The following is a 115,343-nucleotide window of genomic DNA, read 5'->3' as shown; positions in this document are numbered from 1 at the left end:
CAAGAGCTTTGGTAAGCTCATTAAGTGCCCTGTTATCCTGATATACCATGTCCATATCATTGGACATACTGTTAATTCCCAGCAAAAGAAAAATGTTTACCACAAAGATAATTACATTAGCAAACACACAAACACTTATGATCTTGGTCTGGAGAGAGCTGTTAAAAAATCTATTCATCCTGCTCCTCCTGTTTTTTGAACTCATATACATTATCTTTATCAATAAGTGTTATATCTGCAGTGTAATATTCACTTGTATTTCCATATTCATAATAGTCCATCAGCGCCTGAATACTGTATGTCCCCAGCTGATCAGTATCAATAGAAATGGTCGCAAAAATAACTCCTCTGTCAATTGCCTTGATTATTTCTTCCGAATCATAGTAACCAAGGACATTGACATCTCCAACCATATTGTAGTCTACAACTGCCTGATAAGCGCAGACTGTGCTCTGCTCATTAAGGCACACTATTACATCAGGGACATCTTTTTGCATAAAAATATCTCTGATCGATTCCTCTACTGAGAAGGTATTAGTATTATCGACAGTTACAATTGAAACCTCAAACTCAGAATCCGTAGCATTTTCCTGTCTGATCGTATCCTGCATTGACGATATGATGATGTTCTGTCCGGCATCAAGAGTATCAGAATTTGCTAAAGCAGCTATCTGGATCTTGGTCCTGTCCCCTATCGTTTCTGATTCCAGAAGCTCCTGCCTTCTGTTCTCCTTGATGATCCTGACTATCTGCTTGCCATATAGCTTACCTACACTATAGCCGCCAACGCCAACAAAACTGATCCTGTCTGAATGCGTACTGTCACCATACAGAGTCACCACAGGTATTCCGCTCCTGACCGCCTCATCGATCAGATTAGTCATGGATACTGCCTCACTGGCATAGACGATTATTCCATCTACTCTGGATGCTATTGCTATTCGCATCAGCTCCTCACAGGAATAATCCCCCGAAAGATTCTCTCCCAAAAGATCCACATAAATATTGTTCTCTTTGGCAAATTCAAGCGCTGATCTGTATACAGACTGCCAGAAATCCGACTTGTAGTTGTCTGTGATCATCACATAATACTGCTCGTATTCATTGCCCTCCGCCTTGCCTGTTATCCCTGCTCTGTAGAATCTGAAATACAAAGACCCTGCAATAAGAGTAGTTACTACAAACACAAGGGTAAAGACAAGAGTCAGATACTGTCTGTTTATTCTTTTTTGATATATATCCTCATTACCTTTTTTCATATGCATCATTTTATCAAATGGGCCTGGTATAGCAAAAGTGGATTATCTTGTCATTTGTATCAGAATGACAAAAAAATCCACTTGAAAATTCACTATGTCAATTATATAGTCACTGCTCCTTGCACTTGGTAAGCGCAACTGTCCCTGTTCTTGCAATTTCTACTATGCTGACACTTTTGAGCATTTCAATGAAAAGCTCAATCCTCTCTGAAGTATCGCATATCTGTATCATCATAAGATTCTTGGACATATCAACAATCTGAGCATTCATGATCTCACAGTTCTCCATGATATCACGTCTGTTGTCTCTGTTATATTTAACCTTAATGAGCATCAGTTCTCTGTTTATGGACATGCTCTCCTTAAAGGTCTTAACCTTGATGACATCAATTTTCTTATTGAGCTGTTTCTCAATCTGCTCTATTGTACGCTCATCACCGCTGGAAACAATGGTCATGGCAGATATTCCCTTATCAGCAGTTTCACCTACAACCAGAGAATCTATATTAAAGTTTCTCCTGGAAAAAAGACCTGCCACTTTAGAAAGAACACCGGCTCTGTTCTCAACCAGTACTGAATAAATTCTACGCATTTTTCGCCACTCCAGTTTTCTGACATTTAATATTTAACAAGTTCCATAGGGTCTACGCGAACTTCCATAATAGCTGCATTGTCATCTGAGAAGAATTCTTTGAGCTTGTTCTCTATACTATCATCCCCTGTAACTTTCATGTATTCCATATCGTAGGCAGCTGCTATGAGGGAAAGATCCGGATCTCCCTTAAGCTCTACCATGCTGTAGTTATCATCATAAGCATAATGCTGATGTTCTCTCACCATACCAAGAAAGCCGTTCTTCATAACGATTATCTTGATGTTAATGCCATACTGTCTCATGGTGGCAAGCTCCATCATAGACATCTGGAAAGCTCCGTCTCCGATGACAGCAAGCACTTGCTTGTCAGGAGCAGCAAGCTTAGCTCCCATTGCTGCCGGAATAGAGTATCCCATTGTTCCCATTCCGCCTGATGTCAGAAATCTGCCGTTTCTAACCTTGTAGTAAGCACAGGACCACATCTGGTTCTGCCCTACATCTGCAACATAGATTGCATCATCATTTACTGCTGCTGAGAGTTTTGTCATAAAATCCTTAGGTTCCACATAATCATCATCGCGTGGCACCCTCTCAGAGGCCATCTCGTTTTTATATTTATTAAGAGTAGCAAGCCAGTCGCTGTGATCATCAGCATGCTCATCCTGTTCAAGAAAATCCTGGAAAATATTCTTGATATCACCAACAAGAGGAATAGTAGGTCCGACGTTTTTACCAATTTCAGCCGGGTCAACGTCAATATGAACCATTACCTTATTCTCTGTAATAAGGTCCGGTCTGTTGACCGCTCTGTCTGCAACTCTTGCTCCTACCATTAGAAGGAGATCCGACTCATTCATAGCCCTGTTAGCAAAGGGCTGACCATTGTTTCCAACCATACCAAAGAAAAGCGGATGGTCAGATGGCATAACGCCTATTCCCATCATGGTAGATACAACAGGAACGCTGTTAAGTTCAGCAAACTTCCTGATTTCCATTGTTGCCTGACTTAGGTGCACTCCACCTCCCACGCAGATAATAGGTCTTTTGGCCTTTTCAACCTCTTTGATGACTTTTTTGATCTGAGCCATATTTCCCTTTACGGTAGGCTTGTAGCTTCGCATAGAAATAGATTCCGGATAAGCAAACTTGTCTTTGTATTCTGCATTTTGAATATCAAATGGAATATCAATAAGAACAGGACCTCTCCTGCCTGTACTGGCAATGTAAAAAGCTTCTTTGATTATTTTCGGAAGGTCATTAACATCTCTTACCAGATAACTATACTTAACAAAAGACTCTACAGCACCTGTAATATCAGCTTCCTGGAAAACGTCACTTCCTATCATATCGCTGTTGACCTGCCCTGTAATAGCAACAAGCGGAATACTGTCAGCATATGCAGTTGCTATACCCGTGATAAGGTTCGTAGCACCCGGGCCGGAAGTAACAGCACACACTCCGACTCCCCCACTTATTCTGGCATAGCCGCTTGCAAGATGAGCTGCATTTTGCTCAGTACGAACAAGCACTCTTTTTATCTTAGAATCAAGAATCTTATTCCAAAAAGGATCTATAGCAACACCTGAATAACCAAAAATAACCTTGGTGTTCTCTTTTTCCAAACATCTTACGATTACTTCTGCCCCTGTCATAGGTTCCTCCAGTTTTATTCTATTCCGAGTATATTCTTGACAACTCTTACCGCATCGGCTGCATCAGAAGAGTAGCCATCCGCTCCAATCTCATCTGCATAATCCTGAGTCACTACTGCGCCGCCGATTATGATCTTGGCATCAAGGTTTTCCGCGTGGGCCAGGTCTACTACATTTTTCATTTCCTTCATCGTAGTAGTCATAAGCGCAGAAAGCGCAATTATCTTAGCATCATATTTCCTGGCAGCCTTAATGATTTCCTCTCTTGGCACATCCTTGCCAAGATCGATAACATTAAAGCCGTAGTTCTTGAGCATAAGAGCCACAAGGTTCTTGCCAATATCATGGATATCTCCATGAACAGTAGCTATCACGATAGAAGGAAGCTTTTCTCCTGAGTCAGCCCCCTCTTTTAAAAGAGGCTCCAGATATCCGATTGAAAGCTTCATCGCCTCAGCACCTGCTATCAGCTGAGGAAGGAAGTATTTGCCCTTATCAAAGAGATCTCCTACTTCATTAATTGCAGGCATAAGTATCTCATCAAGAATTTGTCTTGGGGAATTGCCTTCTTTAACAGCTTTCTCAGTATCCTTAACAATTCCTCTCTTGTTTCCTGTAAGTACATCTTTCTTAATTATATCAAGAATATTATCGTTTTCCAAAACAGCTTTGGATGAAGATACGTTCTGAGCTGCACTATTTGCAGAGTTTTGATCTGCATAGCGCTCCATTCTTGTTATATATCTTACGTCAGCGCCTTCTTTTTTACGAAGAAGGTCTGAAGCAAATGCTGCATTTACCAACATTTCCTGCGAAGGATTAGCAATTGCCATTGTAAGGCCTCTTGCAATCGCCATCGTAAGGAAGGCTGTGTTAACGTTGCTTCTCTGAGGAAGGCCAAAAGAAATATTGGAAAGGCCACAGATAGTTGCATAGCTGTTCTCATGGCAATATCCTATAGTATCAAGCGTATTGATCGCCGCGTTTGGATCAGCACCTACCGTTGCAACAAGTCCGTCAACAACGATATCCTCTTTATTCATCCCAAGTTTTGTGGCCATTTCATAAATTGTATTGATATTATCTATCTTCTCCTGACTATCCTTGGGAAGAGCTTCAGCAAGTGGCAAAAGAATAAACATAGCCCCATACTTTTTGGCAAGAGGAAGGAACTTTTCAGCCTTACCCTTTTCAAGAGAAATTGAATTCATAAGAGCTCGTCCGGGATAAAGACGAAGGGCTGCTTCCATAACTTCTGCACTACTTGTATCAATGCAGAGAGGAAGGTCAGTAATGGACATAACTTCTTCCATAACTTTGAGCATCATTTCTTTTTCATCAATTCCGCTCATTCCAACGTTTATATCAAGAATAGAAGCTCCCTCTTTTTCCTGATTGGCAGCAAAATCGCAGACCATATCAAGATTGCCTTCTCGTAGCTGTTCCTGAAGCTTCTTTTTGCCGGTAGGATTGATTCTCTCGCCGACTATCATAAAATTCTCATCAAGACCAAAAGAAAGACTCATTCTCTCAGAAGCCAGATATCTTCTGCCACAGATCTTTCTGGGAACAGGATTTCCCTCTCCATCTCTTATATCGTTTGGTTTAACATTACCATATCTGTCTTTAAGCCCCTTTATATAATCAGGGGTAGTTCCGCAGCAGCCGCCTATAATAGAAGCACCTGCACTTACTAAAAGTTCCATCTCTTTAACAAAGGTATCACAGTCCATGTCATACTCTGTATTACCATTCTCATCAACAGATGGAAGTCCTGCATTAGGCTTGGCAATGATCGGAATACTTGTCACAGCAGCCATATCGCTGATAATAGCCGCCATCTTATCTGGTCCGGTGGAACAGTTCGCGCCTATAGCACATGCTCCAAGTGCTTCTAATGTGATTGCACTTGATGCAGCATCTGAACCATAAAGAGTTCTGCCATCAGCTTCAAAGGTAAGGGTAACCATAACCGCTAGGTCAGTAACTTCCTTGGCCGCTATGAGTGCTGCTCTACACTCCTGAAGACTCATCATAGTCTCTACAACAAGAATATCGCAGCCTGCTGCTTCCAGTATTTTGATCTGCTGTTTGTAAACATCTACAAGCTCCTCAAAGTCAAGATCACCTATGGGCCTTAGCTGTCTTCCGGTCATGGTAATATCTCCGGCGACAAGAACTCCCGGTGCCGCTTTTTTGGTGAGTTTAACAAGACTTGAATTGATTTCTTCTATCCGGTCTCCCAGACCATAATCCGCAAGTTTTATCCTATTTCCTGTAAAAGTCGGGGCATATATAATGTCCGCACCTGCCTTGGCGTAATTGCTCTGTAGATTTATCATTACATCCTGATGCTCAAGTATCCAGTTCTCAGGGCACACTCCTGCCGGCATTCCGGCCTTCATAAGATTCGTTCCCGTAGCACCGTCCAGAAACAGTATTCTATTATTACTCAGACCCCAAAATTCTTCCTTAGTCATTGTCGTATCCTTTATTTTTTACTATCAAATATAACCTTAAATTACATCATCTACTAGATGACATTTTTAACCATTTTTCAAAATACACCGGAACAAAATAGAATAAAATCACACAAATAGCCATTATCATCAAAGGCTTAATCCCCATTGAAAGCGAAGGGATAATACCTTTCTGAGCCATAATATCTATCACGGCTATGATCAGCACATGATAATAATAAATGTTTGAAGAAGCTCTTTTACCTATTCTCCATATATAGTTTCCGGATGGAATCCTGCATTCTGACATAAACAAAATACTGATCACTATAAAAAGAGATCCAAAGTGAACCTCTTTATTTCCATATATTCCAATTTCTGCTATCGTGAGGACTATGCCAAAAACAAGTCCTGCAATGGCCTTGTATCCGGTACTCACCTGCCACTTTTCAAGCTCCTTGGGAGAAAGAGTGGCTTTTATTTCTCTGATATGATCTGAAAAAAGAATTCCAATAAGCACAAATGGAATACCGACAAATAACCAGTTTCTCATAACAAACCAGGTACAGATATTAATTCCAAATGGTCTTATAGGGTAATAGGTCTGCAACAGCATTCCCAGGTACAAAAAGAAAAGAAGTATACCGATAAGTCCCTTGTACCACTTTATCAAAACTCCTGCAAAAATATAAATAAGGCCATATACATATATAAGCGCAAAAAGATACCATAAATGATCAAAGGTATATGAGCCGTCATATATAAATCTTCCGGAATTATACAAAACAAAATTAGTAAGCTCTGCGAAATTAAACTTGGAAGATAGCCACTCTGAAACCGACATCTGATTAAAGATATTGACTACCAGAGAAAAAATAAGATGGATGATATATACAATTCCAGTAATCTTAAGCAGTTTAAGAAGCGCTTTTCCTGTTCTCATACGGATGAAAGCTATAGAGTTGTCTGAAGCATCCAAAAGAAATCTACCTGAAATTGCAAAAAAATAAGGTACCGCAAATCTGGCCAGGGCATCTATTACCTGACCAAATTTTCCCGGAAACCTTGTATGTATAGTTATGACTGCAAGGCAGGCAATAAACCTTGCAGCATATAAAAATCTGTTTTCTTTCATGAACTTATTCTGCGGTTGCTCCTATAGTAGAGAACTGACCTGCCTCCTGCGTAGTAACTATAACTCCGTCTCCCTCCGGTATTTCTCCGTGGAGAACCTGCAGCATAACATTTACTCTGCTATTTGCCCTTTCATAATACTGAGATGCAAGCATCTCACTATCTTCATCAAAAATGCCATCATAAGCCTGATGATAACTTTCATTAGCCATCTGCATATAATCCGCAGCCTCAGCAGCAATATCTGTAATTCCTGAAAACTCTTCCGGAATAGCTGTTGCAGCCATCACCTTGTAAGCTTCGTTCATCTCATCGAGGTAGCCCAAAAGTTCAATCTTGGCAGTCTCTGATGATGTATCAATATTGTTTATTGAATTATCCAGACTTGAAAGTTTATCGTAAAACTCCGTCATGCTGGCCTTGTAGTCTGTAAGCTCCTGTGATGCCTTATTTCCACATCCTGCAAGAAAAATACTACATACCGCAATTATGATCATATAAAAATGTGCTCTGTTACTAAACAAATTATGTCTCCTAATATCAGTCAGAATATTTAGAAGCAGCTTTAAGCCTTGTAAGAGCTCTGGCAAGTCCTGCCTGAGACTTCTTAAACTCCTTGATCGACTGCTTCTGCTGAAGATGCTCCATAGCAAACTCATATGCTTCCTGGGCTCTTCTCTTATCTATATCCTCAGGTCTCTCTACAGTGTTAACTATTACAATACATCTGTTATTGGCAACCTGAACAGATCCCAGACTCACAACACCGTAAATCCATTCTCCACCAGGCTTTTTAATCTTGATGACACCGTCATTAAGAGCAAGGATCATTTCCTCATGACCGGCCAGTATTGCCAGTTCACCATCATCCAGAGGTAAAATGATCTCCTCAGCTCTGTCATCATAGAACATACCATTAACAGAAATAACCTGAAGACCAAAGGTTGCTACTCTTGCATCACTCATATTTATGCCTCTATCTGCTTAGCCTTCTCAATAACTTCATCTATTGTACCAACATTAAAGAAAGCTGCTTCCGGATAAATATCCATCTCTCCATCAATAATAGCTTTAAAGCCCTTGATTGTCTCAGCAAGCGGTACAAACTTACCAGGAATACCTGTAAACTGCTCAGCTACATGAAAAGGCTGTGACAAAAATCTCTGCACCTTACGAGCTCTGTAAACAGTAAGCTTATCCTCATCACTAAGTTCTTCCATTCCGAGGATGGCAATGATGTCCTGAAGCTCTTTGTACTTCTGCAATATTTCCTGAACCTTCATTGCAGTCTCATAGTGAACCTTGCCAACTACATCCTCTTCAAGAATTCTACTTGAGGATTCAAGAGGATCTACAGCCGGATAAATACCCTGCTCAACGATCTTTCTGGACAAAACTGTCGTCGCATCAAGATGTGCAAACGTAGTGGCAGGTGCAGGATCTGTAAGGTCATCTGCTGGCACATATACAGCCTGTACGGATGTTACTGATCCAAGTCTTGTAGAAGCAATTCTCTCCTGAAGTGCACCAAGGTCTGTTGAAAGAGTAGGCTGATATCCAACAGCAGATGGCATTCTTCCAAGAAGCGATGAAACCTCAGAACCAGCCTGTACAAATCTAAAAATATTATCAATGAACAAAAGAACGTCCTGATGCTTAACATCTCTGAAATACTCAGCCATAGTAAGCCCCGTCTCAGCAACACGCATACGTGCTCCCGGCGGCTCATTCATCTGTCCAAATACAAGGGCTGTTTTGTTGATAACACCTGACTCAGTCATTTCAGACCACAGATCATTACCTTCTCTCGAACGCTCTCCAACACCTGTAAATATGGAATAACCGCCATGCTCTGTGGCAATATTCTGAATAAGCTCCTGGATAAGAACTGTTTTACCAACTCCGGCGCCTCCAAAAAGACCTATCTTACCACCCTTGGCATATGGAGCCAAAAGGTCTATAACCTTAATTCCTGTCTCCAAAACTTCTACTACAGGGCTCTGGTCAACCAGCTTAGGTGGTTCTCTGTGGATCTGCCACTTTTCTTCGCATTTAACCTCGCCTTTGTTGTCAATTGCATCACCAAGAACATTAAACAGTCTTCCGAGAACCTGTTCTCCAACCGGAACACTTATAGGGCTTCCAGTAGGATAAACTACCATATCCTTGCAAAGTCCTTCACTTGGAGACAGCATAATGCATCTGACAACATCCTCTCCTATATGCTGAGAAACCTCCATTACTCGTTTCTGGTCCTCAACATACACTTCCATAGCATCAGTTATATATGGAAGCTCGCCATCATCAAATTTTACATCTACTACAGGTCCCATAACCTGCAAAATTCTGCCATTACTCAAGGCTTTTCCCTCATCTTCTTGTTTCATCAATCATCTTTGCATCCTGGCCGTGCATTTGCTTCTTTTTGCTTTTCTGCATCTTGGCCAATTTAGCTCTTTTGAGTGCCTTAGCTCCACTTGCCACCTCAGTAATTTCCTGAGTGATCATAGCCTGTCTCTGTCTGTTATAGGTTCTCTGAAGAGCATCCAACATCTTGGCAGCATTCTTGTTGGCCGAATCCATCGCCATCATTCTGGAACTCTGCACCGAGCAAAACGCTTCAACCAAAGCTCCGTAGATATAACCCGTTACATAGTTTGGAACAATATTATCCAAGATAGCTGAAGGACTCGGTTCCATCAGAAATTCTTCAAGCATCGTTCCTATAGCCGGCTTCTCTTTTCGAATGTTCGTAATGATATCAAGTGGTAACAGCTTCTCAAATCTTGTCTCACAGACATTACTGTGAACAGTTGTATAGATGCAATAAAACTCATCTATCTCTCTGCGTGTGTAGTAATCAAGAATCTCTGCTGCTATTTTCCTTGCTCTGTGAAGAGTAGGATTCTGGGAGGTGAACATAAACGATTCTTCTACATCCATGTTCTTGGATAAAAAGTGATATCGTCCAACTTCTCCGATAACAAATAATTTCCATTTATCGCCATCATTAAGAATATGTTCCTCTGCCAGCTTGATCACATTATGATTATAGGCACCGGCAAGGCCCTTATCATCTGTAAAAACGATATAGCCTCTTCTTCTGTCCTGCTCCGGAATTTCAGACCTTGATTCCAGAAATACGTTTTCAACTCCCTCCGGAAGGTGACGTACAACTCTCGAGATCATAGCCTGCGTAGCAAAGAAAAATGGTTCTGTTTCATCCAGCATTTTCTTGGCTTTTCGAAGCTTAGTGGAAGAAATAAGATACATGGCATTTGTAATTTTTCTAGTATCGTTAACGCTATTTATGCGGTCACGAATTTCCTTGATATTTGCCAATTATCAAACCTCTGTTTATGACTTGTCATTCACACCAATAGTTCAGTGATTATTTTTCTGAATTTCTTCTACTTCTTCTTTAAGTTTTTTATTCTCGATATCGTTAAAAGCATCGACAGCTTCAATGATCTTATGCTTAAGCTGGTCAGATAAATCTCCGCTTTTCTCAAGTTCCTGACAGATTTCTCCCTGCTCGGTATTAAAATACTCGAGAAGTCTTTCCTTGTAATCTCTGACCTTTTTGACAGGTATCATATCAAGTCGCTTAGCACCAACTGCAACAAGGATAATAACCTGCTCATGCATAGCGAGCGGATGCTCCAGTGGCTGCTTGAGAAGTTCCATCAATACATTACCGTGAGCCAACTGATTCTTGGTTGTCTCATCAAGATCAGAACTGAACTGGGTAAACACAGCCATTTCTCTGTACTGGGCAAGATCAACCCTTATACTGCCTGCAGCCTTCTTCATAGCTTTAGTCTGAGCAGCACTACCTACACGGGAAACAGACAGACCAACATTAACGGCAGGTCTCATTCCTTCAAAGAAAAGGTCACTTTCAAGGAATATCTGTCCGTCAGTAATTGATATTACATTTGTAGGAATATATGCTGATACATCTCCGGCAAGAGTTTCTATGATAGGAAGCGCTGTTATCGAGCCTCCTCCAAGCTCTGAAGAGAGTTTACTTGATCTCTCAAGCAGTCTTGAATGAAGGTAGAATACATCTCCTGGATATGCCTCACGACCTGGTGATCTCTCAAGCAAAAGAGAAAGCGCTCTGTAAGCTACAGCATGCTTGGAAAGATCGTCGTAAACTATAAGCACGTCCTTGCCCTCATGCATGAAGTACTCGGCCATCGCAGTTCCTGAATACGGGGCTATGTACTGCAGCGGAGCTGAATCTGATGCTGTAGAACTAACTACAATTGTATAATCCATAGCTCCTGTCTTTTTAAGTATCTGAATGATCTTGGCTACGGTTGATGCCTTCTGGCCTACAGCTACATAAATGCAGATTACATCCTTGCCCTTTTGATTGATGATAGTATCAAGAGCTATAGATGTTTTACCTGTCTGTCTGTCGCCAATGATAAGCTCTCTCTGGCCTCGTCCAATGGGGAACATTGTATCAATTGACAAAATGCCTGTTTCCATAGGTTCATTAACAGACTGTCTGTCAATAATACCTGGAGCTGGTCCTTCTACAGGTCTGTATCCGGATTCCTTAATATCACCCTGCCCGTCAATAGGAGCACCAAGAGCATCAATTACTCTTCCTATGAAAGCTTCTCCAACAGGAATACCAGCCTCTTTATATGTTCTGACAGCTCTGGTTCCCTGTCTGATTCCTGCATCATTACCAAACAGAATACACCCAATATGATCATCTCTGATATCCTGGGCCATTCCCTTGGTTCCATCTTCAAATTCTATTATCTCTCCGTAGAAGGCGTGCTCAATGCCATCAATATTGGCAATTCCATCACCTACCCAGACAACACTGCCGACTTCCTTATCCTCAACTGCAAGGTCAAAATTCTCAACCTTATCACTGAGCATAGAAATAATCTTGCCGGCATCATTGCCACCATGTTCACGTCTGAGATTATTAATTTCTGCGCGCAGCTGTTTGGCTCTTCCTGCATCAGACCAGTCATACTCATAGTTTTTGCAGGATACAATAAAGCCACCACCAATAGACTTATCTTCACTGAGCTCAAGCTCAATGTCATCGACATTAAACTTCTTGCAGAGCATGGCCTTTATTCCATTGACCTGCTCCGGAGTCGGAGAAGTGCTGGCATATCGCAGTTTCGCTAATAGTTTTTCACTCATTATCTGCTCAAGCCTCATTTATAAATTTATCATACAGTTCTCTATCGTCTTGTGTACTATGTTTGGTCGCTGCAATCTTGGAAGCAGCATCAATAACCATATCTGTGAGCTGGGCAGCATACACTTCCTTAGCTCTCTCATTCTCTACCTCAGCATTATGCTTGGCTTCTGTAATGATCTTCTCACCTTTTTTCTTGGCATCATTGACAATACGATCATACTCGTCATAGCCCTGCTTTTTGATATCGGCCAGGATCTGTTCCTTTTCCTCATCAGCAAGAGCAATCTTGTCCTCGTACTCTTTTTTTGTCTCAAGAGCCTTTTTAGTTGCAAGATCAGCAGCCTTAGTGGCCTCATCAATTTCTTCTTTGCGCTGCATAAGAACCTTGTCTACTCTTCCAAAAAGGAACTTTTTGAAAATCAGGTAGAGAATAAGTATATTTACTATTACACATATAATGTTTACAAAACTAAATTCTAACACCTTAGTACCCTTCCCTCTCGTGCCTGATTAAGTAAACAAGATCATGATAGCTACAATAAAGCCATAAATAGCTGTAGCCTCTGCAAGCGCACAACCTGTAATAAGAAGTGTCATGATCTTACCATTAGCTTCCGGCTGTCTTGCTACTGCGTCTGTTGCCTTTGCAGTTGCAACGCCGATACCAATGCCTGCTCCAATACCTGTAAATACCGCAATTGCTGCTCCTAATGCTGTTAAATCCATTTTTTTACCTCCATTTTTGAATTGCTATATTTTGGTACCATCACTCAACTGCTTCGTTAATATAGAGTGATGTTAAAAATACAAATACATATGCCTGAATAAGACCGTCGAAAATATCAAAATAAAGACAGAATGGAACCGGAAGAACTGCCGGAAGTACCATCTTGATAAGCTCCATGATAACTGTGGCTCCAATGATATTACCAAAAAGTCGCATACACAGAGACAAAGGTCTGATTGCAAGTTCCATAATATTCATAGGAAGTACTATGGCCATTGGCTTGGCAAAGCCCTTAAGCCATCCCTTAGCACCCTTCTCTCTTATAGCAGCGACCTCCACAAGCACAATACTCATAAAAGCAAGAGCTGCTGTAACATTTATATCCATTGTAGGAGGAATAAATCCCAGAAGGCCAATCATATTAGCCGCTCCAAGGAAAATCAGTATGCTGACTATGTAGTCAGTGTATCTCTCTCCCTTTTCACCTAGAGATCCTCCAATTATTTTCCTTATCCAGACCACGAAAGATTCAATAGCAGCCTGTCTTTTGGAAATATTATGTACTTTAAAATCGCGGGTAAGAATTAAAAGAGCAATAAAAAGTATAGCCATTATGATCCACATGACCACAACAGACTCATAGATATCATATTTGCCATTTCCAAACGGCAAATGGATAAAAGCTTTGTCCTTAAGAAGAATTTCTTTAAGTAATTCCTTAATATTCATATTTAAAACCCCCAGAAGCAATCATCTTTTATTATAGAAAAGTATGTCCATTTGTGCAAGATAAAATGGGGCTTTATGGACCTTTTCAAAGTTTAAAAAAACATCTTTTGCATTTTAAAATACTAGTATTTTTTCTTTTTTGGGGTCAGTTCTAAAAACAATTTTATCAATAGTTTTTCTATCTTCAGTTATTTTGAGTGCAAGACCTTCTATAATGATTATAGTGCCGGCAAAAATTTGTTCTGTGACTACAGCCATAGCTTTTTCGCCTTTTTCTACATCACTGTCAAGTTTCTGTTTCTTGTCAGCCAGATTCTTGATTGCCTGCTGTTTGATTGCTATTGCTGCATTTACCTTTATCTTTAGCTGCATGATCTGCGGATTACCCGAACCAAGTTCCTGTAATTTATCCCTCTGTATGATCAGATTCTTAAGGTTCTCCGCCTCTCTGCTGATCTGTTTCTGAAGGTTACTATATTCTGCCAAAAGCGCAGTATTGGCACCAAGTGTGATCGTCGTTCTGGCTCCTGAAACATTACCAATTTCTGCAGATTCTATTCCCTCGAGACTATATGCGGTTCCGCCATAAATAACTCCTTGTCTGCCAAAGGTTTTGAGCATGCCCTTGGCTTCAATCTTGCAGTTTATAAAGTAATTGGACGAAATGTTATGTCCTTTTATAGTTACTCCATCAAAAAATTTGGCTGTAACATCGCCTCCTGCCACAATACTTCCTTTTGTTGGACAGGTAGCACCGCCTGCGATTATGACATTGCACTTACTCTCTATATCAGAGCTTTCCATATGCCCGCCAATAATAATATCGCCCGTAGCGCGTATCTCACTTCCGGCATGCACATCGCCCCTTATAAACACTACTCCGTCATAATCTATTTTTTTATCAGTAATCTTGACCTCAGGTAATATCATTACTTTCTTAATATAGACATTACCTTCTTCAACACTTATAGCTCCTGCATACTTGGCAACATAAGTAACTCTGTCACTCATTATCATAAAGCCATCACCCTTAAGAATAGGTACTTCCTTACCGTTTTTGGCTTTGACCAGTTCACCGTAAACAGTAAATCCATCTATTCCCTTGGTCGCTTTATGGTACACAGCAAGCTTATCTCCTACTTTAACCTGCTGAATATTTTCAACATCAGAAAAATCTATACTTCCGTCTTCTAAAACCTTGACCTCGTTGTTCTTTTCATAGTCAAAAAAGTATTCAAAATGTCCATCCGCGCCATCTATCACTTCTTTTCCCTGTGCAATGAGATATTTTTCTTTAGGCTCCGGATTCAAAAGAGCCTGTTTGATACTCTTTCTGTCTATTCCGCTCCTGATCTTCGTTTTAAAGAGAAAGGTCATTATCGCGTCTTCAGTGTAACTAATGCCATCTCTTCTAACAGGCAACATAATCCAGCATTTCATCTTATCTTCTGAAACATAAAGATACTGGTCTCTGTTTTCAAGCATGGAAGATAAAAGAATGGTCTGATCAGATACTCCGCCTGTACGATCAAAGACAGATCCTTCAAGAGAATCCTCTGATACAGTGCTCTGAAGTTCTCCTGACAGAATCTTATTCCTGATGCGATACATATCCTTGGCTGTATACATCATAGAAGAGAACTTGCTGATATCAAGTCCGGCTTCTATTCCCAGCCTCAATTCTCTCATCTGGTCAGCCTGATACAAAGGCTTGCAATATGGTGTAATATCTATCTGATGTTCCAGTCCCAGTCGCATTTCATGCATCTGCTTCCAGTTATAGGCTACATCAGCATATTTACCAACATCAACACCTTCTTCAAGGCCGAGCCTAATCTCTTTGATAGCTTCGCCGCGCATGTCCGCAGTCATATAGTTATCTATAGGAAGTTCTTTTTTGAGTGCAAGTCTGATTTGTTCAAGTTGTTCAGCATCGAATAAGCGTTTAACATAACTGCTTATATTTACATTATCAAGATGTGCCTGATGCATCTGTTCCAATATACTTGCTGTATATTTGCGAATTTCCGCCTCAGTAAATACAAGGCCGTCCTGAGCGCTTAACCTGGCTGCCCTCATCTTCATATGAGGTATGTCAAGCATTGCATAGGTTGAGATATCTATTCCAACCTGAAGGCCTCTTCTTATTTCTCTCATTTGTAAGGAATCAAATGCCGGATCCTGAAAAAATATAATAGGGACACCATCTTTTGGAGATAGCCCTCTTCTCAGCTCTCTCATCTGATCTGCAAGATAGATTTTTTTGGCATAAACAGATACATCTACTCCATCAGAAATTCCGGTTCTTATCTGATACAGCTGCTGATTATCAAAGCCCTTAGCCCGATATTCAGACATATCAATTCCCTGCACCATTTCAAGGCGCATTTCTTCCATATCCGTCCAGGACAGACTAGAATCAAGATATTTATTTACATCAACCTTATCGCTTTCAAGGCCCTTTCTTATTTCTGCCAGCTGAAGTGCATTAAAACCAAGACTGCGGAGCTTCTCGACATTTGCTCCCAGTCCCTTGCACTGCGCCAGCTCTTTTTCCAGAGCATCTTCGCTGAACGAATCCAGTCCCGTATATATGTTCAGTTCGTTGATAAGATCAATTTCCTGGACGTCCATATATGGCCCTCTAGATGAATACACTAATACATATTAATTTTATCACTTTATAGTTAACTTCTCAACGCATCATTTATCCATATAGAGTTACTTGCAACTATTTGGAGCAATTATCGTTTAGTAAAATATGAAAGGCTGCAATCGATTATTGATCGCAGCCCTTGTAATAGCAGATTTTATATCGGTCAGACGGTTACAGATCAAATTTGGCAACAAAGTTCTGAAGTTCCTGAGCATTTTCAGCAAGTCTGTCTGAAGCTTCTGCAACTTCATGCGTCGATGCTGTCTGCTGTTCTGAAGCAGCTGAAACATTCTGCGTTTCATCCGCAACATCAGCACTCATATTTTCAATCTTCTGGATATTCTCAGCAATTGTCTCTGTTCCTTCTGAAAGCTGTCCGACAATCTCGCTCATTCTTGCAGACTGCTCTGATATAGAATAAACCATCTCAACAATATTGCCGAAAGTATTTCCGGCTTCGTTAACAGTCTCAGTTCCTTCCACAACGCTCTGAGCACCGGAGCGCATAGCTTCTACCGCTTCATTAGAATTCTGCATGATCTCAGCTATGAGCTCTGTTATCTTGGAAGCAGCCTCATTGGACTGATCTGCCAGTTTGCTGATCTCACTAGCAACAACTGCAAAGCCTTTACCCATTTCTCCGGCTCTTGCGGCCTCAATACTTGCATTAAGTGAAAGAAGGTTTGTCTGGCTGGCAATCTCTGCAATAGTATCAACAAAGCTGTCGATATTCTTGAGCTGCTCACCAAGTGTTTCAACAACAGAAGCTGTATTTTCAACAGAATCCTTAATTGTTTTCATCATATTAGTTGCATTTGTCATATCAGCAGCGCCTTTAGTAGCAGCGTCATTTGTAGTATCTATCATTTCAGTTGTTCTGCTTATAGCATCCTGGAACTCCTGCATATTGTTAACAAACGCCTTAGTCTCATTACTTGCCCCTGAAACTGCGGTAATCTGTCCAGAGCAGGAATTTGCAACATTCGTACAAGAGTTAGCAACCATCTCACTTGCCTGTGCTGACTGTGAAGCACTGGCTGAAAGCTCTTCAGAAGCAGAGGCAACATATGCTGTAGTATCAGAGATTTTCATCATGAGGTCTCTGATATTCTTATGCATAAGATCAAGTGCTTCTGCAATCTGTCCGATCTCATTATTTTCTTTAGCTGGAAGACTTCTGACCTTCTCCATTTCTTCGTTGTCTGTAAAGTCATTATTAGACATACGAACCATCTGCTCAGTTGCAAGGATAAGGGGCTTGGTGATTCTCTTTCCCATATATACAGCAATAGAAATACCAATAACAAGCAATACAAGCATTGTTATGATCGAACTGTTAATATTTCTGTACATATCCATAGTTGCATGGCCAATGTATTCTGCAGCAAGTGAATCTAAATGGTCAACCCATACTCCGGTACCCATTACCCAGTCAAACGGCTCAAAATATGCTGTATAGTTTATTTTAGGAAGTGGTTCTGTTTCATTAGGCTTTGCAAACATAAGGTTTGTATATCCGCCACCTTCCTGCAGACCGTTCTTGATCATTTCCTGTATGAAATATGTTCCATTTGGATCCACACTGTCCCATCTGGATTGGCCTTCTGTATCACGCCCAAGAAGAACAACGTTAATTCCCTTGGATGTGTCAACCCAGAAATATCCTGCGCCATCATTGTATTTAAGTTCTCGGATAATATCAGCAGCTTCTTTCTGAGCTTCTTCCATGGTCATTTCACCGGCAAGATATCTGTCATACATAACCTGGCAGATACTCATAGCTTCCTGAGTCTCATTCTTGAGCTCAGCCTGAACATCTTCAAGCAGTCTTGCCTTGTAAGCCTCAGTCTGAGACTTATTAGTATTGATAGAGCTATAAATATTAAAGCCCGCAATCGCTACAGCAGTGATTACTACTGCAAGAATGATAGATCCGACAATTGGTAGCATTAAAGAGCCGTGCTTCTTATCCATAATATTTTCCTTTCATACAGAAATTATCGGTATACCGACATCTACCATTAAACTATATCACGTTAAAAACAGAAATATATAAACACAATATAAAATTATAATGTACAAAAAATAACAAAAAAGAAGAACTACTCATGGTTGAATAGTCCTTCTTTTATTTCTAATTACAAAATAGTTTTTGTAATCTTAATTATTTATTTCTTGTCTCTTTGTAAGCCTTAACAGCTGCATCAACACCAGCCTTAAGTCCCTCAAGACCAGCCTTAGCAACGTCTGCTGACTGCTCTGCAAGAACCTTAGCTACTTCCTGAGCCTTCTCAGCTGCATCGTGAAGCTTCTGCTTGGTCTCATCATCTACGAAAGACTTTGTAGCATCCTCGCACTTGTCGCACTTCTTAGCAGCCTTCTCAGCAATAGCAGCCTGAGCAGCAGCAAGTCTTGCAACAGGAACACGGAATGGTGAGCATGATACATAGTCAAGTCCGATCTTGTGGCAGAACTCAACTGATGAAGGATCTCCACCGTGCTCTCCGCAGATACCAACGTGAAGTGATGGGTTAACTGGCTTACCAAGCTTAAGTGACATTTCCATAAGCTTACCAACACCTGTCTGGTCAAGCTTAGCAAATGGATCGTTCTCGAAGATCTTTGTATCATAGTAAGCATTGAGGAACTTACCAGCATCATCACGAGAGAATCCAAATGTCATCTGTGTAAGGTCGTTTGTACCGAAGCAGAAGAAATCAGCTTCCTTAGCGATCTCATCAGCTGTAAGAGCAGCTCTTGGGATCTCGATCATTGTACCAACTTCATACTCAAGCTTAGCGCCTGCAGCAGCGATTTCAGCATCAGCTGTCTCAACTACTACCTTCTTAACATACTTAAGCTCTTTAACCTCACATACAAGAGGAATCATGATTTCAGGCTTAACGTTCCAGTCAGCATGTGCCTTCTGAACTTCAAGAGCTGCACGGATAACAGCCTTAGTCTGCATCTTGGCAATTTCAGGATATGTAACTGCAAGACGGCATCCTCTGTGACCCATCATAGGGTTAAACTCATGAAGTGAGTTGATGATAGCCTTGATCTCGTCTACGCTCTTATTCTTTGCTTCAGCAAGCTTCTTGATCTCGTCCTCTGTTGTAGGAACGAACTCGTGAAGAGGTGGATCAAGGAATCTGATAGTAACAGGGCATCCCTCAAGAGCCTCATAAAGAGCCTTGAAGTCGTTCTGCTGATAAGGAAGGATCTTCTCAAGAGCAGCTTCTCTCTCTTCTACTGTATCTGAGCAGATCATCTCACGGAATGCAGCAATTCTGTCTTCCTCGAAGAACATGTGCTCTGTACGGCAAAGACCAATACCCTCAGCGCCAAGCTCTCTAGCCTTCTTAGCATCAGCAGGTGTATCAGCATTTGTACGAACCTTAAGTTTTCTGAACTCATCAGCCCAAGCCATGATACGTCCGAACTCACCAGCGATCTGAGCGTCAACTGTTGCGATCTGACCATCATAGATGTTACCTGTTGTACCATCAATTGAAATGAAGTCTCCCTCGTGGAACTCTTTTCCAGCAAGTGTGAACTTCTTGTTCTCTTCGTCCATGTTGATGTCGCCACAACCTGATACGCAGCACTCACCCATACCACGAGCAACTACGGCAGCGTGTGATGTCATACCACCACGAACTGTAAGGATACCCTGAGCAGCCTTCATACCTGTGATATCTTCTGGAGATGTCTCAAGTCTTACAAGAACTACCTTCTCTCCTCTTGCAGCCCATTCAACTGCATCGTCAGCTGTGAATACAACCTTACCGCAAGCAGCTCCAGGTGATGCACCAAGACCCTTTCCGATAGGTGTTGCAGCCTTAAGAGCAGCAGCATCAAACTGAGGGTGAAGAAGTGTATCAAGGTTTCTAGGATCGATCATTGCTACAGCTTCTTCTGGAGTCTTGTGTCCCTCATCAACGAGGTCGCAAGCAATCTTAAGAGCAGCAGGAGCTGTTCTCTTACCATTACGGCACTGAAGCATATAGAGCTTCTTGTTCTCAACAGTGAACTCCATATCCTGCATATCATGATAGTGGTTCTCAAGAGTCTCACAAACCTTGATGAACTCAGCATATGCTTCTGGGAATTCCTTCTCCATCTGAGCGATTGGCATAGGTGTACGAACACCAGCAACTACGTCCTCACCCTGAGCATTGATAAGGAACTCACCCATAAGCTTATTCTCACCTGTTGCAGGGTCACGTGTGAATGCAACACCTGTACCAGACTCATTATTAAGGTTACCGAATACCATAGGCATTACGTTAACAGCTGTTCCCCATGAATATGGGATATCGTTATCACGACGATATACGTTAGCACGAGGGTTATCCCATGAACGGAATACAGCCTCAATAGCAAGCTTGAGCTGCTCTACAGGATCTGAAGGGAAGTCCTTGCCAAGCTGATTCTTGTACTCAGCCTTGAACTGCTCTGCAAGCTCCTTGAGGTCAGCTGCTGTAAGGTCAACGTCGAACTTAACACCCTTCTTCTCTTTCATTGCATCGATAAGCTGCTCGAAGTACTTCTTACCAACTTCCATAACAACATCTGAGAACATCTGGATGAAACGACGATATGAATCATATACGAAACGCTCGAATGCAGGATCAGGATTGCCCTTGATCATTGCTGCAACTACGTCATCATTAAGACCGAGGTTGAGGATTGTGTCCATCATACCAGGCATTGATGCACGAGCACCTGAACGAACAGATACAAGAAGAGGGTTCTGAAGATCGCCAAACTTCTTGCCGTTAATCTCCTCCATTTTCTTGACGCCTTCCATAGCCTGAGCCATGATCTCGTCATTGATCTTACGACCATCCTCGTAATACTGTGTGCAGGCCTCAGTTGTGATTGTGAAGCCCTGTGGTACTGGAAGGCCAATGCTTGTCATCTCTGCAAGGTTAGCGCCCTTACCACCGAGAAGGTTACGCATTGTCATGTTACCTTCACTGAACATATAAACCCACTTGTTCGCCATGTTTTCTACCTTTCCTGCCGCTCCTCTAATAAAGCGGCACCTTTCAATATTGTGCATTTATTATAATCACTACACTCTACCGTACGCTTCCGTAACGATACATATGCCCGGTAATCCGGTGTTTTGTGTTTTCATTCGACTCGAAATATGTAAAAAATCCTCCGATGATGCTGCGCATCAAATCGGATTTTTTGCATATTTTCTCGCCATCATGAATCACTACAAATCACCTCACTTCTGGCCATATGTATCATCACAGAAGCTGACATTAGTAGAAATGTATGCAATTACCATATAAAAATTAAATACGTTTACGCTTTGGGGCCACTCTGTGGGACAAAGCTGTCGAAGATGAATATGTCAAAATGCTTTCTTGCCTTCGCCAATTCTTCTTCACTCTTGATGGTCCAGGCTGCGGCAACGTTGCCATAAACGCGTCTGCAAATCCTTCTGGCAAGACAGTTTGCATATTTGTGATTAAAAGCAATAAAGTCCGGCCTTGTAAGAAAGTTAAATAATAAATTAGTAAGTATAAAGTACAAAGGCCCCTGAAATTCTTCCGGCTTGTCCTTGTGGAACGCATCAGAAAGCTGTCCTCTGAACACCTGTGGTCTGTTCTTCCTATACCACATAACTCCAAGAGGGTTAAAGGACTCTATACAGTAAATCCCCTTATAATCTTCAAGAAGTTCGTCCACCTTACGACATACTGCTAAATCCTTAAGCTCGATCTTAAGTTCAACAATAATTGGAATTGTACCATTTACCATCTGAAGAAACTCCTCAAATTTTGGGATTTTCTCATCAGAATCAAGTAAATGAAATTGTAATAGCTCCTCGTATGTGTAATCGACTACCTTGCCTTTTACTCCAAGGCTCCCATCCGGATTAGGAACTGCATCTGCAGGAACACATCCATCAGGATATCTGGCAATCCTTGCCAATGTAAAATCGTGGAAAATAACTGGAACCCCATCCCTGGTAAGCTGGACATCACATTCTATGCCATATCCGGCCTCCACAGCCTTTCTGAAGGCTGCCATTGAATTCTCCGGTGCATTGCTCCTGTTATCGTGTAGTCCCCTATGAGCATATAAGACCCGGGTGAAGGGTTCACTTGATGGTTTATTCACCACTCTTGGCATAATCATAAGCATGTATAACACGCACATTAAAAAAACTATTAAGCCAAAAGCCTTAAGAATCAACATCAAACCACTTCCTAAATCCAATATAAACAAGCGTTAAAAATCTAACAGACATTGTCCGCTAAATATTTTACAGCCTTAATACGTATAACGCAACTAAATTTTAAATGAAATTAAAACTGAAATATGTATCAAAAATAAATCTAAATATCTAACACGTAATCCGAATCCTTGTTAAAAGAAAAAACTCTCTGATCACAGCTCGGAACAATGCCGCTTTTTCTATGTTTAATTTCTCTTATTCTTGAATCAACAAGCTTCTTCCAGCCATTCTTACAATTAAATACCTTGTAGCTCTGCTCTCTTGGATAACTATTTTGTGCATATATATGATCATAGGTACATTTTACTTTTAAACGATTTAATCCATAAACATATAAATCAGCCTTAATATCTCTTCTGGTCCTTACTTTTAAGACCGTATCAGTTCCTCTGCCATTCAGGTTCACATCAAAGTCTTTACTGCTATAATCCGTAAATGCCTTCTGGCTGACCACATATTTTTTATCCTTGACAGAATAGCCATAGGAATAGCGATACTCATCATAATATTCCAGCTTAACCCTGTCCGCGTAAATAGAAGAGTCCTCATTATAAACAGTTACAATAATGGTCCTTCCCGCCTCAGTTTCATAGGTAACATAGCCATCAGTGCAATAAAGCGTTACATCCTTACCATAGAAAAGCTCATGATACTTATCAGCTGTCACTATCTCGTCATAATCCATGCAGCTTCTGTTTGAATATATCTTTATATCCCTGATCTCACCTTTTAAGTTATCTTCAGATATATACACATCAACATCCTGCTCAGTATATTCAGAAGGAAAAAAATCAATGTGAGTATTAGCCGGATAAGTACTGCCATCATTTATGGTAGATGTCTGAATTTCATAGTCCGGAAGGTAAGTCAGTTCTACCTTTTCTCCATCAGGTAATCCTATCTTTCTGGCAAATCTGTCTGTCAGAGATTTATTGGCATATCCCACAAGATCATCTGTATAAATCTTGCCATCATCATTATTGACCCAAAGAGTATGTTTACTGCCTCTATAAAAATATGAACACTCAGCCTCGTTGTATAACGAGTCTTTGACAATCAAAACAAAAGGTGCATAAGCATCAACATTGTATAATACTGCGCCAAATTTGTTTTTAAACAGGTAAGCCGTCGCAGCAATTCTTGCTCTTACCTCAACTGAAAGTTTATCTCTATATGTATATCCGCGTCCGCACCCCATCAGTTGAATGCTCATAACTGCAATTAAAAAAATCAGAACATTCTTTTTCCAAAAACTTTTCATACGTCATTCCCCCACGAAAATGATCACCTAATATAATAACCATTTATTAAATCAATTCGTGGCATAGCTATCGTTTTTTTATTTTCTTGCCTGCTCCATTAAGTTGTACAGTTCCTCATCAGTAAGATGCTTCTTGACTCTTAATATCAGGTGGACCTTATTTCCGCCAGCGCCATCCTGAAACATTCTCTGCCACTTATAAAAGTGAGGTCCATCTCCATGAAATCTGGTAAAAGACATAAGTCCTTTCATAACATAATAGGACTGCCTGATGTCAGCTTCACAGTCGTTGTCAAAAAAGCCTTCAAAAACGCCGTGTTCATGGCTGCGCATTTTATCATAGCCATTTTTAAAAGCTTTTGCAGAAAGACCTGCCTCGTAAAAAGCATCCAGATAATCTGTATCCGCAGGCTGCTGCGAAGAAATAATGCTGTCAATAGCTCTTATGGCGTGTAGGGCGCCAAGGTAGCTGTAATAATGATATTCAATCTGCCATATAAGAGTATCCTCCAAAACCTGTCTGGTATACTCACTTAGGCTTCCAAGAACCTGCCTGCATTTCACCAGATATTCCTCATACCCTCTCTGCGCAGGTTCTATTATTTCTCTGTAGTCCAATAGTTGCTCTCTTAAGGTTTCTTTATCAGAAAACCATAACCATTCGGTCGCAGCAGGAGTTGAGCCCGGGTTCTTCTTAGCATAATTCGTGATAAGCCCTGTAACAAGGACTCTGGTCCCATGATTGGTAAACTGCTCTCCTGCGTGGTCGTCCTCATTAGGGCCATAGAATGGACAATAGGAAGACCATTTCCGGTAAAGCTCCATAATAGATGCCAAAGTGTCCTCTTCTTCTCCATAATATTCCCTGCAATAATCACTTAAATGTGCATTTACATATAAGCTGATATCTGCATCACCTTCAGCATCTATGTTTCCAAAGGGTTTCTTCCACATCCTTGCAATAAGATCAAGCATATATGCATGCGGTTTGACATTTGAGCAATTAATTATCCAAAAATCATCTGCTTTTTTGTCATATACATCCATCAGCTCTTTTACCACAAATTCAGGCGAATTTGGAAGCATTGTCATCTGGGCTGCCGCCTGAAGATCGTAAAAAGAAGCATGATAGTATATTCCATGCATTCCTTCAGCCCCCTTTTCCGGAAGCGCATAAACTCTTGGATTATGCCTTCCCTGCCTCCTTGATACCATCTTGCCAAAGCCATTATCTGCCCAGATAAAGATCACATCCTCAGGAATATCAAGCAGGCCTTTCTGGTATAGTTCCATAGTCTCACCATACAGATTGCTGCAGCAGACCGCATTACTGTCCATTTCCTTGACAAGATCATACTGCCTTCGTATCAATCTGCTCATAAGAGCCCCGCGCTTTTCGTCTGAATCATAGGCAGGATCATCCGCCCAGAAGGGTCTGTCTCCCTGGCCTCGAAATCCCAGATTCCAGATGACCTTACAATCCTTCTGATCATCAATAGCCTCTCTCCACAAATTCTCAAATAATTCAGGATATTTATCATATGAAGCCTCAAGTTCAGGATAGGCTCTGGCAAACATTCTTGCCCCCAAAGGCTCAGCATGGTGATGTGTTATCCATAACCCATAGTCAGACGCCAGCTTTTTGTAAATATGAGCATTAAAGTCAGTGCCCGGAATAGTCATATTCCCGCCTAAACGAAGAAGGGTCTCAAAAGCCATCTCCCAGGGCCTGTTGTCATCTTTATCTTTTTTCCAGCCATCAAACAGTACTTCATCATTTATGAACCATCCGCGAAATCTTACCGCATACGGTTTTGAAGCATAGCGATAGCCTTCCGGAATCTCATACCCTGTTCTTTGGATAAATTTCTGTTCGTTCCAAAACCAGAATTCATGTACACCAAGGAAAACCTTGCTTATATAATAGATTCCATAAATAAAACCAAGATCGTCTGATGCGCTTATCTTTAGTTCATCCGATCCATAACAGATAACAAAGCATTCTTTTTCTATACAAGGATCCTCGGAAAAAGAAATAGTACTCCCCTTTTCATCTGATTTAAGGCATGTATTTTGGATATCCCTTTTTAATGAATCTGCAGCAAGCATCACAGATTTTTTTACAGGAATGTTTATGATATTTGTATTGTATGTGATCACAGCTCTACCCCACTTATATGTATACCACTAGTTTTATTGCCACATAATCGTAACACAAAAATAATGGCGGGACACTCCTTTGTCCCGCCATATTTGTGCATATTCGACTATAATATATCATCAGTCATCCACATCAAAGTTTTCTATTATCCGCTCCTTTTTAGGTGGCTTAACATCTCCATGCTTGACCATCAGCATTGTACAAAAAGCAAGGGCTGAGAAAATAAAGGCATATGGAAAAAGAGTTCTGTAAGAAACGTGTTCAAGCAAAAATCCCGAGAATATAGGCGTAAATACCTGTGCCGCCATAGAAAATGTATAGTAGGTTCCTGTGAATTTTCCTATATCCCCTGCCTTACTCATCTCAACAACCATCGGATAGGAATTGACATTTATAGCTGCCCAGCCTATACCTACCAGGGCAAAAAAGATGTTGATCGAAGGTGAAAAATGCGGATACAATCCGGTGATAACGTAGCTGGCAGCCATAATAGAAATACCAATAAGGATAGTCTTCTTTCTACCTATTTTGGATGATACTAAGGCAATAGGCACATAGCTCAGAGTAGCTGCTATAGTTGCAACCAAAAGGCATGTAGCATAAGCATTGTCATGAAGATCCCACACTTCGCCGACAAATCTTGAAAAAGCTGTCGTTACCGCATTGTAAGCTGTAAACCACAAGAATACGGATGCCAGCAAAAATATAAGGCTTCTTTTAACCTCTTGTGGCATTTTCTTGGTAACAGAGCCCTCCTCAAATAGTTCCTTGTTTTTAAGGCATTCTGCATCCTTTTCATCATCAAAAGTATCTCCAAGGGAATGTAAGCCTCCCTCTTTATGTATTTCCTCTTTGATCCTGTTTTCTTTTATTGCAAAAAAGACAACAGCTATAGAGATCAGCATGAATAAAACAAGGCTCAGCATCAGCGGAATATAATTTGTTCTGGCTGGATCATCTGCCTCTTTTAGCAAAACCTTTATCATCACAAGAATATAGATTCCACCTATAGTTCCCATAAGGTTGATCACAGCATTGGCTGAGCTTCTGCAAGGAGCCGGCGTTAGATCAGGCATAAGTGAAACTGCAGGAGATCTGTAAATACCCATGGAAATAAGAAGCAGCAAAAGCACACCAACAAAAAGTGCAAGGCTTCCACTTGGTCTTGCCACTGTAATAAGAATTGTAAGCAAAATCGTAGAAAGAATTGTTCCTACAACGATATATGGCATTCTTTTACCAAATCTTGTCTCTGTTCCATCAGAAACAGTTCCGAAAACAGGCAAAAGAAAAAGTGCCAGCACATTATCAAGTGCCATAACCACACCGGTCAGTGTTTCACCCAAATTAAACGAGTATTTGAGTATCTTTGGAATTTCGTTGTCATAGAATTGCCAGAAAGCGCAAATTGACATAAATGCAAAGCCGATAAGAATAGTTCTTTTTGTGTTTAATTTCATACCCCAACCCCCTTGATTCTTATAATGTAATACTACTACAAAATAAAGTATGATATAATTACCTTTGTACATTATTTTGAAAAAGTTAAGGGGTTTTTTATGTCTTTTACTGTATTCGCAGATGGATGCGCAAATTTACCACAAAAAATAGCCAGTGAGATTGTTATTCTGCCTTGTAATTACCTTGTTAATGGTACTCAGAAGGTTTACAGCGGCGATATAGATAACTTCGACGGCCATACATACTATGAAGGTCTCAGAAACGGAGATCTTATTCAGACAAGTCTTTTGAATACTCAGTTATTCATCGAACACTTCACTCCGTATGCTCAGGAAGGCAAGGATATTATTTATATCTCCATGAGTTCAGGTATCAGCGGAACCTACAATGCTGCCAGAATCGCTGCAGACGAGCTTATGGAAGAATATCCTGACTGTTTCATACATATTGTTGATTCACATGGCTGCGGCTTTGGAAACGGTATTCTAGCTCTTAAGGCTGTTGATCTTGCCAGAAAAAATGTAAATGCCAGAAATGCTGCCGACATCCTCGATGAAGCTGTCCCACATGCTTGTCAGTACTTTACTGTTGATGATCTTAACTTTCTTAAACGCACAGGACGTGTCAGCGGAGTTACAGCCAATATTGGTACTATTCTCAATATCAAGCCTATTCTCTTTGGTGACAGCACAGGCCATATTATCTCATGTAATAAGGTCAGAGGTCGTAAGAACGCCATCTCTGAGCTTGCCAAAAAATACGCAGAAAAGCGAATGGAGGATGAGAAACAAATCGTATTTATTTCACATGGTGACTGCCTCGATGACGCCAATAAGCTTGCTGATATGGTTAAAGAGATAAATCCAAGAGCTCAGGTTACGATCTGCATGCACGAACCATTCTCAGGTTCTCACGTAGGCCCCGGTATGCTTGGATTATTCTTCTGGGGCAATGAACGATGATAATAAAAAAGCTGAGAGATATTTAGTCTCTCAGCTTTTATTAATCCAATAATTGTGCTATTTCATCCCATTTAAGTTGTTCAAGGAGACTTGCTATCCTGTCAATTTTCTCCTTGTCAGCAGCAGGGATCTTGTACTCTCTGAGTCCTCCAATTATCATTTCTACCGCATCATAATCCATTGAAGGAACTACTTCTCTAAGTGCACTGTATGCATCTGATAGCATATCGGCAGATATTTCTTTTCTGGTATCAATAGTATTCTCAAAAAAGGCAGCCAGCTTATTCCTGTAGGATATATATAATTGCAGGAATTTATCATTATTCTCAGATATAAATTTCCTGTCGCCTCTTTCTCCTGCCTCTTCAAGGCTAAGAGCAAAGTTTGAAAGCTCTCCTGCCCCAATAATTCTGGAAGTACTCTTTAGAGAATGCACTTTGATCGTATAAGTATTTATATCGTCTCTTTCCAGAGACTCTTTTATTTCTTGTACCCTGTTATCTATCGTATGAAAAAAAGTATTGAGAAATTTGATATAGGCTTTGGAACTGCCACAATAATACAGCCCCTCAGATATGGATAAACCATCTATATTCTCAAGCTTTTTTAATTCCTCAGGAACTTCTATTCCATCATCTGTCATCGAACAATCCGTCCCGTGTATAAATATTTATCTGTTTACAAAGAATTTGCTGATAGTATTTACTATCTCAGCTTTGCCACTTGTCTTAAGTATGTAACCTTCAGGTTTAAGGGCAAGTACGCTCATAACACTTTCTTTATCATCCTTACCTGTAAGGAATATTACAGGAATACCCTTAGTTTCATCATCACTTCTGAGCATTTCAAGGACCTGCGGGCCATCAGTAACCGGCATCTCGTAGTCCAAAAGAATAAGATCAACCTTGTTACTGCCAAGCCACTTAATAGCTCTAAGACCCGAATTGGCCATCGAAACCTTATAAGTATCTTTGATCCATTCACGCACAAGACCCATATAGTTAGGATCATCATCTACTATCAGAATACTCTTTTTCATCTCACCCTCTGCCACCATGTTAAAATACAGGCCGACATCAGATATAAATGCATTGTAGTCTATAGGTCTTGAAAAAGTCTTATAAATAATGTGTGGAGGAAAACTATCTATTATCTCCTTGGTATTAGCCGCATCACCTATAAGAGCAAGCTGTTTATTATTATCAGAGAGCTTGTCGCGAAGAAATGTCGCCACATCACCATCCATACGCTCTCCAGCCTCAAGATAATAGATTATAAGGCCGCTATCGCCCCATTCCTCGTTAATATCATTAACATCAGCTTTTGAAAAAAGAGCTGTAATCCCGGCATCCTTGAGCTTACCAAGAAGAACCTTGATGATGAATGTTTCCTTTTCGCCGATAACCAGTATCTTATTTGAGCCAAACGCCATGAGTTGCCTCCAAAATTTGTAGAGAATCACAAACTGCTACAGATGTAGCATCTCACATACTTATTATCATTATATCATTTGTTATGTTTCAATACTACATTTTCTTAAATCCAGTATTTCAGAAAGCTGTTCTACTCGCAGATACGGCATCACTCAGTGCACAGGATGTACCTCTGCATCAGACGGAAGGCTCTCATCAGCCAGTTTCACCTTGTCCATATATCTTGTGAGTACTGTGTACACCTCTGCTCTACTGATCTCTTTATCCTTATCATTCAGGTCAATGTCTATAAATCCTAATTCACAAGCTCTTTTGGTATAGCACTCTTTCTTATCATGCTCAAGCTTAAGGACAAGAAACTGCGATAATTCTTCATAAGTAAGCGGATCATCCGGTCTGAAATAATAAATTGTCTCGCTCTCAGTTCCATCTCTTTTTTCAGAGGAATACGTTCTGTAATCTATCAGGTCATTTTCAATAAGCGCCTGTACATATCCTGAAATCCATTCATCAACCTGAACATCCGGAAATTTCTTTTTATAGGGACGTATTCCGGCCATTCTAAAAGCATTAAACATCACCATAAGAAGCTGTCCTCTTGGCATGCAATCATCCGGATGAAGATACATTACGCACGGATCTAGAAGGGCATATCTGAAAGCTTTTCTGATTCCCTCGTAATAAGGATTGTCCTTTATATCAAGATAAGGAGGCTCTATATCAAAAATGCCCGGTCCCGGTATTTCCTTGGGAATCTCTTTTACATCAAGGTCAGGACTAAAAGCTGTATTTTCAATCATCTCTTCATCAATCATGTCTCTTACTTCAGACATAAAGAAATCTGCGATCATTACAGCTCCATACTCATTGGTATGGGTAATATCCCCGGGCATAAAATAATCTTTGGCTTTATCGCCAAATAGAATCCATCTGTCCATAGAGAACTTATGAAGATCAACAAATCGCACATTAAGATTTCTTGCCACTTCCTTAGCAGCATCAGCATGTGCCTGTAAAAGAGAATAATGCATAGGCATACCGAGGTGTCTTTTCTCTTCTTCTGAGAGTTTAAGCGGAATACGGCTGATAGGCGAACAGATCACAGGCTCTGCTCCTTTTTTTCTTACTTCGTTTACGTATCTTTTCAGATTGTCAGCATACCCTCCAAAAGCGGCTAAATTCCTGCGTTTCTGATCATTGTGTCCAAACTGAATGATAAAAAGATCACCTTTTTTCATATATTCGCGGCATATATCATAATGGCCATCATCTCTAAAGCAATTTGATGTCATTCCCGAATGGGAAAGATTACATACTGCAGCATTTCTTATATATCTGCTGATTGTCTGTGCCCAACCGGCGCAGCTGGCATAAGGATAATAAGGAATTCCGGCATTCTGATCAGTAAGAGTGGAGTCTCCCGCTACCCATATAACAGGAACATCTTCTTTTGTTATCTTAACTTTCAGTGCCCCATCTGCATCAGCTTCATCAATACCGGCAACACTTATATATATTTTTTTATCGTTTAATCTCTCTGCTGTAAGCGCAGGAATGTATGGGAATACAGCCTGATAAAAAACTTTATGGTACTTTGAAGAAGCCTTAATATCTATATTACGGGCTATCATATTCCTTCTGCCCGCAAATAGCGTAAGGTCAAAAAAGCCTTTTGAGCCTGCCAGAATAGATACCTCTACCCTATAAGTACCAAATTCTGATACTTCATACTCTTTTATTACTACATTTCTGTTTCTATTATCTTTGCAAATAGAGTCTTTATTAATAAGTCTTCTTTTATTCCATCCGCCATTTAAAAGTGCCTTATATGAGTCTGTGTCCTGAACGCAAACTGTGTTTACTTTATCATCAAGAAGTGACATATTTTCCCCCGGTCATTAGTCTTAAAATCATTACAAGTCAAATATAAACTCTTTGAAAATGATTTTAAACTCAGTTTTCTTCCCTTTCTTCCCATTTTCGCTCATATTGCCCTCAAATAAGTACGTATCTTTTTTGGTTGCAATTAATAGAAGATTCTCATATAATACGAACTGTTGCAAAGGATAGATTTTAATTAAATTGTGAGGTTATTTTTTAATGATTAGTGCAAATAACGTAACCTTAAGAGTTGGTAAGAAAGCTCTTTTTGAAGAAGTTAACATCAAGTTCACTCCCGGTAACTGCTACGGTATCATCGGAGCAAACGGTGCCGGTAAATCTACATTTCTCAAGATTTTGTCAGGACAGATTGAGACAACAAATGGTGATGTAGTTATTTCAGATGGTGAGCGTTTATCATTCCTTGAACAGGATCACTTCAAATATGACGATAATGTTGTACTTGATACTGTTATCGCCGGTAATGCGCGTCTCTTCGAGATCAAGAATGAGAAAGATGCAATATACGCCAAGGAAGATTTCACCGATGAAGACGGTATCAGAGCAAGTGAGCTCGAGGCTGAATTTGCCGAGATGAATGGTTGGGAAGCTGAATCAGATGCAGAGTCTCTTCTTAACGGACTTGGAATCGATACAGAATACCACTACAAACTTATGAAAGAGCTCGATGGTGCCCAGAAGGTCAAGGTTTTGCTTGCAAGAGCACTCTTTGGTAATCCTGATATTCTTCTTCTGGATGAGCCTACTAACCACCTTGATCTTGACGCTATTGCCTGGCTTGAGGAGTTCCTTATCAACTTTGAGAACACAGTCATCGTCGTTTCTCATGACCGTTATTTCCTCAACAAGGTTTGCACTTATATTGCAGATATAGATTATGGCAAGATTCAGCTCTATGCCGGTAACTATGATTTCTGGTACGAGTCATCACAGCTGATGATCCGTCAGATGAAGGAAGCCAACAAGAAGAAAGAGGAACAAATCAAAGAGCTCAAGGAATTCATTGCCCGTTTCTCCGCTAACGCAAGTAAGAGTAAGCAGGCTACTTCCAGAAAGAAAGCTCTTGAGAAGATCGAGCTTGATACAATCAAACCATCCAGCCGTAAATATCCATACATTGACTTCAGACCAGACAGAGAGATTGGTAACGAAGTCCTTACCGTTGATGGTATCTCCAAGACAATCAATGGTGAGAAGGTTCTTGATAACGTATCTTTTGTTGTTCAGCGCGATGACAAGATCGCATTCGTAGGCGGCAACGAGCTTGCCAAGACTACTCTCTTCCAGATTCTCACAGGAGAGATTGAGCCTGACGAGGGAACTTACAAATGGGGTGTTACAACATCTCAGGCTTACTTCCCCAAGGACAACACCAAAGAGTTCGATAATGATTACACAATTACCGAGTGGCTCACAGGCTACTCTGAGATTAAGGATGCAACATACGTAAGAGGATTCCTTGGACGTATGCTGTTCGCAGGAGAAGACGGAGTTAAAAAGGTTAAGGTTCTCTCCGGTGGTGAGAAGGTTCGTTGCCTTCTTTCCAAGATGATGATAAGCGGTGCAAACTGTCTTATCTTTGATGAGCCTACTAACCATCTTGATATGGAATCAATCTCCGCACTAAACGACGGAATGATCAAATTCCCAGGTGTAGAGCTTTTTGCTTGTCGTGACCATCAGGTTGTTCAGACAACAGCCAACAGAATCATGGAGATTCTCCCTGACGGATCACTTATCGACAAGCGTTCTACATACGATGAGTACCTTGAAAATGATGAAATGGCCAGAAAGCGTACAGTTTATAACACTGCTACTGACGAAGAGGAAGACGACTGATACTTTCGCATGTCAGGCCATTTCCACCGCAGCCTGATCATGCAGATCACCTTGTAGTTTACGGATCATATCCGTGACAATAAATATATTTTTTATATCTATGGAGGAGTATGAGCATGCAGGAATTTAAGCCAGTAAAAGAAGGAAAAGTTCGAGAGATCTATGATGTAGGCGAGAACCTTATCATGGTTGCTACCGACAGAATTTCAGCCTTTGATGTAATCCTTAAGAACAAAGTATCTACCAAAGGCGCAGTATTAACACAGATGTCCAAGTTTTGGTTCGACTATACCAAAGATGTGGTAAAAAACCACATGGTAAGCGTTGATACAAACGACATGCCAGAGTTTTTCAGAACACCAGATTTTACCGGTAACAGCATGCTTTGCAAGAAGCTGAGAATGATACCAGTTGAATGTATTGTTCGCGGCTATATTACAGGTAGTGGTTGGAAGAGTTATCAGGAAAATGGCACAGTATGTGGCATCAAGCTTCCTGAGGGATTACAGGAATGCGATAAGCTTCCTGAACCAATTTACACACCTAGTACCAAGGCAGAAATCGGTGATCACGATGAGAACATCGATTTCGAGCGTAGCATCGAGGTTCTTGAAAAAGAGTTCCCAGGTCACGGTGAATACTATGCTACCAAGATCAGAGATTACACAATTGCTCTTTACAAAAAATGTGCTGACTACGCTCTCACTCGTGGTATCATCATCGCAGATACCAAGTTTGAGTTTGGCGTAGATGAGAACGGTGAAGTAGTTCTTGCAGATGAAATGCTCACACCTGACAGCTCACGTTTCTGGCCTGTAGAAGGTTACGAGCCAGGTCACGATCAGCCATCCTTTGACAAGCAGTTTGTACGTAACTACTTAAAGGCTCATCCTGAATGTGACTACAATCTTCCTCAGGATGTCATCGATAAGACTATTGATAAATATCACGAAGCTTACAAGCTTCTTACAGGTAAGGAACTTAACGCCTAAAATGTTTCAGGGCTCTTCACGATCATATGTGAAGAGCCCTGTTTTATTTTTCTTCCTCATCTTCATAAAATCTGCCATCACTCTTTGGATTCTGCATCTGTTCCAGAAGCTGGATTATAAGCCTTATAAATCCAATAATTATAAGATAGCTTCCCAGTGTTACTGATTTAGTAATGCCAAATCTATCCGGCATTACAATCGCAATAATACCAATGTAAACATTAACAACCGCCAGGAGCATCATCCAAAACTTGGCTTTTCCTGAAATTGTTGTCTTATATTTTATAATGTACCTCACACTGGCAAAAGCCAGAGAAAAGAATACTATTGCCATCAGCAGATTAGTCCATTTCGGTATTCTCTCTAGGTTAGACATGATAAAGACCATAAACCACATAATAATAATGTGGAATATCATTCTTCCCCGTTTTATAAATGGATTTTCATCTCTAACTCCCGCCTTAACAAGCATAACAGCACTCCAAATGGCAACTACAAGCGCTATAGCTCCGCCAAGAACACTATAAACTGCCTGCGGAATAGTCAAAAAGATAATACCAACAAATATAAGAAAGAGATCTATAATACCCTGAAGAGATTTAACAGCATCTAAAATCTTGATTTTCTCAAATGATCTCCAAAGGGAGCCAAAAAACTTACCTACAACTATCTTGGTCTTACTCTCTGAATTGGCTGCCGATAAAAGGATCGTTCCAAAATCGTGGAATCCGCCTTCTGAGATTTCGTTAATGTTAACAGCTCCTCCTGCCTTCATCGCATCAAAGATATCTCTGGTAAACGCCCTTCTCTGCTCCATTGTCGCATTTCCAATCCAGTCATCGATGGCATTGTTATAGACTGTACTTTCATCAGTGAGAAATCTTCTATGAACAAAGTGATTTCCTTCTATTTTCCAGGTCATACCTGAATGCTGGGCTATTTTAGAAGCACTGGATGCTACAATTTCATGGGGAACCTGAAGTTCGAACAACATTCCAACTACGCAGAATGCCGGTACTATATGTACGATTCTCTCTTTTATCTCGTTAAATTTATCTTTCTCTAAAAGCTCGGGGCAAAAACCAGGGCCATCAAAACTATATATCTTTTTAATTCTGTTTCTGACCTCAGAAGAAGAATTCATAGATGCATAAACAGCCAGATTGCCGCCTTTTGAGTGCCCACCTACGTATATATCTCCTGCGTACTTGCTCATAACATATTGAAGGTATCTCGCTGCCGCCCTCTGCGCCTCTATTTCTTCAAAACTGATCTGGAAATCCAGTCTCCAGTCATCAATTTCCATTGTCGTTCCGCGATATGCGACAAAATGACTTCCATCCGGAAGATGAACAGTAAAAGCTGTAAACACCATATTTCTGTCAGTGTCGTTCACATCCACATAATCGGATAAATACAGATTTCCAAAACGTTTGTACTTCCCCATGTAGTATAAAACCCAGTCAAAGGCATACTTATCAAGTCCTTCAAGACTATGAGTCTGAAAATACTTATCTGCAGCTTCCCTGATAGAAATTCGGCCATATTCATCTTTGCCAGGAACTATACCGGAAAAATCATTATAAATAAGCATGGTAAGCCCAAGATTATCAACCTTATTAAAGGGAACTTTTTCAAATTCAAGGTCGCCACGCCACTTAATATAATTGATTATATTAGCCATTATTACTCCTCATTTTAGAAAAGCTTCTTTCCATTAACTTAATTATAACGCAAAAAAGGGCTGTCGCTCCAGATGATCAAATAATGATCAAATCTTAGTGTGCGACAGCTCCTCTAAAAAACTTATTGTAAAACAGCTAAAAGCCTATAGCAGCAAGCAAATGATACCAATATCAAAGTGCAGCCTTGATCTTCTCAATCATTTCAGCATATTCTGAATCAGATAAGAATACCTTTTGTGGGTTCATCTCAAAAACTCCGCCCCACTCGAATTCGTCCTTATACTTAGGCACAAGGTGCATATGAAGATGACATCCAGTATCGCCATAAGCACCATAGTTAACCTTATCAGGATTAAATGCCTTGTGAATAGCCTTGGCGGCACGATTAACGTCTGCAAAAAATGCATTTCTGTCAGCATCAGATATATCAACTATCTCACTGACATGATCCTTGTATGCTACTATACATCTGCCCGGATGAGACTGCTCTTTAAAAAGAATAAGCTGACTCACTTCCAGGTCGCAAATCTTGATTCCAAACTTGGCAAGTGGCTCACCACCTACACAATATCCGCAGTTACAATCTTTCATTTCTATAAACTCTCCTAAATAATTCTATTATAGATTTATTATACATCTGTAAGATAGTACTTGCAGGAGTCATTTTTGAACAATTTATAGGTTATTTTTAATAGCTGCAAGAAGATCATCATACTCTTCGAAAGCTGGAAGCTCCGGATAGTCAGCCTTGATCTTATCAGTTGATCTGAATAAAAAGCCTGCCTTGGATGCCTGTATCATTGCAAGATCGTTGTAACTGTCTCCGCTTGCGATGGTTTCATAACCTATAGACTGAAGAGCCTTAACAGTTGTAAGTTTGGACTGCTCTATCCTCATCTTAAAGCCTGTGATCTCACCGTTATCTGCAACTTCAAGAGAATTGCAGAAAATAGTAGGCCATCCAAGCTTCTCCATAAGAGGAGTTGCAAACTGAGTAAATGTATCACTTATGATAATGACCTGAGTGATCTTTCTAAGCTCATCCAGAAACTCTTTTGCCCCCGGAAGAGGATCTATCTTTTTGATAGTATCCTGTATCTCCTTAAGTCCAAGTCCATGCTCTTTGAGAATACCTATTCTCCATTTCATAAGCTTGTCATAATCAGGTTCATCTCGTGTAGTCTTCTTAAGCTCGGGAATTCCACTAGCCTCAGAAAATGCAATCCATATTTCAGGAACAAGTACACCCTCTAAGTCCAAACATACAATATTCATGTCAAAATCTCCTGTCAAAATAGTATCAAACAAAACCACCTTATATAAATCAAAGATTGATCTTGGGAAGTGTATCAAAGCTCTTCTGAAGCTCAGCATCTGTAGGAATGTAGTCCATCATGACTCCATCGTTGAACTTCTGATAAGCAACCATATCAAAGTAGCCAGTACCTGTAAGTCCAAAGAGAATTGTCTTTTCCTCACCTGTCTCCTTGCACTTAAGAGCTTCATCGATAGCTGCTCTGATTGCATGACTTGACTCGGGAGCCGGAAGGATTCCTTCAACTCTCGCAAACTGCTGAGCAGCCTCAAATACTGAAGTCTGCTCAACTGATCTTGCTTCCATAAGGCCATCATCATAAAGCTGGGAAAGAATCGGGCTCATGCCATGATAGCGAAGACCGCCCGCATGATTAGCAGAAGGAATAAAGTTACTTCCAAGTGTGTACATCTTGGCAAGAGGACACACCATACCGGTATCGCAGAAATCATAAGCAAACTTACCCCTTGTAAGAGACGGGCAGCTTGCAGGCTCTACAGCAATTATTCTGTAATCAGCTTCTCCACGGAGCTTTTCTCCCATGAACGGAGAAATAAGTCCTCCAAGGTTTGATCCGCCGCCGGCGCATCCAATGATAATATCAGGCTTAACGCCATACTTATCAAGTGCAGCCTTAGCTTCAAGACCTATTACGGTCTGATGAAGAAGCACCTGATTGAGCACGCTTCCAAGTACATATCTGTAGCCTTCAGTCTTGGTAGCAACCTCAACTGCCTCGGAAATTGCACAGCCAAGACTTCCTGTAGTTCCCGGATGCTCAGCATTTATCTTGCGTCCTATCTCAGTATCCATTGAAGGTGAAGGAGTTACGCTGGCTCCATAAGTACGCATTACTTCTCTTCTGAATGGTTTCTGCTCATATGAAACCTTAACCATATAAACCTTACAGTCTATTCCAAAATAGGCTGAAGCCATAGACAAAGCTGTTCCCCACTGGCCGGCACCGGTTTCTGTAGTAACGCCTTTAAGTCCCTGCTTCTTGGCATAATATGCCTGAACGATAGCAGAATTAAGCTTATGGCTGCCACTTGTATTATTACCCTCAAATTTATAATAAATCTTGGCCGGTGTTCCAAGTGCCTTCTCAAGGAAATATGCTCTTACTAAAGGCGCCGGTCTGTACATTCTGTAAAAGTCCATGACTTCATCAGGAATATCAATATAAGGAGTTGTATCATCAAGCTCCTGCTTGATCAGCTCATCACAGAACACAGGTCTCAAATCATCAAAAGTCATAGGTTTGAGAGTAGCCGGGTTGAGAAGTGGAGCCGGTTTATTCTTCATATCAGCTCTGACATTGTACCACTGCCTGGGTATCTCATCTTCGCTAAGATAAATTTTGTAAGGAATCTTCATTTCTTCACTCATAATACACGACCTTTCAATAATTCTATTATTCTGTTTGAGGTAGGCAAAAAGAAAACCTGTCTCAACAACTGCATGTTGGGACAGGTCATAATTTCATATTTGTTGTTCTCCCCCCAGATTATCTTCAACAGTTTAAACTATTAAAGCACACTTTAGGGGCAAATGTCAAACAAACACTGGTGATTCTATTTAGGTTTCAATTGAAGTTACCATATAGGATCTGAGCAAGCTCAGAGTTCTTATCAAGGATGATAGTCTTCTCTCCCTTAAGTGATTCCTTGAGAGTATCAAGTCCTCTGATATAGCTGTAAAACTCTGCCTTTTCCTCTGTGTCATAAGCCTTGGAAAGAGTCTCCATGTAAGCAGCCTCTCCCTCTGCCTCAAGGACAGCAGCGCTCTTCTGCGCCTGAGCCTTGACGATTGCAACCTGCTTGTCAGTCTCATTGTGGATCTTCTGAGCTTCAGCAGCTCCCTGTGCTGTATAGGATGCTGCAATGTTATTACGCTCTGAGATCATTCTCTCATAAACAGCCTGCTTGTTGTCATCAGGAAGATCAAGGGCCTTGATCTGAGCCTGTATGATAGAAATACCATATCCGGCCATATCAGAGTTTGCCTCCTCTGTGATCAGCTTGGTAAGAGTTTCTCCTCTTGCCTCGATAACCTCATCCTGGCTCATAGATGAAATAGCATTCTTGGTAGCATTGTAGACAGAAGCTTCTATTCTCTCATCAGCTCTTGCACTTACAGCATTAAGAGTCTGAATATATTTAAGCGGATCTGATACTCTCCAAAGAACATAAGTATCTGTGATCATAGATTTCTTGTCCTTGGTGATAACGTCAGATGCAGGAATATCATAAATAATGATCTTACCACTGATTGACTGTGTATCCTCAATAAAAGGTGTCTTAAAGTGAAGTCCGGGTTCTGAAGCGATTGCAATGATCTTACCGAATCTTCTTACTGCTACATACTCATTCTGATGAACCACATACATTGATGAGCCAACAAGAAAAGCAGCAACGAGCAGTACAATTATTACTAATATTTTTCCAAAACCAAATCTCTTCTTTTCCATATCAGGCCTCCATCAATCATTACCGTTAAAGTTATCCAAAGGCAGCATCTGCTGAGTATTTCCATCAGTGATGATAACCTTAAGATCAGGAAGAACTTCTTCCATAGTCTCATAGAATAATCTCTTCTTGGTGATGTATGGCTGAAGCTTGTACTGCTCATACATCTCATTAAATCTGGCAACCTGACCTTCTGCCTCTGCTATTCTGGCCTGCTTGTAAGCTTCAGCATCCTGAACGATCTTATCAGCATCAGCTTCTGCCTTGGGAAGCTCCTCGCTCTGATACTTCTTGGCATTATTAACTGCTGTATCCTTGCCCTGCTTGGCTGTTTCTACAGACTTGAAAGCCTGAACGATTTCCTCTGTCGGTGGTTCTGCATCCTGAACAGAGAGGTTAACTACCATCATACCGATATTGCTGTTTGTGAGCTCATTCTGAAGTTTCTCTTTAACCTCAGCCTGGATCTGGCCTTTGGCAGTAGTAATAACATCATCAACTGTGTAATTAACCACAGTATTTCTGATGCAGGCAAGTGCCATATTCTTCATAATAACTTCCGGATTGGAAGAATTATAATAAAATGCCACAGGATCACTTACCTTATACTCCAGATAGAAATCAATATCTACAAAATTAAAGTCAGAAGTGATCATCACTCCCTCATCATCAACAGTGATATTCTGTCCATCCTTGATATAGTATCCGATACCCACACCATGAGTTGTCATATCTATAGTATGCACATCCTGAATAAATGGGATTTTAAAATAGAGTCCGGCAGTGTCAACTCTGAGCACCTTACCAAACATTGTGAGAACAGCCTGTTCCTGTTCCCTAACAGAATAAAAACTCTCCCCCACGCACAAAAGAGCTAAAACGGCGATAACAATTACTATTATCAGCTTGGGATTAGCCTTGGCCTTGGGCGCATTACCTCTTTTTCCTAACATACCTCTTCTCCTTATAAATATATGTGCTGAATAGTTGATCTATCCAAAAAAGCCGGCATATTTCTATCAGAAACATACCGGCTTGTATTATACCATAAACCTTAATAAACTATCTATTCATTATCCTGCCTACAGCATAAACAATAGAATATATATTGTCATAAAACTCAAAGGCCACATGAGCCATTACCGAAATATAAATATTTCTCGTAGCAACATAAGCAATCGTAACCGGAATCGCCATTAAGATCCATTCAGCTATTCCCAGTACCCCGTGCGCTCTTGTAACTGCGCATAAAATAAGGCTCACAAGAGTAAGTACAAACACTCTTTTCTTACTGCCAAAAGAAATAATGGCTTTCCTAAAGAACAGTTCCTCTGCCACAGGCTTCATGACTATCATCATAAGTGCATAAAAAAATGTTGGCAAAATATCATTACGCGTAATGATACTGACTGTCCCGTCCCTGACTGTCGCAAAATACGGCTGGATCAGTCTATTCTTGATATCATTAGCAAGCATCAGGCCTGCAAAAGTCAAAATAACGGGAATCCAAAATCTCTTTATTCTGCTAAGATTACGTGCAAATTTGCGGAATGAAAACTGCTTGTGAAAATAATAAAAATAAATAAGCAAGCCCAGATAAAAAACAAAAAACAGATGAAAAGCCTGCATCGGCAAAATAATTGTCGAGATAACAAAAAGCAGCTCCCAAACTAGTGGTATATATAAACGTCTCAAAGCAAACTCCTTTATTGTGAATCCACATCTCATATATTATATAAGTCAGGCTCTTATTTTTCAAGGAGTCCTTTGATAACAAGCACATTATCCCGGTCTTTCTGCTTATAATCTATATCTTTTCCCATAATACTATTCTCAATATCAGAAATCTCATCAAGCTCATCCCAGGTCACAAGGCATACATGCCTCTTGCCCTCAGCATCTTTGGATACTCGCTTATTCCCGGATGTCTGTGCATTCCTCGCCCTCTTTTTAAAGGTCTCAATATCCATCTTCTTATAGCCTGACGCATAATAAAAAGCATTCCATCTAAGATGCTCAGATTTAGCAAGGTTTTCCAGAATTTCAGCCGGTAATTCCTGGCCATTACATAGCCCGAGCCTGTTTAAAAGCGCAGCCTGATAGTCCGCTGAAGCTCTCGAACTCATCCTGTCAAAATAGTTACAGTCTGCCCAGTTCTTTTTAGCAGAAGCGCTGTTGTTCATGTAATAATGATTAAGCTTTTTAGCCAGATCATCCATCATTCCGTTATAGAGAATATTAGCATCAAAAATACTATATCTCTCAACAAGGCTGTTAAGTTCATATTTAGCCACGCAGTCATTACAGCACTGATAAACAGGGAGCGAAGCGCCTCTTCCTCTCATAAACTCAAGGATATTCATGGCTATTTCACGTCCTGTGCGGTCATCTCCTACAGCTACAGCTATATACTTAAGTTTATCGATGTTCTCTTCAAGATACACTGCAAGTTCTCTGCTGCGTCCATCATGATTTTCAAAAGAAATATCATAATTATCCAGTAAAGAGCTGAACCTCGCTCTGAAAAACCCATCTGTTCCACGTCCGTTCTTGTCAAATACCTTGACTTTGAAGTTGCTGCCCTCAAACTGGCCATTTATTACTATCTTTTCAAGAAGCTCCTGTCCCTTTCTGCCAAAGCCTATCAAAAGTACATTGGTATCACAGGTTGCCCTTGCATTTTCATCGAAAGTAACCGCATTGCAGATAGGATATTTCTGCATGAGAAGCCTTGCAAGAAGCTCTGCCTTTTCAAAGACTCTTACAGTTCCATAGCCATATTTATCGCCCACAGCCTGGAGCATATCTCCGTTATGCTCTTCGTAGCCATAAAGGATTACTTCTGTCTGCTCCGGACGTACTTTGGCCTTTTCAAGAGCTCTCAGGATCTTGGCCGCATATTCAAGATTATCATCTATATTTCCGGACAGAGCGCAGAGCCTGAACTTACTCTTACCGCGCTTTACAGACAATCTCTGAAGAAACTTGGCATCAGGATTTAGAGCCTGGCTATCTGAAAAAAGAAGTCCGCCCATCTGGCTGATCTGGCTCTCCTTGCCATTAGTACTGGTTCCCACATAGACTATTGAAGTATGGTCTTTATCAGCAATATTTCTGCCATATGAAAGGGAATTATCTGTAATTCCATATATCAGCTCGACATCATTGATATGTAAAAAGAAAGTTCTGATCTTCTTGAGCATTCCCTTGGCAACAGTCATTATGATGGCACTGGCAAGAGAATAATAAGCAAGAAAGTGAACGCCCCAGAACAGTATCATCCACTTGGAATCAGCCCCAACAAGCTTCTCAAAGGCAGAGACATTATTAATTCCCGCAAACATCCTGCCAACATCAACTACTGTCTCAAATATTGCAGCCACAAGGTTAGTTGCCTCATGTGCATGTGCCGTTCCATAAATAGCTATTCCGCCCACAGAAGCTATGCCAAAGGTAAAGCCAAGCCATCTCTCCCTCTGCTCCTGATTAAATGCAAGATACAATATGACCGCAGCAAACACCGCCGCAGCAAATAGCACCACAACAATATATTCCATACAATCTCCATCTCCCACTATATTTCACGACTTCCCGTGAGCCATTCCTCTCTTGCCCACAGAAATCATACATCCCACATCATACCACATTTCTGCCGCCAAATCCGCACCTTAAAACTTTTCTTCCACCTAAACTGATTCTTTTACAGATTGGGAATTACATGCTAAAATGTGGTGTTAAAAAACTTATTTGGGAGTCTTATATTATGATCCTTTCGGTACATAACATTAATAAGTCGTTTGATGGCAAGGATATTCTCAGGAATGCCTCTTTTCATATAGAAAAAGATGAAAAGGCCGCCATCGTTGGTATAAATGGTGCGGGTAAGACTACACTTATAAAGATAATAATCGGTGAATTATCAGCTGATGATGGGGATGTTACTTTTTCTAAGGATATCACCTGGGGGTATCTTGCTCAGAACCAGAATATCGACTCAGAGAACACGATTTATGAAGAACTCGTAGAAGTAAAAAAAGATGTCATAGATCTTGAAAATAATATCCGTCTTGCTGAAGAGAACATGAAGCATGTCCAGGGAGCAGAACTTGAAGCTCTTATGGACAGATATACCAGAATGCAGGATGAATTCCAGCGTAAATCTGGTTATGCCTGGAAAAGCGAAGTAACAGGTGTTGCCAAGGGTCTTGGCTTTCTCGATGAAGAGCTTGATAAGAGGATCAGCACCCTTTCAGGAGGTCAGAAAACAAGAGTTGCTCTTGGTAAGCTTCTTCTACAGAAGCCTGATCTCATCATCCTGGACGAGCCCACAAACCACCTTGATATGAACTCTATCAGATGGCTTGAAAACTATCTTCTCAACTATAAAGGCGCTGTACTTATTGTCTCTCACGACAGATATTTCCTTGATAAGATATCAGGCAAGATAATCGAAGTTGAGAATACAAGAGTTACCTCTTTTACCGGAAACTACAGTACCTATGCTGTTAAAAAAGAGCAGATGCGAGCTATAGAGTGGAATGCCTACATCAAGCAGCAGGCTGAGATCAAGCATCAGGAAGAAGTAATTGCCAAACTCAAATCCTTCAACAGAGAAAAATCTATAAGGAGGGCTGAGAGCCGTGAAAAGATGCTTGATAAGATAGAAGTTCTCGACAAGCCCATAACAATTGATGATCGCATGAAGATAAGCCTGACTCCTTCCTGCGAAAGTGGTAATGATGTTCTGACTGCAACCGGGCTTTCCAAGTCATTTGGTAATGAGCACCTCTTCTCAAATCTTGATTTTGAGATCAAAAAAGGCGAGCATGTCGCAATCATTGGTGATAACGGTTCAGGCAAAACAACTCTCCTTAAAATAATAAACGGAGTTGAGAGCCTTGATGCCGGTCAGATTGATTTTGGTGTCAAAGTTCATATTGGCTACTACGATCAGGAACATCATGTTCTCCACGATGAAAAGACCTTGTTCGAAGAAATATCAGATGCATATCCTACACTCAACAACACAGAGATCAGGAATACTCTGGCTGCTTTCCTGTTCACCGGTGATGATGTATTCAAGCGCATCGGTGATCTGTCAGGTGGTGAAAAGGGACGTGTAAGCCTTGCCAAGCTCATGCTCTCTGATGCCAATTTCCTCATTCTTGATGAGCCTACAAACCATTTGGATATCACTTCAAAAGAGATACTTGAAACAGCAATTTCAGGCTACACCGGAACTGTTCTCTATGTCAGCCATGACAGATATTTCATCAACAGAACCGCCACAAGGATACTGGATCTTACACATGGACAGTTTGTAAATTACATTGGTAACTACGACTACTACATGGAGCATGTCGATGAGAAGATGCAAAGGCTCTTTGGTACTTCCGGGAATATAGGAAATGCCACTCTTGGAGATGGAAGCTATAAATACGCAAATGGAGCTGCAGACTTAAATGATTCTGACAATGCATCAGAAAGCGCATCTTCTCTTTCTTCAAATGCGCAATCTTCCGATGCTACCGCAGGCGGTGCTATGGACTGGAAGGCTCAGAAGGCTCTGCAGGCTCAGAAGCGCAAGCTTGAAACAGCTCTTAGTAAATGTGAGGAAGACATTTCCAAACTTGAAGGCAGGGACGGTGAGATCACAGAGCAGCTTTCAGATCCATCAGTCGGAACTGACCTTGCCAAGCTTCGTAAGCTCACTGATGAGCAGACAGAAATTCAGGATAAACTCTCTTCTCTTTATGATGAATGGGAAAAGATATCCTCAGAACTTAGTGAGTTTTAATCGAGAGCTCCGGATAAAGACTTAATATTATTACATCAAAGGAACTAGCTTATCATGTTTTTGTTTTATATTATTGTTGGACTACTCATTTACCTTTTTTACCTTATTTTCCGCTATTTTCAGGTAAAGGCCAATGCATTTAGCAAGGATGAAGTTATAAAGGCTGCAGGAAGACAGGCAAAAAAACTTGAATATGTTGATCCCGAAATAACCTGTGATTTCTGCGGTTGCAAGATTGATACCAGAAAATACAAAGTCTGCCCCCACTGCGGAGGCCCCTACGATAAGGATATCGAATGGACCAGCAGGCATGAGGTTGAAGAAGCTTTTGTAGAGAGAGAAACACTACATCTCATAAGTAAGCGCCAGCAGAAGGCTGCCGAAGAAAGCGGTAAAATACTTGCAAGAATAAAGAGAAGTATTTTTATAATAGCTATCCTCAATCTTGCAGCTATAACTGTTGCTATAATCTACTTAAATAACGCCAGAAACAGCCGTTATATGGGTAAAACTGAATTAAACGATACCAAATATGAAAACTATACAGAAGCCTCTTATAATATCGTAGGTGACGGAGTGTTGTTCGATGATGGTCGCGTAACAATCACTCTTGAAAAATTCTATGTTTCTGACAGAGTAAGGGATAACGAAATTGACGGATACAAATATGGCAATGTCAAGGCCGCAATTCACGTAATAAACAGACTAAACAGCGATATACTTGTCACTATCAATTCAAACTCAATAAACGGAAACTCTCAGTCCTCATATTACATATCAACCTATGATTACTTCAAGAGAAATAGCGATTCTGTGATATATGAGAAAATATATGAAATGCCATATCAGTCTGTTTCTGAAATTATTTTTTCCAGAGTATCGATCAGTAATGATGACTTCACTTACAATGAGGCTGCTGAAACTCCCATCTGCATACGCACCGATACAGACTTTAGCTACACTCTTCCAGTAAAGCAAGACGCTAATCTCATCTTCACAAGTGATAAGGCAGATGTATACTCTATTTATACAGAAGAAGACTATAACCCTCGTTATTTACTCTACGTTGTAAACAAGACAGATAAAGACTACATGATCAAGGGTACAGAAGTTAAGATAGCAGGAGACGAACACGGACTATACTGTTTCTCCGAATCACAAGTTCCGGCTGGCTACACCTTTATATCTAACATACATTCTTACGATGCTGAAGAAGATATCAGCAAAAAAGACTGTTCACTTTCTATCTTCTTCTCCTGCGAGGAAGACCCAAGATATGACTTCTCTACAGGATATATTTCTCTAAAATAGAATGAGACAAAAATAACAACCACTGGCTATCTATCAATAGTCAGTGGTTGTTCCAGACTGTAGACAAAATGGCCTACACTTCAGTAAGCTCTCCAGTATCTACGCTATACTTATATATTTTCTCAGTCAGCATTTCACCCAATGGAAAGTATTTATTCATATCAATAAGACGTTTTTCTAAGCTCGCAGCATCATTTTGTGAGCATTTATGTACATGAAAATCTTCAGTTGAAGTAAATACTACATAATAATCCTCTCCGCCTAGCATTTCGGCAATCTTCTCTTTTACTCCAGGGTAAAAGAAACTAGTTGCACCATTCTGAGTTCCATAGGCAACAAATGTGTCTTCGCCTAAGTTTCCAAGCCTGATATTTTGACTATTATTCATATAGTCTCCATCACCTTGTGTTATAGTCTTTATCTTTAGAGCATATTCAACGCCGTAAACCCTTGGCGGAAATAATCTTCTTGTATTTTCTAACCCAATTTCAATCACTTCGTCTTCGGTAATACCCCAAGCCTTTAAAAAATCTGCTGAGATTTTAAAGAAGCTTGTTATTTTGCTGTTTGAAAATATCAGGCCATTCACAGAAAGCACAAAATCACCTATTTTTCTGTATACTCTGTCCTCCAATTCATTTTTGTGCAGCTCATAATTTAATACTCTTACTATTATATTATCTTTCATGATATCAAAATCAGAAATTTCGTCCCTAATTACATCTGAATACCCGCATAGCTCTATATTTTTATCAAAGATCGATTCCACATATTCCCATCCCCCATCATTAAAGGATTCGATCAGATAATCTATCTCCTGCCTCACAGATGAATCACCTTGTTTTTCAAGGAGTATTATGTCCCCACCTAATAACTCCTCTTGATTTTTAAAGTATTTTAAATTTGTTTCTTTAATAAATTCCAACTCTTTTCGGTCCTCAGATGTATATCCTTCTTTTATAATTCTAGACAATATGTAATGACCTCCACTATGTAGCAACGTGGATTTACCTGTATACTAAAGATGTTGAGTCAATGGTAACAGGGATTACCGCATACAAAGGGAGGTCACTAAATGAATAATATCACAGTTTACGTAGGAATGGATGTACATAAGGAAAGTTTTACTCTCTGCGATTATTTAATCGAAACAGAGAAGGCGTCTCATACAAGGCGCACCCACGCTGATTACAAGGAAGTCCTAAAATATCTGGAATTCCTTAGAACCATCTACGGAAATGATACAAACTTTATATGCGGTTATGAAGCCGGATGTCTCGGCTATACTTTATATCATCAGTTAACTAATCATAACGTTAACTGTGTGATACTTGCACCAACCACTATGCTTGAACCGCGTAGTGGCAAAAGAATTAAAACTGATAAACGTGATGCTGAATTGATTGGCAAATGTCTGGCTCAGCACAATTACAGTCCTGTTCATGTTCCTACTTCTACAGATGAAGAAACAAAAGAGTTTCTCCGTATGAGAGATGATCATAAGCTTGCACTCAAGAAAGTGAAGCAACAAATACTTTCGTTTTGTCTTCGCCACGACTATCGCTATGAAGGAAAAAGTCACTGGACAGAAGCTCATGTGAACTGGTTAAAATCATTAAAGCCTGAGGCACTGTATAAAGAAATACTCGATGAATATCTGCTGACCTACATAAACTTGAGAGATAAGCTTGAACGTTTAGACAAGCGAATAGAAGAACTTGCTTTAAAAGATGAATACAGAGAGCCTGTTAAAAAACTCTGCTGTTTCATCGGGGTTCAAACTCACACAGCACTATCTGTATTGGTTGAAGTAGGTGATTTCAAACGTTTTGCATCAGCCAATCAGTTTGCTGCATATCTTGGACTTGTGCCTGGTGAAGAATCCAGTGGTGATGAAAAGTCAAGGCTTGGAATCACAAAAGCCGGAAATCGTCATGTTAGACAGCTTCTTATAGAATCATCCCAGTCATACAGCAAAGGACAAATCGGACATAAATCAAAAGCACTTAAATCCCGTCAGATTGGCAACTCACCTCAAGTCATTGCATATGCTGATAAAGCTAATGAAAGGCTAAGACGCAAGTTTTACAAAATGGTTCTTGGTAAAAGCAAGAAACACAATGTGGCTAAAACTGCAATAGCAAGAGAACTTGCCTGCTTCATGTGGGGCATGATAACCGATAATATAGCATGATCAGGTATAACATCGCGCCTCCGATATCAAGGCCAAGCCGCCGTGGGCGGTGCTTCGCAGCCTTGACATCTTCACCCCGCTGTTATAGCGGGTAATCAAGCAGATGTAAGATGGCTTACGCCATTTACATCTGGCCACCAACAAGTACCAACTGAAGACATCTTGAAAGGGCTTCGGCCATTTCAAGGTTAGAGCTATCTACGATAAAACTATGTTGGCACAGAGAAATTTGTGATCCACGCAACTAGACGGTAGAGCTCACGGCGGACCATTGACCTGTCGGTAACCAATCCACGTATATCAGAGTGGCCAATGCCGGGAACTGATACCCCGAGGCTCTTTCAAGGTGCCTTCAGCAACAATTAAATATGTTTGTGGTGATTCCAGTCATTTTTTGCTTGACAGGAGGTCATTACATATCAGTTTTATACCCTAATGACCCATATTTAGCATTCAGCCTTTCAGACAATTGTTCACAAAATTTTTCTTTAGTCATGCAATCCTCCAAAGTCCTGCCCTGAAAGAACAAATAGCTCCTTTGTCAGCTGTTTTACAGGCAACTTACATATCCTGCTAGATTGCCTGATTCTAGCTCTTTCAAAAGCATTTCTTACAAATCTTCCATTACCGATACTTGTAACAGTACTATTGATATAATTTTCAAAAGCTGAGCGAACATCATCTGCTAAAGTGTAATGGTTATCTTTTGCCATTTTCGTCAAAATCTCAAATAACTCATCGTCAGAATAATCCGGGAAATCTACAAAAAATGAGATTCTACTGGACAGACCACTATTTACTTTTAAGAATTCTTTCATTTCTTTCTTGTAGCCGGCAAAAATAACCACAACGTCATCTCTGTTGTTTTCCATCTCTTGGACTATAGTATTAATTGCTTCAGTTCCATAACTTCCTTTTCCTTCCCCATCTGCAAGAGAATATGCTTCATCAATAAAAAGCACACTTCCCTTTGCCTTTTCAAAGTAACTCTTTACATTTGGTGCGGTTTGTCCTACATATTTTTCTACAAGATTCGCACGTCCAACTTCAATCAAGTCACCTTTTGATAGTATTCCCTTTTCTTTAAATATCCTGGCCATTATTCTGGCAACTGTAGTTTTGGCTGTCCCTGGATTTCCCTGAAATACCATATGCATTCCAATATCTTTAAGTGACGAGTATTTCTCTTTCCTCAACTTCTCCATTTGATAAAAACTAATAATATCCTTGCATAGAGTCTTTACATTTTTAAGTCCAATCAACGACTCAAGCTCATGGTATGAAGGGCAACTCAGTTCATCAACATTACTTAGGTTTATAATATAAGTTGTATATGCTGGGTAATTTTTCCTGATATTATATCTATTCAAGTACCACTTTCTAAAAGCTGCAATAAGCTCATCCCTTAAATATTTTTTACCGGGTTCCAGAATTTCATCATAATAACTATCTATGAGTACGACGTCGTTTTCCTCAGCTATTTGATCAAGAAGTTTTATTGCTTTAGCTCTTTCTAACTTGCCATCAGATATCACAACAAATGACCAAAAATCGCAAATTCTCTTTATCACGCTAACTCTAGCGTCATCTGCTTCACACAAGTTAAAAATTACCGTGTATTTCCCTTTGTATTTTCCGGGTTCTGAATAAACAGAATTAACAAGCACTTCAAAGTCATCATTGACCGTATCATCAAGATTAACTATTACAAGTCCTCCATCAAGGTTATTAAGATTTCCTATCCTATAATTATTCTTATCCCGTGGCTTTATATTATTTCGTGATATTTCGAGATACCGCCTGGATGTTATCCTCTTATATTTTCGCAGCCTATATATAAGATCTTCATTTATTTCATCAATCACCTTCCTGTTATTGCTATAAACTAAATAGTGAACTGGCCTGTCTACATCATCCCTTTCTGTATTCTCTGAACATCTGATTCTAGTCAGTTCATCACTTGGAATAAAGCTATACGCCTTCTCTACAGGTTCTATGTTCGTATCAAAAAGCTTTTCAGGAATAACTTCCTGCTGTAAATCTATCTTTAAAGGATTATAAGCCAGCTCTAAATCTGAATATATATTCCTGGCAAGCCTTAAGTTTTCCATAAAGTCATAAAAAGAACTCTCTAAAAATTCCTGTTCTTCATTAGGCTCTTTATTCTCAAGTCCTGCCAAATTAAGAAGTTTCACCATATAAATCATCTCAGCTGTCTTCAAATTATTTATGTCCAAATCATTTCCTTCGTACATACAAATAAGATAAATATGCCTACAAGTGACCCTTGAAACCAAAAAATGGATTTTATTAGCAGATGTATTCCAGTAATCCTGCATCAGACTTCGAGCTGCTTCTATCAAATCTGTTTTGTTACTTTTATTATTCTGCCCATAATTAATCTTCCTCTTAAAAAACTTCATCATACCTCCATATGCCTAAATATTTCGTCTATAATATATGTCTATGACATATGATAAATATTAAAATGTTTATTTTTAATTGTCAACCATGTATAATAATTTCATTAAATAAATTGGAAGGCTAACAGGGAACATGAAACCAGTTCTAGATACAAAAAGATTAAAAGAAATGCGCGAGGCAAAAGGCTGGAGCAAAAATCGTTTAGCTGAAGAAGCTGGTATACTTCAAAGCGCATATACCAGATATGAAAGTGGCGAGCGTTCTCCCTCTGCTTCTGTAATCAGGGTATTATCCCTTGTTCTAGGCACTTCTGTAGAATATCTCACTAATAAAATAGATGACAAGAATCCTTTGGATTATATAATCAAAGACAGAGATAAACGGCTACGATTCATAGTTGAAAAATATAGTGATCTTTCTGAAGAGCAAAAAGACAGAGTCTACCTCTATGTAAAGAAAATGCTATCAAGTACTTCAAATAAGAATAAAGAATAACAACATTCTTTGGATTACAAGGCAGGTAAACACAAAAATCCCAGTGCGCACAATTTCATATCTCATCCATGCTTTGCACTGGGATCATTAATTTCATTATTTAATTATCTATCATTCTTTTTCAGTAGTTATATCATCTCTTAGCTCAAGAACCTTGTCCAATGGAAGATTTGTATCATGCGCAATCACATTTACATCAATTCCACTTCTCAATAAGTTCTTCGCAATCTTTATTGCTGCTTCTTCGTAGAAGAGCTGTTCAACTTTCGTCATCATCAGTGCCTCCTTAATTCTTTCTGCGTCCTCATATCTAATAATCTTATCTGTGAACACAGTAAGACATTTCAATACGAAGCGCAAATATACAGTTTTATTCAGAAATAGAATGTGCTATTATATAAGCATAAAAGGGTGCCACCGATAGACGGTTGGCTCTAGTTTATAGTTTCAGATCAAAGAAGACCGTCGACTTTGCTAGAGTGACAGCGGTCTTTTTTGATGCTTAGTTATCAGTTCCTGAACCCTTGCAAATACTGATGATTGTTACAATGGTACTTATAATTGTAACAACAATGCTCACAAGTGTTATCGCTGTCTCTATCATCAATGTTGCCCTTTCCAAAATCTTCTCATAAGCAATCCCTCCTAATTACTGAGAGCCCTCAGATCAAATCTGGCAAAGAGCCAACCGCCCACCGAAAATGGTAGCACCCAGAGAACATTATATAGAACGCTTGTTCTATATTCAATAATTATTATATCGTCCATATGCTACCAGTAATACGGTGTTGTTCACTTCTAAAAGATATGAACTTTTTATAAGAGAATCTTTACTTCTTTAGCTTCAATCATCTTGTCCACATTATCAAAAAGAAAACCAAACAGTTCTTCCATGCCTGCTTTTTTCAATCAATGTGCGTGGTGACAGGCAGTGTCCGTTTCTTTGAACAACAATGTGCGGTGGCAAGCACCAATGTGTAGACAAATGCTTAGTTATAATTCTTGTATTCAATAGCTGCTTCTATTTCTGCTTTACCACACAGATGAGAACATCCGTAAAGTTGCCAGAGATCGTGAAGATTTTCTCCGTTATCAGGCCAAACGATAAGAAACAATAAAAGCTCTTACTGATGAAGTATCTACTCTTGCTGATGAGAATGCTTCTCTTACCTCAAAGAATACTACCCTTGAAGATGAGAATGCTCGTCTCCGTAAACTTCTTGAAGATAATGGCATTAAACCATAATGCTCTAATATTCTATCCACGGTAACAGATACTGATGTTGAATTATTAAAGCAAGGACTAATTCCTTTAGCTAAGAAATCCGCATCACTTACACTCAAGCAAGGAAAAGCCACCATTTTCCGCATAAATATAATAATTTGTATTCAAGCTAAGAATAGTATCTCTACCTACCTCATCACACAAAATCCATTTAGCCTTATTAGATAACATTTGCGCTCTTATTTCTTCAGCAATACTGGCATCATACATACTGTGCCAAGGCTGTATAGAAAAATATTTATAGCATGGATCTATATCTTTTAATACATAAACCGGTTTCAGATCGTTACTACCATAAGTAACAAAAGGCTCTTTTTTATCAGGAATCATATCAACAAGCTCTTCCCAAGGTTCGGTGCAATAGTAGGAATAGTTTCCATATACAAATATATGTGCAATAAAGTCATCCAAAATAGCTGTTTTGCAAAATGAACCTACAGAAAACAAGAGCGTACATATCGCTATAAATATAGGAACATTTATTTTAGCCCCTATCAGAATTTTATTCCGATACAGTTTTTCTATCTCATAGCATAATAAAATGACCTGAGTAGCACATACCATAGGGTATTGGACAAATAAGTCATTTGACATATAAAAAAACAGTTCTATTCCAAACGTGATAAATGAGAATGCAAACTTTGCATATTGCCTGTTAAACCAGTTGACTACTGCAACAAGCAAAATAGAAAATACTGAAAAATACAAATGAAAAAAACGTACGATATCTCTCGCATTTGATTCAATAATCCATGGTCTTCGAAGAGCCGCATACTCTTTATTATATGTAATCATCGCAAAAAACATTTCTGCAGTGCTGCCTTTGATCAAGAAATAAATACAAAATGGTGCCACTACAATCCCCATTGCAATCACAAAAAACATTATATTTTTTAACAAATTTGTAAATGCTTTACTACGGATGCTCACCAAAATTATTACTATAGCCCCTCCCACAAGAGGCATAGCATTAGTTGCTCTTGTCAATAAACATATTCCACAAGTGATTCCATAAAGTACAGTATCCTCGGGCTCAAGTAAAGCATTTCCTGTGAAATCATAGTTTTCCATGAACTTGTAAATTCTGATTGTTGACCATACAACAAATGGCAGACAATATTCCTCTACAAGATTACCACTCATATAATTAACGCTAACAGTTATCAAAAAAACCGAAACATATACTAGACAATATGTAATGACCTCCACTATGTAGCAACGTGGATTTACCTGTATACTAAAGATGTTGAGTCAATGGTAACAGGGATTACCGCATACAAAGGGAGGTCACTAAATGAATAATATCACAGTTTACGTAGGAATGGATGTACATAAGGAAAGTTTTACTCTCTGCGATTATTTAATCGAAACAGAGAAGGCGTCTCATACAAGGCGCACCCACGCTGATTACAAGGAAGTCCTAAAATATCTGGAATTCCTTAGAACCATCTACGGAAATGATACAAACTTTATATGCGGTTATGAAGCCGGATGTCTCGGCTATACTTTATATCATCAGTTAACTAATCATAACGTTAACTGTGTGATACTTGCACCAACCACTATGCTTGAACCGCGTAGTGGCAAAAGAATTAAAACTGATAAACGTGATGCTGAATTGATTGGCAAATGTCTGGCTCAGCACAATTACAGTCCTGTTCATGTTCCTACTTCTACAGATGAAGAAACAAAAGAGTTTCTCCGTATGAGAGATGATCATAAGCTTGCACTCAAGAAAGTGAAGCAACAAATACTTTCGTTTTGTCTTCGCCACGACTATCGCTATGAAGGAAAAAGTCACTGGACAGAAGCTCATGTGAACTGGTTAAAATCATTAAAGCCTGAGGCACTGTATAAAGAAATACTCGATGAATATCTGCTGACCTACATAAACTTGAGAGATAAGCTTGAACGTTTAGACAAGCGAATAGAAGAACTTGCTTTAAAAGATGAATACAGAGAGCCTGTTAAAAAACTCTGCTGTTTCATCGGGGTTCAAACTCACACAGCACTATCTGTATTGGTTGAAGTAGGTGATTTCAAACGTTTTGCATCAGCCAATCAGTTTGCTGCATATCTTGGACTTGTGCCTGGTGAAGAATCCAGTGGTGATGAAAAGTCAAGGCTTGGAATCACAAAAGCCGGAAATCGTCATGTTAGACAGCTTCTTATAGAATCATCCCAGTCATACAGCAAAGGACAAATCGGACATAAATCAAAAGCACTTAAATCCCGTCAGATTGGCAACTCACCTCAAGTCATTGCATATGCTGATAAAGCTAATGAAAGGCTAAGACGCAAGTTTTACAAAATGGTTCTTGGTAAAAGCAAGAAACACAATGTGGCTAAAACTGCAATAGCAAGAGAACTTGCCTGCTTCATGTGGGGCATGATAACCGATAATATAGCATGATCAGGTATAACATCGCGCCTCCGATATCAAGGCCAAGCCGCCGTGGGCGGTGCTTCGCAGCCTTGACATCTTCACCCCGCTGTTATAGCGGGTAATCAAGCAGATGTAAGATGGCTTACGCCATTTACATCTGGCCACCAACAAGTACCAACTGAAGACATCTTGAAAGGGCTTCGGCCATTTCAAGGTTAGAGCTATCTACGATAAAACTATGTTGGCACAGAGAAATTTGTGATCCACGCAACTAGACGGTAGAGCTCACGGCGGACCATTGACCTGTCGGTAACCAATCCACGTATATCAGAGTGGCCAATGCCGGGAACTGATACCCCGAGGCTCTTTCAAGGTGCCTTCAGCAACAATTAAATATGTTTGTGGTGATTCCAGTCATTTTTTGCTTGACAGGAGGTCATTACATATCAGTTTTCTTATAATGCTCTTCTCACTAATAAATTCACTCAAGTATATAACCCCTGTTAAAGATATCATCATAAAAAAAACTTGAATTATTACTACACCATAACGAGTATTATTGCCAAGGAAATAACCAATCATATCAACAAAAAAAATAAACGGACCTTTATGATCAAACATATCTTTATATGGAATAATCCCATGAAACCAAGCTTTGCCCATAGTTAAAAACTGAAATGAATCATGCCCCATGGAAAAATAAGGATATAAGGGAGAAGTGCTTGCTGAGAGAACTAATACATATGCGACAGCAAACAATAGACATATAGCACACCATGTTAATACTTTTTTAGTTGGCAAATTATGATTTTTCAATTTCTCACCCCCAATATAACAATGGCTATGGATTGATATTTTATCATATATTTCTCCACTTTATTACGCTTATCATCATTTACCTTATACTGCACTATCCATGACTTGACCACAACTTCCTTGCTTCCCTTGAATATCCTCTGCATATATCTCGATACCAGAAATTCCAAACAGAAGTAAAAGAAAACTCCTAACGCCAGATGATTTCATAATCTTAAGAAAATCTTAAAGAATTTCGATGCTAAATCTTAAGAATTTAGTATTAGCATATCTATTGGTTCATTTATTCCATCTACATATCTGCAGATTTCTTTCTTCATGAACCTTCAATTATCTGGCACTTCGCCAGTATTTCCTACAGCATTATGTGCATTGTAGAAAGAAACAACATAGAAAGGGAAAATAATATAAAAATGACAATTGAAAATCAAAAGTACAAGGACACCGTCTTCAGGATGTTGTTCAACAACAAAGCTCATCTTCTTGAGCTGTACAACGCCATAAATGGCACAAACTACACAAATCCTGATGACCTCACGATCACTACTCTAAAGGGTGAGACATTTCTCAAGATGAAGAATGATCTGTCATTTATCATCAATGATGATCTGAGCATCTATGAGCATCAATCAACTCCCTGTCCAAACATTCCCCTGAGGGATTTATACTATCTGGCAGCTACACTAAAAGAGCAATTTCCAACCGAGAAATTGTATGGATCAACTACAATTCATATTCCTTGCCCTAAATTTCTAATGTTCTATAATGGGACAACCGCCATGGAAGACAAGGTGACCTACCGCCTGACTGATATGTTTATCAAGAAAGATACACTTCCTTCAGTTGAACTAACTGTAACAGCTCTCAACATTAATGATGGCCATAACAAAGAGCTATTAGAAGCTTGCAAGACCTTAAAAGGTTATTCCATTTTCGTTGCAAAAGTGCGAAAATATAAGCATGACGTAGAGAATGAATATAACTCCACTCATACAACTCCACTTAACCTTCGTGTTGATAAAATTGAAGTGATGAAATCACTCATAAAATTAGCTATCGCAAAAGCAATTGATGAATGCATACAGAAAAATATCCTTAAGGACTTTTTCACTGAATACAGAAAGGAGATCATCGAAGTGGGCGTACTCGAATATTCTTATGAACAGCATATACAAGTCATTAAAGATGAGAGCTATGATAATGGCTATAACAACGGCTACAACAGCGGCTACAACAGCGGTGAAAAGAATGGCGAGAAAAATGGTATAAAAAACACTACTGACCTTTTTTCTTGGCTTAAATCAAATGGCCGAGAAGCTGATGTGCTACTGGCTGTAGATAATTCTAATTATCTCTCGCAGCTCTTTACTGAGTACGAGGAATGGAAAAAGAATAATCAAAAATCAATTATATAATACTACTCTATGCGGCCTGTTTTTTGCAGGCCGTTTTCTTTTTTATCTTCATCCATCCCCACATGACGCAGTGCGCCGCAACTCCCGCAATTACCCACACCATAACCATGCTCGCAAGCCTCAGCCACACTGCAGGTTCACCGGTTATGATCCTGCCCCAGATAACATACCTCTCAAGCAGCATCTGAAGAGGCCTGAACATAAAGTACACTCCAACAATCCCGGCATAGGCAGTTCCAAACAGCCCGGCAATCCTTGGGTACATCTCATTCATCTTGACCCTCACAAGAAGGTCAAATCCCATGATTGCCATGATTGATATACCGTAATAAGTTGGCTTAAGCTCAAACTCTACGCCCCTTGATTCCAGGAAGATCTGCGAACCAATAGTCAGCACAAAGCCTATAACCAGCAGCATCAGCTCCTTGCTGCCCTTCAGCATCCTCTGACTATATCTCGATATCATATTCCCTGCGCAGAAGTAAAAGACATAACACACCGTCCCTGAATAAAAAGGAAAACTCCCCTCTCCGCCGTTGGCAACGCCATACATATCAAATCCAGGGAACATGAACATGAATACCCACAGGATTATCAGCATCATCCTGAGCGCCCTTGCGCTGAACATCTGCAGTGTCCCTCCAATAAACGGTGCTAGGATCATCAATAAGATAAAGAACCTGGCCGTCCACAGATTCCCCATATCAATGTATTTAATAAGAAGCGCCTCCCTGATCCATACACCGGCTGTAATTGGCCTTCCTTCCCACACATACAGAAACACCTGATAAACCGCTACCCAGACTTCCCACAGAACAAGCTTTGGCAAAAAAGTCTTCAGGTAATAATCCCTTACCTTATCCCAACTGCTGTAATCCTGCCCCAAAAGCTCAAATCCCAGCAGCAGGAATAACATAGGAATCCCAATAGTCCCTAAAATGTAAAAGACATATCCAAACTCCCTGAAGATAAAGTCAGCCTCCTCGGACATATCACTAATGTAAAAGAAATCCTGGCTGAGCGCATACAGCATCAAAAGAAACATCGAAATAACACCCGCAACGGGCTTACCCTGAGTTCCTCCGCCCTTCCATCTGGCAGAAAAAGCTTCCTGCTTGGCCTTGCGCTCTGCAAGTGCTTTCTCATGCTGTGTTTTTTTCTGTTTTCTTATCTCCAAAACTTCCGTTTTCCTTCTCTCTTCCTCTTCCTGTTCATCACGCTCTTCCCTGCGTCTTGTCATTGCGTCCTCATAATGATTACAGACGTCTTCAGTATATCCATCTTCCACAATCCTGCCGCCCTCGATCCAGATACACCTGTCAGCTATCTCTTTGATCTGAGACATTGAATGTGATACTAGTACGACAGTCACACCGGAAGCCCTCAGCTCGTCAAGCTTCCTGATACATTTCTCCTGAAATGCCTGATCTCCAACCGCCAGGATTTCATCGATCAACAGAATATCCGCATCAACATTTATCGCAACAGAAAAAGCCAGGCGCATGTACATTCCTGACGAATACGTCCTTATGGGATTATCTATGAACTCTTCAAGCTCCGAGAACCTGATGATCTCATCGATTCTCTTATCAACCTCTTCTTTTTTAATCCCCAGAATGGAAGCATTGATGTATATGTTCTCGCGCCCTGACATATCAGGATGAAAGCCGGCTCCCAGTTCGATAAGACTGGAAACCTTACCCTTTACAGTAACCGTACCCTTATTCGGATACAGGATCCTTGTCAGCATCTTGAGAGTAGTAGACTTACCGCATCCATTCTGACCAATAAGTGCAACTGTCTCACCCCGGTATACCTTAAAAGAAATCCCTTTGAGGATCTCTCTTTCCTCATATCTGGAGCGCCCCGGATTAACAAACTGCTCCTTTAACATACTTCCTTTGTCAAAGTACACGCGGAAGTTCTTGTACACATCATTAACTTCAATGATCGCTTCTCTTCTATTAAGTCCCATTATCTGCCCCATCTCATAAATCAAGCTGCTAATTTAATCCATATGTATATACTAGTTTTCCCAGGTCACATAATTACAGTTCTTCCGCAAATCTCTTTTCCAGAACCTTGAAAACTATGCTGCCCACAATTAGAAGTGAGGCAGCAAATAGCGCGCCCTTTAGCATATACGTCATATCCGGAGAAATCTTGTAATACAGTATCTGCTGATACATTCCAATGATGTACAGCATCGGATTCCATGCAAATATAGGCAGGAACTTCTCCGGAATGATCTCGATGCTGTAGAACATCGGCGTCACATACATCCATACCATCATCAGCACCGACACGATATGCTCGATATCCCTGAAATACACCTCCACTGCTGACAGCAAAAGTGCCAGTCCCAGGGCAAAAAAGTATTCGATAAACATTACTGGAATAAGCCATAACTGAACCTGTATATTTATTCCCCATCCTGAGATCAAGAGAATACTGTATATTATGGCAAAAGAAATAAGTAGATTAATAAAATTAACCGTAAGAGACACAATAGGCAGAATCTGCCTTGGAAAATAGACCTTTTTGACCAGATCTCCCTGATACCTTATTGAGCCAAGCCCCTGAATGACTCCTCCGGTAAAAAAGTTGAAGGGAAACATACTAACAATCAGATATAAATGGAATTTCTCAATTCCGCTCCTGAAGATCTGTGAAAACACAAACGTATATACCAGAATCTGCATCAGCGGATTAACATATGTCCACAGAAATCCCAGTACAGACCCTTTATATTTACCTCTAAGCTCTCTGTGGGTAAGCTCAAACACCATATCCCTGAAGTTCCATATATTTTTGATATCAGTAAACATATGCTACCTTCTTTCGTAAAAGAAACAATAAAAAACTCCTAACGCCAGGTAATTATATTAATTATTGTCGTAATTACGACATACATAAAATCTTAAGAAAATTCGATGCTAAATCTTAAGAATTTTGTATTAGCATATCTATTGGTTCATTTATTCCGTCTACATATCTGCAGATTTCTTCCTTCATGAACCTTCAATTATCTGGCACTTCGCTAGTATTCCCTACAGCATCATGTGCAATTGTAGAAAGAAACAACACAGAAAGGAAAAACACTATAAAAATGACAATTGAAAATCGAAAGTACAAGGACACCGTCTTCAGGATGTTGTTCAACAACAAAGCTCACCTTCTTGAGCTATACAACGCCATAAATGGCACAAACTACGCAAATCCTGATGACCTCACAATCACTACTCTAAAGGGTGAGACATTTCTCAAGATGAAGAATGATCTGTCGTTTATCATAAATGATGATCTGAGCATCTATGAGCATCAATCATCTCCCTGTCCAAACATCCCTCTGAGGGATTTATACTATCTGGCAGCTACACTAAAAGAGCAATTTCCAACCGAGAAATTGTATGGTTCTACTACAATCCATATTCCATGCCCCAAATTTCTAATGTTCTATAATGGAACAACCGCCATGGAAGACAAGGTAACCTATCGCCTGACTGATATGTTTATCAAGAAAGATACACTTCCTTCAGTTGAACTAACTGTAACAGCTCTCAATATCAATGATGGCCATAACAAGGAGCTCTTGGAAGCCTGCAAGGCCCTAAAAGGTTATTCCATTTTCGTTTCAAAAGTGCGAAAATATAAGCAGGTAGTGGAGAATGAATATAATTCCACTCATACAACTCCACTTAACCTTTTGGTTGATAAAAGTGAAGTGATGAAATCACTCATCAAATCAGCTATCACAAAGGCTATTGATGAATGCATACAGAAAAATATCCTTAAGGACTTTTTCACTGAATACAGAAAGGAGATCATCGAAGTGGGCGTACTCGAATATTCTTATGAACAGCATATACAAGTCATTAAAGATGAGAGCTATGATAATGGCTATAACAACGGCTACAACAGCGGTGAAAAGAATGGCGAGAAAAATGGTATAAAAAACACTACTGACCTTTTTTCTTGGCTTAAATCAAATGGCCGAGAAGCTGATGTGCTACTGGCTGTAGATGATTCTAATTATCTCTCGCAGCTCTTTACTGAGTACGAGGAATGGAAAAAGAACAACACTCCTAACTCATGATTATACGAGTCAATAATACTGCGGCCTGCCATTGGTAGGCCAATTTTATTCAGAAAAGGAATGTGCTATTAAATAGACGTAAAAAGTGCCACTGATAGCCGGTTAGCTTCGGCTTTAGTTTATGAATCAAAGAAGACCGCAGCTTTTCAGCGGTCTTTTTGATGTTTTATTTTTGGAATGCCTTGCAAATACTGATGAATGCAACAGTTATATTGATGATTGTAACCACAATACTCACAAGAGTACTAGTACTTTCTAACTTTAAGGTTGCTCCCTAGCAAACCTTATAAGTATCTCATATACTAGAAAGCTCTCGAATAAATACATCCAAAGAGTTTTGTTAAGGCCTGTGGTAATTGAACCAGTCTGTAATTACTGGCTTGTAATAATATTGTATATCTATGAAATCTTCAGGGAGATGTCCAAACCACTTTAAATGTCCTACTTCACGCTTGCCGTCACAATCTATTATCTTGTTAACATCATTACATTTACATTTATAAAGTACTGATAAAAAATGTGATCTGACATTATTATTCTCAACAACAGTTTTATAGTCATTAGCAATATTCTCAAGAACAGCCATGGGAATATTGTCATATGTAACTTCTGTTCCCAATTCTTTTATAGCAGTTTGCTTAATTCTGTCTTCTAATTTTTCTTTAAATCTAAGACAACCTCCTGGGATATGCCAACCTTGTCCACAATATCTGTCATCTCGCCAACTAAGTAGTAGTCTTCCTTTTTCATCAGTAATAAACAGATCAACATTTACTATCGGTGTCATAGACGAAACCATAAGGAAAAGTTCTGTTCCTAGGCCTTTTTCAGGATCAACACCAGATTCCCGCATAGTTCGCTCTAGTAGTTTTATACTCTTTTTCAATTCATCCATACTAGTCATTCACCTTCCTAAACATTTCAACACTTACGATTCAGCCAGTATCAATCAGACGTAGATAAAGCCTTACGAATAACTCTTACAGTATATGCAAGCATTTCGTTAGTCATTCCTGGATAAACTCCTACCCAGAATGATGAATTCATTATTTCATCGGTATTCTTTAGAGCACCAACAATACGATAGCCTTTTCCAGAAGCTCTCATTTGGTCAAAACACGGATGCCTTGTTAAATTTCCTGCAAAAAGAGCCCGTGTCTGAACCCCCTTACTTTCAATGAAACTAACAACCTTATTTCTATCCACCCCAGTCTTACATGTCATCAAGAATCCAAACCAACTAGGATCTGAACCTGGGCATGCTTCAGGTAAAATCAATTTATCTGAACAGTCATTCAAATGGTCTTTTAGAAATTTAAAGTTTTCTTTCCGCTTTTCAACAAATCCTGGAAATTTCTTGAGCTGTGCACAACCTATCGCTGCTTGCAAATCAGTTGCCTTAAGGTTATATCCAAAATGTGAATACACATATTTGTGATCATACCCCCTTGGTAACTCGCCGTACTGACCATCAAACCTGCGCCCACACATATTATCTTTTCCTGATGGGCAAACACAATCACGCCCCCAATCGCGAAGAGATCTTACAATTTTATTTAAAAGAGCATTATTCGTATATACAGCTCCGCCTTCCCCCATTGTCATATGATGCGGAGGATAAAAGGAAGATGTCCCAATATCACCAATTGTTCCGGTCTTACTTACTGTCCCGTTATACTCATAGCTAGATCCTAACGCATCGCAATTATCTTCTATAAGCCATAGCCCATATTTGTCACAAAATCTTTTAACCGTAGCCAGATCGAAGGGATTTCCTAATGTATGAGCAATCATAATTACTTTTGTCTTATCAGACCTTGCCTCTTCCAACATGGAAACATCTATGTTGTACTGAGGAATAGTAACATCGACAAATACAGGAACTACTCCATATTGAATAGCTGGAGCTACAGTAGTCGGAAAACCTGCTGCGACTGTTACCATTTCATCTCCTGGAAGAACTTGCCTTTCGCCAAGAAGTGGTGAAGTCAAAGCCATAAATGCCAAAAGATTAGCAGATGACCCAGAATTAACCAATGAGCAATACTTGATTCCAAGATAATCTGCCAACTTTGTTTCAAATTCGTTGGTATAACGACCTGAAGTAAGCCAGAACTCTAGCGCTGAATCTACAAGGTTTTCCATTTCATCATGGTCATAGACTCTAGAGGCATAGCTAATTCTGTCGCCTTCATGAAATGTATTATCTATAGAATGAAATCTGTCACAATACTCACTTACTTCCGCTAGAATTTTTTTGCGAGCTTCTAGCTCTGTCATATTTTCAAGCATTTTTCGCCACTCCACTTTATCAAGTCAAATACAAATATTTTGTATCAGCATAATTAATCGTTAACAATTGGCAATAATTTCCTTCTTTTTAATCAGAATTTAAATACCAAATACATTACACGAGTAATTAAGATAAACATTAAGGCCTCATTCCGCTCGTAGAAAGTTTTATTTATACTCATTATCTGGTAGTATTTCTTTAGAATTTAAATTGCTCCAAAATCTACATAGGTTTTACCTTTATATGTATAAAACTCAACTAACCTATAATCTTTATTGGGAACATGTATACTGTTGCATAAAATGAACAGATAAGACCTATAATCAAACAAATAAAGCTACTATTTACAATCTATTTTCAAAATAATTAATAATCATTGATTTATACAACAACCAACAAATTTATCCCATGATTTTTACCGTTATATCCATTTTTTCCATGGGGCATCATTTTGCCATAATCTTTCTAAGTATTCTCTATCATGAATATTATCCATTGGAGACCAAAAGCCTGGATGTTCATAAGCTACCATCTGTCCATCTGCAACTAGCCTTTCAAACGGTCCCTTTTCAAGCATCTCATCTCCATCTCCCAAATAATCAAATATTTTCTTTTTAGCTACCATGAATCCAATATTAACGATTGATTGATCCATTCTAGCTTTTTCATTAAAACGTATTACTCTATTACCTGAATCAATGCTTATTGTCCCAAATCTCCCCTCAGGCTTTGTTGTCGAAATTGTCATTACTTTTCCATGGCTATGATGAAACTTTAATACTTTTGCTAAATCAATATCAGAAACACCATCACCATATGTAATCATAAATTCATCATCATCCATTAGATATTTTTTTATCTTGAGAATTCTTCCAGCGGTAAGTGTTTCCAGTCCTGTATTCGCACAAACAATATTCCATTGCTCAGTTTCACTCAGATCATCAATATACTTAACTTTCCCATTCTTTTCACAAGAATCAAGCGTAAAATTTGTAATAGCATTATGTAGTTTATAATTGACAAAGTATTTTTTTATACATTCTCCTTTATAGCCACAACAAATAATAAAATCATTAAAGCCATAACAACCATATGTCTTCATGATATGCCATATGATTGGTCTTCCGCCAATTGTCACCATCGGTTTTGGTTTTGTAACTGATTCTTCACTTATTCGTGTTCCTTTTCCACCAGCTAAAATCACTATTTTCATACGCATTCCATCCAAGGTGCATTGCCTTGTTTCCATTTTTCTTCAGCTGCTACTTTATCTCTTAAAGTTTCTATAGTACTAAAAAAACCTCCGTGCCTATAAAATGATACCGATAATTCTGATAGTACTTCTTCAATATCACCTACTTTTGACACTTTTTCGAAGGCATCCTTACTTATTGCAAACGTTCCAGCACTAGTCCATGCTTCATTTATACTATCCCATTTTTCTTTGTCTGCAAAAAAGCTTAAAGGTACCTTTCTACCAGTGGGTCTTGCAACTACTATCGTCATATCTTTTTTTTCTTTTTTGTGATACTCCATAACCTTTTCTAATGGAATATCTGAAATACAATCACCATAAGAAAGAATAAAATCATCATCAATAATGCCAAGTACTCTTTTCACACGTTCTGTTGGTTTAGTTTCAATTCCTGTATCTATAACACTAATATTCCAATGCTCTTTATCCTGTGAAAGAATCTCAACTGTATTCTTTTCCGTATTGACCTTTATATCGGCTTGATAAATGTAATAATCCAAAAAATATTCCTTTATGGTTTCAACCTTATATCCTCCACAAATAATAAAATCATTTATACCATGTATAGAGGCATGCTTCATTATGTGCCATAGCAGAGGCCTTTCTCCAATTGGTATCATCGGTTTGGGCACACCCACAGGTTCATTACTTATCGTGCTTTTTTGGCCTCCTGCTAATATAACCATCTTCATATATGTTCTCCTGTTTTTAACCAATTAATCACATTTATTACTGCTTGTTCAAATTCAACTTTTGGTTCAAAACCTGTATCAGTTTTAAGCGGCTCTATATTATACCAATCGAATGAAAACCTAAGTCCATCATCCGCCTTACTACCAATATCTAGATCTGTATCTGTTTCAATTATTTTCCTTATTTTCTCTAAATATGCCTTCAATATCATTGGTTTTCCACTACCAATATAATATTCGCTTTGTTTTAGTATGCCTTCGCCAATTAGTCTTAATCCTCTTACAATATCTTCTACCGCCGTTATGTCATATGGTTCCAATGCTGGTCCATATTCTGGCTTTATTCCCTTTATCAAGCAATCAATAGTATATGCAATAACTTGCTCCTTTTTTATATATTTTCCGATAGGTTGAAAAATCGTGGCCCATACAAATTCAATATCCAATTTCTGTGCTAATTTATAACACATCTGATGCGCACTTAATTTAGATAATAAATAGAAATCTGCTTTTCTATGATAAGTTTCAGACAAGATTTGTTCTGCCAATTTTTCATATACAGTCCCCAATGCCACGAACCTCTCACATCCCAATCTCTTTGCTGTACTAAGCGCAGCCAAAGTTCTCACTACATTCTTCGACTGTATTATTTCATCATCACGTTTAGGTCCTGTAGCACCTTCCCAAGCCAAATGAAAAAATATATCTGCTTGTATCCCAGACAATGAGCTATAATCATCCATTCCACATTCAATAATGTGAACATTATCTGGCAATCTCTCAGCATTAATGCTATTTTTCCGAACAAGTGCATATACTTCTACATTATTGCTTACAAGTTCATAGCATAAGTGAACACCTATAAATCCTGTTGCCCCACTTACTATAGCCGTTTTCATATAATTGTCCTCATTTAAGCATTACGATTGGGTTATCTAATCCCATATTTCTGATTTGTTTACATATTGAATCACGATAGGGAATTGACAATATTACGATAGTGCCATTACCCACAGCATCTGGAGCTACGATCTTATGAGTCTGACCATTAAGAACGAATTCTATACCCTGCCGCTTTGGATTTCGATCAACCAACTGAACAACATTACATTCTTTAAATACTTCTAATAATATTGCTGTAGATGCACCTATCCCCCACAAAACCAATGGTTCCTGTGATACTTTTAGTGGATTAATAAATTGTAATAGTGAAGATTCGCTTTTTTCTAAGTAAGCCTTTATGCTTTTCTCCGCTATATCTGAGAATTGTACATCTCCATTCCTACCTTTTTTCATAATGGAATATATCGATGGATAATTACTAACCTTTTTGTAATAAAAACCTTTATCAATTATTTTGAATCCATATTTTGCAGCAATGTTAGCTATATCATTCATAGTCATATGAAGCACATGTTCATATGTGAGAAAATTGAATGGTGCGCTTTCCTCTGAAACATATCCTTCTGCATTTGGTATTTCCAGAAATACATAACCGTCATACTTTAGTACTCTTTTCAGTTCATTGATACTATCTTCTACATTCAAAATATGCTCAAGTGCATGATTAAGAATTACCAAGTCCACACTGTTATCCTTAATTTGCTTCATATCTGTACTGTCTGCTAAAATCCCATTTATTTTTTTATTTCTAGCATTTGCAATACAATCTTCATTTGGATCCAAATCTGTTACATTAAGATATCCTTTTTTAATAAGATACTCATCAAGCTCTCCCCATGCACCTGCAATATCTAGAATAATGCTCTCCTTTTTAATATACGGCGTTATTAATTCCAACAAATGATTATAATAATCATAGGTTTCTTCTTCACCAAACATATCAAAATACTTAGGAGCATACGCACTCGTTTTATAGTATGATATAAAATCCTTTTGTTCTGCTTCTGTGTCTGTAAATACTAACCCGCACTTCTCGCAGCAAGCTATATAAGCAGGAGTATTTGGAAAATTACCACCTAAAATTTTCATATTCTCACACAATTTGAAAATTCTATGTCCGCTCAAACTACCACAAATAGGGCATTTCACTTTACAATTCCTCCTGGATAATATATGTCATACAACTTCATTAGCTTTTGGTCATAATCTTTATTTATTCTTTGTCTGACTGGATTTTCTAACAACCATGAGATGGTTTCTTTCACTCCTTCTTCAAAAGAAACCGTTTGCTTCCAACCATTTGCTATGTTTTTGATCTTTGATACGTCAAAAATGTAATGCCACATGTGTTGTTCGCAAACAATCTGACTATAGAAATCATTAATTTTTAATGCATCTGCTCTCGGAATATGCACAATATTACTTTTATCCAAGCCCAAAGCCTCTAGTATATACTCTCCCATCTCGTTCCAAGTTATTAACCATTCTGCCGCTATATTATAGCTTTCCCCAATAGTTCGCATATTCCCAATAAGAGAGAAAAAAGCTTCCGCAAAATCACGTGAATGAAGTGGTGCAACTAAGTTTTCACCATCGCCTGGCATAAGTAGTGGGTATCCCTCTAAAAGTCTTTTTGGCGCAGTAAAACAATTTTGTCCAATAGGCATCTGTATAATAGTATCGTAAGTATAGCCTGGTCGCACGATTGTAACCGGAAATGCATTATCTTTGAAAGCTATTTGAAACTCTCTTTCTATCTCGATTTTCCCAGCAATATAACTATCCTCTATATCCATTTCATACTTAGGCGTATTTTCGTTAAATGGGATATATTTACTTCTTCTTTGATATATTGCTTCAGATGAAATAACAATATATTGATCGCATCTGCCATAAAACAATCTAATCGCGCGCTTAGCATGTTCGGAATTGAAGCAAATAAAATCACACACAACATCAAAATGTATATTCCCAAGTGACCTTAGTACATTTTTTTCGTCTCTGATGTCCGCTATTATCTGAATAACATCATCTTGAACGTCTCTTCGAGTTAACCGAGATGCTCCTCTATTTAATTCATAAACCTCAATTCCTTCATTTATACACTTTTGAACACACCACCAACTAATATTTCCGTTTCCGCCAATGAATAATACCTTCATATCTGATTTGTAACCTTTTTTAATATCATTTCCCTATATTCATCGATATTATCTACAGCTGCAGATTCAATTTCCATACAATCTTTGCAGAGTTCTATACTTCTCCTCTGGCAATTAAGATGTGCTAATCTTATATCTGAATATTCCTTACTATTCCAAATATCAACAACATTCTGTGTTCTTGCATCTCCAATAATTCCCTTATAATTCCAATCAACTATGCAATGAGATGCACTCCCGTTTGAATTTATTGTCAAAATATAAAAAATTCTTGGACAAACTGTATATTCTTTATAGCCTTCACCATGATAAACATTTACATGTTCTGAAGTATTTTCAAAACCCGGCCAACAGTTAGCAATATGTTCCATGGCTATTTCATCACATATGTCGCCAAACAAATCATAGAATTTCTGCTCTGTTTCTTTATCCAAATTGTCTACCATAGTTTTTATAAAAATATGGCAATTTCCCTTATGCTCATACAAATCTCGGATATTATTTACAAAATTATCATAATCGATATCCACATTACTTATATTTTTATATCCTTTTGCATCAAGAGCCTCTACTGAAATATTTATTCTTGACAATCCAGCCTCAACAAGTTTCCTATTTATATCAGGCTCCAACAGAGTTCCATTTGTTGTAAAATCGATTGTTTCAAATTTTCCAGATTTATTAGCATACTCTATCATTTCTGGTAAACGTTTATTTACCAATGGTTCACCTTCCTTGTATAATCTTAATACTTTTATTTTGTCGGGAAATCCTTGGCAATCATCTATTATTTTTTTATATAATTCAAAATCCATTACACCAATACTATTTCTTTTCGATTCAGTCCATAAATCTTTATGTGCCCCTCCACATGGACAAAAATTACAGCACAAGTTACAAGCACTAGATGGGTCCAAATAAAGAATAAATGGTGTAGATAACGGTATTACATTTTGTAATTCTGTCCTATTCTTGTGATATCTTGTTCCTATTTTTGCTTTCATCTTTCGTCCTTTCCAATATCATTTTTTTATGTATTCTGTTTAATATCGTATCCGTTTTATCATATTGATAGAACTGCTCAACAGATCCTTTATTTTCACCCCAAAATATTGCTCCAAGATTTAGTAATTCCTCGTTGCTATAACAATTATCAATTAAAGATTTTTCAATAATCATTTTTTCCTCAGAACTGCACCCATAAAAAAACCATTCATGAGGCTTTCCTCCAAATATTTCAGAAAAATTATGTTTATGCTTATCTATGCTTTTTACCTTTTCAATAACCTTATGATATCTTTCTAAATTCTCGACAATACTATATTTTCTAATAGCATCTTTCCTAGCATTATGACCTAGTTCTATTCTCTTTTTTTCGTCTTTCATTATTTTTGTGAAAGCCGAAACAAACTCCTCTTCATTCTCAACAAGTATTCCATCCTTCCCATTCGCGATAATTGCTTCTTCAACAACTCCTCTACTAGCAATTATTGGCAATCCCACAGCCATAGCTTCAATCAAAGCATTTTCAGTAGTTGCAAAATTATGAGGATTTAACGGATAGACAAATACATCAAACCCTTTCAATAATTCTGGAATATCATTGCGAAAACCCAAAAAATGAACCTTGCTATTTAGTTTATTTTTTTCTATATCGTGCTTAAAATCAGGGAGACAATCACCCGCAAAATAAAAAGAAGCTCTTTTTTCTTTTTCTGTTATCCTTTTTATCCATAGAACTACATCTGAATTAAGTTTCGCATAGTCAAGTGACCCCACATAGCCAACTTTTATTTCATCACATATTTGGTAATTCTCTTTAGGAGAATAAAACTCTGGCTTAAAATCTCCCATCCCATACACAACTTCACTTTTTTCTTGAAGTTTATTTTTTTCATCTACTGTCCAATGAGAATTTATAAATGACGCACTTGACGTAAACATACAAGCATCAAAAGCATTGAGAAGACATATTTTTAATCTTGGATACTCAAGTCCATTAATATGATTCCAAATAATAAATCGTGCTTTAGTATTTTGTACATGTACCAGCGCATCATAAATAGAAGGATGATTCCACCAATTAATAACAACAATATCTGCCGAAGATACCTTATCTTCTAAGTCATTCAAATCCTGGCATATCGAAACCTTTATTCCATTTTTTATGCAATTAGTTATGTGATCTTTTTTTTGGGGAATTTGAAGTAGAAGAATTTCATATTTATTTGATTTATCATTAATTGCTATCCCCGAAATAGCTTTACCTGCCCCAGCCCCCATATGCGCTGCAATGTGAAGAATGCTTAATTGCATATCACACCTCATATAATGGCCAATTATTATCTCTATCAGAGATTACTTCCGGCAAAATTGGCCAATCAATGGAAAAAGCTGGGTCGCTCCATAAATAACCTCTCTCAGCTTGTTTGTCATGCTCGTTAGTCATAAAATAAATCAGTTGTGAATTATCTCTAAGCGAAACAAACCCATGTGCGCATCCCTTAGGAATATAAATAGCATATCCATTTTCCTCTGATAATACTGCGCTGCAATACTTTAAGTATGTAGGCGATGTTTTTCTAAGATCTAAGCATACGTCATATACTTCTCCCTCAACACATGAAATATATTTCTCTTCTGCTGATGTGCCAATCTGCATATGCATTCCTCGTAAAGTGCCTTTTTTATAATTTCTCGATGCACTAATTTGAACAAACTCAGCATTTAGCCCAGTCTTTTTTATTTCATTAACATCTGCTATCCTAGAAAAATATCCTCTTTCATCTTTAGGAATATTTCTTTTGAAAAGATAACATCCTTCAACAAGTAATTTTTCATAAATCATATGGTCCCCCCAATCCTCGATCAATATTTCTTTGATTCAATTACGATCCTATCTGGTATAATCAACGTATCATGTTCATTTCCTCTGAGTATTCCGTAATGCTCATGAACCTTATGAATAATCGTACGAACCACCATGCTTTTTAGAGAATCACTGATATCTTTTTTTATTCCAACACTATTTAAAATTTCATTTTTAATCGACTTCTTTTTCCAAAAATCTGTTGAAGAAGAAATATACCAATTGAAATATTCTTTTCTAAAAAACTTCATAAACATCTTTAAATATGCATCATCTTGAGATATTTGTTTTTTAAATCCGCACATATGAATCATCATTTGTTTTAGGACATCATTTTTTAGCGTAGCATTATTTTGGATTCGATATGCAGAAATAGGAAAGCATATAAAATAAAGTCCACATTTAACCAATCCTTTATATTGAATAATCTGATCTCCCATAAGCAATTCTTCATGAGCATTATAAATATCCTGTATTAGAGCCCGAGGATACAATAATCCCGGAGATGTTACCGAGCATCCAAAGAAAAACTCATAGTTGCTTACTTTATACGCATAAATACCTCTCGGGAGTGAAGGAAATCTGAAATTATCTTCTCTAAATTCGTGTGGAATTGAGCCTACTACACCAAAATAGCCATAACGGTTAATAAAAGAACTCATAACATATAGATAATATGGATGAAGAAGATCATCGTCATTCAACAGCGCCACATACTTTCCATGAGAAAGAGTTGCTCCCCGCAATGTATTTCCATATATACCAATATTCTTTTCATTCTTGTAATAGACTACACGCGGACAATTTAAGGTCTCTATATACTCAAGCACCTCACAATCAGTCTCATCATTATCATTGTCAACAATTACAATCTCATAATTATCAAATTCTTGCTGTTCCATTGCAGATTTGAGAGAAAGTTTCAATAATTTCAATCTTTTATACGTCGGGATATAAATAGAAAACATTGGTTGCTTTGGATGTTTTCCCCATAAGCATTTTGAACGCACTTGATCGTATTTATGTATATCTCCATATCCTTTTAAATAGTCAAATTCAATATTTTTGTCACTCATGCTTTTTACCCAATAAGATTTTTTAAACATTGATAATAATTCTTCAACATAAGAATCAACATTTCTTTTTTTATATTTCTTTTATACCTAAAACAGTTATGCAATGAATGTATCGTGAATGCGCATCCATTTATAAGCCATTCATCATACTTGTGATTTTCAAAATTGTTTCTTTTAGCAAAACCTGGTATTTTCATGCTTATGTAAAACTCCCAGGTTACCGTCATAAGTGAATCTTTAAACATAGCTAAAAGAATTTCATTACTTCTCTTTTGATCAGGCATATCATTTGCATATTTCACCCAATCGACAAATTCTTTATTTCTATATTCAAGAGAAACATAAGGAACATCATAGTATTCTTTTCTTTTTTTTGGTATTTTTTCTCTATTAAAGGGTTGAATAATAAAACTATTGTTATGAACATAAACTATATGAACATTTTGAAGTATTTGAAACACAATATAGATATTTGCCACAGAATTTTGTGAATTGCGCAACAATAATTCAAGATAATCTCTATCTATATTTTTAGATATAAAAGAACTATTATAGATAAGCATTCCCGGGTGTCTTGACGAAAAATAAATATTTAATGCATCACGAGCATTATATGTACCTTTTTTATACAATCTCCATTCACATGAAATAAAATCATAATTAGGAGCAGTAGAAATAAGCTTTACCAAACTCTTTAAGCCATATTGATCAATATAATCTCGATCATTCAAAAATAAAAAAAATTTTCCTCTTGCATTTCTTGATAATAGCCAGAAATTCTCAAATCCTAAATTTTTATCATTATGAACAATGCATACTTTACAACTCTTAATTTCCTTCAATTGACTCCAAGTTGAATCTGTCGAGCCATTATCACCAATAATAAACTCTATGTCTTCACACTCACACTCCAACATTCGTTTCAAGTTATTTACAAGTAACGTACATCTATTAAATGTAGATATTATAATTGACAATAATGGTTTTTCATTAGAATAATTCATAAATAATGTCATCCAGTGGTATTAACGGATAATCGATCCTGTCCCTTAGCAAATTTGATACATAATCATAGGCTCCTATTTCACATACTACTATTGCATCAACTGCATCCAAATCATCCTCTATGTCCTTTATTTCTTTGCCAATATCTCTTTCTCCTTCATGAGCTTTAATTACATATGCTATTTCTAATTCGCTTTCCTTAACATCTTCATAGAATAAAATCCCCATGTCGCCCATACCATAGATAGCTATTTTTCTATAGTTATTGTCCTCAAAATACTTTGCAATCCTAATTCCCTTTTGATATAGAGGTATCCATTTCCTCATCATTTCATAATAGGATTTGTATGAATTTACCTCTGACCTTCTACCAATTAGATGCTTTTTTACAAGTTCGTAAAAAAAAGACGAGGATATAATTGCGCCTAATGAAAACATTCCTACGTTACAAATCACAAAATGTCTTGAAGAAAAATGCTTCATGATTAGACCTAAAGTCCAATTATCACCTAATTGGATTCTCCCTTTCTCTGGATATAACCAGGTATATTTTTACTCCACATTTTAGTCGCAAATCATATCATTAGCGTCTCACAAAGTGTACTTTTTGATATTTCACTTCTAAGGGGGATGATCAGATGGCATATGCTGATGAAATGGGTGAAAAAATGGCAATAAGGCTTCGTGAACTTCGAAAAAAAGCTAAAGTTTCTGCGCGCAAAATGAGTCTTGAACTTGGCCAGAATCCAGGCTATATCAATAATATAGAAAATCTTAGATCTTTCCCTACAATTCAGAATTTCTTCCAAATATGTGAATATTTAAATGTTACTCCGGAAACCTTTTTTAAGACCTTTTCTGAAAAAGAGAGAGATTCTAATAAAACTGATCTCATGGACATGCTGTCTGGTCTTGATGAGAAAACTTATAATGCAGTATATGTGATAATAAAAGATTTAGTATCATAAGACGTATTTTTCTGAATATTATTGCGATATACAGAAAATCTTAAGAATTTTACATCTATACTTCAACTAAATTAAGTGTTAATATACTTCCTGTGCTTTTTCTAGAACACATTTTTGCAGCATATAAGCTGTCTAGGCGAATTCACGCCCATTTTTCCACCACTACTTGCGCAAGTACTTGGAAATAAGAAGTAATTTATGAAAGGTTTTTACTAATGCCTCAAAACTGTAACATGACTGGTTTTATTTTGATATTACTATCCTTTGTGCATTAAAAGGAGAATACTAATATGGGAAAAAAATATGGCTATGCTCGCGTTAGTTCTAAGGACCAAAATGAGGACCGTCAAATAATAGCTTTAACAAAGGAAGGAGTAGAATCTTCAAACATATTTGTTGACAAATTGTCTGGTAAGAATTTTGAAAGGCCTCAATATCAAACTCTTATTAGTATTCTAAACGAGGGAGATGCGTTGTTTGTACTAAGCATTGACAGGCTTGGACGTAACTATATTGATATTCAGGAACAATGGAGATATATTACTAAGATTTTGAAAGCAGATATAGTAGTTTTGGACATGCCACTTTTGGATACTCGTAAAGATAAGAATCTTTTGGGAACATTTATTTCTGATATTGTATTACAGCTACTATCCTTTGTGGCAGAAAATGAGAGGAATAATATAAGAATCAGGCAAGCAGAGGGAATAGCTGCCGCAAAAGCAAGAGGAGTTAAGTTTGGAGCAAAAGAGTTACCTCTAACTGATGAATTTTGGAAAGCATATGAAATGTATCATGATAACCTGATCACTGCAGACGATGCTGCAAAAATGTGTGGCGTGTCAAGAGCAACTTTTTATCGAAGGCTGCATAGACTTAACTATAATTTCGAAAACGAATAGATAAAAGATGTTTTTTATTTACTTGCTAGTAAAATATTCAAGTCAGCATAATCGCAAGAAGTCTCATCATCTAAGCTATCACTGTATTCCTGCATCTCGTTCCAGCTGCGGAGAGTGTTTATGAAGTCAAGAGGCCAGCCATCATCGTCAAAGACGCCATCTCCGTTGGTGTAGGGACTATGGCCAGAGTAAACCCAGTTTACCAGCAGGTTCCATTCTTCTTTGGTCATGTGGCCTATTTCTCGTTTGTACCTGTGTAATTCAATCTCAAGGATATCCTGGAGTTCTGCAGAAACGTCTTCATTAAACATCATTATTCATCCTCACTTTCTTCAAAATATAAGACTGTATTGTACTCGTTGACTGCATTGAGTACTGGTGCAGATCTGGTGGCATAGAGGAACCTGCATATGGGGTCAGCCCCCTTTACGGAAAAATGTAACAAAAATGACTTCGAGGGCTTTGGGTTATATCACGTCGGTTTGAACGTTGTGATTTTATTTTGCTTAGGATAGTTTTTTACAAACCAATGTACGTTTGCGTGCAAATATGACCATATTGACACCCTACAATGTAGGATATATATTATAAGTATGAGAATAGAAGATTATATGTTAAGCAGGACATTTATAGAAGTTCCGCTTTTTACAAAAAGATGGAAAGAAATCGGATTGACCGATGAAGAATTAACTGCTCTGCAATTATTGCTACTAAAGGATCCACAATCGGGACCGGTGATGGAAGGCACTGGAGGAATACGAAAAGTAAGGTTTCCTTTGGAAAATAAAGGAAAGAGTGGAAGTGTAAGGGTTTGCTATACTGATTTTGAAGAGTATGAGGTTATTTATCTAATTACAGCTTTCACAAAAGATGAGCAAGATAATCTAACACAAAATGAAAAACAAATGCTTAAGAAACTTGTTAAATCCCTTAAAGATGAGGCTGCAAAAAACAGGAGGGACAAATCATGAGTTCATTATTTGAAGATTTACGTGATGGATTACAGGAAGCTATAGATTACGAAAAAGGAATTGGTAAAGCTAAGAAGACTGTGTTTGTAATAGCACCCATTACTAAGTATTCAAACAGTCAAATTAAGAATATTCGAAACAAAGCAGGCATGACCCAGACTGTTTTTGCAAATTACATGGGCGTGTCTAAAAAAACGGTCGAGGCTTGGGAACTAGGGCGTACTCATCCTACAGGTCCTGCATGCCGCCTTTTGAGTATACTTGATCAGGGGGAAGAAACAGAGCTTTCATTTGTGTCTTCAAATGTAGTTGAGAGCATAAAATGATTATTTTTGAACACTGAAACAGCGGGTCAGACCCCATTTCGGAGGTATTAAAGGATGGCGAAAAGCCATCCTTTTTACGTGACGCAAAAACAATAATTTTCATCCAAATATTTGACAATGTACAATAAACGTGTGACAATTAATTTGTTAGCAAAAAAGTGCAATCAAATTGTAATACTATATGATTTGTGTATGTCTCACAAAGTACACTTTATTGGATTATAACATGTTTTTTGTGCTAATATCTTTCATCATATCAAAAAACTTTGAATAAAGCTTAATAGGCACGATAGTCAAGAAAAAGACCTTGAAACGTAAGTAAATACGCCTCAAGGTCTTTTTTATATTCATATTCTGATCACAATTCTCAAATTGTTTCAAGCTCAGCTGCGATTGCATCGAGGAACTCTTCTGATCCAAGCTTTACAGGATTTGGAAGTGATGTGATAAGAGCAAGGTCGCCTGTCATACGGCCTGATTCAATAACTGAAAGTGTAGCCTTTTCAAGCTTATCTGCAAATTCCATGAGCTCCTTGATATTATCAAGTTCTCCTCTTTTTCTAAGAGCGCCTGTCCAGGCAAATATAGTAGCTACAGGGTTAGTCGATGTAGGCTCGCCCTTAAGGTACTTGTAATAGTGTCTCTGAACTGTTCCGTGAGCAGCCTCATATTCGTATACTCCACTTGGAGATACCAGAACTGAAGTCATCATTGCAAGAGATCCAAAGGCTGAGGAAACCATATCGCTCATTACATCGCCATCATAGTTCTTGCAGGCCCAGATAAATCCGCCTTTAGACTTCATTACTCGAGCTACAGCATCATCGATAAGTGTATAGAAATAAGTGATTCCTGCTTTCTCGAAATCTTCCTTAAATTCCTTCTCATAAATCTCATCAAAGATATCGCGAAATCTTCTATCGTATGTCTTACTGATAGTGTCCTTTGTTCCAAGCCACAGCTCTTTTTTCTCAGAAAGAGCATATTTAAAGCATGCTCTTGCAAAGCTCTCTATGGAAGCATCCTTATTATGCATGCCCTGGATAATACCAGGCTCTGTGAACTCATGAATAGTCTCTCTTATCTCTGTTCCGTCGGCACCGGTAAATACAAGCTCGGCCTTGCCCGGGCCAGGGACTCTGATCTCAACATTCTTGTACACGTCACCATAAGCATGTCTTGCAAGAGTGATAGGGCTCTCCCATGTTCTTACATTAGGTTCAATTCCCTTTACCATTATAGGTGTACGGAAAACTGTTCCATCAAGGATGGCTCTAATAGTTCCATTAGGGCTCTTATACATCTTTTTAAGGCTATATTCCTTGACTCTCTCATCGTTTGGAGTAATTGTTGCGCACTTAACTGCAACACCGTATTTAAGGGTAGCATTGGCACTGTCAACAGTTACCTGATCATCAGTCTCATCTCTGTGTTTAAGGCCAAGATCATAGTATTCGCTCTTAAGATCCACATAAGGCAGGATCAGCTTATCCTTGATGAGCTGCCACAGAACTCTTGTCATCTCATCCCCGTCCATCTCAACGATCGGGGTTGTCATCTGAATTTTTCCCATTCCATCCTCCTGTAAACATTTCTGCGCAAATATCGATAAATATCTTTATACACAAACAGGTATCTGATAATAAGCATATGTCTGTCAATCCGATTTGATGCTTGCATCATCGGAGGATTGAATAGACATATGCGATTATCCGATGCCGTCCGTTTATAATTCTTATTACTCGTACATTTCAAGCAGTCCCTTGTCCAACATATTCTCATATGCATTTATCATATGCTGATTGGCAAGCTCTTCTGCCTTGTCAGGGTTATTCTCCTTGATAGCCTCCATGATGAACTTATGCTCAACATTGGATACTGCTCCTCTGCTGCTTGAAAGAGTCTTCTGTCTGACTCTGAGCACATAGCTGTGATAATCCTTAAGAAGATGCTCAAGCATCTTGGAATTACATGCTTCATACAAAATAGTATGGAATCTGTTATCAAGCTCCGCCATCTGTTCCATATGGCCTCTTGCAGCGTGAAACTCAGCCAGATAGATGACTTCTTCCATCTCTTCCAGCTGTTCCTTGGTAATGTTCTCACAGGCCCATCTTGCACATAATCCCTCAAGTTTGGACCTGATCATATAGATATCCCTGATATCCTTGACCTTGATACCGGTAACATAGGCTCCCTTATTAGGGATGATCTGAATGAGCCCTTCAAGTTCGAGCTGTCTGAAGGCTTCTCTTACAGGAGTTCTGCTAACGCCAAGTTCCTGGCCGATAGCAACCTCCTTAAGTTCTTCATGATCCTTGTATTTACCATTTAAGATATCTTCTCTTATTCTGTGAAATACTCTGCCACGCAGTGAGTATTTGTCAGTTACTTCTTCTTTTAGATCGCTATTTCCCATATTAGTCCTCTGTAGTCTTGCGACTTACTATTTCTCCCTCTCTGACAATGATGCCAAGTTCTTCGCTGACTTTATCTATCTCTCTGACAAGTTCATTGTCTGTCATAACGGTTACTCGTCCACCGGCATATTCTGCGTCAACCCACTCTTTTATCCTGGTAACAAGTGGTGATGTCTTGGACAGTACATGCTCATCCCTTAGTTTATAGTGAACATTTATCCAATGAGCAATTCCTGCGAGTCCGGACGTGTTAGAAACTGCGCTTACAGGTGGCCTTCTGAGGAACTTCTCTGTATCAAAGATATTATAAATCTCTTCATTTTTGAGTAGTCCATCTGCATGGATTCCTGCTCTTGTAACATTAAAGTTCTTACCAACAAAAGGCGTATTAGCAGGAACAGTAAATCCGATTTCTTTTTCATAATACTCAGCCAGATCTGTTATCACCTGAGTATTCATGCCATTAAGAGTACCCTTGAGCTGTGCATACTCAAATACCATAGCTTCAAGTGGTGTATTACCTGTTCTCTCACCGATTCCAAATAATGAAGTATTAACAGAGGAGCAACCATAAATCCAGGCAGTTGTTGAATTAGTTACCGCCTTGTAGAAGTCATTATGTCCATGCCACTCAATAAGCTCACTTGGAACACCGGCGTTTGTGTTGATCGCATATATGATTCCCTGTACGCTTCGTGGAATAACCGCACCAGAGAAGTTTACACCATATCCCATTGTGTCACAAGCTCTTACTTTAATAGGAATCTTGTATTCATCCTTGAGTTTCATAAGCTCGAGACAGAAAGGAACAACAAATCCGAAAATATCTGCTCTTGTAATATCTTCCAGGTGGCATCTGGGACTGATACCCGCCTCAAGACACGAACGAACAATACTAAGGTAATGGTCGAGAGCCTGCCTTCTTGTCATCTTGAGTTTCAGGAAGATATGATAATCTGAACAGGATACCAGAATTCCGGTTTCTTTCATTCCCATAGATTTAACCAGTTTGAAATCCTCCTCACTGGCTCTTATCCAGCTGGTTACTTCCGGGAACTCATAACCTCTTTCCATACATTTATACGCAGCATCACGATCGCTCTTACTATATAAAAAGAACTCACTCTGGCGGATCATACCATTAGGACCGCCAAGTTCATGAAACATATCATAGATATGAACAATCTGATCAGTTGTATAGGGGGCTCTGGACTGCTGACCATCTCTGAAAGTGGTATCAGTTATCCAAATCTCCTTGGGCATATTGTGAGGAACGATTCTGTCGTTAAAAGGAATCTTTGGTACTTCCTCATATGGAAACATATTTCTGAATACATTTGGCCTCTCAACATCGTCAAGAATATACATATGCTCTTCAATCTGGAGCAGATTATTCTTGTCATTCATAGTGACAGGTCGATTTTGGAATGTGTTATTATCCTGCATAATATTTTCCCCGTAATATCGAAAAAATTGTTCGTTGGGTATAATTGTATACAATCATACTATTCATGTCAACGTGGTAAAGTTATGCAGTTAATTGACTTTTTTTCACCATTTTGTATTAGACTGTAAATAGAAAAAACCTCCTAAGTAGATTTTTGGTTATTTAACCTATCTACTTAGGAGGAATCATATCATTTTGCTTGCAAACCGCCTTTGGTTAGAATTTGTTTTTCCTGTCAAAATACTTCTTCATTTCTTCAAGAGGTTCAGGCTTAGCGTATAGATACCCTTGAATATAGTCAAAGCCCCTCTCCATCGAATACTGGCTTTGAGCCTCATCCTCAACACCTTCTACCAGGGTAATGAAACCATTTTTCTTAAATACCTCTATCATATAAGTCATGATATCATCCATTCTCTCATCATCAATCGACTTATATAATAATGTCTTATCAAACTTGATAGTCTTTACAGGGCAATTCATTACTCTTTCAAATGAAGAATATCCCGTTCCAAAATCATCCAGATAAAAATGAATTCCTGCCTTGGTAAGAGAATTCATATTCTCGTTAGCCATTTCATAGTTCTCAAACATTGCAGATTCTGTTATCTCAAATCTGATCCTGGATACATTAAAATCATATCTTTCAATGATTTCCATAAGGTCATAATAAGCGTTCTTGTGAGAAATTTCTCTTGAAGAAACATTTATGGAAATAGCATCAAAATCATAAAACTCATCAAACTCAACTATGGCTTTGCACACCTTATTGAGAACTATACAGGTGATAGCATGGATTGTTCCGCTTTCTTCTGCTATAGGTATAAATCTGTCAGGACTAATAAGCTTCTCTCCAAGCCTAAGTCTTGTAAGAGCCTCCGCCGCCTTGAAATTTCCGGTTTCTACGCTGTATATAGGCTGGGCATACACTACAACCCTTTCATCGTCGAGATCTAGTCTGTTACGTATATCTTCTAGAGTGACAGCAATATCATATTCTTCAATAAACTCATCAAAGTCACTAGGTTTTGTAACATAGAAATGGCTGCTGTTCTGATTTTTGAAGCGTCTGGAAATGTATTGGAAGTACTGTCTGCATTTGGTGGATGTCTCAAGTTCCGGATAGGCTTCTCCTGAAATCATGACATAGTTGATAGGGACGCTCATATCTGCCCTGGCACCGTCAAGAACACCTCTAATATTGTTGATGACACTTAAGAATTTCTGGTAGTCATCTACTCTGATAACAGCTATAAATCTGTTCTCCGCTACCCTGAACAGAGTAACCCTTGGCTTTATAGCTTCCACTGCTCTGCATATAGAAACAGCTTTCATAAATATATCATCGACATTATTTCCAAAGCTTTCTACATTAGGATATTTTAGATCAATATAGCTAACATAGAATTTTCTTTTTCCTATGTATTTGTCCACATAAGACATAAGACCATATTCATTTTGGCTTCCGGTCAGGTCATCATACGGATTTGAATGGAACAGGACATATCCGAGAGCAAATACAGGCACATAACTCATTGCCATAAATATAGAATGAAATCTGTCAATCGACAGCATTTGGAACAGTAAAAAACATATTTCTATAGGAACACAGACGATTACTGCATGCCATATGACCCTTGCAACATTTAATCTGTTGCTGAGAGTTGCATTAAAGCAAATGACTGCGCAAACAATACCTGCTCCGCTATAGTACTTAACAAAATGCGATATATCGATTCCATCAACCTCAAATGAATAAAAGTGTCTGGCTGCAATCTCGATTATCACGCCAGCAATATACACCACTGATAAAAGCGCATACATCATGATAAACTCTTTACGCTGCGCTCTCCTGACGATCGACATCATATTCACATATGAAAAGATGCAGTACAGTATTCCATTATATAAGATCAGGAATATCAGAAGCTGTCCCATAAAAAGATAGCGATTAAAATACAGGTCAGGATTATTTGCTACATGAACTATAGAAATCTGGATCAGTATTGCAGCAATAGAAATAATTATTCCCCCAAAAATATACTTAAAAACATATGTCTTCTTGGGCTTGGTGTACAAAAACAGCATCAAGATAAGGCCTGCCATAATGAGGCCCGCAATCTCACCTATATAGTTATATGAAATAAACATATTCTCATCCATATTTTCATATTATCACAAAACCGATAATTTAATATTAAATAACTATAAATAATGAATATAAAAGGCTCTGCGCTGATACGCAGAGCCCTTTGTAATAATAATTATTATTCTTCTGAATTTGCGGCTGCAACCTTATCTGCTCTTGCCTCTACTTCTTTGGCCTGAACGTCTGAAGGAGCCTGCTCATATCTGTTGAATTCATACTCAAAATCACCGCTTCCACCTGTCATGGAACGAAGCTGTGTACAATATCCAAAGAGCTCCATCATAGGAACCTCAGCTTCGATAACCTGTTTGCCGGTAAGTGAAGGATTCATTCCAAGTACACGCCCTCTTCTCTTGTTAAGATCTCCCATTACGTCACCGGTGTAGGTATCCGGAACAGTAACCTTGAGGGATACAATTGGTTCAAGAAGAACAGGAGTTGCATCCATAAAGCCTTTCTTAAATGCATTAGATGCAGCTACCTTGAAGGCCATTTCAGATGAATCTACAGGGTGGTAAGAACCATCATAAAGAGTAGCCTTAACACCTACTACAGGATAAGCTGCAAGAGGTCCTCTAAGGACCGATTCAGCAATACCTTTTTCTACTGCAGGGAAGAAGTTCTTGGGAACTGCTCCGCCTACAACTTCCTGATCAAATTCATAGGACTTGGTAACATCACCAAGAGGAGCAAAACGCATCTTAACATGTCCATACTGTCCATGTCCGCCTGTCTGCTTCTTGTACTTGTACTCAACATCCGAATTCTTACGAATAGTTTCTCTAAATGCAACCTTAGGCTTGGTTAGATCAATAGCAACCTTATATACATTGAGAAGCTTACTCTGAATAACTTCAAGATGCATATCGCCCATTCCATACAGGAGTGTCTGGCGGTTCTCAGCATCATTGACAACCTTAAGTGTCTGATCTTCAGCAGCAAGCTTGGCAAGAGACTGAGCGATCTTGTCGATATCGCTCTTATTCTGTGCATGATATCTCATATATGTATATGGTGTAGAGATATCCATCTTAGCATACTGAACAGGGTTAGCCTTGGTTGAAAGAGTATCTCCTGTGGAGATATCAAGCTTCTGCAGAGCTCCAAGATCACCGGCGTGAAGCTCAGGCACCTCTGTCGCCTTATTACCCTGAAGAACATAGAGCTTGCCGATTTTAACCTCAGTTTCCTTATTGGCAATATACATAACATCATCGGGTTTGATGACACCTGATCTAACCTTGATAAGTGAATACTTACCGATAAATGGATCGATCATAGTTTTAAATACAAAAGCAGTCTTTGGCTTGGAGAAGTCAAAGTCAGCTTCAAAAATCTCGTTAGTACTTGTATTGATACCGGCCATCTTGCGGTTCTCAGGGCTAGGCATATACTTGACGATATCATCAAGAAGTGTATAAATACCCTGACAAAGAGTACTTGAACCCATCTCGATAGGTACAATAGTTCCGTCACATACGTTAGAACGTACAGCAGCTCTGATTTCTGCCTCTGAGAAGGTATCTCCGTTAAAATATCTGTCCATGAACTCTTCAGAGGTCTCAGCTACAGACTCTATAAGAGTGTCTCTGCAAAGCTTTAAGTTAGCCTGGTTGTACTCAGGAACTTCACACTCAACAACCTCTTTGCCTTCCCATCTAAAGCCCTTTTCCTGAATAACGTTGACATAACCGACAAATTTCTCGTTTTCACGGATAGGAAGGTTAAATGGCGCCATCTTCTTGCCATATTTATCAGTCATATCCTGCACAACCTGTCTATAGGAAACATCGTCTATATCCATGTCTGCAACAAATACCATTCGCGGCAGTTTGTATTTCTCACATAATTCCCATGCTCTCTCGGTACCAACTTCGATACCTGCCTTACCTGATACAACAATGATTGCTGCATCAGCAACACTCATAGCTTCCTCAACTTCACCGACAAAATCAAAGAAACCGGGAGTATCAAGAAGGTTTATCTTGTGTCCATCCCATTCAAGCGGAATAGTTGATGTGCTGATTGAAATATGTCTCTTCTGCTCTTCTTTATCGAAATCGCTAAGAGTATTTCCATCTTCAACTTTTCCCATTCTTGATGTAATACCTGCTAAATAAGCCATTGCCTCAGAGAGACTTGTCTTACCTGCTCCGCCATGGCCCAGCAGCACTACGTTTCTAATTTTGTCAGTCGTATAAACGTTCATATTGGTGTCCTCCAGTTGCAATAATTTGGGTATTTTGAGAAATACAAGGGACAATAGACGCATATACAGCCGCAAAAGACATTTGCCGCCAATTATATGCTAAATTAACAATACAGAAACTCGCCCCAAACAATTCTCATAAGAATATTTTACTAAATATAGTGTTTAAGCACAAGTATTTTCGGCTTTTTGCACAAGCGCGCAAAAAGGCCGCAGAGGCCATCACTTAACTTCCTGCAATATTTTTTGCATTCCGTCATAGTCTTTTACTTCAAAAAGTTCACGAAGCCTGCCAAATCTATCCTTGTGTTCCCCAAGATCATAGTCTTCCATTTCTTTAAAAAGATTACTGATGTAGCCTTCGTTTTTCTGCTTAATGCCTTCGGTCAACGCTTCATACATACTCTTTATCAAAAAATCGTTATAATCAACTGCTTTAGGCTTGCTACCACTCTCTTTTTCTTCTTTATCTGATTTGTCTGACCCACCTGTTTTTTCCATGGTCTTTTTGTCCTCATCCTCAAACAAGGCAGAGAGGCTGTCTTTATAACTCAAAAGCTCATCTATGGCTTCATCATTATGCTTCCTTATATATTCTATATTTCCTTCTTTCCCGGCCATTTCAAGAGCTTCTGCTTTTTGGGATAATCCAATAGCTCCAATAAGTCTTGCAGAGCTCTTAAGGGCATGAACTTTTATCGTATAATTCTCATAATCCTCAGCATTGTAGAATCCGGTAATCTCTCCTGCCTTATTGTCAATAGAATCCAAAAAGATCTTAAGAACACTCTTAAAAGACTCCTCAGAACCGCTGTTTTCAAGGGCAACCTTGGAATCTATTCCTTCAATCCTGTCATACCATTTTTCGTCCGCTGATAAATCCTTATCATCCTCCAGGTCAATACCATAAGCAGCATTTCCTGCCTTTGACAGAGGCTTATTTTCTTCAATTTCAGGGAAAACCAATAGCTTTTCAAGGTTATAGGGATGATCTGTTTTTTCCATATACATTATTCCGAAGGCACCGGGACCACAGCTTACAGAAAGAGCCGCGGATGCCTTCTGGAAAATAATATTCTTAAAAGGCGCATTAGCTAAAATACGTTCTCTTATCCTTGCAAGTACATCCTCAGAAACATCAGAATATGTGACTATAGCCACATCAAGGTCATGATCAGATCTTCTTGGAACTGCATAATTAATATACCTGTCATAGCTCTTTTTCTTATTTCCTATAAGGAGCTTATCCACCTTGAAGGTATCATTTTTAACTACTACAAAAGGCCTAAGGCCAATTGAGACCATAAGCTCACAAAGTCTTTTTCCTATAATTCCCCTCTTAAGCAAAACCATAGGGTCACTAGCTACAAAGCTGCATCTGACCTTATCTTTATATTTGGAAAGCTCATTTATTATATTTCCGGGGCTCATTCCCTGATTAGACATGTTATATGCCAAAAGCGCAAGCATGCCCATAGAACTTGAGTTAAAACCTGAATTAAAAACAAATACATTTCCGTATGCCTTAGCAGCCTGCCTTGCTCTTTCGTACTCTTCACTGATTCCGGGTGCCAGAGAAATGTAGATGAGCTGATGAGCCTTTTTAAGCTCCTTGGCAAAAAACTGTTCAAATTCCTGAACTGTTGGAGGCTCAGACGTAAACTCTTTGCCTGCCTTCATATATCTGACAATCTCATCAGTATCCGCCTCAAGACCATCGTAGTATTCTTTGCCATCAACATGTACCTTAAAAGGAATAGTATCAATCTGAAGCTCTTTTAGAGTTCTCGCAGGAAGATCACACATACTGTTTGTCGTGATAATAAGCGGAACCTTTTTGTTATAGCCTTTTGCTGTATTTAGCTTGGATTTACTAAGATCAGCAGCTCTGCTGATCACAACCTTGGATTCAGGTAGGTGGTCAAGGAGCATTTCTTCGAACTGTGCTCCGGATACAGGCTTTACCAAATATCCGTCAAAACCGCTTGATGAGTAAAGTGCTCTGTTTTCGCTGCCCGCATTGGCTGTCAGAACTATAACCGGAACATGATTGTTATATCCGCCAGGCTGCTTTCTGATTGCCTGCAGACATTCAATGCCATTCATGACAGGCATGAGATGATCCATAAAGATAATGTCGTATCTGGTAGCAACAGTAAGAGCAAGAGCACTTGCTCCGCTGTCAGCTGTATCTACCCTTATCTGCGTTCCGGCAAGGAGTTTCTTTTCAACTTCCAGGTTCATCTCGTTATCATCAACTATAAGTATCCGAGCATCAGGAGCTGTAAAGCTTGCCTCATATTTCTTTTCATCTCTGACACTTCCATAGCTGGTAATACTGATATTGCCAACTGCTGCCGGATTACTTACTTTCTGCCACAGAGAAACAGTAAAATTAGACCCCTGAGCATAGACACTATTAACAGAAATCTCCCCGTCCATCAGCTCAACAAGCTGTTTGACTATAGAAAGACCAAGTCCTGTACCCTCGATTTTGGTATTCTTTTCTTCATCAATTCTCTGAAAAGCATCAAAAAGATATGGAATCGAATCCTCTTTAATTCCCATTCCTGTATCGGAAACAGAAAAGATAATGCGCACCTTTTCTTCTTTGATATCCTCTTTTTCTATGTGAAGGGTAACTGTTCCCTCATTGGTGTATTTGACTGCGTTGTTCAAAAGATTGACCAGGATCTGCTTGATCCTTACTTCATCGCCAAATAATTCCTGTGGCAAAGTAGGATCAATCTCAACATTAAGAGTAAGCCCTTTTTGTTCCGCCCTCAGCCACATCATATTGACTACTTCAGAAATAAGAGATGACACACTGTAATTGACAGGAATGATATCCATTTTGCCGGCTTCAATCTTAGAAATATCAAGAATGTCATTTACCAGAGCAAGGAGCATTCTTCCGGCTCCCTGAATATTGCCGGCATCTTTTTTGATCTCGTCAGAGGCGTCCTCCTGACGAAGTATTATCTCGTTAAGTCCCAGAATAGAATTTATAGGAGTCCTGATTTCATGGCTCATGCTGGAAAAGAATCTATTCTGCGATTTATTTAGCTCTTCAAATTTTCTGGTCTCTTCTTTGGCTCTCTTATTTTCTTCAATAAACATCCATTCAACAAACCAGACCATAATACAGCAGATAATACCCACCATCACTACTGATACAAGAGCATCAATATAAAAAATCTGCCTTTCGTGCTCTATCACCTTCTCAGGATGAATATAGGCATCAAAAAACATAAGACCTGATTCTATCGTGATAACTACCAGCATAAGGGGTCTCCATTTATCACTAAGAACAAGACCAGAATAGAGGTAGGTGAAAATGATCCAAAGATATCCTCCACCTGTCAGGCCACCGCCAAAGTAGAACAAAATAGGCAAAATTATCCCTGCAAGTCCCAGTACAATCATTCTGACTGCCATCTGAAGCTTGTTTTTTCTGACTGCAACAATGGTAATAACCGGCACAGCTACTAAAGCAATCGCAAGCGTGATGTTTTCTACTATATTTTCACCTACGATCAGATTGCTTATAAGCGCCAGTACCACCACTACATCAGTCAAAAGAGTGAGCACGAGAAAAACTCTTTCTCTAAGAGACCTTGATGGATCTTTTATTCTTTCAATTGCTTTTGTCAGCAGTTTTCGAATCAAAGTCTACCTCCATCACAGCTGACCTTTTTTATCAGCCATTACACGATTCATTACTCTTTCAAATTCACCTATATTTATCGGCTTTGCAATAAAGCCGTCAAATCCTTCTCTGATAAACATCTCTTTTGCTCCGCTGACAGCATTGGCTGTAAGAGCTATTACCCTGAGCTTTCTGTTATCACGTTCAGCCATACCTCTAAGAAGCTTCATAGCCTCTATTCCATCCATTCCGGGCATCATATGATCCATGAAAACAACGTCATAATCTCCCCTGCTATACATTTCAATTGCTTCTTTTCCGCTTTCTGCCGTATCTACGCTCATCTTGTATTCACCAAATAAACCTCTTGCAACCACAAGGTTCATTTGCTCATCATCTACAACAAGAGCCTTTATACCGCTAAGTTCCGGCTTCTTGAATTCTTTGGTAAATACATCAGCCGCACCCTCTATATTGCCATTTAGTATTTGCACAATAGTAAGTGCATGGAATGGCTTGGTTGTACATACAATATTTGAACCTGTAACATATTGCGATTCATTATCGCAGATCATTGTTACTGTTATCTTTCCATCAGCAAGATTTCTTATATAAGACTTATCTCTGGCATAATCTCTGTATTCCATGAAAATATGAGTGATCTTCCCCCTGGATACAAGTTTTTTAAGATCATCAAGCGATGAGGCAAAATATAGGTTTACGCGAAGACCTGCAGCGAGGTTTTTGCCCATATTTCTGTACATTTCATCAATTTCCGGAGCTCTCTGTTTGTCTCCGCAATCATAGAAAACTATGTTGATAAACTTATCAGTACTAATGCCAAGGCAAGGCGATGGATCTATTACTTCCTGATAGATACTCACCCTGACAGTTGTTCCCTTACCGCGCTGGCTCTCTATTCTGACAAAACCATTCATTGCCCTTACTACACCATAAACGATAGAAAGGCCAAGACCTATGCCTCCTGTACTTCTGGTTCTTGTCTTGTTTGCCTGATACACACCCTTTTGCACGCTTTCAATATCTTTCTCCGTCATTCCTATGCCGGTATCAGTTACTTCTATGATCAGATTTACTCCGTATTCTTTCTTTAGAGCTGACAGTCTGAGGTATGCACCACCCTCATTCGTAAATTTAAAAGCATTGTCAAGAAGATGTGCAATTATCTTATGTATCTTTCTTATATCACCTTTTAATGCCGCAGGTACCGTCGGGTCAATATCAACTATAAATTCCAGGTGTGGCTTAACATGCATGGCATTATAATTTGCAAGAATATCATGAACGATTGAAGTCACCATGTATCTGCTGTTTTCAAGTGTCAGATTGTTCTGCCTGATTTCACTGTAATCCTGAATATCTTCAATCTGTCCAGCCATTCTAAGTCCTGCATTTCTGATCTGGATTATTTTTTCTTTGGGTTCTTTCCTGAGGATAAGATCTGTAAGTCCGTTTATTACGTTTAACGGTGTTCTAAGTTCATGTGAAATGTTAACCAGAAAGTCTTCCATGTCTATATCATTGTTTGCTTTTTCTTTACATAGCTCATCTATTTCTGCCCGGTTCTCCTGATTTTGTTCAACAAGCTTACTGAGCATAAGATATATAAAATATGCAGCCACAAGATGAAGGATAAGCCTTGAAACAACAAGTCCATTAAACTGATAATACGAATATCTGATTGCAAGAGAAAGCTGCACAGCCATCACAGCGTAAAACTCTATGAGAACAAGTCTTAAAATAGTCTTTCGGCCCAGGAGTGCAGCCGCTCCCATTAATAGTGAACATACAATTACAACATCAAAAAAGCTTGAACTGTGAACGCCATGGTAGAAGGTAACAACCATGGAAAAAATCAGATAGAAATTCTCTCTATAAGAAGTCCTGTTGTACTGAACAATGTGCATCCACCACATTGCAAGAATTCCAACGCCAATAAGAGGTGGCATCCAGAATTCCCACCCCATGGTTATATTCTCAATAATTGCACCCAGACATAAAGCCGAAATTATAAGGACAACCATGCTATGGAGCCTGTTTTTCTCCTGTCTGCTCTCTTCCAAATTTATCCCTCTTTCTCTTTTTCCAGAAGTTCAAAGGTATACTTGATAACAACATTTATATCCGTTGCACCATTAGAACAAAAAACTGCTGCGACTGTTGTTTCACACTCTTTTTCACTTAAAAGCCTCTTGGCTCTCTGCACATCATTGTCAAAATAAGTCTCATCACTTTCAAATCCAAAGGCTACAAATGATTCACCTGACAATCTGTATACATTTTCTTCTCCAAAGGCCTCGATCATGCTCTTTGCAGTGTTGATGACCATAGCATCACCTGCATCGTGTCCAAGTCTTGTATTTACTGATTTAAGGTCATCTATCTCGCACAATACATAGCCAAAGGTCTGGGACATATCGAGTTTTTCTTTGACAAACTCTTTTAAGGCCGTACGGTTTCTTGCTCCTGAAAGAGAATCATGATAGCTGTAGTAAATAATCCTGTCCTGCTCTTTGCGCTGATTGATAAACTGGGCAAAAAAGTATGGAAGGATTCCCATGATCTCATAGACATTGTTTATGTTATCCGCAGGAATATCACTGATTCCAATAAAGCCAATCGGGATATCTCCTGATTTGATTGGGCTAAATACTGCATTAGAAAAATTACCCTTTTGCATCATTTCATACATAAAAGGAGACAATTCTTTGATGTCATCAGGATGCCTTATTACAAAGCAGTTATTTTCGGCTGCCATGATCTTCTGATGTAGCTTTTCCATTTCTTTTTCAGTCGGCATTGCATCTATTTCTTTTTCCATAGGCGTAAGCCCATCTCTGAACCATTCGTAGGTGCCATGCATTATCCCATTATCACTCGCTTCAAAGATATAGGTTCTCTTGGCAAGCAGCTCTTTACCAAGATATTCAAGGAGCAGTTTGATACCCTCTACAGGATTTCTCGAAGTAGCCGCAAATTGAAGTGAACGGTTGATAAATCTGTCTCTATCGATAGCAACCTGATCACTCGTCCACCAACTGACAAACTGAAATATCATGACAATGATAAATACAACTATTCCAAAGCGCATAAATACGCCATAAGAGTCATTTAGTTTGTCAAAGAATCTATACAGGATCACATCTACAACCGACAAAGCTATAAGGATGACAGCGCCAATCTTAAACACCCTAAAACCTGATGGTATATCAAGCTTTTTGCATTGAATATGATTCTCAACGGCCATAATTATCAATATGATAAGGTCACAAAGGGCACCTGCCAGTGTAAAGGGCACTAATGAATTCATCATGTCTATTCCTGCCAGATATCGCAGGAGAAGCATAGCAATAACTGACACAGAAGATACAGCAAAGGCCAAAACATTGTATATACTCTTTTTCAGTTTGGTAAGGGAATTGCAAAAGACAACAAAAGGATAGCCTATCATAGGAATCATGAGGGTTCCTAAGATTCGCCAGAAATAATAATGACCTGATAAAAGCTGCAATATATTGGTGTTTATAAGGCACCAAAGGCCTAAGATAAAAGCAGCAGTTCCAAGGGCAAAAACATTGTATGGTTCCTTGGATTTATCAGGAATACCGAGCCATAATATCATAAGTAGCAGCCCAAAGAATATGATCATAGTCGAAGTAAGAACTAAAAGAGATCTGTCATAGATAAACCTTCGAATATAATCCTCCGGTTTACCAAGATAGACTCTGTATAATTGACCGGATATATTTTTATCTACCAGAGTATCAAATTGAAGAGTAATGACATTGCCTGCATCTTCTCTTGAAAGTCCTACAGCGTGAAAAGCCACTCCATAGCCCTTTCCTGTAATATTTTCCTGTGCATTAAAATCATATACTCTTCTCTTACCTACAGAGACTTTTATATTAACATTCTTTGATTCAAAGCAGATGCAATCGCCATCGAATATATAGTATGGGAGCGTCTTGGTCAGAATAATACTTCCGCCCAGATCACGAACATTAATATCTGTTATCTGCCAGACATCTCCATCCTCATCGTGCCAGTAGCCATTGTAATCAGTCATTTCCGGTAAATAGTCCCGACTGAAAGCATCAGAAAAAAATAGCGAAGCTATTAAAAGCGAAATCACTATTACAGCATATACTATGCTCATTATTTGATTTGTAGTTAAACGCTTTTTACTATCTTGCATCTTGTACTCCCATGCATACTTTCACCCATATATCATTTTAACATGCTATATTGCGATAAATTATTATTTATATATTAAATATTTATTTAGTACAAAACCTTATATAATGCGTTGACTTTCGCACGTTACAGTGTTATAGTTGTTATTGCACAAATACGCATTGTTGAGGGGATTTTGACCTTTATGGATAGTAAAATATACGGTTTTGTCGGCCTTGGACTTATCGGCGGTTCCATGGCAAGAGCAATTAAAAATGCCGAGCCGGATTGCAAGATCATCGCATATACACCTCACAGATCAACAGTAGAAGCTGCCAAAAGCGAAGGAACAATAGACGTCGCACTTGACAGGATTGGGCCTGAATTTACAGCTTGTGATTATATTTTTCTCTGTGCTCCTGTCGAGATAAATAATGACAACATGGAGCTGCTACTCCCATATCTTAGTCCCAGGACAACTCTGACGGATATAGGGAGTGTCAAGAACAGCATACATGAGAAGGTTCAAGAGCTTGGCCTTGAGAAGCAGTTTATCGGCGGCCATCCTATGGCCGGAACAGAGCGCATCGGTTATCAGAATTCCAAGGCAACACTTTTAGAAAATGCTTACTATATTCTGACCAAAACTGATAATTGCGATGAGGAAAGGCTTGAAGATTACTACAATCTAGTACGGAAAATGGGAGCAATCCCTTTAGTTGTTCCGTATCTTCAGCATGACTATGCAACAGCTGCTATAAGTCATGTACCTCATGTCCTGTCTGCAGCTCTTGTAAATCTGGTTAAAGATAGCGACAACGAAGATCATCTTATGAAAACGATCGCCGCCGGAGGTTTTAAGGATATTACCAGAATATCCTCATCCTCTCCTGTTATGTGGCAGCAGATATGTAATACTAATTCCGATAATATTTCAGGGCTTTTGGAAAGTCTCATTGATTCACTTATAGATATAAAACTTGCTGTTGATGAGCATGATAATGACAAGCTTCTGGACTTTTTTACCTCAGCAAGAACCTACAGGGAATCCTTTACGGATTTTGCCAGTGGACCTATTCCCAAGACTTATGTTCTTCATGTTGAGATCAATGACCAGCCCGGACGCTTGGCTGCTGTGGCAGTTCTTTTATCCGATCACAACGTGAATATCAAAAATATAGGTATTGTTCACAACAGAGAATACGAGCGCGGAACGCTCCGCATAGAATTCCATAATGGAAGAGACCTTGAACAGGCAACCTCACTTCTCACAGCAAGTGAATATACGGTTATTCTTGCACAAGGCTGACAGCTTCTGTAAGATCTATAAACTCATTTTATTTGAATTTTTGGAGACTATACAATGATATCACTTGAAAAACCATCACACCCATTAAAAGGAGATGTATTTGTTCCCGGAGATAAATCCATTTCTCACAGGAGCATAATGTTTGGAGCCCTTGCTGAAGGCACTACTGAAATCACAGGTTTTCTTGAGAGCGCAGACTGTCTTTCAACAATTGATTGTTTCAAAAAGCTTGGTATTATTATCGACCACACAGTGAAACCTACTAATGGTGTTCCTAAGATTACTGTTCACGGAAGAGGTCTGCATGGGCTTAAAGCCTCTGCTTCAACTCTTTATACCGGAAACAGCGGAACTACCACAAGGCTTATGTCCGGCATCCTCGTAGCCCAGCCATTTGATTCCAATATTACAGGTGACAGCTCAATAGAAAAAAGGCCTATGAGCCGCATTATTAAGCCTCTTTCTCAAATGGGAGCAGATATTTCATCAGTTATGGGGAACGACTGCGCTCCCCTTCATATAGGCGGTGGTTGTAAGCTTAGAGGCATCAACTACAGAAATCCTATTGCTTCCGCTCAGGTAAAATCAGCGATACTTCTTGCCGGCCTCTATGCAGATGGAGAAACTGTAGTCTATGAACCAGCTCTATCAAGAAATCATTCAGAGATAATGCTTGCATCTTTTGGAGCAGATGTACATAACGAAATAGCAAGAGATGGAAGCGCTGCTGCTATCCTCCATCCGGGAATGCCACTTCACGGCATCAAGATAAACGTTCCAGGAGACATCTCATCTGCCGCTTACTTTATTGCTGCGGCACTTATGGTTCCCGGATCTGAGCTTCTTATCAGAAACGTAGGAGTCAACAAGACAAGAAGCGGTATCTTAACTGTGCTCAAGCAAATGGGCGCAGATATCACTCTTCTTAATATGAACGAATCAGGCGAACCTCGCGCTGATATTTTAGTCAAATACAGCGAACTTCACGGCAATCAGAACAACAAATTTGAAATTGGAGGAAAAGATATTCCGACAATGATAGACGAACTTCCTATGGTCGCTGTCCTTGCAGCTACAGCAAATTGCGACACTATCATCAAGGATGCCGCTGAGCTAAAGGTTAAGGAATCAGACAGAATTGCTACTGTCGTAGAAAACCTTACCGCTATGGGTGCAGATATCGAAGCTACAGATGACGGCATGATAATCCATGGCGGCAAACCGCTCCACGGAGCTGATATCAACACTCACAACGACCATCGTCTGGCCATGTGTTTTGCAATTGCCGCTCTTTCCGCTGATGGAATTACCCGTATTTTAGATGATGCCTGTGTTGGAATATCCTACCCAACCTTCTTTACAGATTTACAAAGACTCCTGTAACAGAATATATTGATATAGTAATTTCTCATATCAGAACAAAAGCCTTGTTTCAGCGCAATTTAGCACTAAAACAAGGCTTTAAAATATTTAACTATAACTACATATCTACTCTGTCTACAGAAAACAAGCAGGGAATAACCAGAAAATTACTGCCCTTTGCCTTAACTCTGTCAAAATGAGATTCAGGATCAGCAGCCATCCAGTCTTGAATTGCAACCGACTCCTTATCTATTCCCCTGATATTCACATTGCTTCTTGGTTCTTCATAATATGAAAACAGTAAGTTCTCATGCATAGAAATATAGGCGTATTTATCGCCTTTTAGAAGTCCCTCAGAAACAATAGCGCTATGATACCTTACATAAGACGGAAGCTTATCCGGATACACGAAAGCCACCCTGCCTATGCGCTGCTTGACAGAAGTTGTTCTCTCTTTTTCCCACTCCTCAAGGTCACTTTCAGGAATATGATGATAGTAGACATTTATCATCCGCACAAAGTATCTGTCACCGTTTTCTTCAGGCCAGGGCTTTAAATACGGCTTTAAATCACTCATTACCTGATCTGCATCGACAGAAGTATCTGACGTCTCTTCCAGGTACAAAAAACCCATATTCTCATAGCGGTAAAAGGAAGCATTGCATATTTTTCCCTCTTTTATGAGCTTTTCAAAGTTTTCTTTACACCTGTCAATTATTCCATCAATAGGAACATTCTTATCAATTAGCTTAAAACTACACCTGTACTGACTTCTAGTTAGCATTTATCAATTGTCCAATTCTATTTACTTTTGATGAGAAAGCTCATCTTCTACTGTCTCATAAACCTGTATTCTCATGCGGTCTGCATCAGGCATTCCGATAAATATTCCACCATAGCGGAATATATCGCCTTCTTTATCAGCTCTGGCTATCTGGATAAAGACATGAATCTTATCTTTGTTCCAAAGTGTAAGATTAGCTTCATAGTTGCTGCCAATGAGAAGTGCCTTATCTGTAGTAAATCCTATACCGTCCCTTGAACAGTCATGAATTTCAATCTCAGCAGCCTCTCCATCGCCTGTACCGCCCAGCTCCTTAAGTATGATTTCTCCTGAAAGTTCAAGCCTTTTGTTTTTTCTCTTATCTTCCATAATACCCCCATCTGATCACATAAAGTTATCAGTTACCGAAAAAAATTAACTATATTTCGCCATATATATTCATAATACCGCAATCTCTAACATAAAACAACCAAAGCACACCTCTCAATATATACACTTTTTTATTACTTATATATAGACTTCAACAATTCAATGTGCTAAACTGTCAATAATTTAAATCGTTAAACTGTTTGCGGAGGTAATATATGGAAGGATTTTTGTCTACAGTAGAAAATGTCAACAACGCTATCAACAGCTTCGTATGGGGTCTACCAATGCTGATTCTTTTGGTAGGAACAGGTATCTTAATGACCTGCCTTACCAGATTCTTTCAGATTTCTCACATTAAGCACTGGCTTTCCAATACCATCGGCGGTATCTTCAAGGATTCCCACGTAACAGCACATACAGAAAAAGAGGATACACAGATTTCCCAGTTCCAGAGCCTTTGTACAGCTTTGGCTGCAACAATCGGTACCGGTAATATCGCAGGAGTAGCCGTAGCTATTGCTTCCGGTGGTCCCGGCGCCATCTTCTGGATGTGGATCGTTGCTTTCTTTGGCATGATGACAAACTTCTCAGAAAATGTCCTTGGTATCTTCTATCGTAGAAGAAATGAGAAAAATGAATGGTGCGGCGGCGCTATGTATTATCTTAGTGACGGTTTAGGCTCCAAGAAGGGTTGCAGGCAAATTGGCTCTGCACTTGCTGTTTTATTCTCTATTTTTTGTATCTTTGCATCCTTCGGTATCGGGAACATGGGCCAGATTAACTCAATTGCCGTAAATATGAACACAGTGTTTGGTATTCCTACAATTATAACCGGCCTTTTCCTTATGGTAGTTGCTGGCCTTGTTATTGTAGGTGGTTTAAAGAGAATTGCCTCCGTTACTGAAAAGCTCGTTCCTTTCATGGCTGTTTTATATGTTTTCTTTGCCCTTGTGGTTTGCGTGGTTCACATTGATCAGTTTGGTGCCGTATTCACATCTATTATAAAAGGAGCTTTCGGCATGCGCGCAGTTGGCGGCGGTATTGTAGGCAGCGGCGTTGCCATGGCTGTTCAGTTTGGTATGAAGCGTGGCGTTTTCTCTAACGAAGCCGGTCTTGGTTCTTCTGTAATGGTTCACTCAAGTTCAAACGTAAGAGAGCCAGTAGTTCAGGGCATGTGGGGAATCTTCGAAGTTTTTGCCGACACCATAATCGTATGCTCAATCACAGCCTTCGCAGTTCTTTCTAGTGGTCTCGTTGATCTTGAAACCGGCGCAGTTATTTCAGAGCAGGTTTCTACAGCTCTTGTAGCTGAAGCCTTCTCCTCAGTATTTGGTAAATTTGGCTCAGCTTTCATTGCTGTTGCGATCCTGCTGTTTGCTTTCTCTACTGTTCTTGGCTGGAGTCAGTACGGCAGCAAAGCCTTTGAATATCTCTTCGGAAGAAAAACAATCAAGTTTTACCATGTGATCTTCGTAGCCTTCATCGTAGTCGGTGCTACCATGGATTTGACTCTTGCCTGGGATCTTTCAGATACCTTCAACGGTATGATGGCAATTCCCAACCTTATCGGTGTTGTCACCCTTAGCGGAACAGTTATGAAAATTACTCACAACTACGTTCAGAGAAAGATCCTTGGTCAGGACGTTAAGCCTATGCTCTCAGCAATTGATGATATTCAGCAGCTCCATGAAAGAGAATTAAAGACAAAAGAAGAAACCGCAGAAGAAACTGCCTGAAAAAAAGAAAATGCACACCATAAAAGCACTCCGTAGCAAATGAGCTGCGGAGTGCTATATAGTCCCGGGTCAAACTGTTTTGGCACCGGTAGGTTTCTATATAAAGAATTTCAAATGAGAAATTCCTTTTGCCGAGTACTTGTTTATCAATTAGCGAACAATGGTGTAGAAAGGTATCTGTCACCTGAATCAGGTAAAAGAACTACAATATTCTTACCCTTGTTCTCCTCTCTCTGTGCAAGAATTGTTGCTGCCTTAAGTGCTGCACCTGAAGAAATTCCTACAAGGATACCCTCAGAAACAGCAAACTTCTTGCCTTCTGCAAAAGCATCATCATTATCTATAGCGATAACTTCATCATAAATCTTGGTGTTAAGAGTCTCAGGAACAAATCCTGCACCAATTCCCTGTATCTTGTGAGCACCAGCCTCGCCTTTAGACAGGACAGGACTGCTTGCCGGCTCAACAGCAACAATCTTGACATCAGGATTAACCTCTTTAAGGAATTCTCCAACACCTGTAATTGTTCCGCCTGTACCAACACCTGCTACAAAGATATCAACCTGTCCGTCAGTCTGCTTCCAGATTTCAGGGCCTGTAGTCTTTCTATGAACCTCAGGGTTTGCTGGATTAACAAACTGACCAAGGATTATAGATCCTTCAATTTCCTTTTCAAGCTCTTCAGCCTTGGCGATTGCGCCCTTCATACCTTTAGCTCCCTCTGTGAGAACTATCTCAGCGCCATAAGCCTTTAAAAGGTTTCTTCTCTCAACACTCATTGTATCAGGAAGAGTAAGGATTGCTCTGTATCCCTTTGCTGCTGCAACTGCTGCAAGTCCGATTCCTGTATTTCCACTTGTGGGCTCAATTATTGTTGCGCCCGGCTTAAGCTTGCCACTCTTCTCAGCATCTTCTATCATGCTAAGCGCTACTCTATCCTTGACTGAACCAGCCGGATTAAGATACTCAAGCTTTGCAAGAATATTTGCATTTTCCACTCCTGCAGCTTTACTATATCCGTTAAGTTTAAGAATTGGTGTTCCCCCGATAAGTTCAAGTGCGCTCTGTTTGATGTCTGCCATTGTCATTTCCTCCATTTATATTTTATTGTGATTAAATTTTTGTAAGTACTTGTTTAGCTCTTGTTTGTTTTGATGTTTAAAATATACCACAGCAAAGTCGCAAGTAAAATTAACCAAACCTTATAGCAAGGTATAACCTTAGTTTAAATCCCAGCGACAGTAAGGCATAACCTTAAATTCAAAAAGAAAGCCCACCGCGGACCAGCGCAGTGAGCCTTCTTTTACCTATATACTCTTGAACCAATGATTCATGAATATTTATTACTGAATTGTAAACCTTTCCAGGTTATCATTGATCGTATCAACAGCTTCTGATACAGAATTTGCTGCGCTTGCAACAAGTTCTGATGACGTTGCAACGCCCTTTGCAGCCTCTGTTACCCTGTCAACGTTATCAGCAATTTCCTGAGTGGATGCTGACTGTTCTTCTGAAACAGATGCCATATTGGTAGCTACATCATTAACCTTCTCCATCTGCTCAGCCATAGCAGCAAGAGTTTCGTTTGCATCTGACAACTGCCTTGTAATCTCTTCAAATGTAGTTGCCGCTGTATTAACGGACTCTGCACTTGCGTTTATAAGCTGAGTATTAGATTCTGATTTCTGTGAAAGCTGCTGTACTCTCGCTGACATTTCCTTAATGATATCAGCAATCTGTTTGGTAGCATCTGCGGAGTTCTGTGCAAGCTGTCCAATCTCCTGAGCTACAACAGCAAATCCTTTTCCTGCTTCTCCAGCTCTTGCAGCCTCAATGCTGGCATTAAGTGACAAGAGATTTGTCTGTGAAGAAATGGAGTTGATAAGGTCTACAATCTGATTGATCTTGTCCGCAGCTTCATCGACACTTGCAACTGCATCTGCCATATCTTTCATGGAATCTACAATATCATTCATTCCTCCGGCAACATTTGCCATATCATGCTGTCCGGAATCTGCCTTGGATACGAGTTCATTCATTGTCTTCTCAATATCCTGCTCCTGCTCTGTTACGCTTGCAACAGTCTGTGCAAGGACAGTGGCATTTTCAGCGACTTCATTAACAGCCTTAGCCATGTTTTCAATGTTCTCTCGTATCTGAGTCATGCTGGCTGACTGTTCATTAGCAGCGCCTTCCAGATCTTCCGCAGTATCCTTGGATGTCTGGGCATCTCCCATAAGTTTTCCGGAAACATCCTTGATTTCACTAAGAGACGATCTCATTCCGCTTACGAAATCGCCCATCGCATTATTCATATATGCAATCTCATCATCACCATTAGAAGAAATATTTACAGTAAAGTCACCACCTGATATCTTCTCTATATTGTCAGTCAGTGCACTAACCGGATGCTTGATCAGCTTTCGAAGAACAATATTCATGATAACAATAACTGCTACAACAGAAATGACCACAACAAATAACAGGACAATTACTATATTACGCATTGTTGCAAGCACTTCACTCTGCTTGGCATAAACTATTACGCTCCAGTCGGTACCACTTACTCCTGATGCTGCAAAATAGTAATTGACATTTCCTACTTTAACCGGTGTTACTTCATGAACCTCTTTTCCTGCTTCAGAAGCTGCAAATTCTCCAATAGCAGTAAGGAAAGGATTATCCTGTAAATCTGCAATGTTAGAGCCACACAAAGATGGGTCTTCTTTATATGAAAGTATGAGTCCCTGACTGGTAACCATCGTAGCGCCGCCGGTTTCATAAAGCTTAACTTCATTTAATTTTTCCTGTGTATTAGACATCATAAGATCTGCTGCAAAGCAGCCTTCTCTTCCATCTTTCAAATGAACCTTACGCATAACTGAAGCGCAAAGATCACCAGTAACTGTATCAAAATAAGGAACATCATAGAAGTAGAACCAGCTGTTTGTATAAGTCATTGCTTCCTTATACATTACATTTTCCGTAACTTTTTCTATCTTGTAGTCCGGTGCATTAGGATATATGAATGTTTCATCATTGAGCATAAGATATGCTCCTGTAGGTATCATTGCATACCTTCCAAGAGTTCCAGCCATGTAATTCATGATTTCCTGATCATTATCATATTCATTTTGCTCAATTGCATCTGCAACACCATTCAGATAATAGAATGTTGCATTAAGCTCTCTGTTGACAGAGCCTGCATCTACAGAAACATGATTTTCAAGCGATGAATAAATGAGATCTTTGATCATTCCATAGCCAAGTGAAAATGTTACGCCCTCTGCAACTAAAATGCTTACCAGAAGCATAACAACAAAAAGAAGCGAAAGCCTTGCACTCAGTGCCTTTGGTGATCCATTTTTTGTACCAGCTGATTTTGCGCCCATGATGCCCTCCTTCAATTAACTATATTTAAAATATTAATGAGTGATATAAAGCCACAAAATCAGTATACAAAAGATTTATTAAAACCATGTAAACTATTTATTTTTTTACAATTAAATAATGTAAAAAAATACCCTCTTTGCAGAAACTCTGCAAAGAGGGTACATGTCGCTTATTATTTTCCTACGCTAATAAGCTTGCCGTTTTCATCAAATGTGTATTTCTTGAAGAATCTTGTAATTGTCTCAGATACAGCAAGTGTTCCATCATTCTTGGCATAATATGTATCACCGTCTACTGTGAACATATAATCCTTGGCAACTCTTCCGTTAGCTTTGCCGTAATATCTCTGTCCCTCATAGGTTGTAAAGCCCTTAACAGCCTTGCAATCAGAACCTAAGATATACTCTGAGAAGTATATTGCAGTCTTAACGTCATGCATGAGCCTTCCATCTGAATCAGGAATATAGTATTCTCCGTCTATTTCCAGAAGTCCGCTCTTTACAATCTTACCATTAGACTTTGCATAGTACTTATCACCATTGTAATCGAAAAGACCTGTCACAAGCACTCCATCTTCGCCAAGATAATAATCTGAGCCGTATTCTCTGATTATTTCATTACTTGCGATCCTGCCTTCATCAAGAGCTCTGTACTTTTTATCTTCTACAGTAACCCACTTGTTTATAGCCATTACACCAGTATTTTCAGCAAAGTATCTGAGAATACCGTCAACTTCGTGGAATCCTGTAAGCTTCTCACCATCTTCTGTTACAAGATAGTATTTGCTATACTTCTTGGTAAGAGTAGCTTCAGGCTCCTGAGGCTCTTCCGGAGCAGAAGGATCATCTGTAGATATACCAAGGAATGAATAAACCTCTTCCTTACTTGCAAAGCTGTCTCTGCTACTAAATGTGAAATAGTTCTTTGTGCTTGTGATATTCTTGTTATCATCAAGCTGCGTACCATTTCCATTGTTAAAGATATATGTAAGAGTTCCGCTTTCAAGAGCTTTGGAAGGAACCTCTGCTCTTAACCAGTTGCTGTCCTCTTCCTTTTCCATGAGCTTACCAGGCCATGTGCCTACAAGATTATTGTATTCGCCATCTGTTCCGCCAAATACATAAAGATATACATTCTTCCAGTTTGCATCATCAGCTTTTTCGTTGTAGAAGTATACTGTCTCATATGTAACATCGCCAGCACCGGCAATAGCTTCCATAGCATCCTTTTTGGAGCCATATTTCTGATAGGAAATACCATTATTCAGGATAAATCTGTATTTCATATCAGAAATCTTCATGTCATTTGTCTGTTTGCCATTGTTGCCGTTGTTAAAGATGATGTTAAGGTCTTCGCTTGGGCCTGCAGGAAGAACTACGCTGTACCAGCCATCCTCATCCTGAGTCAGTTCTTTACCCGGCCAGTCTCCAAGAGCTGTTGCTCCCCAGGTATATGCGCAAACTTTGTCCCAGCCTTCTGTGTTATAGAAATAAGCTGTTGTATATGATCCGGATACCCCAAGTGCCTTCTCTGCAGATTCCTTATCTTCATATCTGTTTACAATAAGCTGACCATTTGATTTTTCTGCATCTACCGCAAGATAAATATCCTTGCTATCCGGTGTTATGCCCTCTACATTTACAGTCTGAATACCGTTTCCATTATTAAAGATAAGATTAAATGCTGTAATCTCACCGGTAGTCTTAACATCTGCTCTATACCAGCCTGAACCTTCATTTACAGCAACTGTTCCCGGCCATCCGCCAAAGAGCTGTGCTCCTCCGTCAAGCCATCCGTATGTATATACGCTGCCCCAGTTTTCAGTGTTAAAGAAATATACAGGATATGTATGAATTCCAAGTCCTTCTTCAGTTTCAGCCTTAGAATAGTAAAGCTCTGAGCTGTCAGGAGTAGCAAATGTTCCGCTTTCTGCTGTAATCTGAAACTCTGGAGAAACCTCTTTTCCATCTGCGCTCTCAAATCTTATGGTGAACTCATCATCAAGAACAGTTACCTGGAACCATCCATCATTTTCATCAATTGTATCAAGTGTTTCTTCTGCATTATCAACTCTTGCTACAACACCATTCCAGTTCTTATTGTTGTAGAAAGAAATAACCTTACCTGTTCCATCTATTTTTTCAGACAGAACTACTACTCCCTCGCCCTCAACAGATCCGCTGAGCACACCATCCTTTACAAGAAATACTGCGTTGCTTCCTTCAACCTGATCAGGATAGATGCCATCTGATAAGTGTGTCTCTGTGCTGATAGTTGTTCTGGTCTGTGCTGCATTTACGATTACAGCTCCCTGAACTGTATCGTTATATCTTTCAATCATAAGTGTCTGTATATTGCCGCCCGGATTTGAAAGATATTCATCAGCTTCGCCCATCTTTTCACGGAAAAGATTAACCGCCTTGACTTCAGGTGCCTTATAGATAGGGCTTCCTGCTGCACCAATAAGGTTATCGCCATATGGATTTTCTGCAGAGCTGTTGTTAGGTCTGCTAAAGAACAAAGGTGTTCCTGCATCTCTTGCTGCGATAATTGACCAGCCCATGATGACCATATCGTCATCAATAGACTTCCAGCAGCTCTCAGAATCGTTCATGTAGTTGTCATGAGACTCAACCCAGGTAACAAGCTTTTCTGTATCTGCAGTATAAGTTGACCCATAAGCTGTATCATCATAAATCTGATAATCCAAAAGTCTGTTTACAGAAAGATTTCCGCTTGAAAGAGCAGATCTAAGGCTTGAGCCATAGTTGCTGGCAGTTGTTCCGCCAATATACTGCTGATATGCTGCAAGTCTGTCATTTGTTCCCTGAAGCACTTCTCCATAGACAAAGAGTTCATCGTAGCTCTTTGTTCCTACTTCTTCTGAGTAATCATTAAGAGCCTCTCTCATGTTTGGATAAAAAGTGTTTCTGCCAGCGTCTGAATAATCAGAAGGAACAGGATCATCAGGAAGTGAAATGTGCTTGGCAGTATCAATTCTGAATCCATCTGCGCCGAGATATACGCAGTCTTTAAGGAATTCATAGAAGTACTGTTGGAATCCTGTATTCTCTGTATCCACGTCAGGAAGTCCGCCCATAGAATAGTAAGTAAGCTCTAATCTGTCTGTATATCCACCGCCTATCTTACCTGTTGTGTGGTAAAGAGCCTCGCTTCCGCCTGCAGCTTCCTTAAGAGCTTTGGCAATATTACCTGTAGATGGAGTTGTATGGTTTGGAAGGATATCTACAATAACAGCAACTCCATACTCATCGGCAACATCGCACATGTGCTTGAATTCATCACGGCTTCCGAGCTGATAGTTACCAATAACCCAGTCTGTTGGCTGATAGTGGTAATACCACATTCCATCAGGGCCATGCAGATTCATACCGGGATTAGTTGAAAGACATTCATTGATCGGAGATGTCTGAACAGCTGTATATCCGGCATCTGCAATATCTGCCATATTATCAGCTATAGTATTAAAGCTCCAGCAAAATGCATGAAGGATTGCTCCATCATGAATACTATCTCTTGTAACAAGGCTGTTATCTGCTTCCCTGGCCTCTCTTGGTGCCAGTGTATAAAGCTCAGCCTTTGCAGTAGAAAGTTCTCCAGCCGCAGTTACTGTTATCTCATCAGTTTCTGGCAAAGCAGTATGATCATATTCATCAAAAGAACTGTCTGATTCTGAAGCTCCATCATTTTCAGCTGAAAGTTCCTTGCTTGAAGCATCTGTTATCGCTTCATCTGTGTCATTATCTGCTTCTGCATCTGACGCTTCATTAGATGATGCATCAGTAGCACTTTCAGTGTTCTCTTTGGTCTCATCAAGGACCAATGCATCATTACTTTCCATCGCGTATGCAGTGGAAACGTTTCCAATCGAACTCAAAAAAATAGACAAGCTAAGGCCTGCCGCAGATACTAATCTGCCCCACAATTTTCCCCTTTTCATACAACCTCCAAATCTAGTGTGGAACTGAATTTGGCAGCTTGTAGGCTGCCTGACAATAGTTACATCTTTTGCTAATAAACATATTAGCGTTAACCGATTAACTGCTTGATAACTAAATTATAGTTTTCGGCACTATTACCGTCAATTGTTGAAAGTTTTATAATTTCCGGAAACGTTTTTGTAAGATTTGCATAGTTAACCTTTAACCATCGATTAAAATGGAGCAATAATATACCAAAAAGGTGTTATCGCTTTTAAAGTGCGACAACACCTTTACTGATCATATTATATAAACAAACAGGCATCTCCAAATGAGAAGAATCTGTATTTTTCCTTGATAGCTGTCTCGTATGCGTTAAGTACATGTTCTCTTCCGGCGAAAGCAGAAACAAGCATTACAAGTGTTGATTCAGGAAGGTGGAAGTTAGTAATAAGACCATCCATCAGCTTGAACTTGTATCCCGGATATATGAAGATTGATGTATCTCCGCTTGCAGCTGACAATGTGCCGTCTTCACCTGCTGCACTTTCAATTGTTCTGCAGCTTGTTGTTCCTACGCATATTACTCTGTGGCCTGACTCTTTAGCCTTATTGATCTTGTCAGCAGCTTCCTGAGTCACCTGATACCATTCTGTGTGCATATGATGCTCTTTAACATTGGTTACTTTAACCGGCCTGAAGGTTCCAAGTCCAACATGAAGTGTAACAAAAGCAATATCTACTCCTTTTTCCCTGATCTTATCAAGAAGTTCATCCGTAAAATGAAGACCGGCTGTAGGTGCGGCTGCAGAGCCCTCATACTTGGCATATACAGTCTGGTACATGTTCTTATCCTGAAGCTTATGTGTGATATATGGTGGAAGCGGCATTTCACCAAGTCTGTCCAAAACCTCTTCCCAGATACCGTCATAATAAAACTTAACCAGACGGTTTCCTTCATCTACAATATCCATGATCTCAGCCTTTAAAATTCCGTCTCCGAATGAAACTTTTGCTCCGGGACGAAGCTTCTTACCGGGCTTAACAAGTGTCTCCCACACATCAGCTTCTTTTCTCTTAAGAAGAAGTATCTCTACTGCTGCACCGGTCTCCTCCTTAACTCCTAAAAGTCTTGCAGGAATAACCTTGGTATTATTAAGAACAAGGCAGTCTCCGGGCTGCAGATAGTTAATTACCTCATTAAAAACATGGTGTTCTACATTTCCTGTCTCTTTATCCATAACAAGGAGCTTACACTCATCCCTTTTCTCCATCGGATCCTGTGCTATAAGCTCCTGAGGCAGATCAAAATAATAATCAGCTGTTGAAAGACCTATTTCTCTATTTTCACTCATTATCTTACTTCCTATTCCTATGCTCCTATGTCAGCAAAAAGACATAAGAAAAACTGTTATACTCTTTTTAGTGCGAAAAAGAGTATAACAGTTTGATATAGTTATTGCAAATTTTGGCATCATTTTCTATCAGCAATAATAGCCAAAGTTTGGGAAATATCGTTAAGTGTCTGAGTCATATTCTGAACCATAAGCTGCATCTTGAGCTCATCTGACAAATCTTCTTTTTTGAATCTCTCCTTCATCTCCTTGATCCGCTGATTCTGAAGTGATGTAACCTCTGAAACTCTGCTCATATTTTCGCCCCTTTCTAACTACTCATCTATAACAAAACATAATAAGTTCCATAAAGTAATTCTACATTTAATAGTGGCGAATATGCTAAAATATCGATAAATTTTAAGTTAAAAAAGGATGACCTTTTATTCAGTTACTTTTTTCTTAAGCTCATCAGCTCTATCACTTAGATTCTTGTAGTCTTTTTCTGTAATATCTTTTACAAAGGCATTCTTTGCGTCTGCTACGATCACACTTGAATCTATAATATCAAGGCTTCTATATTCTCCATAGTAGGTATCAGGCTGATCCTTATCAACAGCTCCCCACCCTGAAAACCTCTCAGGTGCTATAGAATTATCCATTTTGCAGTCCAAAAATACAGTTCTGGCTTCATCTCTCCAAGGCCTGCCTAAAAATACAGAGCCCTCTATACAACCTTCTTCACCCCTGACAGTGCAGTTTCTAAATACAAAGCCAAGATCATCCCTGCTTCCGCAGGCTGCTGTAATATAACCATTTATAAATCTTCCGTCCTGACTCTCACCTGCAGCCACATTTTTTTGCCTGTTATTGCAAACAATCAGACAATCCTCAAACACAGCATCTGCTCCGCCAAAGATAAAATCTACATCACCGTAAATCTCACAGTTTCTGTAAAGCTGAGCGGTTTTCTTTCTGGGATTTAGTACTCTTGGCCCCATAAATCCATTCTTTTGCCTCTCTGTAAGAGGAAGCGGCGCGCAGAAAAGTGTATCCTGATGGCCTGTCATCTTCACATTTTCAAAGAAACAAATGTTTGCATCTGCATAAACTGCAAGGGCCTGTCCGTGTAAAGAGCCATCTCCAACTGTATTAGCAATAGTCATATTCCTGACAGTAACTCTTTTGCCGCCAAAAAAGGCTGTATAAGAGCGGAAAGTTCCCATCTTAGAGCCATCCTCCATTTGATCAAAGGCGCCATCATCATATTCGATGATAGTCTTATCTATGCCGGCTCCTACAAAGGTGATATCGCTCTTTTCGCAAAAGAGCTTCTCATGATAGGTTCCTTCACCAATGTATATTATAGCTTTCTCCTCGTAAGGAACTGCCTGAATTGCCTCAGTTATTGTTGAATAATCTCCATTTTCCTTTTTTACATGTACTTCAAACATTCTTTTGCCTTTCATTTATATAGGTATTTGCGCTTAACAGAGCGCTTTGATGGCCTTCAAATGGCTTTAGTCAATATTCAAGCAGAAATGCGCAACTATTAAGTATTATCTTTTCACCGGTTCGTATATCATATGGTAACATAAGGCAATTTAAATGCCTACATCTAACGATAAAAAAGCCTTGGAGGCAATATGAATCTTAAAACAGCTTACGAACCATATTTTAAAATGGGTGCTGCTATTTCCAGATGGAATCTGCATACACCGGCTCATACCAAGCTCTTGACTGCGCAGTTTAACAGCTTCACCTGTGAAAACGACATGAAGCCTATGTACTACCTGGACAAGGATGCTAACAAAAAAGATCCCGAGAAATATAACCTTTCTCCGGCTCTTACCTTTGAAAACGCCATTCCCTATCTTGAATTTGCCAAAGATAATAAAATTGCCATGAGAGGACACACTCTGGTTTGGCACAACCAGACTCCAAAGTGGTTTTTCTGCGAAAGATATAACGAGAACTTTCCCATGGCTGATCGGGAGACTATCCTTGCAAGACTTGAAAGCTATATTCACGGAGTCCTTGATTTCGTACAGACAAATTACCCGGGAATCATTTATGCCTGGGATGTTGTAAACGAAATAGTTGATGAAGGCGCTTTCAGAAAATCCATTTGGACAGAAACTGTTGGCGAGGATTTCTTTATCAAGGCCTTTGAATTTGCCAGAAAATATGCAGCTCCGGAAGTATCTCTTTTCTACAACGACTATGAAACAGCCCAGCCCTGGAAAAGAGATTACATAATTGCCAATGTCCTTAAACCTCTTATGGATAAAGGACTTGTGGATGGAATGGGAATGCAGTCTCATCTTCTCATGGATCATCCTGATATCAATGAGTATCGTACAGCACTCGAAATGTACGGAGCAACCGGACTTCAGATTCACATAACAGAGCTTGATATGCACAACGCTGATCCAAGTGAAGAATCAATGCACGCTTTAGCGACAAGGTATCAGGAATTTTTCCAAACATACCTTGATGCCAAAAAATCAGGCAAAGCTAATATCACAAGTGTAACCTTCTGGAATCTCCTTGATGAGAACAGCTGGCTCTCAGGCTTTAGACGTGAAACGAGCTACCCACTTGTATTTAAGAGGAAATGCGAAGCCAAAGAAGCTTACTACACAGTTCTTAAAGCTGCTGTATCAGATGATTCAATTGACAAATGGGTTCCTGATTATAGCGAGGAAGATTATAAGCTTCAGGGAATGCCGACGCCTGATATAAAGCGCTTTAGAGAGAACATCTGGCAAGAAAATGAATATAACTACGAAGCTTCCTATGGTTTTATTCCTAATGTTTTTGCTTATCTTCACAATGATGACGTCAAGCGTGATTGTATGCTGGTCATACCAGGAGGTGGCTATTGCATGTGCTGCTCTCACGAGGGCGAGCTTGCAGCTATGGAATTCTACAACCGCGGAATGAATGCCTTTGTACTGAGCTACACTACAGATATCACTATGTCTGTCCCACTTCATAAACAACCTCTTGAAGATATATCAAGAGCAGTAAGATTTATCAGAAAGAATGCTTCCAAATACAATATAGATGGCAAAAAGCTCGTTATCATGGGCTTTTCTGCAGGTTCTCACGTATGTGGAAGTCTTGCTGTCCATTTTGATGACGTTATAGAAAATAATCCTGAATATGCTGATATTTCAAACAGGCCAGACGGTGTCATACTCTCCTATCCTGTTATAACAACAGGTGAGTATACTCACGCTGACTCTGTCAGAACACTTTTAGGAGCTAATCCTACAGATGAAGAGCTTACATACTTCTCACTTGAGAAGCAGGTTAAAGATAATACTCCACCCTGCTTTATCTGGCAGACCGAGGAGGACAGCGTAGTTCCTGTAGAAAATAGCTACCTATTTGCCAAGGCTCTCAGAGAAAAGAAAATTCCTTTTGCCCACTACGTATTTCCAAGAGGTTTCCACGGACTTACAGTAGCCAATGATGAATTCTTCTCAGGCTGGTCAGGCGGTGAATACTCTATGGAGCAGACAATGCGCGCAGCTTTCGCCGTAAAGGAAGGAAAAGGAGTAAATGTCTCCGAAAAAAGAAGGGAAGAACTTACACAGCAATTCTTTAGTGGCAAGGAGCAACCCGCAACCGGCATTGATTTAAGCCTCAAGGAAGATGTAGGTCTTTGGACTGATCTTGCATGGGCCTGGATCAATAAACTAATAAACCGTCTATAGATTTCTGTCTTTCTTCAGAAAAACTGGAATCTATATAAAAAGCAGATAATAAAAGCAACCTCTCCTTGTTATCGTTCGGAAAGTCATGCTCAGCAGAATGTGATAGAATCAATGACCATTGAGAGGTTGTCACTTACTAACATATCCATCTCATCATCGCCAGAGTTATGGCCTGTTGTTTCAAATACAAGGCAGCCGCCCTTGTAATCTCTTGCAATAATTGCTTCGTATAATCCAGAACCCTCTTCTGTAGGAGGAAGCATTGCAAGGTGTCCTGTTACATCTTCCGTTCCGGGAAATGTGCTCTCTGTCTGGATAGCACTTGCATTTCCCCAGCTCTTAACTGTAGCGTCAACTAAGTCCTTAGCACTAAATACCGGTTCATAATAAGCCTCGATCACGTTTGATCCAGCACAATCTCCTGTATATACAAAGAATACTTCATCATCCTGAGACATAACATTGATATATGCAGGATCATAGGTCACTGACCAGCCTTTAGGATCAGTGTATTTCTGATAATTTGAATCTGCCTGCTGCTCACCAAATGCTACATCGAATACTTCAGGTCCTGCCTTGGCAACAGCTTCTTCCTCAATTACCTTTTCAAAAATACTGGCTTCCTGTTCTTCTGCAGCCTTGCCACAACCTGCAAGAGCTCCCATCATAAATACTGCTGCTGTTAATGCTGAAATTGTCTTTGCCATTAAATTCTTCTTCATAATAAATTCTCCTCGTATATTAAAAAGTTTTTGTGTTTTTGTTTGTGACAATTACTTATACGAATCAAATTATTACTGTGGCAAAAAAATATTCTAACACCAAAGCTGTAGATGTATCACTCGATTATTTCATATACAAGCTATGTATATCTGTGCTGTAGTCGAGGAGGCAAATACATTTATCTCCTCCAGAAGTGTGTAAAGTGAGAATTGCCGTACGCAATTCCTGTAATAACAAATCACTCTTTTCTTCTCTAATGGTATTATCATGATTTTGGAAATAATACCAAGCCATATTATTATAGACATCTGTTATTACTTTTTTTCGATGGTTAGCTAGATTTTGACCTGTTTTTAATACCATGATCACTCTTTTAGTTATTGTGTTATTACAATTCGTAATAACAAATGGCGATTTTCTTCTCTGTTGGTATGATTTCATGTTCAGCAAGAAAAAAAGAATGTCGCGAGCGACATTCTCGCGCCGAGCGCGGTTGCATTTATGCAACATATACCTATCGCGCGATGTGCAGATCACTTGGCGAGGTTTTTTCGAGCCTAGTGAAATGTCCATACACAGTAGTGCGCATCTACAGAGTAACTGCCTATCCTGTGTACAGACAGGATAGGCAGCTTTAGTATTCTTATTTTACTGGCCCCAGATAGGATGCAGGAAGTTCATATCCACTACGCTTGATCACAAGCTTCTCTATTATAACTCCGGGATCACCGGCATAAACTCTGATAGTGTTAGCTCCTGCCTTGAGGCTTACACTTATGCTGACCTGTCTGCCTGCTGTTAATACGCCCTGAGCCCAGTCGTCATCCTGCCATTCTGTATAGTAATGGTCTGATACAGAATAAACTGTCTGAGGCTTGTCATCATTTGCAGCAACATAAAATCTCATCCTGCCGCCCTTTACTGAAGGATTCCTTGTCATCAGGTAAAAGATTATATCGGCCTTTATATCTTCATCTGAATAAACCTTATAGCTTACGTGAGGAACGTTATCACATGAAGCTTCGCTGACGGTATCTCCTGTAACTGTAGCTTCTGTGGCTATATTATTGTCGCAGACAACTTCATAGTTCTTCATTGGAGGAAATGCCTTTATTGCTGAGGCTTCTCTTCCAAGGAATTCAACTACTTCAAAGCCGCATCCATCAACTTTATTATTATCCTCAATATCTGCAGCATTTATGCAGCAGTATGGCTTTAATTTACTGATCACATTTCTGTCAGCATCAGGGCAACTTTCTCCCAATCTGAATAACAGATCCACGTAGGTTTTTTGTCCATTGTCAAAAGAGATGTCAACACGCCCCTTAACCTCTGATACATTAACTGTAGACCCACTAAAGCTAAAGGCAACTGTATCTCTGCAGGTTTTATATTTATCTGCTAAGCTAATCTGTGGATTATTTAATTGTTCCGCTAAAAATCCAACTCTTCCTTCCTTCTTGTCGCAGATAATAGCAGCAGAATCAAGAGTAATCTTGTACTCAAAACCAATTTCACCTCTCGTATCAATATCAAGAATCGCTCTCTGTCCAATCCCAGCCTTTGTTCTGTCCGCTTCTGTTCTATCAACTTTTGCTCCGACAAACGTAGCTAGATCATCACATACAAGCGGCGCCATATCCTGCCAATATGCTCCAAGATGATATCTGTCCTGCCCTCTGAAGGAAACCAGTGCTTTAGCAACAGTCAGTGGAGAAACCTTGTGAGCAACAGGATACGACCACTCTCTGTCATCCCAGCTTCTAAAGCCTGTATGCGCCGAACTAAGGCAATGATTCCATTTGCCATTTGCTATGTGGTGGAACTCATCTACAAGCTTTTTATCAAGGGCGATCCTAGCTTCTATCTCATCAATATAAGTATTAGCATAAAGACTTCCTTTTCTTGCCAGGTCATGATTCATACCTGTCAGTATCCAAGCAATGACAAGATTAATAGAAGCTGCTGCCGCGTAGTAAATAATACTTTCATAGGTTAAAAGAGCTTCCCCTGTAAGCTCATCTTTTAATTTATCCGCAGTAGCTAAAATGTCTCTGGCCATTGCAAGTATTCTTTCACCTTCACCTAAATGAACAGGGTGGTATATATGTTCATTCATGGTTTCAGGGGTTCTCATGGCATTGAGTCTTGTGTAACCCTCAAGCACCTTGAAGATATCATTTCTCTGTTCTTTACTAATGCGGCTGCCAAATTGCTGGTCAATCCACTTATAGGCAAATTCTTTAGTCTTATTAAGGCCATTTAATCCCCAGGTTTCGTAGTCATAGGCAAGCTCCATGAAAAAGCTAAGGGGATACTCCATCTCCTTAAGGTCGCCTACATTTACTATCCACATCTTGGTAACTCCGGCTTCATAAGCTGTAGTCATCTGCTCCCAGGTCTTAGTGAGCCTGTTACAGTTAGTCCACTCATAGCTTATAGGGGCACCGTGATAGTCAAAATGATAATACATACCATATCCGCCCGGATGCTTCCTCTCGGCTTCGGTAGGGAGATTTCTTAAATTGCCATGATTATCATCACTTAGAAGGAAAATAGCATCCTTAAGTTCTTCCCAATCCTTGAGACCTTCACATGTCTCATCTCCGTAGTAGTAATCCTCAACTTCTTTATAAATAGCAAGCATTCTCGGCACTTCTTTTAAGTCTTCAGAAATATGCTTCTTAAGAATACCATCCTGGGCAAGGATAGCTTTTTTGACAACCTCAATGTTATCCTTCATGGTTGCATCTTCAGGAAGAAGCTTACTGTCTGCCTCTCCTCTCATGCCGATTGTGATAACGCTCTCAAAATCCTTGTTTCT

89 protein-coding genes (2 of these 89 only partly in view) are annotated in these 115,343 nt (G+C 39.2%); 18 read left to right on the top strand and 71 right to left on the bottom strand.

The features are described 5' to 3' along the window. The 21 genes from BPR_RS05960 to BPR_RS05860 form a co-directional block, all read right to left on the bottom strand. A protein-coding gene (locus tag BPR_RS05960; RefSeq protein WP_167531153.1) for a sensor histidine kinase crosses the window boundary here: on the bottom strand, window positions 1–178 show its 5' portion. Its footprint begins 1,298 nt before the window's first position; only the first 178 of its 1,476 coding nucleotides appear in the window; its start codon is at window positions 176–178; its stop codon lies off the left edge, out of view. Continuing rightward, complete coding sequence (locus tag BPR_RS05955; protein WP_042256664.1) at window positions 171–1,259, bottom strand: sugar ABC transporter substrate-binding protein; 1,089 nt, start codon at window positions 1,257–1,259, stop codon at window positions 171–173. Before BPR_RS05955 ends, BPR_RS05960 begins: the two co-directional genes overlap by 8 nt. A gap of 109 nt (window positions 1,260–1,368) precedes the next feature. After that, window positions 1,369–1,851: an acetolactate synthase small subunit gene (gene ilvN, locus BPR_RS05950; RefSeq protein ID WP_013280562.1), complete on the bottom strand. Its 483-nt coding sequence runs from the start codon at window positions 1,849–1,851 to the stop codon at window positions 1,369–1,371. Between the two features lie 26 nt (window positions 1,852–1,877). Then, window positions 1,878–3,506, bottom strand: coding sequence for a biosynthetic-type acetolactate synthase large subunit (gene ilvB, locus BPR_RS05945; protein WP_013280561.1), 1,629 nt, complete (start codon window positions 3,504–3,506; stop codon window positions 1,878–1,880). Between the two features lie 14 nt (window positions 3,507–3,520). Next, window positions 3,521–5,986, bottom strand: a complete 2,466-nt coding sequence (locus BPR_RS05940; protein ID WP_013280560.1) for a homocysteine S-methyltransferase family protein — start codon at window positions 5,984–5,986, stop codon at window positions 3,521–3,523. 46 nt (window positions 5,987–6,032) lie between these two features. Continuing rightward, window positions 6,033–7,100 (bottom strand): acyltransferase family protein, encoded by a 1,068-nt coding sequence (locus BPR_RS05935; protein ID WP_013280559.1) that lies wholly within the window; start codon window positions 7,098–7,100, stop codon window positions 6,033–6,035. Between the two features lie 4 nt (window positions 7,101–7,104). Further along, window positions 7,105–7,623, bottom strand: a complete 519-nt coding sequence (locus tag BPR_RS05930) for a hypothetical protein (protein ID WP_026662676.1) — start codon at window positions 7,621–7,623, stop codon at window positions 7,105–7,107. A 16-nt stretch (window positions 7,624–7,639) separates the two neighbouring features. Then, complete coding sequence (atpC, locus tag BPR_RS05925) at window positions 7,640–8,065, bottom strand: ATP synthase F1 subunit epsilon (RefSeq protein ID WP_013280557.1); 426 nt, start codon at window positions 8,063–8,065, stop codon at window positions 7,640–7,642. A 2-nt stretch (window positions 8,066–8,067) separates the two neighbouring features. After that, window positions 8,068–9,459, bottom strand: coding sequence for a F0F1 ATP synthase subunit beta (atpD, locus tag BPR_RS05920; protein WP_013280556.1), 1,392 nt, complete (start codon window positions 9,457–9,459; stop codon window positions 8,068–8,070). A gap of 10 nt (window positions 9,460–9,469) precedes the next feature. Next, window positions 9,470–10,441: an ATP synthase F1 subunit gamma gene (atpG, locus tag BPR_RS05915; protein WP_013280555.1), complete on the bottom strand. Its 972-nt coding sequence runs from the start codon at window positions 10,439–10,441 to the stop codon at window positions 9,470–9,472. Window positions 10,442–10,483: 42 nt separating this feature from the next. Then, window positions 10,484–12,280 carry a F0F1 ATP synthase subunit alpha gene (gene atpA / locus BPR_RS05910; protein ID WP_322786859.1) on the bottom strand — a complete coding sequence of 599 codons (1,797 nt, stop codon included), beginning with the start codon at window positions 12,278–12,280 and terminating at the stop codon, window positions 10,484–10,486. Between the two features lie 7 nt (window positions 12,281–12,287). Continuing rightward, window positions 12,288–12,764, bottom strand: a complete 477-nt coding sequence (locus BPR_RS05905; protein ID WP_013280553.1) for an ATP synthase F0 subunit B — start codon at window positions 12,762–12,764, stop codon at window positions 12,288–12,290. Window positions 12,765–12,791: 27 nt separating this feature from the next. After that, on the bottom strand, window positions 12,792–13,007 hold the full coding sequence (atpE, locus tag BPR_RS05900) for an ATP synthase F0 subunit C (RefSeq protein ID WP_013280552.1): 216 nt from the start codon (window positions 13,005–13,007) through the stop codon (window positions 12,792–12,794). A 40-nt stretch (window positions 13,008–13,047) separates the two neighbouring features. Further along, window positions 13,048–13,737 carry a F0F1 ATP synthase subunit A gene (locus tag BPR_RS05895; protein ID WP_042256660.1) on the bottom strand — a complete coding sequence of 230 codons (690 nt, stop codon included), beginning with the start codon at window positions 13,735–13,737 and terminating at the stop codon, window positions 13,048–13,050. A gap of 114 nt (window positions 13,738–13,851) precedes the next feature. After that, the gene (locus BPR_RS05890) at window positions 13,852–16,371 is read right to left on the bottom strand and encodes a DUF342 domain-containing protein (protein ID WP_042256658.1); all 2,520 of its coding nucleotides are present in this window, start codon (window positions 16,369–16,371) and stop codon (window positions 13,852–13,854) included. Between the two features lie 193 nt (window positions 16,372–16,564). Then, window positions 16,565–18,367, bottom strand: a complete 1,803-nt coding sequence (locus BPR_RS05885) for a methyl-accepting chemotaxis protein (RefSeq protein ID WP_013280549.1) — start codon at window positions 18,365–18,367, stop codon at window positions 16,565–16,567. Between the two features lie 190 nt (window positions 18,368–18,557). Continuing rightward, window positions 18,558–21,404, bottom strand: coding sequence for a pyruvate, phosphate dikinase (ppdK, locus tag BPR_RS05880; protein ID WP_013280548.1), 2,847 nt, complete (start codon window positions 21,402–21,404; stop codon window positions 18,558–18,560). Between the two features lie 311 nt (window positions 21,405–21,715). Further along, window positions 21,716–22,549, bottom strand: a complete 834-nt coding sequence (locus tag BPR_RS05875; RefSeq protein ID WP_275450176.1) for a glycerophosphodiester phosphodiesterase family protein — start codon at window positions 22,547–22,549, stop codon at window positions 21,716–21,718. 206 nt (window positions 22,550–22,755) lie between these two features. Continuing rightward, window positions 22,756–23,916, bottom strand: a complete 1,161-nt coding sequence (locus tag BPR_RS05870) for a hypothetical protein (RefSeq protein WP_013280546.1) — start codon at window positions 23,914–23,916, stop codon at window positions 22,756–22,758. A 78-nt stretch (window positions 23,917–23,994) separates the two neighbouring features. Next, complete coding sequence (locus BPR_RS05865; RefSeq protein ID WP_013280545.1) at window positions 23,995–26,076, bottom strand: glycosyl hydrolase 115 family protein; 2,082 nt, start codon at window positions 26,074–26,076, stop codon at window positions 23,995–23,997. A 120-nt stretch (window positions 26,077–26,196) separates the two neighbouring features. Further along, window positions 26,197–27,537, bottom strand: coding sequence for an MFS transporter (locus tag BPR_RS05860; RefSeq protein ID WP_013280544.1), 1,341 nt, complete (start codon window positions 27,535–27,537; stop codon window positions 26,197–26,199). A 99-nt stretch (window positions 27,538–27,636) separates the two neighbouring features. Between BPR_RS05860 and BPR_RS05855 the strand changes: the two genes are divergently transcribed. Continuing rightward, on the top strand, window positions 27,637–28,500 hold the full coding sequence (locus BPR_RS05855; RefSeq protein WP_013280543.1) for a DegV family protein: 864 nt from the start codon (window positions 27,637–27,639) through the stop codon (window positions 28,498–28,500). A gap of 40 nt (window positions 28,501–28,540) precedes the next feature. On the opposite strand, the gene BPR_RS05850 is transcribed toward BPR_RS05855, so the two are convergent. The 3 genes from BPR_RS05850 to BPR_RS19710 form a co-directional block, all read right to left on the bottom strand. After that, the gene (locus tag BPR_RS05850; protein ID WP_013280542.1) at window positions 28,541–29,143 is read right to left on the bottom strand and encodes an Hpt domain-containing protein; all 603 of its coding nucleotides are present in this window, start codon (window positions 29,141–29,143) and stop codon (window positions 28,541–28,543) included. A gap of 27 nt (window positions 29,144–29,170) precedes the next feature. Continuing rightward, window positions 29,171–29,932: a response regulator gene (locus BPR_RS05845; protein ID WP_042256653.1), complete on the bottom strand. Its 762-nt coding sequence runs from the start codon at window positions 29,930–29,932 to the stop codon at window positions 29,171–29,173. 153 nt (window positions 29,933–30,085) lie between these two features. After that, window positions 30,086–31,816: a GDSL-type esterase/lipase family protein gene (locus BPR_RS19710; protein ID WP_013280540.1), complete on the bottom strand. Its 1,731-nt coding sequence runs from the start codon at window positions 31,814–31,816 to the stop codon at window positions 30,086–30,088. A gap of 217 nt (window positions 31,817–32,033) precedes the next feature. On the opposite strand from BPR_RS19710, the gene BPR_RS05835 reads away from it, so the two are divergent. After that, the gene (locus BPR_RS05835) at window positions 32,034–33,674 is read left to right on the top strand and encodes an ABC-F family ATP-binding cassette domain-containing protein (RefSeq protein WP_013280539.1); all 1,641 of its coding nucleotides are present in this window, start codon (window positions 32,034–32,036) and stop codon (window positions 33,672–33,674) included. A 116-nt stretch (window positions 33,675–33,790) separates the two neighbouring features. Further along, window positions 33,791–34,666, top strand: coding sequence for a phosphoribosylaminoimidazolesuccinocarboxamide synthase (locus tag BPR_RS05830; protein WP_013280538.1), 876 nt, complete (start codon window positions 33,791–33,793; stop codon window positions 34,664–34,666). 43 nt (window positions 34,667–34,709) lie between these two features. Here BPR_RS05830 and BPR_RS05825 read toward each other — a convergent pair whose 3' ends face one another. The 8 genes from BPR_RS05825 to BPR_RS05790 form a co-directional block, all read right to left on the bottom strand. Next, entirely contained in the window at window positions 34,710–36,350 is a 1,641-nt protein-coding gene (locus BPR_RS05825; protein WP_013280537.1) for an Mbeg1-like protein, read from the bottom strand. A 172-nt stretch (window positions 36,351–36,522) separates the two neighbouring features. After that, window positions 36,523–36,942, bottom strand: coding sequence for an HIT family protein (locus BPR_RS05820; RefSeq protein WP_013280536.1), 420 nt, complete (start codon window positions 36,940–36,942; stop codon window positions 36,523–36,525). 84 nt (window positions 36,943–37,026) lie between these two features. Further along, window positions 37,027–37,626, bottom strand: a complete 600-nt coding sequence (gene thrH, locus BPR_RS05815; protein WP_013280535.1) for a bifunctional phosphoserine phosphatase/homoserine phosphotransferase ThrH — start codon at window positions 37,624–37,626, stop codon at window positions 37,027–37,029. A gap of 49 nt (window positions 37,627–37,675) precedes the next feature. Further along, a complete protein-coding gene (locus BPR_RS05810) occupies window positions 37,676–39,055 on the bottom strand; it encodes a TrpB-like pyridoxal phosphate-dependent enzyme (RefSeq protein ID WP_013280534.1) in 1,380 nt (459 codons plus the stop codon). A 196-nt stretch (window positions 39,056–39,251) separates the two neighbouring features. Next, a complete protein-coding gene (gene hflC, locus BPR_RS05805; RefSeq protein ID WP_013280533.1) occupies window positions 39,252–40,136 on the bottom strand; it encodes a protease modulator HflC in 885 nt (294 codons plus the stop codon). A gap of 12 nt (window positions 40,137–40,148) precedes the next feature. Next, entirely contained in the window at window positions 40,149–41,087 is a 939-nt protein-coding gene (gene hflK, locus BPR_RS05800; RefSeq protein ID WP_013280532.1) for an FtsH protease activity modulator HflK, read from the bottom strand. A 109-nt stretch (window positions 41,088–41,196) separates the two neighbouring features. Further along, the gene (locus BPR_RS20960) at window positions 41,197–41,628 is read right to left on the bottom strand and encodes a CPBP family intramembrane glutamic endopeptidase (RefSeq protein ID WP_207636496.1); all 432 of its coding nucleotides are present in this window, start codon (window positions 41,626–41,628) and stop codon (window positions 41,197–41,199) included. A gap of 254 nt (window positions 41,629–41,882) precedes the next feature. Beyond that, window positions 41,883–43,691, bottom strand: coding sequence for a Rossmann-fold NAD(P)-binding domain-containing protein (locus tag BPR_RS05790; protein ID WP_042256648.1), 1,809 nt, complete (start codon window positions 43,689–43,691; stop codon window positions 41,883–41,885). 206 nt (window positions 43,692–43,897) lie between these two features. Here BPR_RS05790 and BPR_RS05785 point away from each other — a divergent pair, with 206 nt between their 5' ends. Next, a complete protein-coding gene (locus BPR_RS05785) occupies window positions 43,898–45,931 on the top strand; it encodes an ABC-F family ATP-binding cassette domain-containing protein (protein ID WP_042256645.1) in 2,034 nt (677 codons plus the stop codon). Window positions 45,932–45,985: 54 nt separating this feature from the next. After that, a complete protein-coding gene (locus BPR_RS05780) occupies window positions 45,986–47,242 on the top strand; it encodes a hypothetical protein (protein ID WP_013280528.1) in 1,257 nt (418 codons plus the stop codon). Between the two features lie 73 nt (window positions 47,243–47,315). Here BPR_RS05780 and BPR_RS05775 read toward each other — a convergent pair whose 3' ends face one another. Further along, window positions 47,316–48,215 (bottom strand): DUF5688 family protein, encoded by a 900-nt coding sequence (locus tag BPR_RS05775; RefSeq protein WP_042256641.1) that lies wholly within the window; start codon window positions 48,213–48,215, stop codon window positions 47,316–47,318. A 102-nt stretch (window positions 48,216–48,317) separates the two neighbouring features. Between BPR_RS05775 and BPR_RS05770 the strand changes: the two genes are divergently transcribed. Then, window positions 48,318–49,436 (top strand): IS110 family RNA-guided transposase, encoded by a 1,119-nt coding sequence (locus tag BPR_RS05770; RefSeq protein WP_013280040.1) that lies wholly within the window; start codon window positions 48,318–48,320, stop codon window positions 49,434–49,436. A 488-nt stretch (window positions 49,437–49,924) separates the two neighbouring features. Here the strand turns inward: BPR_RS05770 and BPR_RS19705 are convergent, their stop codons facing one another. Next, a complete protein-coding gene (locus BPR_RS19705; protein WP_013280526.1) occupies window positions 49,925–51,862 on the bottom strand; it encodes an AAA family ATPase in 1,938 nt (645 codons plus the stop codon). A gap of 130 nt (window positions 51,863–51,992) precedes the next feature. On the opposite strand from BPR_RS19705, the gene BPR_RS19700 reads away from it, so the two are divergent. Beyond that, window positions 51,993–52,355, top strand: a complete 363-nt coding sequence (locus BPR_RS19700; RefSeq protein ID WP_052301803.1) for a helix-turn-helix domain-containing protein — start codon at window positions 51,993–51,995, stop codon at window positions 52,353–52,355. A 111-nt stretch (window positions 52,356–52,466) separates the two neighbouring features. Here BPR_RS19700 and BPR_RS20955 read toward each other — a convergent pair whose 3' ends face one another. After that, on the bottom strand, window positions 52,467–52,631 hold the full coding sequence (locus BPR_RS20955; protein WP_167531151.1) for a hypothetical protein: 165 nt from the start codon (window positions 52,629–52,631) through the stop codon (window positions 52,467–52,469). A 1,054-nt stretch (window positions 52,632–53,685) separates the two neighbouring features. After that, window positions 53,686–54,711 carry a hypothetical protein gene (locus tag BPR_RS05755; protein WP_143754269.1) on the bottom strand — a complete coding sequence of 342 codons (1,026 nt, stop codon included), beginning with the start codon at window positions 54,709–54,711 and terminating at the stop codon, window positions 53,686–53,688. 223 nt (window positions 54,712–54,934) lie between these two features. On the opposite strand from BPR_RS05755, the gene BPR_RS05750 reads away from it, so the two are divergent. Next, window positions 54,935–56,053 carry an IS110 family RNA-guided transposase gene (locus BPR_RS05750; protein WP_013280040.1) on the top strand — a complete coding sequence of 373 codons (1,119 nt, stop codon included), beginning with the start codon at window positions 54,935–54,937 and terminating at the stop codon, window positions 56,051–56,053. A 387-nt stretch (window positions 56,054–56,440) separates the two neighbouring features. Here the strand turns inward: BPR_RS05750 and BPR_RS05745 are convergent, their stop codons facing one another. After that, window positions 56,441–56,842 carry a hypothetical protein gene (locus BPR_RS05745; RefSeq protein ID WP_042256638.1) on the bottom strand — a complete coding sequence of 134 codons (402 nt, stop codon included), beginning with the start codon at window positions 56,840–56,842 and terminating at the stop codon, window positions 56,441–56,443. Between the two features lie 413 nt (window positions 56,843–57,255). Between BPR_RS05745 and BPR_RS05740 the strand changes: the two genes are divergently transcribed. Further along, complete coding sequence (locus BPR_RS05740; protein WP_052301802.1) at window positions 57,256–58,257, top strand: hypothetical protein; 1,002 nt, start codon at window positions 57,256–57,258, stop codon at window positions 58,255–58,257. A gap of 7 nt (window positions 58,258–58,264) precedes the next feature. Here BPR_RS05740 and BPR_RS21565 read toward each other — a convergent pair whose 3' ends face one another. Both BPR_RS21565 and BPR_RS05730 read right to left on the bottom strand, forming a co-directional pair. After that, entirely contained in the window at window positions 58,265–60,232 is a 1,968-nt protein-coding gene (locus BPR_RS21565; protein ID WP_081441744.1) for an ATP-binding cassette domain-containing protein, read from the bottom strand. 73 nt (window positions 60,233–60,305) lie between these two features. Continuing rightward, a complete protein-coding gene (locus BPR_RS05730) occupies window positions 60,306–61,085 on the bottom strand; it encodes an ABC transporter permease (RefSeq protein WP_013280518.1) in 780 nt (259 codons plus the stop codon). A gap of 281 nt (window positions 61,086–61,366) precedes the next feature. Between BPR_RS05730 and BPR_RS05725 the strand changes: the two genes are divergently transcribed. Next, a complete protein-coding gene (locus BPR_RS05725) occupies window positions 61,367–62,353 on the top strand; it encodes a hypothetical protein (protein ID WP_052301801.1) in 987 nt (328 codons plus the stop codon). A gap of 340 nt (window positions 62,354–62,693) precedes the next feature. Here BPR_RS05725 and BPR_RS05720 read toward each other — a convergent pair whose 3' ends face one another. From BPR_RS05720 to BPR_RS05660, 13 genes are all read right to left on the bottom strand, one after another. Continuing rightward, window positions 62,694–63,248: an NUDIX domain-containing protein gene (locus tag BPR_RS05720; protein ID WP_013280516.1), complete on the bottom strand. Its 555-nt coding sequence runs from the start codon at window positions 63,246–63,248 to the stop codon at window positions 62,694–62,696. A 50-nt stretch (window positions 63,249–63,298) separates the two neighbouring features. Next, window positions 63,299–64,645, bottom strand: coding sequence for a lipopolysaccharide biosynthesis protein RfbH (gene rfbH / locus BPR_RS05715; protein WP_013280515.1), 1,347 nt, complete (start codon window positions 64,643–64,645; stop codon window positions 63,299–63,301). Window positions 64,646–65,067: 422 nt separating this feature from the next. After that, window positions 65,068–65,859 (bottom strand): glucose-1-phosphate cytidylyltransferase, encoded by a 792-nt coding sequence (gene rfbF, locus BPR_RS05710; RefSeq protein WP_013280514.1) that lies wholly within the window; start codon window positions 65,857–65,859, stop codon window positions 65,068–65,070. After that, window positions 65,856–66,593: a sugar phosphate nucleotidyltransferase gene (locus tag BPR_RS05705; RefSeq protein WP_013280513.1), complete on the bottom strand. Its 738-nt coding sequence runs from the start codon at window positions 66,591–66,593 to the stop codon at window positions 65,856–65,858. The genes rfbF and BPR_RS05705 overlap by 4 nt, the downstream gene beginning before the upstream one ends. Beyond that, window positions 66,590–67,492 (bottom strand): NAD-dependent epimerase/dehydratase family protein, encoded by a 903-nt coding sequence (locus tag BPR_RS05700; RefSeq protein ID WP_013280512.1) that lies wholly within the window; start codon window positions 67,490–67,492, stop codon window positions 66,590–66,592. The genes BPR_RS05705 and BPR_RS05700 overlap by 4 nt, the downstream gene beginning before the upstream one ends. Window positions 67,493–67,502: 10 nt before the next feature. Then, complete coding sequence (locus tag BPR_RS05695; RefSeq protein ID WP_143754335.1) at window positions 67,503–68,585, bottom strand: class I SAM-dependent methyltransferase; 1,083 nt, start codon at window positions 68,583–68,585, stop codon at window positions 67,503–67,505. A 56-nt stretch (window positions 68,586–68,641) separates the two neighbouring features. After that, window positions 68,642–69,658, bottom strand: a complete 1,017-nt coding sequence (locus tag BPR_RS05690) for an NAD-dependent epimerase/dehydratase family protein (RefSeq protein WP_013280510.1) — start codon at window positions 69,656–69,658, stop codon at window positions 68,642–68,644. Further along, a complete protein-coding gene (locus BPR_RS05685; RefSeq protein WP_013280509.1) occupies window positions 69,655–70,662 on the bottom strand; it encodes a radical SAM/SPASM domain-containing protein in 1,008 nt (335 codons plus the stop codon). The genes BPR_RS05690 and BPR_RS05685 overlap by 4 nt, the downstream gene beginning before the upstream one ends. Continuing rightward, on the bottom strand, window positions 70,625–71,974 hold the full coding sequence (locus tag BPR_RS05680; RefSeq protein WP_013280508.1) for a glycosyltransferase family 4 protein: 1,350 nt from the start codon (window positions 71,972–71,974) through the stop codon (window positions 70,625–70,627). Before BPR_RS05680 ends, BPR_RS05685 begins: the two co-directional genes overlap by 38 nt. 1 nt (window position 71,975) lies before the next feature. Beyond that, window positions 71,976–72,506 (bottom strand): dTDP-4-dehydrorhamnose 3,5-epimerase family protein, encoded by a 531-nt coding sequence (locus tag BPR_RS05675; protein ID WP_013280507.1) that lies wholly within the window; start codon window positions 72,504–72,506, stop codon window positions 71,976–71,978. 20 nt (window positions 72,507–72,526) lie between these two features. Beyond that, window positions 72,527–73,603 (bottom strand): glycosyltransferase family 2 protein, encoded by a 1,077-nt coding sequence (locus BPR_RS19695; protein ID WP_207636495.1) that lies wholly within the window; start codon window positions 73,601–73,603, stop codon window positions 72,527–72,529. 5 nt (window positions 73,604–73,608) lie between these two features. After that, window positions 73,609–74,607 carry a glycosyltransferase family 2 protein gene (locus tag BPR_RS05665; RefSeq protein WP_042256633.1) on the bottom strand — a complete coding sequence of 333 codons (999 nt, stop codon included), beginning with the start codon at window positions 74,605–74,607 and terminating at the stop codon, window positions 73,609–73,611. Beyond that, the gene (locus tag BPR_RS05660) at window positions 74,594–75,064 is read right to left on the bottom strand and encodes a hypothetical protein (protein WP_143754268.1); all 471 of its coding nucleotides are present in this window, start codon (window positions 75,062–75,064) and stop codon (window positions 74,594–74,596) included. The genes BPR_RS05665 and BPR_RS05660 overlap by 14 nt, the downstream gene beginning before the upstream one ends. A 182-nt stretch (window positions 75,065–75,246) precedes the next feature. Here BPR_RS05660 and BPR_RS05655 point away from each other — a divergent pair, with 182 nt between their 5' ends. Beyond that, window positions 75,247–75,576, top strand: a complete 330-nt coding sequence (locus BPR_RS05655; RefSeq protein WP_013280503.1) for a helix-turn-helix domain-containing protein — start codon at window positions 75,247–75,249, stop codon at window positions 75,574–75,576. A gap of 290 nt (window positions 75,577–75,866) precedes the next feature. Beyond that, the gene (locus BPR_RS05650; protein ID WP_013280502.1) at window positions 75,867–76,478 is read left to right on the top strand and encodes a recombinase family protein; all 612 of its coding nucleotides are present in this window, start codon (window positions 75,867–75,869) and stop codon (window positions 76,476–76,478) included. Window positions 76,479–76,492: 14 nt separating this feature from the next. Here BPR_RS05650 and BPR_RS05645 read toward each other — a convergent pair whose 3' ends face one another. Next, the gene (locus BPR_RS05645) at window positions 76,493–76,792 is read right to left on the bottom strand and encodes a hypothetical protein (RefSeq protein ID WP_013280501.1); all 300 of its coding nucleotides are present in this window, start codon (window positions 76,790–76,792) and stop codon (window positions 76,493–76,495) included. 279 nt (window positions 76,793–77,071) lie between these two features. Between BPR_RS05645 and BPR_RS05640 the strand changes: the two genes are divergently transcribed. Continuing rightward, window positions 77,072–77,449, top strand: a complete 378-nt coding sequence (locus BPR_RS05640) for a type II toxin-antitoxin system RelE/ParE family toxin (RefSeq protein ID WP_242662201.1) — start codon at window positions 77,072–77,074, stop codon at window positions 77,447–77,449. Further along, window positions 77,446–77,775, top strand: coding sequence for a helix-turn-helix domain-containing protein (locus BPR_RS05635; RefSeq protein ID WP_013280499.1), 330 nt, complete (start codon window positions 77,446–77,448; stop codon window positions 77,773–77,775). The genes BPR_RS05640 and BPR_RS05635 overlap by 4 nt, the downstream gene beginning before the upstream one ends. A 367-nt stretch (window positions 77,776–78,142) precedes the next feature. Here the strand turns inward: BPR_RS05635 and BPR_RS05630 are convergent, their stop codons facing one another. The 8 genes from BPR_RS05630 to BPR_RS05595 form a co-directional block, all read right to left on the bottom strand. After that, window positions 78,143–79,348, bottom strand: a complete 1,206-nt coding sequence (locus tag BPR_RS05630; protein WP_013280498.1) for an NADP-dependent isocitrate dehydrogenase — start codon at window positions 79,346–79,348, stop codon at window positions 78,143–78,145. Between the two features lie 165 nt (window positions 79,349–79,513). Continuing rightward, the gene (locus tag BPR_RS05625) at window positions 79,514–80,194 is read right to left on the bottom strand and encodes a GntR family transcriptional regulator (protein WP_013280497.1); all 681 of its coding nucleotides are present in this window, start codon (window positions 80,192–80,194) and stop codon (window positions 79,514–79,516) included. A gap of 1 nt (window position 80,195) precedes the next feature. Then, on the bottom strand, window positions 80,196–81,641 hold the full coding sequence (locus BPR_RS05620) for a 2-isopropylmalate synthase (protein ID WP_042256630.1): 1,446 nt from the start codon (window positions 81,639–81,641) through the stop codon (window positions 80,196–80,198). Between the two features lie 217 nt (window positions 81,642–81,858). Continuing rightward, complete coding sequence (locus BPR_RS05615) at window positions 81,859–83,805, bottom strand: EAL domain-containing protein (RefSeq protein WP_013280495.1); 1,947 nt, start codon at window positions 83,803–83,805, stop codon at window positions 81,859–81,861. 104 nt (window positions 83,806–83,909) lie between these two features. Then, complete coding sequence (gene fusA, locus BPR_RS05610; RefSeq protein ID WP_013280494.1) at window positions 83,910–86,000, bottom strand: elongation factor G; 2,091 nt, start codon at window positions 85,998–86,000, stop codon at window positions 83,910–83,912. Between the two features lie 222 nt (window positions 86,001–86,222). Then, entirely contained in the window at window positions 86,223–89,669 is a 3,447-nt protein-coding gene (locus tag BPR_RS05605) for a DegV family protein (RefSeq protein WP_013280493.1), read from the bottom strand. Between the two features lie 12 nt (window positions 89,670–89,681). Next, window positions 89,682–91,733, bottom strand: coding sequence for a hybrid sensor histidine kinase/response regulator (locus BPR_RS05600; protein ID WP_013280492.1), 2,052 nt, complete (start codon window positions 91,731–91,733; stop codon window positions 89,682–89,684). A gap of 2 nt (window positions 91,734–91,735) precedes the next feature. Next, window positions 91,736–93,826 carry a GGDEF domain-containing protein gene (locus tag BPR_RS05595; protein WP_207636494.1) on the bottom strand — a complete coding sequence of 697 codons (2,091 nt, stop codon included), beginning with the start codon at window positions 93,824–93,826 and terminating at the stop codon, window positions 91,736–91,738. 222 nt (window positions 93,827–94,048) lie between these two features. Here BPR_RS05595 and BPR_RS05590 point away from each other — a divergent pair, with 222 nt between their 5' ends. Then, window positions 94,049–95,152, top strand: coding sequence for a prephenate dehydrogenase (locus tag BPR_RS05590; RefSeq protein ID WP_042256627.1), 1,104 nt, complete (start codon window positions 94,049–94,051; stop codon window positions 95,150–95,152). Between the two features lie 54 nt (window positions 95,153–95,206). Further along, window positions 95,207–96,535 carry a 3-phosphoshikimate 1-carboxyvinyltransferase gene (gene aroA, locus BPR_RS05585; protein ID WP_013280489.1) on the top strand — a complete coding sequence of 443 codons (1,329 nt, stop codon included), beginning with the start codon at window positions 95,207–95,209 and terminating at the stop codon, window positions 96,533–96,535. A 97-nt stretch (window positions 96,536–96,632) separates the two neighbouring features. Here aroA and BPR_RS05580 read toward each other — a convergent pair whose 3' ends face one another. Continuing rightward, window positions 96,633–97,298, bottom strand: a complete 666-nt coding sequence (locus BPR_RS05580; protein WP_013280488.1) for a hypothetical protein — start codon at window positions 97,296–97,298, stop codon at window positions 96,633–96,635. Between the two features lie 21 nt (window positions 97,299–97,319). Further along, window positions 97,320–97,667 (bottom strand): PilZ domain-containing protein, encoded by a 348-nt coding sequence (locus BPR_RS05575; protein ID WP_013280487.1) that lies wholly within the window; start codon window positions 97,665–97,667, stop codon window positions 97,320–97,322. Window positions 97,668–97,882: 215 nt separating this feature from the next. Here BPR_RS05575 and BPR_RS05570 point away from each other — a divergent pair, with 215 nt between their 5' ends. Further along, a complete protein-coding gene (locus BPR_RS05570; protein ID WP_013280486.1) occupies window positions 97,883–99,403 on the top strand; it encodes an alanine/glycine:cation symporter family protein in 1,521 nt (506 codons plus the stop codon). Window positions 99,404–99,549: 146 nt separating this feature from the next. Here BPR_RS05570 and cysK read toward each other — a convergent pair whose 3' ends face one another. The 6 genes from cysK to BPR_RS05545 all read right to left on the bottom strand — a co-directional run bounded on the left by cysK (window position 99,550) and on the right by BPR_RS05545 (window position 109,540). Next, complete coding sequence (cysK, locus tag BPR_RS05565; protein ID WP_013280485.1) at window positions 99,550–100,485, bottom strand: cysteine synthase A; 936 nt, start codon at window positions 100,483–100,485, stop codon at window positions 99,550–99,552. Between the two features lie 261 nt (window positions 100,486–100,746). Further along, complete coding sequence (locus BPR_RS05560; protein WP_042256624.1) at window positions 100,747–102,795, bottom strand: methyl-accepting chemotaxis protein; 2,049 nt, start codon at window positions 102,793–102,795, stop codon at window positions 100,747–100,749. Between the two features lie 173 nt (window positions 102,796–102,968). Then, complete coding sequence (locus BPR_RS19690) at window positions 102,969–106,757, bottom strand: starch-binding protein (RefSeq protein ID WP_013280483.1); 3,789 nt, start codon at window positions 106,755–106,757, stop codon at window positions 102,969–102,971. A 285-nt stretch (window positions 106,758–107,042) separates the two neighbouring features. Further along, window positions 107,043–108,092: a tRNA preQ1(34) S-adenosylmethionine ribosyltransferase-isomerase QueA gene (gene queA, locus BPR_RS05550; RefSeq protein WP_013280482.1), complete on the bottom strand. Its 1,050-nt coding sequence runs from the start codon at window positions 108,090–108,092 to the stop codon at window positions 107,043–107,045. 119 nt (window positions 108,093–108,211) lie between these two features. Next, entirely contained in the window at window positions 108,212–108,388 is a 177-nt protein-coding gene (locus tag BPR_RS20710) for a hypothetical protein (RefSeq protein WP_013280481.1), read from the bottom strand. A 126-nt stretch (window positions 108,389–108,514) separates the two neighbouring features. After that, entirely contained in the window at window positions 108,515–109,540 is a 1,026-nt protein-coding gene (locus BPR_RS05545) for a pectinesterase family protein (RefSeq protein ID WP_013280480.1), read from the bottom strand. Window positions 109,541–109,717: 177 nt separating this feature from the next. Here BPR_RS05545 and BPR_RS20325 point away from each other — a divergent pair, with 177 nt between their 5' ends. After that, complete coding sequence (locus BPR_RS20325) at window positions 109,718–111,796, top strand: endo-1,4-beta-xylanase (protein ID WP_013280479.1); 2,079 nt, start codon at window positions 109,718–109,720, stop codon at window positions 111,794–111,796. Between the two features lie 89 nt (window positions 111,797–111,885). Here the strand turns inward: BPR_RS20325 and BPR_RS05535 are convergent, their stop codons facing one another. After that, entirely contained in the window at window positions 111,886–112,518 is a 633-nt protein-coding gene (locus tag BPR_RS05535; protein WP_042256622.1) for a hypothetical protein, read from the bottom strand. Window positions 112,519–113,162: 644 nt separating this feature from the next. After that, window positions 113,163–115,343 carry the 3' portion of a glycosyl hydrolase 115 family protein gene (locus BPR_RS05525; RefSeq protein WP_013280477.1) on the bottom strand. Its footprint extends 939 nt past the window's final position, so the window shows 2,181 of its 3,120 coding nt (coding positions 940–3,120); the start codon falls outside the window, past its right edge; the stop codon is at window positions 113,163–113,165.

This window comes from Butyrivibrio proteoclasticus B316 (genome assembly GCF_000145035.1).
Lineage (GTDB): Bacteria > Bacillota > Clostridia > Lachnospirales > Lachnospiraceae > Butyrivibrio > Butyrivibrio proteoclasticus.
The sequence above is the reverse complement of the archived record's forward strand: the minus strand, read 5'-3'. Positions and strand labels throughout refer to the sequence as shown.

Bases quoted from the DNA above. Each gene is read 5' to 3' on its own strand.
- BPR_RS05955 (WP_042256664.1), bottom strand. From the start codon at position 1,259: ATGAAAAAAGGTAATGAGGATATATATCAAAAAAGAATAAACAGACAG.
- ilvN (WP_013280562.1), bottom strand. From the start codon at position 1,851: ATGCGTAGAATTTATTCAGTACTGGTTGAGAACAGAGCCGGTGTTCTT.
- ilvB (WP_013280561.1), bottom strand. From the start codon at position 3,506: ATGACAGGGGCAGAAGTAATCGTAAGATGTTTGGAAAAAGAGAACACC.
- BPR_RS05940 (WP_013280560.1), bottom strand. From the start codon at position 5,986: ATGACTAAGGAAGAATTTTGGGGTCTGAGTAATAATAGAATACTGTTT.
- BPR_RS05935 (WP_013280559.1), bottom strand. From the start codon at position 7,100: ATGAAAGAAAACAGATTTTTATATGCTGCAAGGTTTATTGCCTGCCTT.
- atpC (WP_013280557.1), bottom strand. From the start codon at position 8,065: ATGAGTGATGCAAGAGTAGCAACCTTTGGTCTTCAGGTTATTTCTGTT.
- atpA (WP_322786859.1), bottom strand. From the start codon at position 12,280: ATGAGTGAAAAACTATTAGCGAAACTGCGATATGCCAGCACTTCTCCG.
- atpE (WP_013280552.1), bottom strand. From the start codon at position 13,007: ATGGATTTAACAGCATTAGGAGCAGCAATTGCGGTATTTACAGGTATT.
- BPR_RS05895 (WP_042256660.1), bottom strand. From the start codon at position 13,737: ATGAATATTAAGGAATTACTTAAAGAAATTCTTCTTAAGGACAAAGCT.
- BPR_RS05890 (WP_042256658.1), bottom strand. From the start codon at position 16,371: ATGGACGTCCAGGAAATTGATCTTATCAACGAACTGAACATATATACG.
- BPR_RS05885 (WP_013280549.1), bottom strand. From the start codon at position 18,367: ATGGATAAGAAGCACGGCTCTTTAATGCTACCAATTGTCGGATCTATC.
- ppdK (WP_013280548.1), bottom strand. From the start codon at position 21,404: ATGGCGAACAAGTGGGTTTATATGTTCAGTGAAGGTAACATGACAATG.
- BPR_RS05875 (WP_275450176.1), bottom strand. From the start codon at position 22,549: ATGCCAAGAGTGGTGAATAAACCATCAAGTGAACCCTTCACCCGGGTC.
- BPR_RS05870 (WP_013280546.1), bottom strand. From the start codon at position 23,916: ATGAAAAGTTTTTGGAAAAAGAATGTTCTGATTTTTTTAATTGCAGTT.
- BPR_RS05860 (WP_013280544.1), bottom strand. From the start codon at position 27,537: ATGAAATTAAACACAAAAAGAACTATTCTTATCGGCTTTGCATTTATG.
- BPR_RS05855 (WP_013280543.1), top strand. From the start codon at position 27,637: ATGTCTTTTACTGTATTCGCAGATGGATGCGCAAATTTACCACAAAAA.
- BPR_RS05850 (WP_013280542.1), bottom strand. From the start codon at position 29,143: ATGACAGATGATGGAATAGAAGTTCCTGAGGAATTAAAAAAGCTTGAG.
- BPR_RS05845 (WP_042256653.1), bottom strand. From the start codon at position 29,932: ATGGCGTTTGGCTCAAATAAGATACTGGTTATCGGCGAAAAGGAAACA.
- BPR_RS19710 (WP_013280540.1), bottom strand. From the start codon at position 31,816: ATGTCACTTCTTGATGATAAAGTAAACACAGTTTGCGTTCAGGACACA.
- BPR_RS05835 (WP_013280539.1), top strand. From the start codon at position 32,034: ATGATTAGTGCAAATAACGTAACCTTAAGAGTTGGTAAGAAAGCTCTT.
- BPR_RS05830 (WP_013280538.1), top strand. From the start codon at position 33,791: ATGCAGGAATTTAAGCCAGTAAAAGAAGGAAAAGTTCGAGAGATCTAT.
- BPR_RS05825 (WP_013280537.1), bottom strand. From the start codon at position 36,350: ATGGCTAATATAATCAATTATATTAAGTGGCGTGGCGACCTTGAATTT.
- BPR_RS05820 (WP_013280536.1), bottom strand. From the start codon at position 36,942: ATGAAAGATTGTAACTGCGGATATTGTGTAGGTGGTGAGCCACTTGCC.
- thrH (WP_013280535.1), bottom strand. From the start codon at position 37,626: ATGAATATTGTATGTTTGGACTTAGAGGGTGTACTTGTTCCTGAAATA.
- BPR_RS05810 (WP_013280534.1), bottom strand. From the start codon at position 39,055: ATGAGTGAAGAAATGAAGATTCCTTACAAAATTTATCTTAGCGAAGAT.
- hflC (WP_013280533.1), bottom strand. From the start codon at position 40,136: ATGGAAAAGAAGAGATTTGGTTTTGGAAAAATATTAGTAATAATTGTA.
- hflK (WP_013280532.1), bottom strand. From the start codon at position 41,087: ATGTTAGGAAAAAGAGGTAATGCGCCCAAGGCCAAGGCTAATCCCAAG.
- BPR_RS05790 (WP_042256648.1), bottom strand. From the start codon at position 43,691: ATGGAATATATTGTTGTGGTGCTATTTGCTGCGGCGGTGTTTGCTGCG.
- BPR_RS05785 (WP_042256645.1), top strand. From the start codon at position 43,898: ATGATCCTTTCGGTACATAACATTAATAAGTCGTTTGATGGCAAGGAT.
- BPR_RS05780 (WP_013280528.1), top strand. From the start codon at position 45,986: ATGTTTTTGTTTTATATTATTGTTGGACTACTCATTTACCTTTTTTAC.
- BPR_RS05770 (WP_013280040.1), top strand. From the start codon at position 48,318: ATGAATAATATCACAGTTTACGTAGGAATGGATGTACATAAGGAAAGT.
- BPR_RS19705 (WP_013280526.1), bottom strand. From the start codon at position 51,862: ATGATGAAGTTTTTTAAGAGGAAGATTAATTATGGGCAGAATAATAAA.
- BPR_RS19700 (WP_052301803.1), top strand. From the start codon at position 51,993: ATGAAACCAGTTCTAGATACAAAAAGATTAAAAGAAATGCGCGAGGCA.
- BPR_RS20955 (WP_167531151.1), bottom strand. From the start codon at position 52,631: ATGATGACGAAAGTTGAACAGCTCTTCTACGAAGAAGCAGCAATAAAG.
- BPR_RS05755 (WP_143754269.1), bottom strand. From the start codon at position 54,711: ATGGAAAACTATGATTTCACAGGAAATGCTTTACTTGAGCCCGAGGAT.
- BPR_RS05750 (WP_013280040.1), top strand. From the start codon at position 54,935: ATGAATAATATCACAGTTTACGTAGGAATGGATGTACATAAGGAAAGT.
- BPR_RS05740 (WP_052301802.1), top strand. From the start codon at position 57,256: ATGACAATTGAAAATCAAAAGTACAAGGACACCGTCTTCAGGATGTTG.
- BPR_RS21565 (WP_081441744.1), bottom strand. From the start codon at position 60,232: ATGGGACTTAATAGAAGAGAAGCGATCATTGAAGTTAATGATGTGTAC.
- BPR_RS05730 (WP_013280518.1), bottom strand. From the start codon at position 61,085: ATGTTTACTGATATCAAAAATATATGGAACTTCAGGGATATGGTGTTT.
- BPR_RS05725 (WP_052301801.1), top strand. From the start codon at position 61,367: ATGACAATTGAAAATCGAAAGTACAAGGACACCGTCTTCAGGATGTTG.
- BPR_RS05720 (WP_013280516.1), bottom strand. From the start codon at position 63,248: ATGGATGAATTGAAAAAGAGTATAAAACTACTAGAGCGAACTATGCGG.
- rfbH (WP_013280515.1), bottom strand. From the start codon at position 64,645: ATGCTTGAAAATATGACAGAGCTAGAAGCTCGCAAAAAAATTCTAGCG.
- rfbF (WP_013280514.1), bottom strand. From the start codon at position 65,859: ATGAAAATAGTGATTTTAGCTGGTGGAAAAGGAACACGAATAAGTGAA.
- BPR_RS05705 (WP_013280513.1), bottom strand. From the start codon at position 66,593: ATGAAGATGGTTATATTAGCAGGAGGCCAAAAAAGCACGATAAGTAAT.
- BPR_RS05700 (WP_013280512.1), bottom strand. From the start codon at position 67,492: ATGAAAACGGCTATAGTAAGTGGGGCAACAGGATTTATAGGTGTTCAC.
- BPR_RS05695 (WP_143754335.1), bottom strand. From the start codon at position 68,585: ATGAAAATTTTAGGTGGTAATTTTCCAAATACTCCTGCTTATATAGCT.
- BPR_RS05690 (WP_013280510.1), bottom strand. From the start codon at position 69,658: ATGAAGGTATTATTCATTGGCGGAAACGGAAATATTAGTTGGTGGTGT.
- BPR_RS05685 (WP_013280509.1), bottom strand. From the start codon at position 70,662: ATGAAAGCAAAAATAGGAACAAGATATCACAAGAATAGGACAGAATTA.
- BPR_RS05680 (WP_013280508.1), bottom strand. From the start codon at position 71,974: ATGCAATTAAGCATTCTTCACATTGCAGCGCATATGGGGGCTGGGGCA.
- BPR_RS05675 (WP_013280507.1), bottom strand. From the start codon at position 72,506: ATGATTTATGAAAAATTACTTGTTGAAGGATGTTATCTTTTCAAAAGA.
- BPR_RS19695 (WP_207636495.1), bottom strand. From the start codon at position 73,603: ATGAGTGACAAAAATATTGAATTTGACTATTTAAAAGGATATGGAGAT.
- BPR_RS05665 (WP_042256633.1), bottom strand. From the start codon at position 74,607: ATGAATTATTCTAATGAAAAACCATTATTGTCAATTATAATATCTACA.
- BPR_RS05655 (WP_013280503.1), top strand. From the start codon at position 75,247: ATGGCATATGCTGATGAAATGGGTGAAAAAATGGCAATAAGGCTTCGT.
- BPR_RS05650 (WP_013280502.1), top strand. From the start codon at position 75,867: ATGGGAAAAAAATATGGCTATGCTCGCGTTAGTTCTAAGGACCAAAAT.
- BPR_RS05645 (WP_013280501.1), bottom strand. From the start codon at position 76,792: ATGATGTTTAATGAAGACGTTTCTGCAGAACTCCAGGATATCCTTGAG.
- BPR_RS05640 (WP_242662201.1), top strand. From the start codon at position 77,072: ATGAGAATAGAAGATTATATGTTAAGCAGGACATTTATAGAAGTTCCG.
- BPR_RS05635 (WP_013280499.1), top strand. From the start codon at position 77,446: ATGAGTTCATTATTTGAAGATTTACGTGATGGATTACAGGAAGCTATA.
- BPR_RS05630 (WP_013280498.1), bottom strand. From the start codon at position 79,348: ATGGGAAAAATTCAGATGACAACCCCGATCGTTGAGATGGACGGGGAT.
- BPR_RS05625 (WP_013280497.1), bottom strand. From the start codon at position 80,194: ATGGGAAATAGCGATCTAAAAGAAGAAGTAACTGACAAATACTCACTG.
- BPR_RS05620 (WP_042256630.1), bottom strand. From the start codon at position 81,641: ATGCAGGATAATAACACATTCCAAAATCGACCTGTCACTATGAATGAC.
- BPR_RS05615 (WP_013280495.1), bottom strand. From the start codon at position 83,805: ATGGATGAGAATATGTTTATTTCATATAACTATATAGGTGAGATTGCG.
- fusA (WP_013280494.1), bottom strand. From the start codon at position 86,000: ATGAACGTTTATACGACTGACAAAATTAGAAACGTAGTGCTGCTGGGC.
- BPR_RS05595 (WP_207636494.1), bottom strand. From the start codon at position 93,826: ATGAGCATAGTATATGCTGTAATAGTGATTTCGCTTTTAATAGCTTCG.
- BPR_RS05590 (WP_042256627.1), top strand. From the start codon at position 94,049: ATGGATAGTAAAATATACGGTTTTGTCGGCCTTGGACTTATCGGCGGT.
- aroA (WP_013280489.1), top strand. From the start codon at position 95,207: ATGATATCACTTGAAAAACCATCACACCCATTAAAAGGAGATGTATTT.
- BPR_RS05580 (WP_013280488.1), bottom strand. From the start codon at position 97,298: ATGCTAACTAGAAGTCAGTACAGGTGTAGTTTTAAGCTAATTGATAAG.
- BPR_RS05575 (WP_013280487.1), bottom strand. From the start codon at position 97,667: ATGGAAGATAAGAGAAAAAACAAAAGGCTTGAACTTTCAGGAGAAATC.
- BPR_RS05570 (WP_013280486.1), top strand. From the start codon at position 97,883: ATGGAAGGATTTTTGTCTACAGTAGAAAATGTCAACAACGCTATCAAC.
- cysK (WP_013280485.1), bottom strand. From the start codon at position 100,485: ATGGCAGACATCAAACAGAGCGCACTTGAACTTATCGGGGGAACACCA.
- BPR_RS05560 (WP_042256624.1), bottom strand. From the start codon at position 102,795: ATGGGCGCAAAATCAGCTGGTACAAAAAATGGATCACCAAAGGCACTG.
- BPR_RS19690 (WP_013280483.1), bottom strand. From the start codon at position 106,757: ATGAAAAGGGGAAAATTGTGGGGCAGATTAGTATCTGCGGCAGGCCTT.
- queA (WP_013280482.1), bottom strand. From the start codon at position 108,092: ATGAGTGAAAATAGAGAAATAGGTCTTTCAACAGCTGATTATTATTTT.
- BPR_RS20710 (WP_013280481.1), bottom strand. From the start codon at position 108,388: ATGAGCAGAGTTTCAGAGGTTACATCACTTCAGAATCAGCGGATCAAG.
- BPR_RS05545 (WP_013280480.1), bottom strand. From the start codon at position 109,540: ATGAAAGGCAAAAGAATGTTTGAAGTACATGTAAAAAAGGAAAATGGA.
- BPR_RS20325 (WP_013280479.1), top strand. From the start codon at position 109,718: ATGAATCTTAAAACAGCTTACGAACCATATTTTAAAATGGGTGCTGCT.
- BPR_RS05535 (WP_042256622.1), bottom strand. From the start codon at position 112,518: ATGAAGAAGAATTTAATGGCAAAGACAATTTCAGCATTAACAGCAGCA.